This is a genomic window from Streptomyces sp. NPDC054757 (assembly GCF_053612185.1).
Genome location: NZ_JBSHBW010000005.1, coordinates 1 through 113,256 on the forward strand (window position 1 = coordinate 1; position 113,256 = coordinate 113,256).

Below are 113,256 nucleotides of genomic sequence, written 5' to 3' on the forward strand. Positions count from 1 at the left end.
GCTCTGTCGGCCGGAGCGGCGGTCCTCGCGGTGCCGTCGCCGTTGTCGCGGTGCTCGCCGTTGCCGTGCTCGCCGTTGTCGCTCACGGCCCGATTATCCCCCGCCGCCGTGCGGCGGACGGCCGCTGGGGTCCGGCGGCGGTGTCCGCCGGCGGGGCTGATCCGTGGCTGGGTGGCTAGGTGGCTAGCGCAGATGCCGGGTGAAGAACTGGGCTGCGGCCTCTCCGGCGAACCGCGGCACGCCGGTATGCCCGCCCAGGTGGGCGTGCAGGGACTTCTCCCGGGAGCCGAAGGCGTCGAACAGGTCCAGGGCCGTCTGCCGGTCGTTCCCTTCGTCGTCCCACTGCAGAAGGACATGCAGGGGAATGGTGACCCGCCGGGCCTCGTCGAACATGGCGCGTGGCACGAGACTCCCCGCGAAGAGGCCGGCGGCCACGATGCGTGGCTCGACCACGGCGAGCCGGATGCCGATGGAGATCACTCCGCCCGAGTACCCGACCGGGCCGCCGATCCCGGGCAGCGCCAGGAGTGCGTCCAGGGCGGCCTGCCATTCCGGGACCGCCTTGTCGACCAGCGGGAGGACGAGGGCGTCGACGATCTCGTCGCCGACCGGCTCGCCTGCCTCCCGCGCCCGGCGCAGTGCGGCGCGGGCCTGCTCGGCGGCGGCCCAACGGGGCCGGTCGCCGCTCCCGGGGAGCTCGATGGTGGCCGCGGCGAAGCCGTCCGCCGCGGCGCGCCGGGCCCGCGCCGCCAGTCGCGGGTACATCCTGTGCAGTCCGAGTGTGGGGTGGCCGAGCAGGATCAGCGGCACCGGTGCGGTTTCGGATGCGGACGCGGGCGTCCACAGGATGCCGGGGATCTCGCCGAGGGTGAATACACGCTCGATGACGCCGTCGTCGAGGCGCTGTTCAGAAGTGACATGCATGGTCGTGCCTTTCGGGAGAGCTCGGAAAACAGCGCTCCCGGACGACCTGTCGCCCTACCGTGACCCGGAGGAGAGCACCCATGTGAATTCGTTCACGGGTACCACCTCCTCGTTCTCTTGCACGGCCTCCGCGAAGGTAGCAGTGGTCGCCGTGGTCCGTCGACCGGGTTTCGCGGAGGCTCCGGGGCGGTCGAGGGCGTGGTCGGGTACTGCGGGCCTGCTGCGGGCCCGGGTGACGGCGTCTGCGGTTCAGCCGCAGTGGGCCCATGGGCTGGTGTACGTGTACGTACCGACGCCGGCCTCGATCGTGCCGCCCCATCGCACGCAGGTGTGGGCAGCCCTGAACCGTACCGGGCCCGCGTACGAGGAGTACCGGCCCTGGTCCTCGGCCCGGCCCCGGCCGTCGCCCCGGACGTCGATCCACGCCCCGGTCGGCAGGGACATACGGGCGGTGGCGCGGCTGTGGTCGGTTACGACGCAGTTGTAGCCGGTTCTCGCGTTGTAGAGGAGATGGACGCGGGCGAATTCGACCCGCCCGTTGGTGAAGGTGTGGGAGTCGGTCTGCCGGTAGCCGGATCCGCAGATGCTCGCGGGTGTCGCTGCCTGGGCCGGAGCGGGTGCCGCGGTCACGGCATGTGCCGGTGCCGGGGCCGCGGCGGGTGCCGGTGCCGCAGCGGGTGCCGGTGCCGCGGTCGCCGGGAGGAGGCCGGTCGCCGCGAAGGCGCCGACGGCTGCCGCGATGACGGCCAACCTCTGGATGGAGTGACGCAAAGTGCCCCCAATTGTGGCCATTGCAGGGGATTACAGGGAAGGGGGCAGCGTAACGCAACGGCCCGGACACACACCGTGAGGGAGTGGTGTGGGCCCGGGCCGGACGGTCGGACGTGGTGGGTCGGACGGGTCGGAAGTGGTGGGTGGTGCGGGTCGGAAGGGTCGGACGTGACGGGTGGTGCGGTGGTCAGCCGAGCTTCGTCACGTCGCGGACGGCTCCGCGGTCGGCGCTGGTCGCCATCGCCGCGTACGCCTTCAGCGCCTGCGAGACCTTGCGGTCACGGTTCTTCGGGGCGTACACACCCTTCAGCGCGGCCCGGCGTGTCTCCAGCTCCTCATCGGAGACCAGGAGTTCGATCGAGCGGTCCGGGATCGCGATACGGATCCGGTCGCCGTCCTCGACCAGCGCGATCGTGCCGCCCGCGGCCGCCTCCGGCGAGGCGTGGCCGATCGACAGACCCGACGTACCGCCCGAGAAGCGCCCGTCGGTGACCAGCGCGCAGACCTTGCCGAGGCCACGGCCCTTGAGGAACGACGTCGGGTAGAGCATCTCCTGCATGCCGGGGCCGCCCTTGGGGCCCTCGTAGCGGATTACGACGACATCGCCCGCGGTGATCTCCTTGCGGAGGATCTTGTCGACGGCCTCCTCCTGGGACTCGCAGACCACGGCCGGGCCCTCGAAGTTCCAGATCGACTCATCGACACCCGCCGTCTTCACGACACAGCCGTCGACCGCCAGATTGCCCTTGAGGACCGCGAGACCGCCGTCCTTGGAGTACGCGTGCTCCGCGTCGCGGATGCAGCCGCCCGCCGCGTCGGTGTCCAGGCTCTCCCACCGCTCGGACTGTGAGAACGCCTCTGCGGAGCGGACACAGCCGGGGGCCGCGTGCCACAGCTCGACTGCCTCGGCCGAGGGTGAACCACCGCGCACGTCCCAGGTCTTCAGCCAGTCCGCCAGCGACGGCGAGTGGACCGAGTGGACGTCCTCGTTGAGCATCCCGCCCCGGTACAGCTCCCCCAGGATCGCGGGGATACCGCCGGCCCGGTGCACGTCCTCCATGTAGTACGTACCACCGGGGGCGACATTCGGCGCGACCTTGGACAGGCACGGGACCCGGCGCGAGACCTCGTCCATCTCGGCGAGTCCGTAGGGCAGTTCGGCCTCCTGCGCGGCCGCCAGCAGATGCAGGATCGTGTTGGTCGAGCCGCCCATCGAGATGTCGAGCGCCATCGCGTTGTCGAAGGCGGCACGGGTGCCGATGGAGCGCGGCAGTACGGTCTCGTCGTCCTGCTCGTAGTAGCGCTTCGCGATCTCCACGACCGTACGGCCCGCGTTCTCGTACAGCGCCTTGCGGGCCGTGTGCGTGGCCAGCACCGAGCCGTTGCCCGGCAGCGCCAGGCCGAGCGCCTCGGTCAGGCAGTTCATCGAGTTGGCCGTGAACATGCCCGAACAGCTGCCGCAGGTCGGGCAGGCGTTCTCCTCGATCCGCAGGATGTCCTCGTCCGAGACGTCCTCGTTCACCGCGTCGCTGATCGCGTTGATCAGGTCCAGCTTGCGGACCGTACCGTCGACCAGCGTCGCCCGGCCGGCCTCCATCGGACCGCCGGAGACGAAGACCGTCGGGATGTTGAGACGCATCGCCGCGTTCAGCATGCCCGGAGTGATCTTGTCGCAGTTCGAGATGCAGATCAGGGCGTCCGCGCAGTGCGCCTCGACCATGTACTCGACACTGTCCGCGATCAGGTCACGCGAGGGGAGGCTGTAGAGCATCCCGCCATGACCCATCGCGATACCGTCGTCGACCGCGATCGTGTTGAACTCGCGCGGCACCGCGCCCGCCGCCTTGATCGCCTCGGAGACGATCCGGCCGACCGGCTGGAGGTGGGTGTGGCCCGGCACGAACTCCGTGAACGAGTTCGCCACCGCGATGATCGGCTTACCGATGTCCGCGCTCGCTACCCCCGAGGCTCGCATGAGGGCACGGGCGCCCGCCATATTGCGGCCGTGGGTGACTGTGCGGGACCTCAGCTCGGGCATCGTGGCTCGCTCCTTAGACAGATGTGACTGCCGTCGAGCGTACGCCTGCCCTCCAAGATCCGGACACGTCGTCCGGATGACGGGATCGGGGGCCGCAGCATCGCGGGTCCGGTCGTGCGGTGGCCGGCTCCTGTCGCGGGCCGGTCAGGGGTGGCCGGATCCGTGACGGGCCGGTCAGGGGTGGCGCGTCCGGGTGGCCAGATGGAGGCGGGTGAAGGCGAGGGCCTCCGCCAGGTCCGCCTCGCGCTCCGCGGTGGACATCGCGCGGCGGGTGTTGACCTCGATGACGACATGGCCGTCGAAGCCGCTGCCCGCGAGCCCCTCCAGCAGCTCGGCGCAGGGCTGCGTACCACGGCCCGGCACCAGGTGCTCGTCCTTGCCGGAGCCGCGGCCGTCCGCCAGGTGCACATGGGCCAGCCGCTTTCCCATCCGGCCGATCATCGCCATGGCGTCGGTGCGGGCGGTGGCGGTGTGCGAGAGGTCGGCCGTGAAGTGGCGGTAGTCGTCGTGGGTGACGTCCCAGTCGGGGGCGTACGCGAGCATCTCGCGGTCCCGGTAGCGCCACGGGTACATGTTCTCCACGGCGAAGCGCACATCGGTCTCGTCGGCCATCCGCCAGATGCCGTCCACGAATTCACGTGCGTAATTGCGCTGCCAGCGGAAGGGCGGATGGACGACGACCGTGGAGGCGCCGAGCCGTTCGGCGGCGGACCTGGCGCGCTGGAGTTTGGTCCAGGGGTCGGTCGACCAGACCCGCTGGGTGATCAGCAGACATGGCGCGTGTACGGCGAGGACCGGCATGCGGTAGTGGTCGGAGAGTCTGCGCAGGGCCTCGACGTCCTGGCTGACGGGGTCCGTCCACACCATGACCTCGACACCGTCGTAGCCGAGGCGCGCGGCGATCTCGAAGGCCGTCGCCGTCGACTCCGGATACACGGAGGCCGTGGACAGCGCGACCTTCGCATCCGGGATGCGCACTGGTTCTGCCACGCAAGACAGCGTACGGGCCGGGTCCGCGGTCGCCCGTGCGGGATCCGGGCCGGAACCGGGATCGGGACCGGGACCGGGGTCACGGCCGGGGCCCAGCGGAGCGGACCAGACCTGACGGGGCCTGCTGACCGGGGCCGGGCGGGGGCCTGACCGGGGCCTGACCAGAGCGGGGCGAGGGCCCGACCGGAGCCGGGCGACGGCCTATCGGACCGGCAGATGGTCGAGGCGGCGCAGGATGACCCCCTCGCGCAACGCCCAGGGGCAGATCTCCAGCTCCTCGGCGCCGAGCAGGTCCATCGCGCCCTCCGCGACCAGCGCGCCCGCGAGCAGCTGGGAGGCGCGGTCCGCGGAGACCCCGGGCAGCCGGGCGCGCTCGGCCGAGGTCATCGCGGCGAGCCTGGGGACCCACTCCTCAAGCGACTTACGGCTCAGGCCACGCGGTACGTAAGGGCCGTCGGCGGAGCGTGCGGCGCCCGCGATGCGCGACAGCTGCTTGAAGGTCTTGGAGGTCGCGACCACCCGGTCCGGCCTGCCGAAGCGGGTGAACTCCCCCACGGTTCTGGCGATCTCCGCGCGGACATGGCGGCGCAGCGCCCTGACGTCCCGCGGGTCCGGCGGATCGCCCGGCAGCCAGGACTGGGTCAGCCGGCCGGCGCCCAGCGGCAGCGACACGGCCGCGTCGGGGTCCTCGTCGATGCCGTACGCGATCTCCAGTGAGCCGCCGCCGATGTCGAGCAGCAGGAGCCGCCCCGCGGACCAGCCGCACCAGCGGCGGGCCGCGAGGAAGGTGAGCCGGGCCTCGTCGGCGCCGGTGAGGACCTGGAGGTCGACACCGGTCTCGTCGCGCACCCGGGTGAGGACATGGTCGGCGTTGGCGGCCTCGCGCACCGCCGACGTGGCGAACGACAGGACGCTCTCGGCGCCCTTGTCCTCGGCGGCCTGGAGGGCGTCACCGACGGTGGCGACCAGCCGGTCCACGCCGTCGGGCCCGATCGCGCCCTCGCCGTCGAGCAGTTCGGCCAGGCGCAGCCCCACCTTGTGCGAGTGCGCGGGCAGCGGGCGGGCGCCGGGGTGGGCGTCGACCACCAGCAGGTGAACGGTGTTCGAACCGACGTCGAGGACTCCGAGTCTCATGGGCGGAACGCTACTGGGCAGGCGCGAGCGGGTGTCCCTTCGGGCCATGTGGGTATCCCTGCGGGCCACGTGGGTATCCCGTCGGGCCGAGCGGGTGGCCGTTCGGGCCGATGGGCGCGGTGTCCCCGTACGCTGGGTGATGTGCCGAAGACGAAAAAGGCGAAGCCGGGCAAAATCGCCGGGCAGCCGAAGCCGAAGAGTGACGAGCAGGGCCTGGATTTCGCCCGCGCCTGGGTCGAGTTCCCGGACCCGGCCGACGACGAACAGGTCTTCCGCTGCGACCTGACCTGGCTCACCTCACGGTGGACCTGCATCTTCGGCAGCGGTTGCCAGGGCATCGAGGCCGGCCGCGCCGACGACGGCTGCTGCACGCTGGGCGCGCACTTCTCGGACGAGGAGGACGAGGAGCGGGTGGCCGGCCATGTGGCGCGGCTGACGCCGGAGCTCTGGCAGTTCCACGACGTGGGTACGGACTCGGGCTGGGTGCAGCTCGACGAGGACGGCGAGCGCCAGACCCGCCGCTGGAAGGGTTCCTGCATCTTCCAGAACCGGCCCGGGTTCGCGGGCGGCGCGGGGTGCTCGCTGCACATCCTGGCGCTGCGCGAGGGCAAGGAGCCGCTGGAGACGAAGCCGGACGTCTGCTGGCAGCTGCCGGTCCGCAGGACGTACGAGTGGATCGACCGGCCGGACGAGTCGCGGGTGCTCCAGATCTCCATCGGCGAGTACGACCGGCGCGGCTGGGGTCCCGGGGGCCACGATCTGCACTGGTGGTGCACGTCGGCGACGTCCGCGCACGGCGCGGGCGACCCGGTCTATGTGACGTACCGGCCGGAGCTGATCGAGCTGATGGGCGCACCGGCCTACGAGCGGCTGGTGGAGCTGTGCGAGGAGCGGGTCGCCGCGCTGCTGCCGATGGCTCCGCACCCGGCCGACCCGCGGTAGGGCGGGACCGGCCTCTTACGGCTTGCCGTGGACGGCCCGTCCAGTACGCCTTGTCTGTTACGCCTTGGCCGGCCCTGCGGGAGCGACCAGCCCGGCCCTGTGGGCGGGGCTTGCCGGTTGGCGCTGCTCCGTCACGACGGCGAGGGCGTGTCAGGGGACGACGGCGGTGGTGTCGTCGGGGAGTCCGACTCGGTCGGCGTCGGGCTGGGTGTCGGGTCCGAACCGGTCGGAGTGGGTGTCGGGCGGCCCGTAGGAGCCGGGCCTGTCGTCGGACCGTTCGACGGGGTCGGGCTGCCGTGGCCGTGATGACCGTGCCCATGGCCGTGTCCGTGGCCGTGCCCCTGGCCGCCGTCGCTCCACCCGTACCCGCGCATCGAGACGACGGCGCCCGACGGGTCGAAGGCGATCCGGGCCGACCAGGCGCCTGACGGTTCGCCTCGGTGGTCGACGTACACCCGGACCGTGGTCGAGCCGCCCGGCGACAGGACACCCGACGAGCTGCTGAGGTAGAGCCAGGGCGCGCTTCTGGTGGCCGACCAGGAGAGCGGGCGGTCTCCGCCGTTGGTCAGGGTGATCGAGGTGCGGCCGCCGGAGGAGCGGGCCGTGACGGTGAGGCCGCCGGCGGCCACCGCACCGCCTGCCGTCTTCCCGTGGGCCGCGTCCGGGCTGATGACCTCGACGGAGACGTCCGGCGAGCTGCTGTCGTCGGCGAAGGGGGTGTGCTGGCTGCGGGCGTTGCCCGCGTTCTCGTAGTGGTCGTACGGGCTCGCGCTGTTGTCGCCCTTCCCTTCTGCCTCACTCGACGTCACCGAGCCGCCGTGTCCCTCCCCGGTGGAGGGCGCATGCCGGTACGCCACCCACAGCGCGAGCACCGGAGCGGCCACGACGGTCGCGACGACGGTGGTCGTCACGGCGCGCGAACGCAGCCGGTCCCGGCGGGCCGCGCGGTCCTTCGGGTCCATCGGGAATCCGCTGCGGCCGAAGCGCGGGGCATGGCCGCGTGGGGCGTGCAGCATCGCGGTGTACGCGGCGGATCGTTCCGCCACGACCAGCGGCAGGGCCGCCGGGGTGGCGGGTGTGACGGTGGAGCCGGGCCAGGGGCCCGCTGCTCCGGCCCGCTCGGCGACCCGGCGGCAGCGCGGGCAGTCGTCGACGTGCCGGACGAGTTCGCGGCGGAGCGCCGAGGAGAGCAGGACCCGGTGGTCGCCGGTGAGCCGGGCGACGCTCGGGCAGTTGCCGGTCTCGACGACGGCGAGGGCCGCACGGGTCCGCTCGACCTCGCAGGCTCCGGCGGCCAGCAGCTCACGGGCCGCGGCGTGCTCCAGGCCCAGTACGGCGGCGACTTCACGCGGGCCGAGGCCGTGGCGCACCGCGAGCTCCAGCGCCTCGCGCTGCTCGGGGGTGGTACCGGCGGCCTCCGGCCAGGCGAGGGCGGCGAGATCGCGGCGCCGCCGCTCGGCGGCCTCGGCGTCGCCGGGCTGCTCGGGGGCGGGCGCCGGCCCGGGCTCCGGCGTGCGCCCGGCGTGCGCACCGGGCCGCAGCCGCTTCTGCTCGGTGAGTTTGCGCAGGCAGGCCCAGCGCGCGAGGGCGTAGAGCCAGGCACGGCGGCTCTGTTCGCCCGAGGGGCAGCGGCTGAACTGGCGTTCCGCCACGGCCAGCACCTCGCCGAGTACGGCGGTGGCCTCCGCGTGGTCGCACAGGACGGAGAGGCAGTAGGTGAAAAGACCGTCCAGATATGCCTCGTAACGGACCGGCGGCCGCTGTTCCGCCGGGCGGGGGGCTCGCCGGTGCGCCCGGTGTGCGCCGGTGGTGTGCGTCGGATTCTCCAGCCTGCTGCTCGTCACCCGGCCGACGGTAGGCCGCTCATAGCTGCCTCCTAGCACCTCTTGAGGGCATTTAATCCTTACGGGTGAACGTATCCCTCAAAAGGGGACAGGAATCCCCGATTCCGATGACGGATCACCGGGCCTCGCCTCAGCCGCGCGCCGGCCACCGGTCCGCTGTCCGCCTGCTGCCCGCCCGCTGCCCAGGAGCCGTATGTCCGCTGTCGGTGCGGCCGGTTACGGTGGCGCCATGGCCACCCGAGCGAAGACCAGAGAACGGCCGTCCTACCGCTGCACCGAGTGCGGGTACACGACGGCCAAGTGGCTGGGCCGCTGCCCCGAGTGCCAGACGTGGGGGACGGTCGAGGAGCAGGGCGGCGGGCCCGCCGTGCGGACGACGGCGGCCGGTCCGGTCAGCAGCGCCGCCGTCCCCATCGGGCAGGTGGACAGCAGGACGGCGACGGCGCGTTCGACCGGGGTCGCCGAGCTGGACCGGGTGCTCGGCGGCGGTCTGGTGCCCGGCGCCGTGGTGCTGCTCGCCGGGGAGCCGGGCGTCGGCAAGTCCACCCTGCTGCTCGATGTCGCGGCGAAGGCGGCGGGCTCCGACCACCGCACGCTCTATGTGACGGCCGAGGAGTCCGCCAGCCAGGTCAGACTGCGCGCCGACCGGATCCGCGCGATCCACGACCATCTCTATCTGGCCGCCGAGACGGATCTCGCCGCTGTGCTCGGCCATCTCGACGCGGTGAAGCCGTCGCTGCTGGTCCTGGACTCCGTACAGACGGTGGCCTCGTCCGAACTGGACGGCGCGCCCGGCGGTATGGCCCAGGTGCGCGAGGTGGCGGGCGCGCTGATCCGCGCCTCCAAGGAGCGCGGGATGTCCACGCTGCTCGTCGGGCATGTCACCAAGGAGGGCTCCATCGCCGGGCCCCGTCTGCTGGAGCACCTGGTGGACGTCGTGCTCTCCTTCGAGGGCGACCGGCACGCCCGGCTGCGGCTGGTGCGCGGCGTCAAGAACAGATACGGGGCGACCGACGAGGTCGGCTGTTTCGAGCTGCACGACGAGGGCATCACCGGACTCACCGACCCGAGCGGGCTGTTCCTGACGCGCCGTGACGAGCCGGTGCCCGGGACCTGTCTGACGGTCACCCTGGAGGGCAAGCGCCCGCTGGTCGCCGAGGTCCAGGCGCTCACGGTGGACTCGCAGATCCCCTCGCCCCGGCGCACCACGTCCGGTCTTGAGACCTCCCGGGTCTCGATGATGCTCGCCGTCCTCGAACAGCGCGGCAGGATCAGCGCGCTCGGCAAGCGCGACATCTACACGGCGACGGTCGGCGGTGTGAGGCTCACCGAGCCGGCCGCCGACCTGGCCGTCGCCCTGGCCCTGGCCTCCGCCGCCGGGGACGTGCCGCTCCCGAAGAACCTGGTGGCGATCGGCGAAGTGGGCCTCGCGGGCGAGGTCAGAAGGGTCACCGGTGTGCAGCGCAGGCTCGCCGAGGCGCACCGGCTCGGCTTCACCCACGCCCTCGTACCGACCGATCCGGGGAAGGTCCCCGCGGGGATGAAGGTGATCGAGGTGGCGGACATGGGGGACGCGCTGCGGGCCCTCCCGCGCCGTCCGAGGGCCCGCGCTCCTCAGGACGAGTGAGCGCGCCGGTAGACTTTGCCCTGGTCTCGCCTGTCCGTACGAGCCGGAGGAGCGCAGTGGCAGCCAATGACCGAGCAGCACCCGGGAGGTCCGGCGGGAGCTCGTCCGGCAATGAAGCGCTGATGCGTGCCACGCTGAGCGCTGTCGCGCCCGGTACCGCGCTCCGTGACGGCCTGGAGCGCATCCTCCGCGGGAACACCGGCGGTCTGATCGTCCTGGGCATGGACAAGAGCGTCGAGGCCATGTGCACCGGCGGTTTCGTCATGGACGTGGAGTTCGCCGCGACCCGGCTGCGGGAGCTGTGCAAGCTCGACGGCGCGCTGATCCTCGACAAGGATCTGACCAAGATCCTGCGGGCCGGCGTCCAGCTCGTGCCCGACGCGTCGATCCCCACCGAGGAGACCGGCACCCGCCACCGCACGGCCGACCGGGTCTCCAAGCAGTGCGGCTTCCCGGTCGTCTCCGTATCGCAGTCGATGCATCTGATCGCGCTGTACGTGGACGGCGAGCGCCGGGTCCTGGAGGAGTCGGCGGCGATCCTCTCCCGCGCCAACCAGGCGCTGGCCACGCTGGAGCGGTACAAGCTCCGCCTCGACGAGGTCGCCGGCACGCTCTCCGCGCTGGAGATCGAGGACCTGGTGACGGTGCGGGACGTGACGGCGGTCGCGCAGCGCCTGGAGATGGTCCGGCGGATCGCCACCGAGATCGCCGAGTACGTGGTGGAGCTGGGCACCGACGGCCGGCTGCTCTCCTTGCAGCTGGACGAGCTGATCGCGGGGGTCGAGCCGGAGCGGGAGCTGGTGGTCAGGGACTACGTGCCCGAGCCGACCTCTCCCAGGGCCGTCTCGGGGAAGGGCCCACAGCGTTCGCGTACGGTCGCCGACGCGCTGGTCGACCTGAACACGCTCAGCCACACGGAGCTGCTCGAACTGCCGGTGGTGGCAAGGGCGCTGGGGTACAGCGGCTCTCCGGAGACGCTCGACTCGGCGGTGTCGCCGCGCGGTTACCGGCTGCTGGCCAAGGTGCCGAGGCTGCCCGGGGCGATCATCGAGCGGCTGGTCGAGCACTTCGGCGGGCTGCAGAAGCTGCTCGCCGCGAGCGTGGACGATCTGCAGACGGTGGACGGGGTCGGGGAGGCGCGGGCGCGGAGCGTCCGGGAGGGGCTTTCGCGGCTTGCGGAGTCCTCGATCCTGGAGCGGTACGTCTAGGGGCTGACGGTACGTCCAGAGGCCGCACGTCCAGGGCTTTCGGGGCTCCGCCCCGGACCCCGCTCCTCAATCTCCCCCAGCTGACGCTGAGAGGTGCCCCCAGGAGGGGCTTGAGGAAGCCCGGACGGGCTTGAGGATGATGCCCGGAGGGGGTGAGGGTGTCCGGACGGGGTTGAGGGTGCCCGGACGGGGTTGAGGGTGCCCGGACGGGGTTGAGGGTGTCCGGACGGGCTGGTTCCGCCGACCGGTGCAGCCCCTCCTGGGTTCAGCCCCGTCTGCGCTCAGTCCTTCGCCAGGACCACCGATGTCCGCTTCAGCGGCATCCCCGGGGCCTTCGCCTCGACCAGGTATGTGCCGGCTCCCGCCGTCTGCGGACCGGGCTTCGTGCACTTCGGGGCCGACTTCTTGCGGTCCCACTCCACGGTGTGCTTGATGGTGCTGTTGGCCGGGACCTGGATGAGCAGGGACGCTCCGTCCTTCGGGCAGTCCTTGGACGACCAGACGACATGATCGTCCGTGGTCGATGTGATGGTGAACACAGTGGCCTTGGGACCGAAGTTGACCTTGCAGGCCGTCCCCGAGGTGTTCTTGGCGATCAGGTCGAACTTCAGCTTCTCGCCCGGCGGGTAGCTGTTCTTGGGGTTGTGCAGCGTCAACTTGACCGCTCCCGCAGTGCAGTCGGGGAGGCTGGAGCCCGCGGGGACCCGCGCCCCTTCGCTGGTTCCTCCGGTACTCGCGTCCGAACCGCCGCCGCCGCCCGATCCGTTGGCACCGTCGCCGCCGCCCGGGCCCGTACCGCCGGACCCGCCGCTCCCGTCGTCGGACTCGCCGGAACCGGAGCCCGATCCCGAGCCGCCGTCCGATCCGGATGACGAACCCGAGCCGCCGGAGCCGCCCGAACCACCGCTGCCGCCCGGCGCTTGGCTGATCGCGGGACCCGTACCGGACGGGCCCGGGGTGATCGAGGGCGCGGGGCCCGCCCCCTTAGCGCCCGGACTGCCGTGCTTTCCGCCGCCGCCCGATGTGAGCATCCACACGACGAGCAGGGCGAGCAGCGCAACCAGAGTCGCCGCTACTGCCCTCCGTCGCCAGTAGATGGAGGAGGGAAGCGGCCCGACCGGATTGCGCATAGATCCCACGGCGCAAACTGTACGAGAGATCAGACCCAACTCAGGCCCCACCCGCCGCCGTCCGTACAACTTTTACGGATCATCATTCCGCAGACCGCGCCGGGTGCCCCCGTCACATGCCGCCTGGAGCCGCCAAGATCGCTCGCGGTCACTGCTCCTGGATGATTCATACTGTCCGTCACCATGGACAGTTCTTCCGAGCTCTACCGAAACATCCTCGAATTCGCCCACTCCACGCCCTCCTGGGTGCAGCAGCTCATGGAGCTGTGGACCGAGGGCGGACTGCTGCTCTTCGCCGTACTGTTCGTCGTCGTGTGGTGGCGGGCGCGTACGGCGTCGGCACAGGCGATGACGCTGGCGCTGCTCGCCCCGCTGGGCACCGCGATCGCGTACGTCCTCAGTGAGGTGCTGAAGACGGTGATCCACGAGGACCGCCCGTGCCGGGCCGTCGCCGGGGCGATGAAACCGCTCATCGACTGCCCGGCGCAGGGCGACTGGTCCTTCCCCAGCAACCACTCGATCATCGCGGCGGCCGCGGCGGTCGGTCTCTCGCTGGCCATGGTGCGGCTGGTCTGGCTGACCGTGCCGGTGGCGTTGCTGATGGCGTTCTCGCGGGTCTTCGTCGGTGTGCACTATCCGCATGACGTGATCGTCGGGCTGATCCTGGGTGCCCTCATCGCACTGCTCGCGTCCGAGTGGCTGACCAGGCCCGTACGGTCGCTGGTGGAGACGGCCCGGTCGAGCGACATCAGCGTGGCGGCCCGGTTCATGGGGCCGGGTGCCCCGAGCTGAGAGGATTGGTGTGCCATGACTGCAACCACTGAGACCACCGAGACCGCTGAGACCCCTCAGACTGCTGAGACCTCCCAGACCGCTGAGACCGCCGGGGCCGCTGAATCTGCGGAGGCCGCTGAGTCCGCTGAGTCCGCCGGGACTTCGGCATCCGCCGCCTCCGCCGCCGGGCTGCACTCGGCCGTCCTCACCTGGTTCGGCGCGAACGCACGCGATCTGCCCTGGCGCCGCCCCGAGGCCGGCGCGTGGGGTGTCATGGTCAGCGAGTTCATGCTCCAGCAGACCCCTGTCGTACGCGTGCTGCCGGTGTACGAGCAGTGGCTGGCCCGCTGGCCCCGCCCGGCCGACCTGGCGGCCGAGCCCCCCGGCGAGGCCGTACGCGCCTGGGGCAGGCTCGGATATCCGCGCCGCGCCCTGCGTCTGCACGGAGCGGCACGGGCCATCACGGAGCGGCACGGCGGCGACGTGCCGTCCGAGCACGGGCAGCTGATCTCGCTGCCCGGTATCGGCGAGTACACGGCCGCGGCCGTCGCCTCCTTCGCGTACGGCAGGCGCCATGCGGTCCTGGACACCAATGTGCGGCGGGTCTTCGCCCGCGCGGTCACCGGCGTGGAGTACCCGCCGAACGCCACCACGGCCGCCGAACGCAGGCTGGCCCGTGCGCTGCTCCCCGACGACGAGACCACGGCGGCCCGCTGGGCGGCGGCCTCCATGGAGCTGGGCGCGCTGGTCTGCACCGCCAAGAGCCCCGAGTGCGGGCGCTGCCCCATCGCGGCCGAGTGTGTCTGGCGGCTGGCCGGCAAACCGGCGCACACCGGGGCGCCGCGGCGCGGACAGACCTACGCCGGTACGGACCGCCAGGTGCGCGGCAAGCTCCTCGCGGTGTTGCGGGATGCCTCGGAACCCGTACCGCAGTCGCAGCTCGACAGGGTGTGGCACGAGCCCGTCCAGCGGGCCCGCGCGCTCGACGGGCTGGTCGCCGACGGACTGGTGGAGCCGCTGGCGGACGGCCTCTACCGGCTTCCGCTCACCTGAACCGGCCCTAACCGGTCCGAACCGGTCCTGAACCAGTCCCGAACCGGCCGGTTTCTCCGCCTGAACCGGCCCGCCGTTCATCTGAACCGAACGGTTCTATCCAGTTGCCCCCGGGTTAAACCTGATCTCCGTTACACAACCGATGGGCAGCCGTGCGTCTGCCGACGGCTGGTACGCACAGCTCCGTGACAACGCCTCCGTAGCTTCATGGACAGACCACAGAACAGCGTGAACACGGGGAACGACGGAGGCGGTTGGCTATGGCTCACGGCGAGGTGCTCGAATTCGAGGAGTACGTACGCACCAGGCAGGACGCCCTGCTGCGGAGCGCCCGCCGGCTGGTGCCCGACCCCGTCGACGCCCAGGACCTGCTGCAGACCGCACTGGCGCGCACCTACCGCCGCTGGGAGGGCATCGCCGACAAGTCGCTGGCCGACGCCTATCTCCGCCGCGTCATGATCAACACTCGTACGGAGTGGTGGCGTGCCCGCAGGCTGGAGGAGGTCCCCACCGAGCAGCTGCCCGACGCGAGCGTCGAGGACGGCACGGAGCAGCACGCCGACCGGGCCCTTCTGATGGACATCCTGAAGGTGCTCGCTCCCAAGCAGCGCAGTGTGGTCGTCCTGCGACACTGGGAGCAGATGAGCACCGAGGAGACGGCTGCCGCACTCGGTATGTCTGCCGGTACGGTGAAGAGCACACTGCACCGGGCCCTCGCACGGCTCCGGCAGGAGCTGGAGAGCCGGGACATCGACGCGCGTGCGCTGATCCGTGGGGAACAAGAGATGGGGCGGGAGCGGTGCGCGGCCTGACAGAGGACCCGGAGGACGGTCCGGAAGGCCCCGGGGACGACGGCCGGGGCAAGGGTGCCGGAAGAACCAGAAGAACCAGAAGAAGGGGCACCTTCGCGGCGGGCGTCACGGCGGTGGCCGGGCTCGCCGTGGTCGGGCTGTTCGTGGCCGGCTGCGACTCGGGCGGTACGGGGACCCGCGACGAGGGGGCGGCCCATTCGGTGCCCGCGGTCGCGCCCTCGAAGGCGCCGGGTTCGGCGGCGGCCACCCGGCCGGGCGAGCGGGTGAACGCGGTGGAGCTGCTGAAGCAGGACTCCACGGTCAGCTCGGCGGTCAAGCGCGACCTGAAGCCGTGCTCGGGCAGCGACTACCCGGTCGATGTCTCGTACGCGCGGCTGACCGGCGGTGACGTCGCCGATGTGGTGGTGAACGTGATGACCTGCCGCAGCGCGGTGGGGGTCGCCACCTACGTCTACCGCGCGCAGGGCGGGGCGTACAAGAACGTCTTCGCCTCGGAGGCCGCGCCCGTCTACTCCGAGATCGACCGGGGCGATCTCGTCGTGACGAAGCAGCAGTACGCGAAGGGCGACTCGATGTCGTACGCGTCGAGCGAGGACGTCATCACGTACCACTGGACGAACAACAAGTTCGCGCAGACGGACGCCGTGCACACCGACTTCAGCCGGGCGGTGGGCGACGGGGACGCCGACGGAGATCCTGACCCGTCCTCCACCAGCCCCACAGGCAACTGAGAGAGCAGCGGTATGGCCGAGACCCATGTCCTCTTCGTCGAGGACGACGATGTGATCCGCGAGGCGACCCAGCTCGCCCTTGAGCGGGACGGCTTCCGCGTCACCGCGATGCCCGACGGGCTCTCCGGGCTCGATGCGTTCCGGACGAACCAGCCGGACATCGCCCTGCTCGATGTCATGGTGCCGGGGCTGGACGGGGTCTCCCTGTGTCGCCGGATCCGTGACCAGTCGACCGTCCCCGTGATCATGCTGTCGGCGCGCGCCGACTCGATCGACGTGGTGCTCGGGCTGGAGGCCGGGGCCGACGACTATGTGACGAAGCCGTTCGACGGTGCGGTGCTCGTGGCCCGTATCCGCGCGGTACTCCGCCGGTTCGGGCATGCGAGCGGCGCCGGTACGGACAGTGGCGCGGAGCCGGACGAGCGCGGGGTGCTGGCCTTCGGCGACATCGAGGTCGACACGGAGGGCATGGAGGTGCGCAAGGGCGGCGCCCATGTGGCACTGACCCCGACCGAGATGCGGCTGCTGCTCGAATTCTCCTCGGCGCCCGGCACGGTGCTCTCCCGCGACAAGCTCCTGGAGCGGGTCTGGGACTACGGCTGGGGCGGTGACACCAGAGTGGTGGACGTCCATGTGCAGCGGCTGCGGACGAAGATCGGGCAGGACCGGATCGAAACGGTCCGCGGCTTCGGGTACAAGCTGAAGGCATGAAGCACCCCGCCCTGCGCACCGGCGTCCGGTGGCTGCATCCCCCGGGGGACGACCCCCGGACCCCCGGCCCGGGAAGCCCGGTGGCCGGCCCGCGCCGAACAGGAACGCCGACATGAAGCACCCCGCCCTGCGCACCGGCGTCCGGTGGAAGATCAGCATCGCCATCGCGGGTGTCGGCGCGCTCATCGCTGTCGCGCTCAGCCTCGTCGTCCACAACGCGGCCCGGGTCTCCATGCTCGACAACGCACGGGATACCCAGGTCGTGCGGCTCCAGTTCGCCCTGCGGCTCTTCGAGTCGAAGAAGCAACAGCAGCAGCAACCGCAGATGGGCTCCAAGGTCAACGACCCCGGCCTGCCCAGGGAGCTGCGCCGCCGGGCCGCCGAGAACCGGATCTCCACGCTGGTCGTCGAGCACCCCAACGGCATCCCCGACGTCTGGGCGGCGGCCCCGCTCTCGGACGGTGATGTCCTCTCACTGCACAGCCGTTACGGCAGCAGCGCCTCCGTACTCCAGGACCTCGACCGGGCCCTGATCATCGGCTCGGTCTCGGTGGTGCTCGGGGGCAGCGCGCTGGGTGTGCTGATCGGCGGCCAGCTGTCGCGGCGGCTGCGCAAGGCGGCAGCGGCGGCGACCAAGGTCGCGCAGGGCGGCTCGGACGTCCGGGTGCGGGCCGCCATCGGCGGTTTCGTACGGGACGAGACCGACGAGCTGGCGCGCGCCGTCGACGCGATGACCGACACCCTCCAGGAGCGGGTGGAGGCCGAGCGCCGGGTCACCGCCGATATCGCGCACGAGCTGCGGACGCCGGTGACCGGGCTGCTGACGGCCGCGGAGCTGCTGCCGCCCGGCCGTCCCACGGAGCTGGTACGCAACCGGGCCCAGGCGCTGCGCACCCTGGTCGAGGACGTACTGGAGGTGGCGAGGCTGGACAGCGCGTCCGAGCGGGCCGAGCTGCAGGAGATCGCGCTGGGCGAGTTCGTGAGCCGCCGGGTGACGATCATGGCGCCGGAGGCGGTGGTCCGGGTCGTGCACGAGTCCTGGGTCAACACCGATCCGCGGCGCCTGGAGCGGATCCTCGGCAATCTGCTGGGGAACGCGGCCAAGCACGGCGGAGCCCCGGTGGAGGTCACGGTCGAGGGACGGGTGGTGCGGGTGCGCGACCACGGGCCCGGCTTCCCCGACACACTGCTGCGGGAGGGGCCCAGCCGGTTCCGTACGGGCAGCAGCGACCGGGCGGGGGTCGGGCACGGTCTGGGGCTGACGATCGCGGCCGGGCAGGCCAGGGTGCTCGGCGCCCGGCTGACCTTCCGCAACGCGGCACCGGAGGGCGCGAAGGAGACGGGCGGCGCCATCGCGGTGCTCTGGCTCCCGGAACACGCGCCGACCGTCACCGGAAGCTTCCGCGCCCTGACCCGGCCGTCGTGACACGGGCTCGGCCGGTCACCTTCACGGCCGAAGACGTACACAGCCGAGTGGGCCCCGGACGCATCTCGCGTCCGGGGCCACTTCTCTTCGTACCGGGGCGGGCAGGAACCGCGCTCCCCCGGCCTACAGCTCCTGCACCGGGGCCGGGGCCTCGGGGCCGCCGCGCAGCGCCACCTCCTTGACGAAGACGGCGGCCGCGATCACCGCGACTCCGGCGACGGCGCCCAGCAGGAACCCGCCGTGGGTGCCTGCGGCGACCGCGTACTGGTACGCGTCCCGGGCCTGCTCCGGCAGCTTCGCCAGGCTCGCCGCGTCCAGCTGCGCCGAGGGGAGCGAGACGCCCTTGCCCATCCGCGCGGCCATCTCGTCCTGCACCTTGTTGGTGAAGAGCGCGCCCATGATCGAGACGCCGAAGGAGGAGCCGAGCGTACGGAAGAGGGTGGTAGAGGACGAGGCGACGCCCATGTCCTTCATCTCCACGCTGTTCTGCGCGACCAGCATGGTGATCTGCATCAGGAAGCCCATACCGGCGCCGACCACGGCCATGTAGATGCCGGTCGTCAGACGGGTGGTGTGGACGTCCATCGTGGACAGCAGATACAGCCCGACGACCATCAGGGCGCCGCCCGCGACCGGGAACACCTTGTACTTGCCGGTGTTGGTGGTGATCCGGCCCGCGACGAGCGAGACGGCCATCATCGCCAGCAGCATGGGCATCAGCAGCAGCCCGGAGTTGGTCGCGGACGCGCCCTGCACCGACTGCTGGAACAGCGGCAGGAAGAGCATCGCGCCGAACATCACGAAACCGGTCAGGAAGCCGATGATCGACATCAGCGAGAAGTTCCGGCTGCGGAAGATGTGCAGCGGCACGATCGGCTCGGCGGCCTTGGTCTCCCAGAAGACGAAGCCGATCAGCGCGGCGACGCCGATGAAGATCAGTTCCATGATGATGGCCGAGCCCCAGGCGTACTGCGAACCGCCCCAGGTGGTGACCAGCACGATCGAGACGATGCCGATGGTGAGCAGCGCCGTGCCGAGATAGTCGATCCGGCCGCGGGCGCGCTTCCTCGGCAGGTGCAGCACGGCGGTGACCATGGCGAGCGCGACGGCACCCAGCGGGAGGTTGATGTAGAAGGTCCAGCGCCAGCCGAGGTGGTCCGTGATGGCGCCGCCGACGAGCGGGCCGCCGATCATCGCGACGGCCATGACGCCGGCCATCATGCCCTGGTACTTGCCGCGCTCACGGGGCGGGATCAGATCGCCGATGATCGCCATGACGCCGACCATCAGACCGCCGGCGCCGAGGCCCTGGATCGCCCGGAAGCCGATGAGCTGGCTCATGTCCTGGGCCATACCGCTCGCGGCGGAGCCGATCAGGAAGATCACGATGGAGGAGAGGAAGGCGCCCTTGCGGCCGTACATGTCGCCGATCTTGCCCCAGATGGGCGTGGACGCGGCCGTGGCCAGCGTGTACGCGGTCACCACCCAGGACAGATGTGCCAGTCCGCCCAGTTCGCCGACGATGGTCGGCATCGCGGTGTTCACGATCATGTTGTCGAGCATCGCGAGCAGCATCGCGATCATCAGCGCGAACAGCACCACCCGGACACTGCGCGGCTGCGGTTCGGCCTTGCCTCCCGCTTCCGCTCTCGTCAGTTCTGCGGTTTCCGACACGTACCCCACCACTCCCCTGAACCTGCCGGGTCCGATCCGATACTTACTTGCCGCCCGGCTAGTTTGATTACACTGAGAGAAGGTAGCCTGGCACTAGCCGGGCGTCAAGTAAGTATTGCGGGAGAGCACCATGGGCAGCAGAGGCAACACCCGCCAGCGGATCCAGGATGTCGCGCTGGAGCTCTTCGCCGAGCACGGGTACGAGAAGACCTCGCTCCGGGAGATCGCGGAGAGACTCGATGTCACCAAGGCTGCGCTCTACTACCACTTCAAGACCAAGGAAGACATCCTCATCAGCCTCTTCCATGACCTCTCGGCACCCATCGACGAAGTCATCGCCTGGGGGCAGACGCAGCCCCGCAGCCTGGAGACGAAGAAGGAAGTCCTGCGCCGTTACAGCGAGGCGCTCCGCGGCGTGACCCCGCTGTTCCGCTTCATGCAGGAGAACCAGGGGACGGTACGGGAGCTGAGCGTCGGCGAGAACTTCAAGGACCGGATGCTGCTCCTGATCGATCTGGTCCGGGCACCGGACGCCTCACTGGCCGACCAGGTCCGCTGCTACAGCGCGCTCTTCACCATGCACGCGGGATCGTTCGCGCTGAAAGACGTCGACGGCGACCCCGAGGAGAAGCGCAAGGCTGTCCTCGAAGTCGCCGTCGAACTCATGACCCAGGCCCATCTGGATGCCGATCGGGGGCGTTAGCTCCGCCCCACCGGCTCCCCGCCGGGCCGGCCGTCAGAACTTGACGCCGTGGGCCTTCAGGAACGGGATCGGGTTGAAGCCCGAGCCGTAGTCCGGACCCGTGCGGACCTCGAAGTGCAGGTGCGGGCCGGTCACGTTGCCGGTCGCACCGGACTTGGCGATGACCTGGCCGGTCTTCACGGTCTGGCCTATGTGGACGTCGATCTCCGACAGGTGCGCGTACTGCGAGTACGTGTTGTCGCTGTGCTTGATCTCGATCGCGTTGCCGTAGGCCGGGCCGTCGCCGCCGCCGTTGGGGCCGGCCTTCACGACGGTGCCGCCATGCGCGGCCTTGACCGATGTGCCGGTCGGGACGACGAAGTCCTGGCCCGAGTGCTTGTGGGACCACATGTGGCCGGCCTCGCCGAAGGGCTCACCGAGCACGGGGTGCGCGACGGGCGAGACCCAGGCCTCAGCGGCCTTCTTCGCCGCGGCGGCCTTTTCGGCCTTGGTGGCCTTGGCCGTCTTGGCGGTGTGCTGCGCGGCCTTGGACTGGGCGCTGGCCTGGTGGGCGAGCGCGGTCGCGACGTTCGAGGTCCCTGCGGCGGCGGTGGCCGGGTGTGCGTCGGCAGCGACCGCGACCCCGGCTCCCAGCGCGACCGACACTCCGAGCCCGGCGGCTACGACCGCAGCGCGGGTGCGAAGCGGGGACCGGCGGGACACGTGGGACGTGGTGTGCTTCTGCATACGTGAGATCTCCGTACGTAAGTGGACCCAACCGTTCAGGTCGGGCGGACCACTCATTGGTAACTGATACGTCGAAGCACCCAAAACGCCCATCTACGACGGGGTGTCGTAGGGAAAGTCCGGGACGGGTCCCGGCGGATCGGCGGGTCCGGCCGCGGTGAGCGGACGAAGATCTCTCGGCACGGAGACGTTTAACCGCAGTTCGACCCGGCAAGGAGCGGCCATGCGCCCGGAGTGTGTCCGCAGGGCCGAAAGTCCCGGCCGCCCCGGCCCATAGGGCCCGGACGCCGTCCCGGGCGCTTCTCTTATTCCGGTTAGTAGGCTGAACGGCCCTGTGGCGCTTGTCACTGACGGGGGACCAACGCCTGTCCGTTTCGGGACCATCGGCGACCTCTCCGGGCGGTCACTTCCCGCGGTACGGAGGCCCGGAGAAGGTCCGGACGAGGGCTCCGGGCGGCCTGCGGACGGTCGGGAAAGCGGCCTGGGGACCAGAGAGCAGGGAACAGCCGGGCCGCGCGGAAGCAGCCGCGCCACCGTGTACCGGCGGGGCGGGAGGCGTGGGGCGAGCCGGGCACGGGAGCGGCCGGGTCCGCGAGCCACCGGGCGCGGAAGCATCCGGGCCACGGAACCACCCGACCACGGGAGCAGCCGAACACGGGAGCAGCAGGACACAGAACCCAGCCGGACGCCGGAGCATCCGCCAGGCCGTGCGCGAGCAGCCGCGCCGCAAGGGAGCAACCGCGCCGCTGGAGCGGCTGGGGCGGGGCGAGCCGGGCGCCGGAGCAGCCAGGCACGCGAAAGCAGCCAGCAGGCGACCAGCCAGGGTCCCGAGCAACCGGGGCACGGCCGGTAGAGCCGCGAGCAGTCAGGGTCCCGAGCAGCCAGAGCCCGCCCGGTCGGGACCGCGCGCTGCCAGGCGGCGTGCCGCGGCACGCGAAAGGGGCGGCCCCGGAACCGATGACCGGTTCCGGGGCCGCCCCTTCTTCGCTCGGGCCGCTCAACGCATCAGCGTCAGACGTCCTTCGTCATGTTCGGGCCGGAGCCACCGGCCGCCTGCTCGATCGGCGGGGCGTCGGGCAGCGGCGACTTCTCCTCGCCGCGGAAGGTGAACTTCTTGTCGTCACCCTCGCCCTCGACACCGACGACCACGATGTGACCGGGGCGCAGCTCACCGAAGAGGATCTTCTCGGAGAGGATGTCCTCGATCTCGCGCTGGATCGTGCGCCGCAGCGGACGCGCGCCCATCACCGGGTCGTAGCCGTGCTTGGCCAGCAGCGACTTGGCGTCCGCGCTGAGCTCAAGGCCCATGTCGCGGTCCTTGAGGCGCTCGTCGACCTTCTCGATCATGAGGTCGACGATCTGGATGATGTCTTCCTCGGTCAGCTGGTGGAAGACCACCGTGTCATCGACACGGTTCAGGAACTCGGGGCGGAAGTGCTGCTTCAGCTCCTCGTTGACCTTGGCCTTCATCCGGTCGTATCCGGTCTTGACGTCGCCCTGGGCCGCGAAGCCCAGGTTGAAGCCCTTGGAGATGTCCCGGGTCCCGAGGTTGGTCGTCATGATGATGACCGTGTTCTTGAAGTCCACCACCCGGCCCTGGGAGTCGGTCAGCCGACCGTCTTCCAGAATCTGCAGCAGGGAATTGAAGATATCGGGGTGGGCCTTCTCGACCTCGTCGAAGAGAACGACCGAGAACGGCTTCCTGCGCACCTTCTCGGTGAGCTGGCCGCCCTCTTCGTAACCCACGTATCCGGGGGGAGAACCGAAGAGACGGGAAACCGTGTGCTTCTCGCTGAACTCCGACATGTCGAGGGAGATCAGTGCGTCCTCGTCGCCGAAGAGGAATTCGGCGAGCGTCTTGGAGAGCTCGGTCTTACCGACACCGGACGGGCCGGCGAAGATGAACGAGCCACCGGGGCGCTTCGGGTCCTTCAGACCGGCTCGCGTACGGCGGATCGCCTGCGAGAGGGCCTTGATGGCGTCCTTCTGCCCGATGACGCGCTTGTGCAGCTCGTCCTCCATGCGGAGCAGCCGCGAGGACTCCTCCTCGGTCAGCTTGAAGACCGGGATACCGGTGGCCGTGGCCAGGACCTCGGCGATCAGCTCGCCGTCGACCTCGGCGACGACGTCCATGTCGCCGGCCTTCCACTCCTTCTCCCGCTTGGTCTTCGCGGCCAGCAGCTGCTTCTCCTTGTCGCGGAGCGAGGCTGCCTTCTCGAAGTCCTGGGAGTCGATGGCCGACTCCTTGTCGCGGCGGACGTTCGCGATCTTCTCGTCGAACTCGCGGAGGTCCGGCGGCGCGGTCATCCGGCGGATACGCATCCGGGAGCCGGCCTCGTCGATCAGGTCGATCGCCTTGTCCGGCAGGAAGCGGTCCGAGATGTACCGGTCCGCGAGGGTGGCGGCCTGCACCAGGGCCTCGTCCGTGATGGAGACGCGGTGGTGGGCCTCGTAGCGGTCCCGCAGACCCTTGAGGATCTCAATGGTGTGCGGGAGCGACGGCTCGGCGACCTGGATCGGCTGGAAGCGGCGCTCAAGAGCCGCGTCCTTCTCCAGGTGCTTGCGGTACTCGTCGAGCGTGGTGGCACCGATGGTCTGGAGCTCTCCACGGGCGAGCATCGGCTTCAGGATCGAAGCCGCGTCGATCGCGCCCTCGGCGGCGCCCGCACCCACCAGGGTGTGGAGCTCGTCGATGAACAGGATGATGTCGCCGCGGGTGCGGATCTCCTTGAGGACCTTCTTCAGCCGCTCCTCGAAGTCACCGCGGTAGCGGGAACCGGCGACGAGCGCGCCGAGGTCGAGGGTGTAGAGGTGCTTGTCCTTGAGGGTCTCGGGCACCTCGCCCTTGACGATGGCCTGCGCCAGTCCTTCGACGACCGCCGTCTTTCCGACGCCGGGCTCGCCGATGAGGACCGGGTTGTTCTTGGTACGGCGCGACAGCACCTGCATGACCCGCTCGATCTCCTTCTCGCGCCCGATGACCGGGTCGAGCTTGGATTCGCGGGCGGCCTGGGTGAGGTTGCGGCCGAACTGGTCCAGGACGAGCGAGGTCGAGGGCGTGCCCTCGGCGGGACCGCCTGCGGCGGCGGTCTCCTTGCCCTGGTAGCCGGAGAGCAGCTGGATGACCTGCTGCCGCACCCGGTTCAGATCGGCGCCCAGCTTCACGAGGACCTGGGCTGCGACGCCCTCGCCCTCGCGGATCAGGCCGAGCAGGATGTGCTCCGTACCGATGTAGTTGTGGCCGAGCTGAAGAGCCTCCCGGAGCGACAGCTCCAGGACCTTCTTGGCACGAGGGGTGAAGGGGATGTGGCCGGACGGGGCCTGCTGCCCCTGACCGATGATCTCCTCCACCTGCTGGCGGACCGCCTCGAGCGAAATCCCGAGGCTCTCCAGGGCCTTAGCGGCGACACCCTCACCCTCATGGATAAGGCCCAGGAGAATGTGCTCGGTGCCGATGTAGTTGTGGTTGAGCATCCGGGCTTCTTCCTGAGCCAGGACGACAACCCGCCGCGCGCGGTCGGTGAACCTCTCGAACATCGTTAATCGCTCCTCAGAGCGGTCGGGCAGCGAGGGGTCGGTCCCCTCCCAGTCCTTCCGCATGCTAGTCCCGCGGGGCGGGACAGCTCATTCCAACTGCCGACACCCGTCCATGGCCTCCGGCCCGAACAGCCGACAACTGCTCCAACCCGATGGTGCGAGACGATGTTCCCGCAGGCCAGGCAGATACCCCTGTCTCCAGTACGCCGATGGCGAACGTGAGACCGCCTGAGCCGCGTGTCGCCCCTCCCCACTAGGTATGTCTTACCCGCAGAGACTGACAGTCCATGCGGCGCGCGACAGTTCCCCTCAGCTACGGGCGAACATCCGAGCGCCCTTGAACGCCTCCGCACGCCTCTTGCGCATCAACGGAAAGCAATCAAGTCGCAGCGCTCCGTAACCCTGGCGTCCTCCGGGAGTTGCCCAGTCATGGCCTTCACCGTTCCGTCCCCCCGCGAACCGGCCGACCGCACCCGGCGCATCACCGGGAGCGGCAGCACCGACAGCACCCTGCGCTGGTACGAGTCCCGGCTGGGCTGGGCCGCCCTGGCGGGGCCCCCGGTGCGGCTGCTGACCGGGCTGCGTTTCGACGTACTCGATCTGCCGGCCGACGCGGGCTTCGCACTGCTGCGCGGGGCGCCGGTCACGGGACCGGTGGCGCTGGACGGCTCCCGGATGCGGCTGCTGGTGGCGGCGGGCAGCGCCGATGAGCTGCCGGGGCTGCTCGACTGGCTGGAGTGGGGCGGGATCGCGCTGGATCTGACGGCGGTCGGCACGGACGGCCTGATCGAGGCCCCCGCACCGCCCGGCGCGCGCTGTGCGAAGGGGGCCGCCCGCTGGCTGCGGCCCCCGGAGCCGGGGTGCGGTGTGGAGCGGACCCTGCCCGAGTTCGGCCGGTTCGGGGAGCGGGGCGGCGGCCCCGACCTGGTACGGCTCGTGGACGCGGCGGCGACGGAGTGCCACCGGGCCCGGATGGTGCGTGTCTCGGCGGCTTTCCGGGGGGCGCCCCCCGGAAACCGGACTTCGACTGTCCGGGGTGTGACCCCCGGACCTCCCGGAAATCAGCCGTTGGCCTTCTCGTAGGCCTCACGGATGTCCGCGGGCACCCGGCCGCGGTCATTCACGTTGTATCCGTTGTCCTTGGCCCACTTACGAATCTCGGCGGTGTCCTTGTTGCCGCCTGCCGCGATACGGGCCTTGCCACGGCCACCGGTGCCGCGGCCGCCGGTGCGCCGGCCACCCTTGGCATACGGCTCAAGAAGCGTACGGAGCTTGTCCGCGTTCGCGGTGGTGAGGTCGATCTCGTATGTCTTGCCATCCAGAGCGAACGTCACGGTCTCGTCCGCCTCGCCGCCGTCGAGGTCATCGACAAGAAGGACCTGAACCTTCTGTGCCACCGGATTTCCTTTCATCGAAAAATTCAGTACGCGGAAAGGAAACCGCTTTTCCCGGGAAAACACAAACCCCCGGCAGAGGTTCAGGAGTGCAAGAACACGGGAAACATGCGCGATTCGGACATAGGGTTCCGGTGCGAAGTGACCGTCACAGGTGCAGAAGCATCCGGCTGTTGCCCAAGGTGTTCGGCTTCACCCGTTCGAGACCGAGGAACTCAGCGACTCCCTCGTCATAGGAACGCAGCAGCTCGCTGTAGACATCTCCGTCGACCGGAGTCTCACCGATCTCGGTGAAGCCGTGCTTCGCGAAGAAGTCGACTTCGAAGGTCAGACAGAATACCCGGCGCACTCCGATCCACCGTGCGGTCTGCAAGAGCTTGTCCAGGACCTGGTGGCCCACTCCGGCGCCCTTGAACTCGCGGTCAACGGCGAGGGTGCGCACTTCCGCGAGGTCTTCCCACATCACATGGAGTGCGCCGCAGCCGACGACCCTCGCGTCGTCATCGCGTTCGGCGACCCAGAACTCCTGGATGGACTCGTAAAGCGTCACCGTGGCTTTGTCGAGCAGGATCCGCTCACGCACGTACGCGTCCAGGAGTCCGCGCACCGCCGGCACATCGCTGGTCCTGGCTCTGCGGACGGTGAGGGCTTTTGCTCGCGTACCTGGCATGCGCAAGACGTTATCGCCCTGCGTCTCCCTCCCGGTCATCGCGGTCCGCATCACCCTGAACGATGCGCAAAGCATCACGGAGTGCATCACGCTGCTCGGAGGACATCATGCCGAAGAAGGCGACAAGGGCGGCCGCGGAGTTGTCACTCGTCGACCAGGCTTCGTTCATCAGTGCGGCCGAGTAGGCGGCGCGGGTGGAGACCGCCGTATATCGATAGGCGCGGCCCTCCACTTCCCGGCGTACCCAGCCCTTCTGATGGAGATTGTCCAATACGGTCATCACGGTGGTGTAGGCGATGGTCCGGTCGCGTTCGAGGTCTTCCAGGACTTCCCTGACCGTGACCGGGCGGTTCCACTCCCAGACCCGTGACATGACGGCGTCTTCCAGCTCTCCCAATTGACGGGGCACATCTGCACCATAGTGCGAGATGTCACGAATAGCTGGTTATTAGCGCGAAAAACACAGAAAAGGGCGTACGGCAGGTTTACCTGCCGTACGCCCTCCGGGTCCTGACGCCTCAGGTGGCGCCGCTGCCCGTCGGCTGGACCGTGGCCTCGGCGCGGGCGAGCACCTCGTCCACGGCCGCGTCCTCCTTGGCCTTGTTCGGGCCGCCCTGGGTCTTCACGATCGTCCTCACGACGATCGTGAAGAACACGGCCATCACCACCGGGGGCACAAGCGCGGAAACGTAGTCCATACGGACAGAGTAGCCCGGGGCTTCCGCCGCTTCCGGGACGCCCCCTCAGCCGGTCAGCGAACGCTGCGCGGGGGGCGCGGCGGGCTTGCGGCGCGGCGGGAAGACCTCGGACGGCTTCGGGGCCGGGCGGGGCCTGACCGGAGCCTTGACGGGGGTCTTGTCCGGTGCCGGGCGCTTCGGCCCGGCGGGCTCGCCCGACGTACGGCCGCCGGGCAGCGCGAGCAGCCGGGTGCGCGGGCCCGGGGTCACGGCGCGGCCCGCGAGCCGGGCGCGTACCGACTGTTCAGCCAGCGCCCGGCAGCGTCTCAGCAGGGCGTCACCGGACGGCGCGCCGCGCAGGGTACGCAGGGCGGCGAGATCCTCGGGGCGCGGGTCGTAGCCGGCGGCCAGGGCGTCCTGGAGCAGCTCCATGTAGCTGATGGCCGTGCCGGGGAGGGCGTCGCGGTAGCGGGCGAGGTCGGCCAGGAGAAAGGCGCGCAGCCGGCCCGCCTCCGCGATGGTCTCGTCCACGGACTCGGCGAGACGCAGACAGTCCTGGACGTCCTCTTCTGCGACGGGGGTCGGATTGAGGGCGATGGCAAGGGCGCGTCGGAGCACACGCAGCTCATCCGCGCTGAAGGCCATGCCGCCTCGGGAACCGTAGGGCGTAGGCATGGAATGACGATACGTACTAAAGGGACAATATCCGCTTAATGGACCGGTGCGGCGCGGCGGGGAACGGCGGGCTGCGGGGCGGTCACGGCTGCCCCGCAGCGCCTCGTCGCCGCCCCGCCGCGGGGCCTTGCCGCCGGACGACCGCAGCCGCCGTCCCCTGCCGCCGGACGCCTCCGGCCGGGCCGGGCCGCCCTACCGGTTCACAGCCGGGCGACGTTCCGCTCGTACACCAGGCGCAGCCCGATCAACGTCAGCCACGGCTCGTGCTCGTCGATGACGGTGGCCTCGCTGAGCACCATCGGGGCGAGCCCGCCGGTGGCGATGACCGTGACGTCCGCCGGGTCGTCGGCCAGCTCGCGGGCCATCCGGTTCACCACCCCGTCGACCTGTCCCGCGAAGCCGTAGATGATGCCGGACTGCATGGCCTCCACGGTGTTCTTGCCGATCACGCTGCGCGGGCGGGCCAGCTCGATCTTGCGGAGCTGGGCGCCCTTCACGCCGAGCGCCTCGACCGAGATCTCGATGCCGGGGGCGATGACACCGCCGGTGTACTCGCCGCGCGCCGACACCGCGTCGAAGGTCGTCGCCGTACCGAAGTCCACGACGACGGCGGGGCCGCCGTACAGCTCGACGGCGGCGACCGCGTTGATGATGCGGTCCGCGCCGACCTCCTTCGGGTTGTCCACCAGGATCGGGACGCCCGTCCTGATGCCGGGCTCGACCAGTACAGCCGGGACGTCGCCGTAGTAGCGGCGGGTCACCTCGCGCAGTTCGTGCAGCACGGAGGGGACGGTCGAGCAGACCGCGATCCCCTCGATGCCGTCGCCGAGGCCGCGGCCGAGGAGCGGGTGCATCCCCATCAGGCCCTGGAGCAGTACGGCGAGTTCGTCGGCGGTGCGGCGGGCGTCGGTGGAGATGCGCCAGTGCTCCACGATCTCGTCGCCGTCGAACAGGCCGAGAACGGTATGGGTGTTGCCGACGTCGATGGTGAGCAGCATGGGTTACTCCGCCTCGCGCAGGTCGAGGCCGATGTCGAGGATGGGGGACGAGTGGGTGAGCCCGCCGACCGCCAGGTGGTCGACGCCCGTCTCCGCGTAGGCACGGGCCGTGTCCAGGGTGAGCCGGCCCGAGGACTCCAGCAGGGCCCGGCCGCCGACGAGTTTGACCGCTTCAGCGGTCTGCGCCGGGGTGAAGTTGTCCAGCAGGATCAGGTCGGCGCCCGCGTCCAGGACCTCGGTGACCTGGGCGAGGGTGTCCACCTCGACCTCGATGGCCAGGTCGGGGAAGGCGGCGCGGACGAGCTTGAACGCCTCGGCGACCCCGCCCGCCGCGATCACGTGGTTGTCCTTGACCAGGGCCGCGTCGGAGAGCGACATCCGGTGGTTGACGCCGCCTCCGCAGCGCACCGCGTACTTCTCCAGGGCGCGCAGCCCCGGGGTGGTCTTGCGGGTGTCGCGGACCCTGGCCTTCGTCCCTTCGAGTACGTCGGCCCAGGCGCGGGTGGCGGTCGCGATGCCGGAGAGCCGGCACAGCAGGTTGAGCGCGCTGCGCTCGGCGGTCAGCAGGTCGCGGGTGCGGGTGGTGACCGAGAGCAGCTTCTGGCCGGGGGCGACGCGCTCGCCGTCCTCGACGTGCCGCTCCACCTCGAACGCCTCGGTGCAGACGAGCGAGAGCACCGCTTCGGCGACGCGCAGGCCCGCGACCGTACCGGCCTCGCGTGCGGTGAAGTCGCCGGTGGCGACGGCGTCCGCGGGAACGGTCGCGACGCTCGTCACGTCCACTCCCCCGTCGAGGTCCTCGTCGATGGCGAGGTGCGCGATGTCCTCGACCAGGACCGGGTCGAGCCCCGCAGCGGCCAGGAGTCCGGCGAGGGCGGGGTCGAGGCCGCACTCCATGGGGTCGTCGAAGCCGTCGCCGCAGCCGCAGGCGTCGCCGCAGCCGCCCGCCGGTTCGGCGGCGCTCATGTCGTCGCCGATCCGGTGGAGGGGGAGGTCGGGGGTGGTCACGGTCACTGCTCCTGGGGACGCTGAGGGAGGGTCGGGGGGAAGTCGGCGCTCTCCGTGGTGTGCACGGCGAGCGAACGGTCGGGGAGCAGCCGTACGACGAGATGGCGGCGCCAGCCGGTGTCGTCACGGTCCGCGTGGTCCTCGCGCCAGTGGCAGCCCCGGGTCTCCGCGCGGCGCTGCGCTGCGGCGGTCAGGACACGGGCGACACAGAGGAGGTTGGTCGCCTCCCATGCCTCGACACCCGCCTGGGCGGGCTTCAGGGCGAGGGCGGGCAGCGCTTCCGGGGCTCCGGCCGCCGCCGCGTCCATGGCGGCGCCCGCCGCCGCTTCGGCCACCGCCTCGGCCGCTGCCTCCGCCTCGGCGTCGGCCCGGATCGTCTCCAGCCGGTCGGCGGCGCGTGCGAGGCTCTCGGCGGAGCGGAGCACTCCGGCGCCCTCCGTCATGATCCGCTGGATACGGAGCCTGGCCTCGGGCTCCAGGAGCGGGAGCGTGCGGGGCTCCGCCGCGAACACGGGCTCGGGGGCGGGGGGCCGGGCCGCCCGGCCGGCGGTGCCGGCCGCTGCGGCGTCGGTCCCGGGCGCCGCGGCCTCGGCTGCGGTGTGCCCGGCGAGGTCGGCGGCGGTGCTGGCCGCACTGTCAGCGGTGACCCGCCCCGCGGTGGCCGCCGCACTGTCGGCCGCGAGGTCGGCCGCGATGTCGTCGGCGATGCGCTCGGCGAAGACCAGGCCTTCCAGGAGGGAGTTGGACGCGAGCCGGTTCGCGCCGTGCACACCGGTGCAGGCGACCTCACCGCAGGCGTACAGACCGGGGACGGTCGTACGGCCGTGCAGATCGGTGCGGACGCCGCCCGACGCGTAGTGCGCGGCCGGGGCGACCGGGACGGGTTCGGTCACCGGGTCGATGCCGTGGCTGCGGCAGGCCGCGAGGATCGTCGGGAAGCGCTGCTCCCACATCTCGGCGCCGAAGTGCCGGGCGTCGAGATACATGTGCTCGGTGCCCTGCTCCTGCATCCGGCGGGTGATCGCCTTCGCCACGATGTCGCGGGGTGCCAGCTCGGCCAGTTCGTGCTGCCCGGTCATGAAGCGCACCCCGTCGGCATCGACCAGGTGGGCGCCCTCGCCCCGTACCGCTTCGGAGACCAGCGGCTGCTGGCCCTCGGCGTCCGCGCCGAGGAAGAGCACCGTGGGGTGGAACTGGACGAACTCCAGGTCCGAGACCTCGGCGCCGGCCCGCAGTGCGAGGGCCACACCGTCGCCGGTGGAGACGGCCGGGTTGGTGGTGGCGGAGAAGATCTGGCCCATGCCGCCGGTCGCGAGCACCACGGCGGGGGCGCGCACCGCGCCGACGCCGTCGTGCTGGCCCTCCCCCATGACATGCAGGGTGACACCGGCCGTACGGCCTTCGGCGTCGGTGATCAGGTCGAGGACGAGGGCGTTCTCCACGGTGCGCAGCGCGGCGGCGCGGACCGCTTCGACCAGGGTGCGGGAGATCTCGGCCCCGGTGGCGTCACCGCCCGCGTGCGCGATACGGCGGCGGTGGTGGCCGCCCTCCCGGGTGAGCGCGATCCCGCCCGCCTCGTCGGTGTCGAACCGCGCACCGGTCGCGATGAGCCTGCGTACGGCGTCGGGCCCCTCGGTGACCAGGGTGCGGACCGCATGCTCGTCGCAGAGACCGGCCCCCGCGACCAGCGTGTCGTCCAGGTGCTGCCCGGGGGTGTCGCCCTCGCCGAGTGCGGCCGCGATACCGCCCTGCGCCCAGCGGGTCGAGCCGTCGTCGAGGCGTGCCTTGGTCACGACGACGGTACGCAGCCCCGCGGCGGTGCAGCGCAGTGCGGCGGTCAGTCCGGCCACTCCGGATCCGACGATCACGACGTCGGCGTCGATCTCCCAGCCGGGGGCGGGGGCGTGCAGGCGTATTCCGGTTCCGGTCACTGTGGTTCCCCGAAGGTCAGCGGGATGTTGTCGATCAGCCGCGTCGTACCGACCCGGGCGGCGACCGCGAGGACGGCTTCGCCCCGGTGGTCGTCGGCGGCCTCGGTGAAGTCCGACGGGTCGATCACGGACAGATAGTCCGGGGAGAGCCCCGCCTCGTCGGTGACGGCCCGCGCGGCGGCGCGCACGGCCGCGGGGGTGGTGCCGGTGGCGGTGCCGGTTCCCGCGAGGGCGTCCCGGCCCGCGAACAGGGCGCGGGACAGGGCCAGTGCGGAGGTGCGGTCCCCGGTGGAGAGGAAGCGGTTACGGCTGGACATCGCCAGTCCGTCCGGCTCCCGGACCGTGGGGACGCCGACGATACGGACCGGGAAGTCGAGGTCGCGCGCCATCCTCCGTACCAGGGCGAGCTGTTGGGCGTCCTTCTGACCGAACAGCGCGGTGTCGGGGCGGGTGAGGTGGAGCAGTTTGGCGACGACGGTGAGCATGCCGTCGAAGTGGCCGGGGCGCGCCGCGCCCTCGAAGCGCTCGCCCATCGGGCCGCCGGCGATCCGGACCTGGGGTTCGCCGCCCGGGTAGACCTCGTCGGCCGCGGGGGCGAAGACGATGTCCGCGCCCGCCAGTTCGGCCACGGCGAGGTCCGCCTCAAGGGTGCGCGGGTACCGGTCGAGGTCTTCACCCGCGCCGAACTGCAGCGGGTTGGCGAAGACCGTCACGACGACCAGTCCGTCCTCGCCGGCCTGCTCCCTGGCGGCCCGGACGAGGGCGGCGTGGCCTTCGTGGAGGGCGCCCATGGTCATGACGACGGCGCGGGTACGGGGCCGTCCGCCCGTGGACGGCTGGACATCCGTGGACGGCTGGACATCCGTGGACGGCTGGGCGTCCGTGGACGGCTGCACATCCGCGGCGTACCGGGCGTGCAGTTCGGCGGCCGTGTGCAGCAGCGCGGTCGTGGTCATCGGGTCTCTCCGTCCGCGAGGACGCCCAGGAGGTCCTCGGCCAGCTCCGGCTTGAGCAGTCCGTGCGCGAGTGCGCGGTCCGCCGTCGTACGGGCCATCGCGAGGTAGCCGGCGACGGCCTGCGGCGCGTGCTTGCGCAACTCCTCGACGTGCGCCGCGACCGTACCCGCGTCTCCTCGGGCGACCGGGCCGGTCAGCGCGGCGTCACCAGATCTGAGGGCGTTGTCGAGTGCGGCGCCGAGGAGCGGTCCGAGCATCCGGTCGGGGGCGGCGACGCCCGCGACGCTCAGCAGCTCCATCGACTGGGCGACCAGGGTGACCAGGTGGTTCGCCCCGAGGGCGAGCGCCGCGTGGTAGAGCGGACGGGACTCCTCCGCGATCCATTCGGGCTCACCGCCCATCTCGATGACCAACGCCTCGGCGGCGAGCCGCAGTTCGTCGGGGGCGGTCACGCCGAAGGAGCATCCGGCCAGCCGCTGGACGTCCACGGATGTGCCGGTGAAGGTCATCGCCGGGTGCAGCGCGAGCGGCAGGGCCCCGGCGCGCAGCGCTGGGTCGAGCACCCCGGTGCCGAACCGGCCCGACGTATGGACCAGGAGCTGTCCCGGCCGTACCGCGCCGGTCTCGGCCAGCCCCTCCACCAGCGCGGGCAGCGCGTCGTCGGGCACGGTCAGCAGGACCAGCTCGGCGCGGGCCAGCACCTCGGCGGGGGTGACCAGGGGGACGTCGGGGAGCAGCACCGCGGCCCTGCGCACGGATGCGTCGGAGACCCCGGAGGCGGCGACCGGGCGGTGCCCGGCGAGCTGGAGCGCGGCGGCGAGCGCGGGGCCCACCCGGCCCGCTCCGACCACGCCGACGGTGAGCCGCGCGGGGCGGGACTCTGCTGATGCGTTCACGAGGGATCGGCCTTCCGTTCCAGTCCGCGAGGGGTACCGGACGATTTCCCCGTCATGCTACGCCCAGGATTGGGCGGAACTCGTTGGACTGTGCACGGGCCCCGGGCGAGGATCGGCGCATGACTGACGAGGCGGACACCACCGGGGCCGACGGCACCGGGCAGGGCAGCGGGACCGGGAACACGCACGGGAACGGGAACGGAACAGAGCGGGACGGAAGGGCCGGGCAGTCCGGAGCGGAGGGGCAGTCCGGACCTGAGGGACAAGCGGCGCAGAACGGGCAGCCCGGACCGGAGGCGCAGGACGGGCAGGACGACGGCGCGCGCCGGATGGCCGCGCTGCGCGGTGCGAAGCGGGTGCTGTCGCGTCCCTCGACCGTCGCCACGCTGGGCGAGCGGCTGACGGCGCTGGCCGCGGACGCGGGCACGGTGTACGGGCTGGACGAGCCGGTGGACATCTACGGCGGCGGGGTCGTCGCCGAGCTGGAGCAGCGGGTGGCCGCGCTGCTCGGGTTCCCGGCCGCCGCCTTCTTCCCCACCGGCACGATGGCGCAGCAGGTCGCGCTGCGGTGCTGGGCCGGGCGTACCGGCGATCCGGTGGTGGCGCTGCATCCGATGGCCCACCCCGAGCTGCATGAACGGGGCGCTTTCGGGGCGGTGAGCGGGCTGCGTACGGTCCATCCGACGTCGGCGCCCCGGCTGCCCACCGCGGCCGAGGTGCGCGACTTCGACGAGCCCTTCGGCACGCTGATGCTGGAACTGCCGCTGCGTGACGCCGGTTTCGTGCTCCCGACGTGGGACGAGCTGGTCGCGGTCGTCGGGGCCGCCAGGGACCGGGACGCGGTGGTGCACTTCGACGGCGCACGGCTCTGGGAGTGCGGCCCGCACTTCGGCCGCACCCTGGAGGAAATCGCCGGGCTCGCGGACAGTGTGTACGTCTCCTTCTACAAGTCCCTGGACGGCCTGTCCGGCGCCGTGCTCGCGGGCCCCGCGTCACTGGTCGACGAGGCCAGGACCTGGCGCCACCGGTACGGGGGCCAGCTCTTCCAGCAGTACCCGGCCGCGCTGTCGGCGCTGCTGGGCCTGGAGCGGGAGCTGCCCCGGCTGGCCTCGTACGTCGAACACGCGAAGGTCGTCGCGGCGGGGCTGGCCGACGGGTTCCGGGCGGCGGACGTGGACTGGTTCCGGGTCAACCCCGAGGTGCCGCACACCCATCAGTTCCAGGTGTGGCTGCCGTACGCGGCGGATGTCCTCTCGGAGGCGGCGGTCCGGCAGGCGGAGGAGACGGGGGTGGCGCTGTTCCACCGGTTCCATCCCGCGCCGGGCGGGGTGCCGGGGGTGTCGCTGACCGAGGTGACGGTGGCGGCGCCGGGGCTGTCATGGAGTGCGGCGGATGTGGCGGATGCGGTCGGGGAGTTCGTACGACGGCTGGAGTGACGGGCCTGGCCGGGCGGCGCTTCGGGGCGCGGGTGCCCCGGGTGCTCTGGGTGGCCCGGGGTGCCCCGGGACCGCCCTTAGTGACGGGCCGAGGGACTGAGGAGTCGGCGCAGCCACCCGTACCGTCTGCCTCCCGGGTCCGGGCGCCCGGTACGCGAGGTGCCGCGTCCGGTGGGCGGGCGGCCGCATCCGGTACGCAGCTGGTCCCGGATGCCGCCGATGGCCTCCCAGTCGTGCCGGCCGGGCAGGGGCGGCGGCATCTCGCCCCGCTGGGCCGAGCGGTAGGCGTCGAGCATGTGCTGCTGGTGTGCGTTCATGGCCCCACCCTGAGCACCGTCCGGGGTCGCGGGCCCGCCATTTGACGAGGGCCGTCAATCGGCGGCCGGACTGTCGGTGGTGGCGGGCACCATGGGTCCATGAGCGTGGACATCGACATCACGGGTCTGCCGCCCGGGGGGATCACTTTCGAGCCGTCTCCCCTGGCGGAGCTGGGCAATGCGCTGCATGTGCTCTCGGAGCCCGGACACCATCCGGGGCTGCACGGCTGGGCCACGGCGACGGCGGCCGGGCTGGAGGCCGACCTCGCCGGCCGGCTGCACGAGGCGGACTTCCTGTGGCGCAGCACGTTCTCGGACATCTTCATGCCGTTCGCGGGCGCCAGGGGCGGCGGTGGGAGGCCGGGGGCGGCCCTCGCCGAGGATCTGGACCTCCTCGACCTGCTGCCCGACGACGAGTTCGTGACGGTCGCGCTCGAATTCACCTGCTCCGTCACGTACGACACCGGCGGCCCCTCACCGCTCACGGACCCGGGCGTCCGCAGCCGCGCGCTGGATCTCGCGGCGGCCCGCGGTCCCCGGCAGTTCGACTTCACCGGACATCTGCTGAACGACCCGGCCACCGTGCGGGCCTGGATCCGGCGGCTCTTCGAGGACTGCGAGCAGGCGTTCTTCGGCGACACCTGGCGGCGGATACGGATCCAGCTGGCCGCCGACGCCCGGCACAAGACGGAGATCCTGCGGCACAAGGGCCTGGCGGACGCGCTGGCCGCGGTCTCCGCCGCCCTGTCGGTGGACGGTACGGGGACACGGATCAGCGCCGACAAGCTCTCGGAGGGCCGCTCGGCCGCGGTGGGCGCGCCCGCGGGGGACGGGCTCACCTTTGTGCCGACCAGCTTCGGCTGGCCCCATCTGCTGGTGCTGCACCGCCCGGACTGGCGCCCGGTCGTCCAGTACCCGGTCGCCGCTCCCGAACTGCCGTCCCCCGCATCGGTCGAGCTGCTGAAGCGGCGCCTCGACGCGCTGGCCCACCCGATGCGGATACGGATGTGCCGGGGGCTGGCCCGCTCCCCGCACACCACGGGCGAACTGGCCGACTCGCACGGCATCTCCGCGCCGGAGGCCTCCCGCCATCTGACGGTGCTCAAGCGGGCCGGTCTGATCACCACGAAGCGGCGCGGGCGTTACGTACTGCATCAGCTCGACCTCACCGTGGTGGCCCGACTGGACAGCGACTTCCTGGAGGGGGTGCTGCGCTGACCCGGGCGGGCCGGGCCGAACCGGTCCCGGCTGAGCTGCCACGAGCCTGAGCCGGACCGAGTCGACCGGGCTGAGCTGATCCGGGCCGAGCTGCCACCGGCCTGAGCCGGCCCTGAGTTGCCACGGGCCGAACTGGTCCGGCCTGAGTTCCCCCCGGGCCGGCCTGACCCGGCCCGAATCGGCCCCGGCCGCTCAGCGCGCCCCGGAGCCCCCGGCCCGTACCAGGCCCGTCTCGTACGCCATGACGACCACCTGCACCCGGTCCCGCAGCTCCAGCTTGGTGAGGATGCGGCCCACATGCGTCTTCACGGTGGCCTCGGACAGCACCAGCCGCGCCGCGATCTCACCGTTCGACAGGCCCTGCGCGACCAGCAGCATCACCTCGCGCTCACGGTCCGTGAGCCGCTCGACCTCCTTGTGCTGCGGGTCCGCGACCGCGCTCGGCAGCATCGGCGAGAAGCGGTCGAGCAGCCGCCGCGTGGTCGACGGCGCGACCACCGCGTCGCCGCTGTGCACCGAGCGGATCGCCCCGAGCAGTTCGGCCGGCGGCACGTCCTTGAGCATGAATCCGCTGGCGCCCGCCTTCAGCCCGGAGAAGGCGTACTCGTCCAGGTCGAAGGTGGTCAGGATCAGCACCTTCGGCGCGTCCGGGCGCGCACAGATCTGCCGGGTCGCCTCGACCCCGTCCAGTCTCGGCATACGGACATCCATCAGCACCACGTCGACCGCCGTCGACCGGAGGGTGTCGATGGCCTCGGCCCCGTCGCCCGCCTCCGCGACGACCTCCATGTCCGGCTGGGCGGCGAGCACCATCCGGAAGCCGGTGCGCAGCAGCACCTGGTCGTCGACGAGCATCACGCGGATCGCCATCTCGTAGGAACTCCTTCTCATGGGGCGGGCAACAGCCAGTGGGCGAGTCATGGAGCGGGTCATGGGGCGGTTCAAAAACTAGCGGGCGGGCTTGAGCGGCAGCAGTGCACTGATCCGGAAGCCGCCGCCCGGCCGCGGGCCCGCGTCCAGCGTGCCCCCGACCATGCCGACACGCTCCCGCATACCGATCAGGCCGTGCCCCTGACCGTCCGCCCCGCCGTCCTGGTACAGCTCGTGCGCCGCGCCCCGGCCGTCGTCCTCGACCAGCAGGCCGAGCCCGTCGTCGAAGTAGACGAGCCGCACGCTGGCGCCCACGTCGGGACCGCCGTGCTTGCGGGTGTTGGTGAGCGCCTCCTGCACGATGCGGTACGCGGTCAGCTCCACGCCACTGGGCAGCGGCCTCGGCGTCCCCTCGACACGGAAGTCCACGGTCAGACCGGCGACCCTGACCTGCTCGACCAGGTCCTCGATCTGCTGCACATCGGGCTGCGGGACGTACTCGCCGCTCTCCGGCGCGTCACCGGTCCTGAGCACTCCCAGCAGCCGGCGCATCTCGGCGAGCGCCTGGCGGCCGGTGGACGAGATGGTCTCCAGCGCCTGTCTGGCCTGGTCGGGCGAGGCGTCCAGCACATAGGCGGCGCCGTCGGCCTGGACCACCATCACCGAGACGTTGTGCGCCACGACATCGTGCAGCTCCCGGGCGATCCGGGCCCGCTCACCGGCGACCGCCACCTTCGACTGCGCCTCACGCTCCCGCTCCAGCCGGGAGGCCCGCTCCTCCAGCTGGGCGAAGTAGGCCCGGCGGGTCCGCGCGGAGTCGCCGAGCACCCAGGCCAGGACGAACGGGACCGTCGCCACCATCGTGAAGACCGTCTGCTGCACCCAGGTGGGAGTCGGCCCCTCGTGCCAGCGCAGTTGCGCGAGCGTCCCCGCGCACAGTCCGCCGATCAGAGCGAACCGGGAGGCCCAGCGCTTCCCGTCGGCCGCGACGGTGTAGATCAGCACCAGCATGGCGAAGTCGGCGGGCCCCGCCGAGATGTCGAAGACCAGCTGCGCCACCCCCAGCACCGTCACGAGCAGCAGCATCGCCTCGGGCACCCGGCGGCGCAGCGCCACGGCCGTGCAGAGGCCCAGGAAGACGGGGACGGCCTTGACGTCGTATCCGGGCCCCGTGCGGGACGCCTCCCACTGCATCGCGGAGAACCCGAGCAGGACGACGGCCCAGAAGCCGTCGACCAGAGTCGGGTGTCTGCGGATGAAGGCGTAGAGACGCTGCACGTAACCCAGCGTAAAGATGCCGAACAGGTGTAAGGGTCAACCGGAGGACCGATCCGGTCGCCCGGGGAGTACTCCCCAAGGTGGAGACTTGACGCCGTGACTGATGAGTGGCGCGGGTGGCGTGCGGCGACGGAGGCCGCGCTGTACGGGGCGGACGGTTTCTATCTGCGGCCGGAGGGCCCGGCGGCGCACTTCCGTACCTCGGTGCACGCCTCGCCGCTGTTCGCGTCGGCCGTCGCCCGGCTGCTCATGGGTCTCGACATCGCGGAGCCGGCCCTGATCGACATGGGGGCGGGCCGGGGTGAGCTGGTGACCGGGGTCCTGGCCGCGCTGCCCGCCGGGTTCCCGGTACGGGCGTACGCCGTGGAGCGCGCTCCACGGCCGGCGGGGCTCGACGAGCGCGTCGTCTGGTGCGCCGAGCCGCCGGCCGGGGAGCGCGGGCTCCTCTTCGCGAACGAGTGGCTGGACAACGTGCCGGTCGATGTCGCCGAGGCCGACCCCGCGGGGACGCCGCGCTATGTGCAGGTCAGGACGGAGGACGGCGCCGAGCGGCTGGGTGCCCCGGTGACCGGCGCGGACGCCGCGTGGCTCGACCGCTGGTGGCCCCTGGAGGAGCCGGGCACCCGCGCCGAGATCGGCCGCCCGCGCGACGAGGCGTGGGCGGCGGCGGCCGGAACGCTGGAGGCGGGTCTCGCGGTGGCCGTCGACTACGCCCACTTCCGCGGCGCCCGTCCGCCCTTCGGCACCCTCACCGGCTTCCGGGAGGGCCGCGAGGTACGGCCGGTACCGGACGGGAGCTGCGACCTCACCGCCCATGTGGCGCTGGACGCCTGCGTACCGGCAGAGGCCGCCGTATCGCGGGGTGCCTTCGTGCCGCCGGGCGCCACCGTGCGGCCGGATGCCTCGGTACCGCCGGACGCCTCCGTACCGCCTGACGCCTCCGTCCCCGTACCGCCGCACACCCGGCCGCACACCCGGAAGCCGGTCCCGCGCCCCCCGCAGACGACCCTGTGCTCCCAGCGGGAGGCGCTCACCGCCCTGGGGATCAGCGCCGGGCGCCCGCCCCTGGCGCTGGCCTCGACGGACCCCGCGGCCTACGTCAGGGCCCTGGCGGCGGCGGGTGAGGCCGCCGAGCTGGTGGCGCGGGGCGGGCTGGGGGACTTCGGGTGGCTGATGCAGCCGGTGGGCGCGTACGGGCGGGAGGGATACTGGCCCGTATGACGGAGACGACGGTCGGCATCGGCGGCGCCGCGGAGACCACCGACATGGTGCTCAACATCGGCCCCCAGCACCCTTCCACCCACGGAGTGCTCCGCCTCCGGCTCATCCTGGACGGCGAACGCATCCAGCAGGCCGAGCCGGTCATCGGCTATATGCACCGGGGCGCGGAGAAGCTTTTCGAGGCCCGCGACTACCGCCAGATCATCATGCTCGCCAACCGCCACGACTGGCTCTCCGCCTTCTCCAACGAGCTGGGTGTCGTGATGGCCGTCGAGCGGATGCTCGGGATGGAGGTCCCCGAGCGCGCGGTCTGGACCCGTACGCTCCTCGCCGAGCTGAACCGGGTGCTCAACCATCTGATGTTCCTCGGCTCATACCCCCTCGAACTGGGCGGTATCACCCCGGTGTTCCACGCCTTCCGGGAACGCGAGGTGATCCAGACGGTGATGGAGGAGGTCTCCGGCGGCCGGATGCACTACATGTTCAACCGGGTCGGCGGCCTCAAGGAGGACCTTCCCGCGGGCTGGCTCGGCCGGGCGCGGGAGGCCGTCGCCGACGTCCGGTCGCGGATGGACGTGTACGACGACCTCGTACTCGGCAACGAGATCTTCCGGGGCCGCACCCGGGGCGTGGGGGTGCTCTCCGCCGCCGCCGTGCACGCGTACGGGGTGAGCGGTCCGATCGCCCGCGGCTCGGGCGTCGACTTCGACCTGCGCCGCGACGAGCCGTATCTCGCGTACGGCGAACTCCAGGACACCCTGAAGGTCGTCACCCGCGAGGACGGCGACTGCCTGGCCCGCTTCGAGGTGCTGCTGGGCCAGACACACAACGCCCTCGACCTGGCCGACGCCTGTCTCGACCGGCTGGCCGCGCTGGCGCCCGGGCCGGTCAACCAGCGGCTGCCGAAGGTGCTGAAGGCCCCGGAGGGCGAGACGTACGCCTGGACGGAGAACCCGCTCGGCATCAACGGCTACTACCTGGTGTCCAAGGGCGAGAAGACCCCGTACCGCCTCAAGCTCCGCTCGGCCTCGTTCAACAACATCCAGGCGCTGACCGAGCTGCTGCCCGGCACCCTGGTCGCGGACATGGTGGCGATCCTGGGCTCGCTCTTCTTCGTGGTCGGGGACATCGACAAGTAGGCGGGCGGTACGCGGCCCGTACGGACGCGGAGCGGCCCGGATCCCCATCGGGGTTCCGGGCCACGGGCGTTCCGCCGACCGGCGCAACAGGACGGCGCCACAGGACGGCACTACGGACGGCGCTACGAGATCGCGGTACGCAGTACGCCCACGTCGATCTGCTCCGTCTCGTCGTGCTCGGTCAGGTCGATGACCTGGCCGACCCCACGCTCGGCGTCCTTCCCGGCGGTCCCGTCCACGCCGTCGTCCACACCGTCGTCGGGCCCGTCGTCCACGCCGTCGCCGGTGCCCCCGCCGGTCGCGGAGGCCGCCGTCTCGGCGTGGTGCGCCGCGATGGCCTCCGCGCCCACCACGTCCGCCAGGTCCTCGTTCTGCACGGACGCCAGCTGCGCGGGCTCCAGCACCGGAGCGGCCTTCTCAGCTGGGCGCCGCGTGCTCTGGGCGCTCTGCATGCCGAAGAAGTCGAAGCCGCCCACGGGCCGGGGCGCGCGGCCCTGCTGCGGGGTGTACGGAGCGACGGCGGTCGCCGGAACGCGACGCGGAGCCGGGAGAGCCGACTGCGGGCGCGCGTGCTCAGCGGCGGCCGCCTCCGGCTTCCCCGCCGGCTTCGCCGCCTCCCGCTGTTCGGTCTGCCGCCGCTGCTCGCGCTGGGCCGCCGCGTTACGGCTGAGCGAACCGAGGGCCTGGGCGGCCTTCGCGTACGCGTCGGGAGTCGGCGTGGAGCGCGCGGCCGGCAGCGCGGCGCGCGGAGCCGCCGGGGCAGCGGCCTCGATCGCCAGCAGCCTGCGGCCCTCCAGCGCACCGGCCCGCTCGGTCTCGGCGGTCGCGTACCGGCGCAGCAGCGCGGCGTGCTCCCCGCGCAGCCCGGCCAGTTCGGCCCGCTTGGCCCGCAGCTTCGTCTCCAGCCTGACGCGCAGTGCGCGCGACTCCTCCAGGTCGCCCTCCAGTTCGGCGGTGCGCTCCTCGGCCCGCCACTCCTCGGCGGCCCGCGACCGGGTCAGTTCGGCGACCCTGCGGCCCGCCACCCGGTCCCAGCTGCGCATGAGGACCGCACCGGTCACCGCGGCGACCGCCGCGGCAACGACCAGGCAGCGGAGCACCAGGGGATCCGCGAACAGCCAGGCACCGGCGGCGAGAAGGAGCGACACACCGGCTACGGCCGAGGGCTGGAGAAGCCGGTGCAAGGGTGGGGAATGGCGGTGGCGTCCACGTGGCATGGCTCGAAATTTACCGTGCGTGTGCGCTCAATGGATGACCGCACCGGGATTTGTTCCCCAGCGGTTACCTCGAAGGGATACCCAGAAGGGTTATCGGCAACGGTTCAGTCCGGTGCTTCCCGCCATTCCCCGGTGAACCGGCTAGTTGATCAAGCCCTTCGACTTCAGATAGTCCTTCGCGACGTCGTCGGGCTTCGCCCGCTCGGAGTCGACCTTGCGGTTCAGCTGGATCAGATCGGCGGTCGTGAGCGCCGATGTGAGCTTGGCGAGAGCGGCGGCGATCCCGGGGCTCCCCGCGTCCTTGGCATTCACGACCGGCAGCAGATTGTCCGCGTTCTGCAGCTTCTTGTCGTCCTGGAGCAGGACCAGTCCGTAGGTGTCCAGGGTCGCGTCGGTCGTGGTGGTGAGCACCAGCTGATCGGTGCCGTCCTTCACCGCCTGCTTGGCCTGCGGGGTACCGACGCCCTTGGGGTCGATGCCGGTGACGTCGATGCCGTACTTCGACTTCAGGCCCGGTGCGCAGAACGGCCGCACCGTGCATTCGTCACCCGCCGCGATCTTGACCTTCGCCTTCGACCTGCCCAGATCCGAAAGGGTCTTGAGCTTGTTCTTCGCGGCGAATTCCTTGGTCACCGCGAAGGCGTTCTGGTCGACCGCCCGGCCTGCCGGAAGGACCTTCAGCCCGCGCGGCCCGGCGAGCTTCCGCAGGGCGGCGACCGTCGCCGCGACATCACCGGAGGCGACGGGCTTCTTCTCGGCCTGCTTGGCGCCGTTCGTCTTGGCGTTGAGGAATTCCGCGAGGGTGGCCGCGTATTCCGGTACGACGTCGATCTGGCCCTTCTCCAGGGACGGTTCGTACAGTTCGCGGTTGTTCACCGAGGTGACCGAGGTCTTGTATCCGGCGTGGGCCAGCACCTGGCTGTACAGCGCGGCGAGCACCTTCGACTCGGTGAAGCCGGCCGCGCCCACGACGAGCGAGCCCTTCTTGCCCGAACCGGAAGCGGCGCTCGGACCACCGCCGTTCTTGTCCTTCTCCAGGCTGTCGCCGCCGCACGCCGCGAGGGAGCCCGTCAGAGCCACCATGCCGAGCACGGCGCCCGCTATGCGCGAGGTCTTGATCATGAGGTCCACTCCAAGTGACAGGTGATTGCGGAACGTTCGGGACGGGGAGCGCGGTGGCGGAGGCGGCGGACGCCCTCAGGCCGCGGCCCTGCGACGCGGGTCGAGCAGCCGGTCGGCGGCGACCAGCAGCCCCTCCACGACCAGGGCCAGCGCGGCGACGAGCAGCGCGCCCGCCACCACCTGCGCGGTGTCGTACGTGTTGAACCCGGCGGTGATGATCCGGCCGAGACCGCCCCCGCCGGTCATCGCGGCCAGCGTCGCCGTGGCGATCACCTGGACCGCTGCCGACCTCAGCCCGGTCATGATCAGCGGATAGGCCAGCGGAAGCTCGACCCGCAGGAAGAGCTGACGCCCCGACATCCCCATCCCCCGGGCCGCCTCCACCACCGACCGGTCCACCTCGCGCATCCCGGTGTAGGCGTTGGTCAGCAGCGGCGGCACCGCGAACAGCACCAGGGCGATCACGGTCGGCAGATCGCCGTACGAGCGCAGCGGGGTCAGCAGCAGCAGCGCCAGCACCGCGAACGTCGGTATCGCACGCCCGGCGTTGGACAGGTTCACGGCCAGGGCGCCGCCCCGGCCGATGTGGCCCAGGCGGAGCGCGACCGGCAGCGCGATGAGGCACGCCAGCGCGAACGCGATGCCGCTGACCGTCAGATGCTGGGCCAGCCGGTGCCCGGCACCGCTCTCCCCCGACCAGTGCGACCCCGTGGTCAGCCAGGTCCAGGCATCGGTCAACTCACCCATGATCAGACCACCTCAGCCGTCTCTGCCGTCTCGGCTGTCTCAGCCGTCCCGGCCGACCGGGCCGACCGCGGCGTCCGTATTCGGGTCCAGGGCGTGAGCAGCCGCTGGACGCGGAGCAGCAGCACATCGGCCAGGACGGCCAGCAGCACACAGAGCACGGACGCGGTCAGCACCTGCGCCTTGAAGAGGGTCGGCAGCGCGTCCGATATGAGATTGCCGAGCCCGCCCTTGCCGACGATCGAGCCGACCGTCGTCAGCGCCACCGTGGAGACCGTGGCGATCCGCACCCCGGCGAACAGCGCGGGCAGCGCCAGCGGCAGCTCGACCTCCCAGAGCAGTCTGGCCGGTCCGTACCCCATGCCCCGCGCCGCCTCTCTCGCGTCCTCGGGGACGGCGGCGAGACCGGCCAGGATGTTCCGTACGAGAATCGTCAGCGAATAGAGCACGAGACCGGTGACCACCAGGGCGGCCGACAGGCCGAACCACGGCAGCAGCAGCGAGAACATCGCCAGCGACGGCACCGTGTAGAGCACGGTCGTCAGCCCCAGCACCGGTCCCGCGAACACCCGCCCGCGGCGGGCGAGGAGCGCCAGCGGGAAGGCCACCACGAGCCCGATCGCCACGGACACCGCGGTGATCCAGATGTGCTGGACGATCGCGTCGGTCAGCTCCTGGCTGCGGGATGTGACGTACTCCCAGCAGAGCCAGTCGTTCCTCGCCATGCAGTTCTGCCCGCTCATCGCACCCCGCTTCCCGGCCCCCGCCGTGCTCCGGACCTGTCCGGATCCGTCGGCCCGGCCCCCGTCGGCCCGGCCCCCATCGGTTTCCTCAACTCAGTGGCGACCCTAACCCCGGCCACTGACAATGCCGGGATCCGTCGTACTGCAGCAACATGGCCTTCACAACCGGCCCGTCACAATGGGGAATCATGATCCGATTCGAAAACGTCACCAAGCGGTACGACGACGGCACGACCGCCGTCGACAACCTCTCCTTCGAGGTGGCCGAAGGTGAACTGGTCACGCTCGTCGGCCCGTCCGGCTGCGGCAAGACCACCACGATGAAGATGGTCAACCGGCTCATCGAGCCGACCGGCGGCCGGATATACGTCGGCGGGGACGACATATCCGCCACCGACCCCGTCGAGCTGCGCCGCCGGATCGGCTATGTGATCCAGCAGGTCGGCCTCTTCCCGCACAAGACGGTGCTGGACAACACCGCGACGGTCCCGCATCTGCTGGGCGTCAAGCGGGCCGCCGCACGCGCCAGGGCGGCGGAGCTGCTGGACCTGGTGGGGCTCGACCCGGCGGTCCACGGCAACCGCTACCCCGACCAGCTGTCCGGCGGCCAGCGCCAGCGGGTGGGCGTGGCAAGGGCGTTGGCGGCCGACCCGCCCGTCCTGCTGATGGACGAGCCGTTCGGCGCGGTCGACCCGGTCGTGCGCGAGCATCTGCAGAACGAGTTCCTCGCGCTCCAGAAGTCCGTACGCAAGACCGTCCTCTTCGTCACCCACGACATCGAGGAGGCGGTACGGCTCGGCGACCGGATCGCGGTGTACGGCCAGGGCACGATCGAGCAGTTCGACGCCCCGGCAGCGGTGCTCGGCGCGCCCGCGACGCCCTGGGTGGCGGACTTCGTCGGCGCGGACCGCGGCCTGAAGCGGCTCTCCGTCACCCCGATCGAGGCCGGTGACCTGGAGCAGCCCCCGGTCGTGCACCTCGACGACCCGCTGCCCGCCACGCTGCCGGGCTGGGCGGTCGTCCTGGACCGGGACGAGAATCTGCACGGCTGGATCTCGGCGGAGCACGCCGCCACGGCGAAGGGGACGGTGGGCGAGCACGCCCGCCGGATGGACGCCCGGCTGCCCGTCGGAGCCTCGCTCAGGCAGGCCCTCGCCACCATGCTGCAGCACGACGCGGGCTGGATCGCGGTGACCGGCGAGGCCGGGGCCGGCCGCTTCCTGGGGGTGCTGACCCCTGCCCGGCTGCATGAGGCGCTGCGCCGCTCCACCGCTGCCGACGCCCGGGAGATCCCGCGCGACGAGGTGGAGCTGGAGACCGTCAGCGGCCGGTGAGCCGCCCGCTCAGCCACTCCATGCCCGCGGGGATCTCGCGGCGCCAGGTGTTGAAGTTGTGCCCGCCGCTGGTGAGGGTGATCGACGACAGCCGGGTGGGCGGCTTCACCTTGGCCATGAAGCGCATCGTGCTGCGGTAGTTCCCCTCGCCCTTCTTGCTGGTGGTGACGAGGAGCGAGGTGGGCGGGGCGGGCCGGTGGTCCAGGCTCCACATCAGGTCCGCGCGCCGCCGCTCCGGGCCGTTGCCCTGGAAGAGGTCGCCGGTCGTCGGGTCCTCGGCCGCCCGGTAGTAGGCGGAGAGCCCCGCCCCTGCCCCGTACACGCCCGGGTGATGGACCGCCAGTTTCAGTGCGCAGTAGCCGCCGGTCGAGTCCCCTATCGAGCCCCAGTTGAGCGGTCCGGCGCCGACCCGGTACGCGGCCCGTACGGCCCCCGGGAGGTCCTTCGCGAAGAAGGTCTCGCTCTGCGGTCCGCCCTTTATGTCCACGCACTCGGTGTCCCTCGGCGGGGCCACCGTCGGCCGCAGCATCACCAGCACCATCGGCCGCATCTTCCCGGCCTTCAGCTGGTCGAGTTCGGTCCGCGGGTAGTGGAGGCCGTGGATCAGGTTCTCCGCGGTGCCCGGGTAGCCGGTGAGCACGACAGCCGCGGGGAACGTTCGCTTCATGTACGCCGGCTGGAAATACTGCGGGGGCAGATAGACGTAGGCGGAGCTGGCTATCTTCGACGCGCGGCCCTGGATCACGACCTTCTGTATCTGCCCGGCGACCTCCGGCTTGGTGCCGCCGGGGACATCAAGACCCGTCCTGGTCACCACCCGGACGTCATGGCTGCCCGCGTCGTGGTCGACGACCACGCCCGGGGTCTGCTCCTGCCCGAAGAGGTCGGCCCACGACCCGTAGAAGAGGAAGGAGTTGTTGGCCATCAGCCCGACTGTCGCGAAGACCGCCACCTGGGTCGCGAGGAAGAGTCCGATCCGGCCGGCCACCGCACGGCCGGACCGCCGTGCGAGCCGCGGCCAGAGCCATATCGTCGCGGCGAACAGGGCGATGGCCAGCAGTGCGGCGAGCGCCAGAACCTTGTGGCTGGTGAGACCCATGGGGAGCCGAACTTTCTGCGGAGTTTTTACGGAGAGTTTTTTTACGGAGCCGATGAACCCGCGCCCCGTAATTGCCGTCCTAGAGGACACAAAATGTCCGGGTGCTGCGCCGAATTCGGCGACCGGCGGACACTGAACCTCTTGTGGAGCCGTGGGAAGCGATGTCTGTGCCGGTAGATGGGGAAAAGTCGGTAATGGTTCCGAAGAGTGTCCGACGGATCTTCCGGGGCCCCCGCCCCGAGACCGTCCCCTCCCTGGTCGGGACGGCCTGTACGGTCGTCGGCCTGCTCGACATCGCCGGCGGGGCCTTCCCCCGGTTCCGGCACAGCCGGATGCATACGGTCGCCGAGGTGCTGCCCGGTGCGCTGGGGCCGTTCACCGCGGCGCTCGCGCTCTGCGCCGGGGTGCTCCTGCTGCTCCTCGCCCATGGCCTCAAACGCCGTAAACGCAGGGCCTGGCGGGCTGCGGTGGTGCTGCTTCCCATCGGCGCGGTGGCGCAGTTCGGCTACCGGCACTCGATCGTCGGGGCGGTGATCTCGCTGGTGCTGCTGACCCTGGTCGTACGCCACCGCACCGAGTTCGAGGCGCTGCCCGATCCGCGCAGCCGGTGGAAGGCGCTGGCCAACTTCGTGGTGCTCGGGGCGGGATCGCTGGGCCTCGGCCTGATCATCGTCAGCGTCCATCCGGGCCGGGTCGTCGGCAGCCCCAGCATCGCCGACCGCCTCCAGCACGTGCTGTTCGGGCTCTTCGGCTTCGAGGGCCCGGTCGAGTACCAGGGCAACACCTCCTGGACCGTCGCCTACTCGCTCGGCTCCCTGGGTCTGCTCACCGCCGTCACCACCATCTATCTGGCCTTCCGGCCCGAACACCCGGCGGCGCGCCTCACCGACGAGGACGAGAAGCAGCTGCGGGCCCTGCTGGAGAAGCACGGCGCCCGTGACTCACTCGGCCACTTCGCGCTCCGCCGCGACAAGGGCGTCGTCTTCTCGCCGAGCGGCAAGGCGGCCGTCTGCTACCGGGTGGTGTCCGGGGTGATGCTCGCCAGCGGTGACCCCATCGGTGACGTCGAGGCGTGGCCCGGCGCGATCGAGCGCTTCATGGACGAGGCCAAGCTGCACTCCTGGACCCCCGCGGTGATGGGGTGCAGCGAGACCGGCGGTGAGGTCTGGACCCGCGAGACCGGTCTCGACGCACTGGAACTCGGGGACGAGGCGGTGGTGGATGTCGTGGATTTCTCCCTCGCCGGACGAGCGATGCGCAACGTACGCCAGATGGTGAAGCGCATCGAGCGCGGTGGCTACGAGACGCGGGTCCGGCGCGTTCGTGACGTGAGCGACACCGAGCTGGAGCGCATCAGGGGGGCCGCCGCGGCCTGGCGCGGTACGGACACCGAGCGCGGCTTCTCGATGGCGCTCGGCCGGATCGGCGACCCGGGCGACGGCGACTGCGTCATCGCCACCGCCCACAAGGCGGACGGGCCCGACTCCCCTTTCGGTGACCTGAAGGCGATCATCCACTTCGTGCCGTGGGGCAAGGACGGCATGTCCCTCGAACTGATGCGCCGCGACCGCGCGGCCGACCCCGGCATGAACGAGCTGCTGATCGTGGCGGCCCTGCAGGCCGCCCCCGGCCTCGGCGTCGAGCGGGTCTCCCTCAACTTCGCGATGTTCCGCTCGGCGCTGGCCCGCGGCGAGAAGATCGGCGCGGGCCCGGTCCTGCGGGGCTGGCGCGGGCTGCTGGTCTTCCTGTCCCGCTGGTTCCAGATCGAGTCGCTGTACAAGTTCAACGCGAAGTTCCAGCCCCGCTGGGAGCCGCGCTTCGTGGTCTTCCGCAACACCGGCGACCTGCCGCGCATCGGCTTCGCCGCGATGCAGGCGGAGGGCTTCGTCAATCTGAGCCTGCCCTGGCCGTTCTCCCGCCGGGAGCGGGTGGCCGAGCGGCCCTGTACCCACCTCAAGGGCGCGGCAGGCGAGAGCGGGGCACGGGCGGCGTGACCCGCCCGGCCCGGCGGCCCGCGCCGGAGAACATCCAGTACGCGGGCGTGCGTGCACCGGGTCGGACGGCGTGCGCTGACTGATCCACCGGGGATACGGGACAGCCCTTAGGCTGGGGGCATGAGTACGTTGCACGGGCGGGGCCGGGTGGCAGGGCTGCCGGAGTGGGACCGCTGTGCGGTCATGGGCGTCGTCAATGTGACGCCCGACTCCTTCTCCGACGGCGGCCGCTGGTTCGACACCGGCGCCGCCGTCAAGCACGGCCTGGACCTGGTGGCGCAGGGCGCCGACCTGGTCGACGTGGGCGGTGAGTCGACCCGCCCGGGTGCCAGCCGGGTCGACGCCGACGAGGAGCTGCGCCGGGTCGTGCCGGTCGTACGGGGGCTGGCCTCCGAAGGCGTCACCGTCTCCGTCGACACCATGCGCGCCACCGTCGCCGAGCAGTCGGTCTCGGCCGGTGCCGTCCTGGTCAACGACGTCAGCGGCGGGCTCGCCGACCCCGCCATGGTCCCGGTGGTCGCCGCCGCGGGAGCCCCGTTCGTGGTGATGCACTGGCGCGGGTTCAGCGAGTCGATGGCCGCACGCGCGCACTACACGGACGTGGTCGCCGAAGTCCTCGCCGAGCTGCGCGCCCGGGTGGAGGCGGCGGTCGCCGGAGGCATCGCACCCGAGCGGATCGTCGTGGACCCGGGCCTGGGCTTCGCCAAGGACGCCGAGCACGACCTGGCGCTCGTGGCCCACCTGGCGGATCTGCGCGCGCTCGGTCACCCGCTGCTGGTCGCCGCATCCCGCAAACGTTTCCTCGGCCGGGTGCTGGCCCATGAGGGCGCCGCCCCGCCGCCCGCCCGCGAGCGGGACGCCGCCACCGCCGCGGTCTCCGCGCTCGCCGCCCACGCGGGCGCCTGGGCCGTCCGGGTCCATGAGGTACGGGCCACGGCCGACGCGGTCCGCGTCGCACGCGCCGTCGAGGGCGCCGCATGACCGCGGCCACCGACGTGGAAGAGGTCGAGCTCGCCAACACGGCCTTCTACGAGACGATGGAGCGCGGCGATTTCGAGACGCTGTCCACTCTCTGGCTGGAGGACGAGATCTCCTGCGTCCACCCCGGCTGGCCGGTGCTCTCCGGGCGCGGTGACGTCCTCAGGTCGTACGCGCTGATCATGGCGAACACCGAGTACATCCAGTTCTTCCTGACGGATGTGGTGGTGAACATCGCCGACGACACCGCCCTGGTGACCTGCACCGAGAACATCCTGAGCGGCGGCCCCGCCGAGGAGGCGGGCGAGCTGGGCCCACTGGTCGGACAGCTCGTGGTCGCCACCAACACGTTCCGCAGGACGCCCGACGGCTGGAAGCTCTGGTCCCACCACGGCTCGCCCGTACTCGCCGAGACCGGCGAGGGCGAGGACGGCGAGGGCACGGCCGAGGGCGACGAAACACCCGCCTGAGTGGGCGTGCCCCTCCATAGGGTTCAGCCGCGCAGCCGCGGGTAGGGGCGAATATCACTCAGCCAGAACCACGACCGGCAGCCCCCGTGACGGGGTGCTGTCGGTGGCCGCAGGTAGATTCGAATATGTGGGCCACGCCGACCGCATTCGGCGCGGGCCCGCCTACCGACGAACAGCAGGAGTGATTCGCGTGGACCGTGTCGCGCTGCGCGGCCTCAAGGCCCGTGGGAACCATGGCGTCTTCCCGAGGGAACGCGCGGAGGGCCAGACCTTCATCGTGGATCTGGTGCTCGGCCTCGACACCCGCCCCGCGGCGGCCGACGACGACCTGGCGAAGACCGTGCACTACGGCGTGGTGGCGGAGGAGGTCGTCGATGTCGTCCGGGGCGAACCGGTCGATCTGATCGAGACCCTGGCGGAGCGGATCGCCCAGCAGTGCCTCAAGCACGAAGGCGTCGAGGAGGTCGAGGTGGTCGTGCACAAGCCGGATGCCCCGATCACCGTCCCCTTCGACGACGTGACCATCACCATCATCCGGAGCCGAGTATGACCGTGTATCCCAGCGAGCCGCAGAGCGACCCGACCGTTCAGCCGGTACCGGCCTCCGTGGTCGCCCAGGTCGACGCGGCCGATGTGACGCTGTCCAATCCCCAACGGGCCGTGATCTCCCTCGGCGCCAACCTCGGCAACCGCCTGGAGACCCTCCAGGGCGCGATCGACGCCCTGGAGGACACCCCTGGCCTGCGGGTCAAGGCCGTCTCCCCGGTGTACGAGACGGAGCCCTGGGGCGTCGACCCCGGCTCGCAGCCCTCGTACTTCAACGCGGTGGTCGTCGTGAAGACGACGCTGCCGCCCGACTCGCTGCTGGAGCGCGGCCAGGCCATCGAGGAGGCCTTCGACCGGGTGCGCGAGGAGCGCTGGGGCCCGCGCACCATCGACGTGGACATCCTGGCGTACGCGGATGTGGTCTCCGACGACCCGGTGCTCACGCTCCCCCACCCCCGCGCGCACCAGCGGGCGTTCGTCCTGGTGCCGTGGCACGACGTGGATCCGGCGGCCGAGGTGCCGGGCCGCGGCCCGGTCGCCGAGCTGCTCGCGGCGGTCGGCAGCGAAGGCGTACTGCCCCGCGCGGATCTGGAACTCTGCCTGCCCGAGTAGCCGTTAGCCTCTGTGGGACCGGGAAGAGCAGGGACCGCAAAGAGCAGAGTGAAGAGCAGGGTTACGTGAAGCAACTACGGTTCGGTGTACTGGCCGGCCTGTTCGTCGTCGCCGGAGTGCTCTCCTGGGCGGGCGCCCGGCTCTGGAACACGGTGGGCACCCTGCCGAGCGTGCCGCTCGCGGCGCCCATCGTGCTGGGCGCCATCGCCGTGGTGCTGCTCGCCACGGCGCTCTCGCTCCGCGCCCGGCTGCGGGCCCAGCGGGAGCGCCGTCCCGGCGCGAAGGGCGTGGACCCGATGATGGCGGCCCGCGCGGTGGTCTTCGCCCAGGCCAGTGCGCTGGTGGCGTCGCTGGTCTGCGGGATGTACGGCGGTACGGGCGTCTATCTGCTCAGCCACCTGGACGACCCGGCCCGCCGCGACCAGGCGATCTATGCGGGCTTCTCCGTGGTCGCGGGGGTCGGGGTGGTGGCCGCGGCGTTCTTCCTGGAGCGGGTCTGCAAGCTCCCGGACGACGAGGACCAGGACGGCCGGGGCGCGGCCGCCTGACCGCGTGCTGACGGCCGGGACCGGGCCGCACCGGCCGGGCCGAGGCGATGAGCCTGCCCCGAAAGCGCTGCCCTGACCGGGCCTGACCAGCGGCCGGCCAGGCCGGGCCAAACCGGCCGCCGGCCCGCCCGGGTCAGCGGGCCATGATCAGGCTCATCGCCTCGGCCCGGGTCGCCGGATCGCGCAGCTGGCCGCGGACCGCCGACGTGATCGTCTTCGCTCCCGGCTTCCGGACCCCGCGCATCGTCATGCACATGTGCTCGCACTCGATGACCACGATCACCCCGCGCGGCTCCAGTATCTTCATCAGCGACTCCGCCACCTGCGTGGTCAGCCGCTCCTGGACCTGGGGGCGCCGGGCGTAGACGTCGACGAGCCGGGCGAGCTTCGACAGACCGGTGATCTTCCCGTCGGACGACGGGATGTAGCCGACATGGGCGACCCCGGTGAACGGCACCAGGTGGTGCTCACAGTGGCTCTGCACCTCGATGTCCTTGACCAGGACCATCTCGTCGTGACCGAGGTCGAACGTCGTCGTCAGTACGTCCTCGGGCTTCTGCCGCAGCCCCGCGAAGATCTCCTTGTACGCGCGCGCCACCCGGGCCGGCGTCTCAAGCAGCCCTTCGCGGTCGGGGTCCTCCCCCACGGCGATGAGCAGCTCCCGTACGGCATTCTCGGCCCGCTTCTCGTCGAACTCGCGGATCTGGCTCGCGCCGTCCAGCGTTATCGGGTCGGTCATCTGTGCCTCGCTCCTGAAAGAAAATGCCGCGTCCCCCAGGCTAGAACCTGGGGGACGCGGCATGCATTCCGGGGCCGCCCGGCGCGGAAGCGCTCCGGGCGGCCCCGGGTGTCAGCTCTCCGGCCGGTCCTCGGGGACGGACTCGATGCCGCCCTCCGCGGGGGTCGTGCCGTTGGTACCCGCGGTGACCGCGTTGACAGCGCCGTTGGTGAGCGCCAGCTCCCTCGGGGAGAGCACCGGCGGGCGTGTCGAAGGCGTACGCCGGTTGGAGCCCGTCCACGCCGGGCGGGCCGGACGCTTCACGATCCCGGAGAAGACCTCGGCGATCTGCTCCTTGTTCAGCGTCTCCTTCTCAAGGAGCTGGAGGACCAGGTTGTCGAGAACGTCGCGGTTCTCGACGAGGATCTCCCAGGCCTCGTTGTGCGCGGTCTCGATGAGCTTCTTGACCTCTTCGTCGACCAGCGCCGCGACCTCTTCCGAGTAGTCGCGCTGATGACCCATCTCCCGGCCGACGAACGGCTCGGAGTTGTCGGCCCCGAACTTGATCGCGCCCAGACGCTCGGTCATGCCGTACTGCGTGACCATCGCGCGGGCGGTGGCCGTGGCCTTCTCGATGTCGTTCGCCGCGCCCGTGGTCGGGTCGTGGAAGACGAGCTCCTCGGCCGCGCGCCCGCCCAGCATGTACGCCAGCTGGTCGAGCATCTCGTTGCGCGTGGTCGAGTACTTGTCCTCGTCGGGCAGGACCATCGTGTAGCCGAGAGCACGGCCTCTGGAGAGGATCGTGATCTTGTGGACCGGGTCCGAGTTGGGGGAAGCCGCCGCGACCAGGGCGTGTCCGCCCTCGTGGTACGCGGTGATCTTCTTCTCCTTGTCGGACATGATCCGGGTCCGCTTCTGCGGGCCAGCCACGACACGGTCGATCGCCTCGTCCAGCGACTCGTTGTCCACGAGCTTCTGGTTGCCGCGCGCCGTGAGGAGCGCCGCTTCGTTCAGCACGTTGGCCAGGTCGGCGCCGGTGAAGCCGGGCGTACGACGGGCGACCGCGCCCAGATCGACGTCCGGGGCGACCGGCTTGCCCTTCTGGTGGACCTTGAGGATCTCCAGACGGCCCTGCATGTCCGGACGGTCGACCGCGATCTGCCGGTCGAAACGGCCGGGACGCAGCAGCGCCGGGTCCAGGATGTCCGGCCGGTTGGTGGCGGCGATCAGGATGACCCCGCCCTTCACGTCGAAGCCGTCCATCTCGACGAGCAGCTGGTTCAGCGTCTGCTCGCGTTCGTCATGGCCACCGCCGAGGCCCGCGCCGCGGTGCCGGCCGACGGCGTCGATCTCGTCGACGAAGACGATCGCCGGGGCGTTCGCCTTGGCCTGCTCGAAGAGGTCACGCACCCGGGAGGCACCGACACCGACGAACATCTCGACGAAGTCGGAACCGGAGATCGAGTAGAACGGCACCCCGGCCTCGCCCGCGACGGCGCGCGCGAGCAGCGTCTTGCCCGTTCCGGGCGGTCCGTACAGCAGGACGCCCTTCGGGATCTTGGCGCCGACGGCCTGGAACTTCGCCGGCTCCTGCAGGAACTCCTTGATCTCATGGAGCTCTTCGACAGCCTCGTCGGACCCCGCCACATCGGCGAAGGTCGTCTTGGGGGTGTCCTTGGTGATCAGCTTGGCCTTTGACTTGCCGAACTGCATGACCTTGGAGCCGCCGCCCTGCATCTGATTCATCAGAAACAGGAAGACCACGACGATGAGTACGAAGGGCAGCAGCGAGAGCAGGATCCCGACGAAGGGATTCTGCTTCGACGGGGAGACCGTGTAGCCCTTCCCGATGTCGCCGCTGTCGACCTTGCTCTGCAGCTTGGCGGCGAGGGCGGTGCCCTGCGCGTCGCCGATGTAGTTCGCCTGGAACTTGCCGCCCGACTCGCCGTCCAGCTTCTGGCCGTTCTTCAGCTCGATCTTGATGACGTTCTCGTCACCAGTCGTGACCTTGGCCTGCTCGACCTGGTTCTTGTCGATCGCCTGGACGACCTTGGAGGTGTCCACTGACTTGTAGCCGCCCGACGAGCCGACGACCTGCATCAACACGACCACGGCGAGGACGGCCAGCACGATCCACATGACCGGCCCACGGAAGTATCGCTTCACGTCCATCCATACGGGGCGGAACTACGCCCCGTCCCTCCTGCCCGTAGGTAAATGCTGCTGTGAGTAAAGAGTGTTCTTCGGACGGTACCTCAGCATGGCCGCCCGCGACCTCACGGGAGTGCCGACGAACCTTCCTTCCCCTGCTCCAACGGCGGGAAATAGGTGAGGGTTCCCGTTCGGCTCACGGCTGAATGCCGGGCGCCCGACAGGGCCGGACGGGGTGTCAGCCGCCGTACACGTGCGGAGCCAGTGTGCCGACAAAGGGGAGGTTGCGGTACTTCTCGGCGTAATCGAGTCCATAACCGACGACGAACTCATTCGGAATATCGAACCCGGCCCACTTCACATCGAGCGAGACCTTTGCCGCATCCGGCTTACGGAGCAGTGTGCAGACCTCCAGCGAGGCGGGCTCGCGGGATCCGAGGTTCGACAGCAGCCAGGAGAGAGTCAGACCCGAGTCGATGATGTCCTCGACGATCAGGACGTGCTTGCCCTTGATGTCGGTGTCCAGGTCCTTGAGGATCCGCACGACGCCCGACGACTGGGTGCCCGCCCCGTACGACGACACCGCCATCCAGTCCATCGTGACCGACGTGGACAGCGCACGGGCCAGGTCGGCCATCACCATCACAGCGCCCTTGAGAACACCGACGAGCAGCAGGTCCTTGCCCGCGTACTCCGCGTCGATCTTCGCGGCCAGCTCCACGAGCTTGGCGTCGATCTCTTCCTTGGTGATGAGCACCGACGCGAGGTCGGTGCCCATGTCTTTCTCGTTCACCCGGGCCACTTTCGGTTGCTTGTGCTTCGGCTTGCGGCGCAGCTCTGCGTCAGCCTTGCCGGATCACCAGTCTGCCACCCTGCCGCTGAGCCTCGACGCGGCCGGGGAGGTTGATGACTCCCTGCCCGCGCCAGCCGGTGATCAGCCGGTCCAGCTCCTCGATGTGGCGGGCGAAGAGGGACCCGGCGGGCGCACCGGCCGCGATGGCGGAGCGGCGCAGCACCCGGCTGCGTACGGCGGGCGGCAGGGCGTAGAGCTTGGCGCACTCCAGCTGCCCGGACTCGTCCCTGGCAGCTTCCTCGGCGTTGGCCGCCCAGGTGTCCAGGGCGTCGGCGTCGTCGCGGGAGAGCCGTGCGGTGCGGGCCAGGGCCTCGACGACCCCTTTGCCGAGGGACTTCTCCAGGGCGGGCAGCCCTTCGTGGCGCAGCCGGGAGCGGGTGTACGAGGGGTCCGTGTTGTGGGGGTCGTCCCAGACCGGGAGGTGCTGGACGAGACAGGCCTTGCGGGCGGTCTGGCGGTCGAGCTGGAGGAACGGCCTGCGGTACCGGTCGGCCGCCCCCGAGACGGCCGCCATCCCGGACAGGGAGCGGATGCCGGAGCCGCGGGCAAGGCCGAGCAGCACGGTCTCCGCCTGGTCGTCCCTGGTGTGGCCGAGGAGGACGGCGGCGGCGCCACGGCGCTCCGCCACCGCGTCCAGCGCGGCGTACCGGGCGTCCCTGGCCGCCGCCTCGGGGCCGCCGGTCCTGCCGACCGTCACGGCGACGGAGTCGACGGGGTCGAGCCCGAGGCTCTCCAGCCGTGCGACGACTTCAGCGGCGCGGGAGGCGGAGCCGTCCTGGAGGCCGTGGTCGATGGTGACGCCGCCTGCGCGGACGGGGAGTTTGCGGGCCTCGAAGGCCAGGGCCGATGCGAGCGCCATGGAGTCGGCGCCACCGGAGCACGCGACCAGCACCAGCGGCCGGTGCGGCTCGGACGGGGCGCCTCCGGGGCGGTCGCCCCGGTCAACTGGGGAACGCGGGGCGGCCGTGCGCCCGGCCGGGATTTCGCCGATGGCCGTCTGTTCGTTGAGTACGTCGTGGAGTACGCGGCGGACCGCCAGGCGTATCGCTGCGACCGCAGGATGGGGACCCATATCCGGTGCCCTTCGGTGGAGTTGGGGGGGTGCCTCGGGTGGACGGGTGCGTCACACAGAGTGCATAGATGGTGACAGAACCAGGCCGATACCCGAGCATCGCACGCCAACTCCTCGCCGACGGTCCCTCGGATGGGTGATTACCGCGGCGTACTTCTGCCAGGGGCCGGGTCAGGGCGCCGTCTCGCCCTTACCGTGCACCCGCGCGATCCACTCCGCCGGTTCGGCGATCTCCGCCTTGGTGGGCAGCGTGTTCGGCGAGGTCCAGACGCGGTTGAAGCCGTCCATGCCGACCTGCTCGACCACGGCCCGTACGAAGCGCTCGCCGTCGCGGTACTGACGGAGCTTGGCGTCGAGTCCGAGCAGCTTGCGCAGCGCCTGGTCGAGGCGGCCCGCACCCTGTGCCCTGCGCTTCTGGAACTTCTCCCGGATGTCGTCGACCGACGGCACGACCTGCGGGCCGACGCCGTCCATCACGTAGTCCGCATGTCCTTCGAGGAGCGACATCACCGCGGTGAGGCGGCCCAGGATGTCGCGCTGGGCGGGGGTCTGGACCAGTTCGACCAGTGAGCTGCCGCCGTCGCCCTCCCCGGCGTCGGCGCCGGTGGTCCGGCCGCCCGCGAACGACTGGGCGGCCTCCCGCAGCCGTTCGAGGACGGTCATCGGGTCGACCTCGGTCGCTTCGAGGAACGACTGGATTTCGCCCTCCAGATGGTCGCGCAGCCACGGCACGCCGGTGAACTGGGTGCGGTGGGTCTCCTCGTGCAGACAGACCCAGAGCCGGAAGTCGTGCGGGTCGACCTCCAGCTCGCGCTCCACATGGACGATGTTCGGCGCGACCAGCAGCAGCCGGCCGCCGCCGCCCGCCGCCCCGGGCATGTCACGGCCCGCGGGGGCGAACGTCTCGTACTGCCCGAGCACCCGGGAGGAGAGGAACGACAGCAGCATGCCCAGCTCGACGCCGGTGACCTTGCCGCCCACCGCGCCGAGCACGGCGCCGCCCGGTGAGCTGCCGCGCCGGTCCTCCATCTTGCCCAGCAGCGGCTTGAGGACTTCACGGAACCCGGCGACGTTGGCCTTGACCCACCCCGCGCGGTCCACCACGAGAACCGGGGTGTCCTCCAGGTCCGTGCCGTCCGGGATCATCCGGGTGAAGGCACGGACGTGCTCCTCGGCGGATTTGGCGTGCCTGCGCAGCTCCGCCACCACCGCTCGGGCCTCGTCCCTGCTGACCTCGGGACCCTGCTTCGCGAAGCGGGTCGCAGTCGCCGTGGCGAGGTTCCAGTCGACCATCTCGGCACCACCGATGCGCGTCATGCGTCAACCGTACGTTCTCGGATCGGCGGACGGTGAGGTGTTGCACCGGCTGCCCGGAGCGCAGCGGCTGCCCGGAGAGTGCAGTGCACGGGCGGTGACCGGGCGGGCGCTGCGGGCGGGCGGTCGGCCACCGCCCGGGTCTCAGCCCGCGCAGCCGCAGGACGCCACGGCGGTGCCCAGACGGTCCAGTGCCGACTGGGCCTCCACCGGGGACGCGGTGTCCGAGGCCATGAACGCGAAGGCCAGCAGCCGTCCCCGGGCGTCCACCACCGTGCCGGCCAGGGTGTTCACCCCGGTCAGGGTGCCGGTCTTGGCGTGCAGCAGACCGCCCGCGCCGGAGGGGTCCGTGTAGCGCCCGTCGAGTGTGCCGGAGAACCCGGCGATGGGCAGCCCGGTGAGGATCGGCCGCAGCTCGGGGCGGGCCGGGTCGCCCGCCCGGGTGAGGAGGGTGGCGAGCAGGGCCGGGGTGACCTTGTCCTGCCGGTTCAGCCCGCTGCCGTCCGCGAAGCGGGCCCCGTCCAGCGGCAGGCCGAGCTTCTCCAGCTGGGTCCGTACCGCCCGGCCCGCTCCCGCGAAGCTCGCGGGCTGGTGTACGGCGAGCGCGGTCTGCCGGGCGATGGCCTCCGCGATGTCGTTGTCGCTGTTGGTGAGCGCCCGCTCGACCAGCGCCGAGAGCGGCGCCGAGTACGTCCTGGCCACCGGCTTCGCGTCCTTGGGGGACTTCCCCGGTGACGGTGTCCCCTTGCTGTGCACGGACCGGTCGGCCAGCAGCGAGGCGAACGTACGGGCGGTGTCGCCCGCCGGGTCGCCGCTGCGCGGGGCCGGGCCGTGGTCGCCGTCCTCCGCCGCCGAGGGGGCCGCCGTGGTGCCGGGGTGCAGCCGCCCCTCGTCCGTCATGAGGGCGCTGACCGGGGCGAGGTTGTCGTTGGGGCCGATGGGGTGGAGCACGGGGCCGGAGTAGAGCGACGTGTCGTACGTGATGCGGACGGAGCCGACGCCCCGGTCGCGCAGCGCCTTGGCCGTGGTGTCGGCGAGCTTCCGCAGGCCGTCCCGGTCCAGGGTCGGGTCGCCGCCGCCCCTGAGGGTCAGCCGCTTCCCGTCGGGGCTCGCGGTGACGGTGGTCGCGATGCGGTGTCCGGGACCGAGCGCGGAGAGGCCCGCGGCCATCGTGGCGAGCTTCACCGTGGAGGCGGGGGTCATCGGCCGGTCGGCGTCCGATCCGTACAGCCTCCGGCCGGTGGCAGCGTCGATCACCACGCCGCCGGCGGTGGGGCCGAGCCCCGGGTCGTGCATCAGCCGGCCGAGCGCCCTGCCGAGCCCTTCGGCGGTCGGTGCGGCGCCGCCGCCGAGCGCGGCGAGCACGCTGGGCGCGCTGGGCGCGGGGGCCGGTGCGGCACCGTGCGCGGGGCGCCCGTGATCTGCGCCACCTGTACGGTCCCGGGCGGCGGCCCAGTCCCGCTCGGCCTTACGCTGACCTGAGTCCCAGGGTCCTGACGCCGCGATCAGTCCGGCCGCGAGCGCGAGACCGATCACGGCGGAGCCCGCCGAGAGTTGCCACGTCGTCACCTTCGGCACCGGCACCTCGGAGCAGCCCCTTTCGCGATCACACATCGTCGTGGGGGACACTTAACCACTGCGTTCGCCGTGCGCACGGCATCCGGCCGGTCCGGCAGGACGCAGCACCACCCGAAGTTCGTGTTGATCATGGAGGAGCCACCCGTGGAGTTCGACGTCACCATCGAGATTCCGAAGGGTTCGCGGAACAAGTACGAGGTGGACCACGAGACCGGCCGGATCCGTCTGGACCGTCGCCTCTTCACCTCGACCAGCTACCCCGCGGACTACGGATTCGTCGAGAACACCCTCGGCGAGGACGGGGACCCGCTGGACGCCCTTGTCCTGCTGGACGAGCCGACCTTCCCCGGCTGTGTCATCAAGTGCCGCGCGATCGGCATGTTCCGGATGACCGACGAGGCGGGCGGCGACGACAAGCTGCTCTGCGTCCCGGCGTCCGACCCCCGGGTGGAGCACCTGCGCGACATCCACCATGTGTCCGAGTTCGACCGCCTGGAGATCCAGCACTTCTTCGAGGTCTACAAGGACCTGGAGCCCGGCAAGTCCGTCGAGGGCGCCGACTGGGTCGGCCGCGCCGATGCCGAGGCCGAGGTCGAGAACTCGTACAAGCGCCTCCAGGCGCAGGGCGGGTCGCACTGACCGGCCGGAGCCGGTAGCGGCCGTCGGCCGGTCCGCTCCGAGGCTGCCTCTGCGGGCGGTGTGTCCCTCACGGGCGCACCGCCCGCGGTGCGTCCGGAGGCGGTAGGGGCCGTGCGTCCGGAGGCGGTACAGGCAGTACCCGTGCGCATACTGGGCAGGCGCTGATCAGGAACAGGAGAGGCGGGAGCGGAGCGAGTGGCTGAGACGGACGGTCCAGAGGACCGCAAGCCGCAGTCGGACGAGGTACGGAGTGCGTTCGTGCCGCCGACGGGTACGGAGACTCCGGGTCCCGAGGACTCCTCCACCACGTCCGAGTTCTCCGTGCCGCCGGGGCTGGCCGCCGAGACGCCGTCCGAGCCCGAGGGTTCCGCCTTCACCACACCGCAGACATACAGCGCCCAGAACTCCCCGCCCGCCTTCACCCCGGCCCATGGCTTCCCCATGATCAAGCTGGCCAAGGAGGCGCCCTGGCAGGACCGGATGCGCACCATGCTGCGGATGCCGGTCCATGAGCGGCCCGCGCTGGAGGCGGCGCAGAAGCAGGACGACGAGTCGGGTCCCGCCGTACCGCGTGTGCTCGACCTGACGCTGCGTATCGGCGAGTTGCTGCTCGCGGGCGGCGAGGGGGCCGAGGACGTGGAGGCGGCGATGTTCGCCGTCACCCAGGCGTACGGGCTCGAACGCTGCGAGCCGACCGTCACCTTCACCCTGCTGTCGATCTCGCACCAGCCGTCGCTGGTGGACGACCCGGTGACCGCGAGCCGTACCGTACGGCGCCGCGGTACCGACTACACGCGGCTTGCGGCCGTCTACCACCTCATCGACGACATCACGTCCGAGGACGTCGACGTCTCGCTGGAGGAGGCGTACCGGGGTCTCGCCGGGATCCGCCGTAACCGGCACCCCTATCCGGGCTGGGCGCTGACGACCGCCAACGGGCTGCTGGCCGGTGCGGCATCGGTGCTGGTCGGCGGTGGCGCGCTGGTCTTCATCGCCGCGATGGTGGGTGCGATGCTCGGCGACCGGCTTGCCTGGTACCTCGCCGGGCGCGGGCTGCCGGAGTTCTACCAGTTCGCGGTGGCCGCGATGCCGCCCGCCGCGGTGGGGGTGGCGCTCACCCTCGCCGACGTGCCCGATCTGCGCGCCTCCGCGGTGATCACCGGTGGGCTCTTCGCGCTGCTGCCGGGGCGGGCGCTGGTCGCGGGCGTCCAGGACGGTCTGACCGGCTACTACATCACCGCCTCCGCGCGACTGCTCGAAGTCGTCTACTTCTTCATCTCGATCGTCATCGGTGTGCTGATCGTGATCTGGCTGGGGCTCCAGTTCGGTGCCAACCAGCTCAACGCGGAGGCCGCGCTGACGGGCGCCAACCGGCCCCTCATCCAGATCGGCGCCGCGATGCTGCTGACCTTCGCCTTCGCGATCCTGCTCCAGCAGGACCGCTCCACGGTGCTGATGGTGACGCTGAACGGCGGGGTGGCCTGGATCGTCTACGGGGCCATGCACTACGCGGGAAAGATCGCTCCGGTGCCCTCCACCGCCGTCGCGGCCGGACTCGTGGGCCTGTTCGGGCAGTTGTTCTCGCGCTACCGGTACGCGTCGGCGCTGCCCTACGTCACCGCGGCGATCGGGCCGCTGCTGCCCGGTTCCGCGACGTACTTCGGGATGCTGTACATCGCGCACAGCGACGTCAACAAGGGGCTGTCCTCGCTGACCAAGGCCGCCGCCCTGGCGCTGGCCATCGCGGTCGGGGTGAACCTCGGCGGTGAGATCTCCCGGCTCTTCATGCGGGCCCCCGGTGTAGTGGGCGGGCAGCGCAGGGCGGCGAAGCGGACGCGCGGGTTCTGACAGCTGTCCGGCGGCCGCACCCGGGGGCCGGGCGTGGCCCTACCGCTTGGCGTGCCGGCCGCGCTGGCCGCTGGGGGCGGCCGGGCTCTCCGGTGCACCGGCGGACGGTGCGCCGCCCTCCTGCTTCGCCTTGCCGCGCGACCGCAGGTACTCGATCGCGATCGGCACCACCGACACCAGCACGATCGCGACGAGGATCAGCTCGATGTGCGCGTTGACGAACGCGACCTTGCCGAGGCCCGCGCCCAGCAGGGTGACGCCCACACCCCAGAGCGTGCCGCCGATGACGTTGAAGATCACGAACGAGCGGTAGTTCATCCGGCTCACGCCCGCGATGATCGGCGTGAAGGTCCGGACGATGGGCACGAAGCGGGCCAGCACCAGCGACTTCGGGCCGTACTTCTCGAAGAAGTCGTGGGCCTTCTCGACGTTCTCCTGTTTGAAGAGCTTGGAGTCGGGCCGCCGGAAGAGCGAGGGCCCGACCTTGCGGCCGAAGAGATAGCCGACCTGGTCGCCCGCGATCGCGGCGACGGCCACCAGCACACAGAGCAGCCAGAGCGGGGTGCCGAGCTTGTTGGTGGTGACGAGCAGGCCGCTGGTGAACAGCAGGGAGTCGCCCGGCAGGAAGAAGCCGATCAGCAGCCCGGACTCGGCGAAGACGATCACCAGCAGACCGGCCACCCCGAAGGTGCTGATCAGATAGTCCGGGTCCATCCAGCTCGGTCCGAGCGCGAGAGTAGTCACGGGTTCCGGGCTCCTGGGGTCAGTCGGCATGGGTGCCATGCGGGTAATGGCTGGCCAAAGTTATCAACGCCGACACGGCGTTCCTGGTTCCGTCCCCTCCCGCCCGGGTGCGATATACGAATATTCGGGCAAGGTGATCACCAGGAGGTGGTGCCGGATGAGCATCGAGGATTTCGGCGGCGGCCAGTCGCCCCAGGCCGACGTTCTGGTCGTCACGACGAACGACGTCCCCGGACACACGGTTCAGCAGGTGATCGGTGAGGTGTTCGGCCTCACAGTCCGCTCCCGTCATCTGGGCAGCCAGATCGGCGCCGGTCTGAAGTCGATGATCGGCGGTGAGCTGAAGGGACTGACGAAGACCCTCGTGGAGACCCGTAACCAGGCGATGGAACGGCTCATCGAGCAGGCCCGCGCCCGGGGCGCCAACGGGGTGCTCGCGATGCGGTTCGACGTCACCGAGGCGGCCGACATCGGCACCGAGGTCTGCGCCTACGGCACGGCGGTCGTCATCGCCAGGACGTGACCCACGGGGGCGGTACGGGGACGAGCCGCCCGGCCCCGTCCCCGTACCGGCCCCGCGAGCCCGGCCCGCACGCTCCGGACAGGCGGTCCCGGCCCCGCGGTCCCGGCCCCGCGGTCCCGGACGGACAGCCCCGGACGTGCGGTCCCGGACAGGCAGCTCCGGACAGACAGCCCCAGTCGAGTGCTCCCAGAGGAAGGCGAACGCGAACCATGCCCCTGCACCGAGGCGCGAACGGGGCCGACGGCTCCGGGAAACCGTCCACCGTCGCCGTCAACCCGTTCTTCGGCGAGGCGAACCCCGTCGGCGGCATGGACACCGCCCCGCCCAAGCACCGGCTCCCCGACGACCCGCTGCCGCCGATGAGCGCGTACCAGCTGGTCCATGACGAGCTGATGCTGGACGGCAACTCCCGGCTCAATCTGGCCACGTTCGTCACGACGTGGATGGAGCCGCAGGCGGGCGTGCTCCTCGGGGAGTGCCGCGACAAGAACATGATCGACAAGGACGAGTACCCGCGCACCGCCGAGCTGGAGCGGCGCTGTGTGGCGATGCTCGCCGATCTGTGGAACGCACCGGATCCCACGACCACCGTCGGCTGTTCGACGACCGGGTCGAGCGAGGCGTGCATGCTCGCCGGCATGGCGTTCAAACGGCGCTGGGCGAAGCGGAACGCGGACCGCTATCCGGCCACCGCGCGGCCGAACCTCGTCATGGGGGTCAATGTCCAGGTCTGCTGGGAGAAGTTCTGCAACTTCTGGGAGGTCGAGGCGCGGCAGGTCCCCATGGAGGGCGACCGGTACCACCTGGACCCGCAGGCCGCGGCCGACCTCTGCGACGAGAACACCATCGGGGTCGTGGCCGTGCTCGGCTCCACCTTCGACGGGTCGTACGAGCCGGTCGCCGAGGTCTGCGCGGCGCTGGACGCCCTCCAGGAGCGCACCGGGCTCGACATCCCCGTCCATGTCGACGGGGCGTCGGGCGCGATGGTCGCCCCCTTCCTCGACGAGGAGCTGGTCTGGGACTTCCGGCTGCCCCGGGTCTCGTCCATCAACACATCGGGGCACAAATACGGTCTCGTCTACCCGGGCGTCGGCTGGGCGCTGTGGCGCTCCCCCGATGAACTGCCCGAGGAGCTGGTCTTCCGGGTCAACTACCTGGGCGGTGACATGCCGACCTTCGCTCTCAACTTCTCCCGGCCTGGCGCGCAGGTGGTGGCGCAGTACTACACGTTTCTGCGGCTCGGCAGGGAGGGGTACCGCGCCGTCCAGCAGTCGACACGCGACGTGGCGGAATCGCTCGCCGGCCGGATCGAGGAACTGGGCGACTTCCGGCTGCTGACCCGGGGCAATGAACTGCCGGTCTTCGCCTTCACCACCACGGACGACACCACGAGCTTTGACGTGTTCGACGTGTCCCGGCGGCTGCGTGAGCGGGGGTGGCTGGTGCCCGCGTACACCTTCCCCGAGAACCGGCAGGACCTCTCGGTGCTCCGGGTGGTCTGCCGGAACGGGTTCTCCGAGGACCTGTCCGATCTGCTGATGGACGACCTCCGGGCGCTCCTTCCCGAACTGCGTCGGCAGTCGGGGCCGTTGGAGCGGAGCAAGGCGGAGGCCACCGCGTTCCACCACTGAGCACCCGTCACCGGGCGGCCGGGAGCCGCACCCGTCAGGCGCTGTCCATCAGGCGCTGTCCATCAGGTGCCGTCTGTCAGGCGCTGTCGCCGGGGTCCGGCTCGCCGCTCGCGTACGGGTTCTCCTCGCCGTCGGCGAGCACCCCCACGAAGGGCTCGCCCTCGCCCGCGAAGACATACGCGCCGCTCTCGATCCGGGCGATCAGGCCACGGGTCCACTCGGCCCCGCCGTCCGCCGTGTGGATCCAGAAGTTCATGATCTCGCCGATGTGGCCCAGCTGCTGCGGGCCGCCCTCGGGGATGTAGTGCTCGGTGACCGAGGCCCGCCAGGTCTCCACCGCCCGCAGGCGTTCCTTCAGGAGCTCCACGGCCTCGGCCCGCTCCAGGTCGACGATGCAGCCCAGCGCCGCCGACATGACGTCCGTCCGCTGGTCGTACGTGACCAGTGCCTCGCGGAGCAGCCTGAGGTACTCGTCCCGGCCGGCCGCCGTCATCTCGTACTCGGTGCGGGGCGGGCCGCCCGCCGTGCTGGGAGCCGTCTCGTGGGCCAGCAGCATGCCCTGCTTGGCCAGTTGCTTCAGGGCGTGGTAGATCGACCCGGGCTTGGCGTTGGACCACTCGTGGGCGCCCCAGTACTCCAGGTCGTTGCGGACCTGGTAGCCGTGCGCGGACCCGTGCTGGCGGACCGCTCCGAGTACGAGCAGACGGATCGCTGACGCTGACATGGGGCCAGCCTAGAGCTCGTCCCCCGGTACGGCCGGGCCCGGCCCCGGAAGCGGGCACCGCGCTGTCAGAACGGGAACCCGCTGCGCCCGTGCTGGATGGAGATCCACTGCTGTGTGGTGAAGGCGTCGACCATCGAGTCGCCGTTCAGCCGCCCGAGCCCGGAGCGCTTCTCGCCGCCGAAGGGGACGACCGGCTCGTCGTGCACGGTGCTGTCGTTGATGTGGATCATCCCGGTACGGACCCGCCTGGCCAGCCGGACACCGCGCTCCACGTCCCCGGTGTGCACCGCGCCGCTCAGCCCGTACGGGGTGTCGTTGGCGATACGGACCGCCTCGTCCTCCCCGTCGAACGGCACGAGCAGCGCCACCGGTCCGAAGATCTCCTGCTGGAGCAGCGGGGAGCCGGGGGCCAGACCGGTCAGGACCGAGGGCGAGACCAGGCTGCCCTCGGTGTCCCCGTGCACCAGGGCCGTCGCTCCGGCGGCCACCGCCTGCTCGACCAGCGCCGTGACGGCCTCGGCCTGCCTGGTGTTGATGAGCGGGCCGATGTGGGTGGCCGGGTCGGCGGGGTCGCCGGTCCTCAGGGTCCGCACCCTGGCGACGAACTTCTCGGTGAACTCCCGCTCCACCCGGCGGTCCACCAGGATGCGGTTGGCGGCCATGCAGACCTGGCCCTGGTGCACGTACCGGCTGAAGACCGCCGCGTCGACCGCGTAGTCGATGTCGGCGTCGTCAAGGACGATCAGGGCGCTGTTGCCGCCGAGTTCGAGCACGGCGTGCTTGAAGTGGGCGGCGCAGACCGTGGCGACGTGCTGGCCGACCCGGTCGGAGCCGGTGAAGGAGATGACCTTGGGCACCGGGTGGGTGAGCAGCGCGTCGCCGATCTCGGCGATGTCCGTGACCACCACGTTCAGCAGGCCCGCCGGCAGCCCCGCGTCCTCCAGCACCTTCGCCACCAGGGTGCCGCCACAGACCGGGGTGGACTGGTGCGGCTTGAGGACCACGGCGTTGCCGAGCGCGAGGGCCGGGGCGACCGACTTCATGGAGAGCAGGAACGGGAAGTTGAACGGGCTGATGACCCCGACCACGCCGACCGGGACGCGGTAGACGCGGTTCTCCTTGCCGTCGACGGGCGAGGGCATGATGCGGCCCTCGGGGCGCAGCGCCAGCTGGACGGCCTCGCGCAGGAACTCCTTGGTGAGGTGCAGCTCGAAGGCCGCCTTCAGCCGGGTGCCGCCCAGCTCGGTGACGATGGCGTCGGCTATCTCGTCCTCGCGCTCCTCGATGATGCGCAGGGCGCGTTCGAAGACGGTACGGCGGGTGTAGGGGTTCGTCCCGGCCCAGGCCACCTGGGCGCGTTCGGCGGCGCGGTACGCCTGGTCCACCTCGGCGGCCGTGGCCACCGTGATCGACGCGAGCTTCGTCTCGTCGTACGGATTGAAGTCGATGATGTCCCAGGAGCCGCTGCCCGGCTTCCACTCACCGTCGATGTACTGAAGAGCCAGCTCGCTGAAGAAGGACATGGAGATCCCTAACTGCCGCTGCCGCGCGCGCAGATGCTCATGACGCCATAGGCCTGATGGCATCTCATCGTACGTGCGTTTCAGGTGGTGCGGAGGATGTCCCTGATGATGGAGCGGGTGTCTTCCTGGGGCGGGCTGTCCTGCTGAAGCTGCGTCATGGCCCTTTCGTACTGGGCGACTTCGTCGGCCTTGTCGAGGTAGAGGGAGCCGGTGAGCTGCTCCAGATAGACGAGGTCCGACAGATCGGACTCCGGGAAGCGCAGCATCGCGAACGATCCGCTCTCGCCCGCGTGGCCGCCGAAGCTGAACGGCATCACCTGGAGCGTGACGTTCTGCATCTCGGAGATCTCGATGAGGTGCTCCAACTGCGCCCGCATCACGTCCCGTTTACCGTACGGACGGCGCAGCGCCGACTCGTCGAGCACGGCGTGCAGCTGCGGGGCGTGCTCGGCCACCAGGACCTTCTGCCGTTCGAGGCGCAGCGCGACCCGGCGGTCGATGTCGGCGTCCGACGCGGTGGGGTTGCCCCGGGTGACGACGGCGTGGGCGTACGCCTCGGTCTGCAACAGGCCGTGTACGAACTGGACTTCGTAGGCGCGGATCAGTGAAGCGGCGCCTTCGAGACCGATGTACGTCTGGAACCAGCCCGGCAGCACATCGCCGTAACTGTGCCACCAGCCGGCGAGGTTGGCCTCCTTGGCCAGTCCCAGCAGTGCCTCGCGCTCGGTCGCGTCGAGGACTCCGTAGAGCGTGAGGAGGTCCTCGACGTCCCTGGACTTGAAGCTCACCCGTCCCAACTCCATACGGCTGATCTTGGATTCCGAGGCCCGGATCGAGTATCCGGCGGCCTCCCGGGTGATCCCGAGTGAATCGCGCAGCCGTCTGAGCTGTGAGCCCAGGAGGATGCGCCGCACGACGGACCCACCTCCGGTGCTCAGCGTCTGGGAAGAACCCCAGGACTCGCCTGCTGACACTTTCCAACCCTCCCCGGTCGTGATGTGGGGGGCAGTCTGCCACTAAAACGCTCCGCCCTGTACTCGATCGATTACAGAAAGAGCAAAGCCCGGCGGGCGATCGACGGACGGGTGTGACAGGAGTGCAGGAAGAAATGCACCAGAACCGGCACGGGCCGCTCAAGTCCGGCGCGTGCACGTGCATCTGCCCTTGCATCTGCCGTGCGCATTCGGAACCATGGGCCCCGCGCACCTGCGTTCTCGTACCACCGCACGCTGGCTACGGCCGCGAAACCGGGGAGTGCCTCGCATGGGGACGGATGGATCGACCATGCTCGACGAGCCGTTGAAGCAGGGCCTTCCTCCCATCGACCCCTTGGCCGTGTCCAGCTCCGCCTCCTGCGCCCTGCCGCCGAGGTTCGAAGCGGTGCGGGGGGCCCGGCACTTCACCAGGTCGACGCTCCTGAACTGGGACCTCGGTGACCGCTTCGACGATGTGGCGCTGGTCGTCTCCGAACTCGTCACCAACGCCCTGCGCCACGCCCTGCCGACCGACACCCCGCGCGACGAGGACGCCCCGGTGCGGCTGCACCTGATGCGGTGGACCTCCCGTCTGGTGTGCGCGGTACGCGACCCGAGCGACGGCACCCCCGCCGCCCGCCCGTCGGACGACTTCGCGGCGGAGTCGGGCCGGGGCCTCTTCCTGGTCGAGTCCTTCGCGGACAGCTGGGGCTGGCACCCGCTGGCGGGAACGCTGCACGGCAAGGTGGTCTGGGCGCTGTTCCGGCTCCAGGGGGAGTAGGGGAGCAGGGGAGCAGGGCGGGGGCCAACCGCAGCTCCCGGTCAGCCCTGTTCCGCGACCAGGTGGTCGAACTCCCCCGCCTTCGCGCCGTGCAGCATCGCCGCGATCTCGGCCGGGGTGTAGACGAGGGCCGGTCCTTCGGGGTGGCGTGAGTTGCGTACCGCCACGTCACCGCCGGGCAGCCTGGCGAACTCCACGCACGCGCCCTGCGAGTTGCTCAGCTCGCTCTTCTGCCAGACGACCCCGTGGAGCTCTGTTGCCGCCATGCCGTTGTATGCGTGGTGCACAGGTCGCTCCCGGGTAGTGCAGAAGTACGGAGTAGCGGAGTACGGAGCAGCGGTACGGGCGTGCGGAAGTACAGCTGTCAACTGTCCAGGATCATAGCTGTGTTCATGTGCCGATGCATGAGCAGATGCACGTGCACGCGGGGTGGTCATTCCACTACAGCTTTGCCGATGAAACGTTTCTCATGCACGGAGACGCGCCGTTCCCCCGATCCGGCTCCCTGGTAGCTTGTCGCGTTCCGTCAACCACACCCAGGGGGAAGAAGTGAACAGGTTCGTACGTACCACCGGCCTCGCGGTCGCCGGGCTTACGGCTGCGCTCGTGATCAGCGGATGTTCCAGCAGTGACGGCAAGAGCTCCGACGCGTCCCAGGACAAGGGCGCGCACACCGCGGCCCCGGCGCCGTCCGCGTCCACGGGTGGCACGGGTGGCGGCGGTGCGGGTGCGAAGGCCGCGGGCATGGAGGGCAGCTGGCTCGCCATGACCGACGGCAAGTCCACCGCGCTGGTGATCCAGGGCAAGCAGGCCGCCATCGCGGGGCAGCATGTCTGCACCGGCGTGGTCGCCGACATGGGGAAGCCGATGCTGACCCTCAAGTGCCCCGACGGCAACAACGACCGCACCATGGGGACGATCGAGTCCGCCGACGGCGGCATCATGAAGGTGTCGTGGGAGGCCGGGATCAAGGACACCTTCAGGAGGACCGACGGCGGGAAGCTCCCGGACGGGCTGAAGATGCCCCACCTCTAGGGCTTTTCCCAGGGCCTTCTGCGGAGCCTTCTGAGGGGCCTTGTTCAGGGTTTGTTCAGGGTTTGTTCAGGGCTTTCCGGAGGGCCTTCTCGATGGCTTTTCGTCCGGGTCGGGACGCGGCCGGGCCGGCTCTTCGTCCAGGGCGGCGGTGAGCTGGTCCAGGGTGTCGAGGAGCAGACCCGCCCCGCCGCGTACGACCTGGTCGGGTACGCCCTCGCTGTCCCATGCCGCCAGGTTCTCGCGCACCTCGTCCCAGTGCGGAACCCGCCGCTGGCGGATGTCCCTGGCACCCCGCTCGACCGCGTGGAGCAGCGCGTCCGCCACCTCGCGCGCCGCCGGTACGGGTGTGGTGGAGCGGCCGGGCAGATGGGCCTCCATCAGCATGGCGGCCCGGCCCAGCTGCGCCATCGCCTCCTCCGCCCCCTCGGCCACCGGGCGGGAGAGGCCGCGGTGGCGCACCGGTTCATGGGTGGCCCGCTCCAGGGCCTCCTGCCAGGCGATACGGGCGGCACGCGCGGCGATCACCGCGTCGCGCACATCGGTCCTGCGGGCGCCGGCCGGGTCGGCGTAGTGGGCGACGACCGCCGCCGCGTAACGACCGTCGGCGAGCAGCCAGTCGGCGAGCCGGTTGCGCAGCCTGGGGGTCTCCCAGGCCGGATAGACGGCGTACGCGACCATCGCGAGCAGCCCGCCGATCAGGGTGAGCAGCACCCGGTCCCGTACGGTCTGGCCGACCGCGAGGCCGCTCATGTCGAGGAGGAAGACGACATAGGCGGAGACGCAGGCCGAGCCGGCCGCGTACCCCGTGCGCATCAGCAGGAACATCAGCCCCGCGCTGACCACCGCGAGCGCGCCGGACGGGTAGGGCCCCGGATGTGCCAGCCGGACGACGGCGGTGGCGACCGCGACCCCGACGAGGGTGCCGCCGAAGCGCGCGACGGCGCGGCCGTACGTCTGGGTGAAGGCCGGCCGCATCACCATCACGGAGGCCAGCGGCACCCAGTAGCCGTGCCCGAACGGCAGGGCGGCGCCGATGAGATAGCCCACCGCGGCGACCACGGCGGTGCGGATCGCGTGGCGCAGGACGGGTGAGTCGTGACTGCGCAGCTCCTTGCGCATGGTCCGCAGCACGACCGGCGCCATCCGTACCAGCGAGGGCCGCACCAGCGGCTCGGCGTCGGCCGTGGTGCCCTGGCCCCTGGCCGTCTCGACGACACCGCGCAACAGCGTCGCCAGCCGGGCGGCGGCACGGCGGGCGGGTCCGGTGAGCACGTCGGAGTTGTCGGGGGCCTCCAGTACGGACAGGGCGGGGGCGGAGATGACCACCGGTTCGCCGTACCGGACGGCGTGGGCCGCGGAGTCGAGCACGGAGCCCGCAGCGGCCAGGAGTTCCCGCACCCGTTCGCGCTCGGGCCCTTCCGGCGCGGCGCCCACGGCGGGGTCGGCGAGTGAGGCGAGCACGGGTCTGACCCGCTCGGCGACACCGCGGGTGCCGTGCAGTTCGGCGGGGCGCCTGCGGGCCTCCCTGCGGGTGACGGCGGCGGCGCTGCGCGCCGTCACGAACGGCTCGGGGTCGAAGGGGGCGAGCGGGTCCTGGCACAGCCTGCGGGCGTAGTCGGCCTCGGCGGTCAGCGCGTCGGCGAGTGCGTCGCGCTGGGCTCCCCATCTGCGGACCGGGAAGAGGACGATCAGCCCGGCCTGGACGATCCCGCCGCAGGCGATCATCGCGGCGTGGCCGGCCGCGGCCGGCACGGAGGTGGGGAGGGTGACGGTCACCAGCATCATCGCGACGTTGGACGCGGCGATGATCCCGGCGGTGGGCCCGACGGCCCAGGCCAGCCCCGCCAGCAGCGCCCAGAGCGCGATCAGGGCCGTGAACAGGGCGGTGTGCACGGCGCTGAGGTAGCCGATGAAGGTCGATACGGCGAGCGTCCCGCCCGAGAACAGCGCGAGGACGGGCCGGGCGCGCCAGCTGCGCTGGAAGCTGGCGATGGCCGCCTGGAACGCGCCGAAGGCGGAGCTGGCGGCGACGGCGGGGCCGAAGATGTCGAGGCTGAGCAGAACCACCAGGGCGAGGCCGGCGGCGCCGCGGAAGGCGATGAGCGGTTCCAGGCGCCGCTGTTCGATCCTCAGCCCGGAGCGGGCGGTCGCATACAGGGCCCGGAGCCAGCGCATGGAGCTGAGCGTAGCGGGATACCGGTACATATCGGGCGCATGGCCGGGCCCCGGGCCACCGCGTCAGCGCGGCCGGGGCGCCGGCCCTGTCGCGTCAGCGCCGTCCGGGGCACCACGTCAGCACTCCCGGCCGTCACGTCAGCAGGCACCGGCCCCGCCGCGTCAGCGGGCGCGGGGGCACCATCTCCGCCGCGTCAGCGGGCGCGGGGGCACCATCTCCGCCGCGTCAGCGGGCGCGGGGGCACCATCTCCGCCGCGTCAGCGCATCCGGGGCGCCGGCCCCACCGCGCCCGCCGCAGGCCCCAGCCCCGCCGCGTCCGCCGCCGCCGTGCCGTCCAGCCAGCCCGCCTCGTCCGAGACGCCCCGCACCCGGCTCACGGTGGTCTCGGGGAACATCCGGTCCGCCTCCGAGACCACGGCCACATCCCGCTCCGCGAGCACCGGCAGGAGCGAACCGGCCTCGTCCGCCGTCACCTGGTCGGTGGCCCTGGCGAGCCGGTGACCGAGCCTGCTGGCGTACGCGGTCAGGAACGACTGCCGGAACGTCTTCGTCCGCTTGCGCCCGCCCGCACGCTGCGCCGCCTCCGCGCGGGTCATCGCGGCCATCCCCTGGACCAGGAGCGAGGTATGGAGCAGCTCGGTCACCTCCAGGTCGGGTTCGAAGCCGACGACCGTCGAGAAGCCGAACGCGCTGTTCCAGACCGCGCGGCAGCGGTTCGCGGTGGCGACCGCGTCCAGCAGGACCGCCTTGGCCGTCTCGTACGGGGCGTCGACGCCGATCCGGCAGGCCGCCGGGGTGTCCGTACGGTGGCCGTCGGCCGCGAGCCGCGCCTCGTCGATGCTGTGCCGGGCCATCAGCTCCTGTGCCTTCCCGCTGAGCGCCTCCGCCTCCGCCGCGTACTGCGTCGCCTCGGCCTTGGCCAGCAGCGCGCGGATCCGGCCGAGCGCGCGGGGCTCGGCGTGGTGGTGCGGCGGAAGGAGCACGTCCGCACCCGGGACGGGACCCAACGGTTCGATGGCCGGGAGCCGCAGGAGCAGCCGGTACAGCTCCAGGAGGGCGGTCGCGTACGAGAAGCGGTCGGCCTCCCAGGGGGGTGTGTCCAGCGCGTCGAGCTGGGCCCGCCAGCGCGGCGGCAGCCGCTGGTACGTGCGTACCTCCGCCGTGATCAGCGCGGTCAGCAGCCGGACATGCCGGTCGGCCAGATCGCGCCGGACGAGCCGTACCACATCGGCGGGCTGCCACCCGCGCCGCCAGGCCCGGCGCAGGAACTCCGCACCGCGCCGGTCCAGCTCGGCGTCGGCCGCCGGGTCCGCCGCGAGCAGGGAGGCTCCGGTGTCCAGGCCCGCGTCGCCCTCGCTGTAGAGGGCCGCGGCGAAGGCCCGGTCGATCACCGGTTCCATACGTTCTCCATGCGCCAAGGGTAGGTCCGGCCCTCCCCGTTCCCGCCCGGCGGCCGGGAACGGGAGCATGGGCGGCCGTGGACACCGCCGCCCATGGACACGGCCGCCGACGCCGGCGTGCGGGGCGCCGCAGTGCGTCGCGCCTACGGTGAGGTCATCACCCTGTACGGCGTCGGACCCGCGGCACCGGACGGTCCGGCAGCCCTGGCAGCCCCGCCGGACCCAGCAGGCCCGGCAGGCCCGGCAGGCCCGATCCGGCAGATCCGGCAGATCCGGGCGGGATCCTTTGTCCACAGCCTGTGGACAGGTGACCGGGTGGCTGTCCGACCGACCGGACCCAGCGCCGTCTCACACCTTCAGCACCAGCTTTCCCCGTACGTGCCCCTCCTCGCTCAGCCGCTGAGCCTGTTCCGCCTGCTCCAGCGGCAGGACCTTCGCCACCTCGACCCGCAGTGTGCCGTCCGCCGCCTGTTCCGCCTGCCGCGCCAGGATCGTCTCCGCGTCGGCGGACATGGCGCCCCCGCTGAAGACCACGCCCAGCTCCCGTGCGGCCGGGTCGGAGATGGTGACGACCCGGTCCGTCGTACCGCCGCGCAGCTCGATCGCGTCCGGGAGCGCCCCCTTGCCCGCCACGTCGAAGACCGCGTCCACGCCCTGCGGGGCGACGGCGCGGACCCGCTCCACGAGTCCCTCGCCGTACGTCACGGGCGTCGCACCCAGCGTCCGGAGGTAGTCGTGGTTGGCCTCGGAAGCGGTGGCGACGACGGTCGCTCCACGGGCCGCCGCGAGCTGGACGGCGAGCGAACCGACCGCGCCGGCACCGCCGTTGACCAGCAGTGTCTCGCCGTTCCTGAGGTCCAGCAGATTCAGGACGCGCTCCGACGTCTCACCGGCCACCGGCAGCGCGGCCGCGGCCTCCCAGCAGAGCGCGTCGGGCTTGGGCGCGAAGGACTCGGAGAGCGCGTACGGCGCGTACCCGCCCGTGACGCTCCAGCCCACCACCTCGTCGCCGGGCGCGACCCCGGTGACGCCTTCACCGATCTCGTCCACGGTCCCGGCGACCTCCACCCCGGGAACCGCGGGCAGCGGGGTCGGGAACATGTCCTTCGCCCAGCCGCTGCGGATCTTGTGGTCGAGAGCGTTCACCCCGGCGGCGGCCACCTTCAGGCGGACCTGGCCGGGGCCCGCGTGCGGCTCGGCGGTCTCCCTGAGCCGCAGCACCTCGGGGCCGCCGAACTCCTCGAACACGATCGCTTCCATGGTGTCTCCCTCGGTCGGTGAGCCGGTGTGGGTGAGTGAGATGTGGCTGAGTGAGATGTGGGTGGGTGAGCAGGTGAGTCGCGGGGGGGCGTATGCCCGGGTCCGGCGGCACCCGGCCGGTAGAACCACACCGCCGGTGCACTTCTTCCGTTTCCCAGCATCGATTTCCGTGTCCCACCATCGATCGTGACCGCTCCCGCCCCCGCCCGCCTTTCGTACGGCTCTCCCTCTCCCGCCACCGGCTCCGGCTCCGGCTCCGGCTCCGGCGGATTGTCAGTGGCGGCTGCAAGACTCGCTCGCATGACCGAACGGTGGGCTCTGGCGACGGCGGAGGGCGGCGGGGCACACCTCGCGCCACTCGGCGGCGACGGGCTGCCCGCAGGGGACGTGGTGTACGAGCCGGATCTGGCCGAGGCGGTGCGGGCCAGACCCGGCGTCGGCCGGTGGGTGTGGCGTTCGACCGCCGAGATCTATCCGCGGCTGCTCGCGGCCGGGGTGCGGGTCGAGCGGTGTTACGACATCGAGTCCGCGGAGCTGCTGCTGCTCGGCCACGCCGGGCGGTACGGCGAGCCCCGGTCGGCCGCGGCGGCCTGGGCCCGGCTGCACCGGGCGCCCGTGCCGCCCGATCCGCGCCCCCGGTCGGCCGAGCCCGGCGCACAGTCCTCCCTCTTCGAACCGGCCCCCGTACCCATGGAGTTGAGCGCGCTCCTGGAGGTGTACGCGGACCAGCTCGGCCGGTACGGGACCACCGTCCACCCGGACCGGATGCGGCTGCTGACCGCGTCGGAGTCGGCGGGGATGCTGGTGGCGGCCGAGATGCACCGGGACGGCCTGCCGTGGCGGGCCGATGTGCACCGGGCCGTCCTGGACGAACTGCTCGGGGAGCGGTATGCGGGCGGCGGGGAGCCGCGCCGGATGGCGGAGCTGGCGGACGAGGTGTCGGCGGCCTTCGGGCGCCGGGTCAGACCGGAGCTGGCGGCCGATGTCGTCAAGGCGTTCGCACAGGCCGGGATCCGGGTGAAGTCGACCCGCCGCTGGGAGATCGAGGGCATCGCGCATCCGGCGGTCCCGCCCCTTCTCCAGTACAAGAAGCTCTACCGGATCTGGACGGCCAACGGCTGGTCCTGGCTCCAGGACTGGGTGCGGGACGGGCGCTTCCGCCCGGAGTACCAGCCGGGCGGGACGGTCTCCGGGCGCTGGACCACCAACGGCGGCGGGGCACTGCAGATCCCGAAGGTGATCCGGCGGGCGGTCGTCGCCGACGAGGGCTGGCGTCTGGTGGTGGCCGACGCCGCCCAGATGGAGCCCAGGGTGCTGGCGGCGGTCTCCCGCGACCCCGGGTTGATGGAGGTGGCCGGACACGAGGGGGATCTCTACTCGGCCCTCTCCGACCGGGCGTTCAGCGGCGACCGGGACCACGCCAAGCTCGCGCTGCTCGGCGCGGTCTACGGCCAGACGTCGGGGGACGGCCTGAAGAATCTCGCGGCGCTGCGGCGGCGGTTCCCGGCAGCCGTGGCCTACGTCGACGACGCGGCGAGAGCCGGCGAGGAGGGCCGGCTCGTACGGACCTGGCTCGGCCGGACCAGCCCACCGGCGGCCGGGGCCGATGACGGCGACGAAGCGGGCATCCCGCAGGAGGAGCCGGCGCCCGACGGTGAGTCCCGTGCGGACCGGCCGTCGGGCAGGGCGCACGCGCCGGACGCACGGGCCTGGGGCCGGTTCACCCGGAATTTCGTGGTGCAGGGCAGCGCGGCCGACTGGGCACTGCTGATGCTGGCCGCACTGCGCCGCGCCCTCCACACCGGGGGTCTCCGCGCCGAGCTGGTCTTCTTCCAGCACGACGAGGTGATCGTGCACTGCCCGGCGGACGAGGCACCGCGGGTGGTCGAGGCGATCCGGGCGGCCGGTGAGCTCGCCGGGCGGATCGCCTTCGGGGAGACACCGGTGCGGTTCCCGTTCACGACGGCGGTGGTCGAGTGTTACGCGGACGCGAAATGACGCACGGCAGATGACGCACAGCACGGGTCGCACAGCACGCGGGACGCACGGCGAGGGACGCCCGGCACGGGACGCGAAATGACCGGAGTGCGACGCGAAGAATGTCCGCCGTCTCCCCGGGTACGCGGTTGGTCGGACACGCAGTATCCGGAAACGCCGTACAACGCGACACCGCAGTACGGCGCGACGAGGTACAGCGCGTCGACGTACGAGGCAACCGACGTACGAGGCAACCGACGTAAGGAGTGCAGGCACTATGACTGCCACCGTGAAGAGCACCCTGCCCGATGCGGCACGTGAGACCACCGGGAAGGCGCTCCAGGGCGCCCTGGTCGACCTGCTCGGCCTCTCCCTGCTCGCGAAGCAGGTGCACTGGAATGTGGTGGGGCCGCGCTTCCGCTCCGTCCACCTCCAGCTCGACGAGGTGGTCACCACCGCCCGCGACTACGCGGACACCGTCGCCGAACGGTCCTCCGCCATCGGCGTACCGCCCGACGGGCGTATCGCCGCGCTGGCCAAGACGAGCGAACTGCCGGAGCCGGCGACCGGCTGGATCACCGACGACGATGTCGTGGCGCTGCTGGTGGACGCGCTGGGCGGGGCGATCACCCGGCTGCGCAGCGCGATCGCCGCGACCGACCAGGCGGACCCGGTGAGCCAGGACCTGCTGATCGGTCTCACCGCCGAACTGGAGAAGCAGCGCTGGATGTTCCAGGCGGAGAACGTCTGACCGCCGTACATCCACCCCGGCCCGGCGCATCCGGCCCGGCGGCCGGCCATCCGACCTGACGGCCATCCGACCCGTCGGCCGCCCGCCCCGGCGAACCCGTCCTACGTCCCGGCTCTCCCGGAGCGGATCCGGGACGCGAGGACCGCGATGTCGTCCGTGGCGTCCCGGCCGAACCGGTCGAGTACGTCGTCCAGGAGACCCTCCAGGGTCCCGCCGACCGGAAGACGCAGACTCGCCAGCCGGCCGACGGACACATCGATGTCCTCGCCCCGGCGCTCCACCAGGCCGTCGGTGTACATGAACAGGACCGTCCCCGGGCCGCAGGGCAGCGAGACGGTCTCATAGCCGCCGAGCCCGGTGCCGAGCGGCGGCCCGACCGGGATGTCGGCGATCACGGCCTGCTCCCCCCGGTCGATGAACACCGGCGGCAGATGACCGGCGCTCGCCACCTGGCACTCCCCCCGGAAGCGGTCCACGACCGCCAGCAGACAGGTGGCAGCCCGGTCGATGCCCGCCTTCTCCACCATCAGATCGAGCCGCTCCAGGATGACGTGCGGCGGGAGGTCGTCCTGGGCGAGGAGCCGCACCATGGAGCGGTAGTGGCTCATCGCCACGGCGGCGTCGACCCCGTGGCCCATCACATCGCCCATGACCTTCAGATGGCGTGCGTCCGACAGGGGTACGACGTCGAACCAGTCGCCGCCCACCTCCGCCCCCTGGCCGACCGGCAGATAGCGGGTGGCGACCTCGATGTGCGGATGCGGTTTGCGCGGCTCGGAGAGCAGGGCGCGCTGCAGTTCCAGGGCGATTCCGTGCTCCCGCGTGTAGCGGCGGGCGTGATCGAGATCGACGGCGGCCCGGACCGCCAGCTCCCGGGCCACCACCACGTCCTGGTCGGTGAAGGCGGGTGAGTCACCGGCCCGTACCAGCGCCAGGCAGCCCAGCGGGCGCCCCCGGGAGGTCAGCGGCACGACGCACACCGAGTGGAAGCCGAGGGCCCGGTAGACGGCGACCCGCTCCGGGCTGGGGGCGGACGCGGTCAGCTCGGCGTCGGTGGAGAGGTTCTGCAGGACCGGCTGGTTCGTCTCCAGACAGCGCCCGATGGTTCCGCCCGACTGGTAGTCGGCGTACTGCCCCGGTTCGCCGAACTGCCTTACCGCATCGGCGAGTTCCGGCACGGTCGCCATGCCCGCCCTACGCAGCCGGACCACCCCGGCGGGCGGCGGACGCACCTCCTGGCCGATCTCCGGGGCGAACACCTCGACGCTCGCCACATCGGCCAGTTCGGGGACCACGAAGTCGGCCAGCTCGCCGCAGGTCGTATTCATGTCGAGCGTGGTGCCGATCAGGTTGGCGGCCGTGTCCAGCATCGACAGATGCCGGCTGACCCGTTCGTACTCCACCTGCCTGCGGCGCGGCGCCAGCACTTCCAGCACGATCAGGACAAGCCCCCGGACCTCCCCGTCCTGCTCCACACGGTGACAGGCGCCCTGCCAGAACCGCGGCTCCGGACGGTCCGACGCGGGGGTCCGGCCGCTGGTCGCCAGGTCCCGGGCCCGGCCGTCGGCGAGCACACCGCGCAGGAGGTCCGACGGGACGTCCAGCTCGGGAAGAATGTCCTCGACGGTCCGGCCGAGATGCCCGGCGGCCGAAATGCCATTCATCCGTTCGAGAGCCGGATTGACGTACAGATAGCGCAGCTCCGTGTCGAGCACGCAGATTCCCGCCGGGGTACCCGCGAACAGCGATTCCAGGCTCTCCAGACCCAGCGGGGGCGGAACATCCGGCGCATCGGCGCACACAGGGGACCTCCAGGGGCGGGACGGCGGACGCCCTGACCTCCATGGTCGACCGCCGGAACGCGGCGCGCATCCGGCCGGGGCGGCTGGGCGGCATCCGGCTTCGCCTGCGGGCCGGACGGGGCTTGCGCTGAAGTGCGCTCCAGCACCTAGCGTCACGGACGGGCCTGGACCGGGGCCGCGGACGGAACCCGGACGGAACCGGCGGCCACCCACCCGACCGAGGGGAACACCATGCGTTACACACTGTTCGGCAGGACCGGTCTGCGCGTCAGCGAGCTCAGCCTGGGCGCCATGACCATCGGCGAGGAGTGGGGCTGGGGCGCCGACAAGGAGACGAGCGCTCGCATCGTCAACGCCTACGCGGAGGCGGGCGGCAACTTCATCGACACCGCCAACAACTACACCGAGGGCAGTTCGGAGCTCATTCTCGGGGAACTGCTGGAGGGGCGCAGGGACCGGTTCGTGCTGGCGACCAAGTACAGCTGCACGACCGACCCCGACGACGTCAACTCGGCGGGCAACCACCGCAAGAACCTGGTGCGGTCGGTGGAGGCCAGCCTCGGCCGGCTGCGCACCGACCGGGTGGACGTCCTGTGGGTGCACGCCCGCGACAACTTCACCCCGGTCGACGAGGTGATGCGCGCCCTGGACGATCTGGTCAGGTCGGGAAAGGTGCAGTACATCGGCGTTTCGGACTGGCCGGCCTGGGAGATCGCACAGGCGAACACCCTGGCCGAACTGCGCGGCTGGACCTCCTTCGCGGGCTCCCAGCTCCGCTACAACCTGCTGGAGCGCACACCGGAGCGCGAGCTCCTGCCGCAGGCCCGCGCCTTCGACCTGGCAGTACTGGCCTGGGCGCCGCTCGCGGCGGGCAAGCTCACCGGCAAGTACCGCAGGGGTGAGACCGGCCGCCTGGACGGCTCAGGCGCGGACGGCCGGAACGACCACGAGGACGCCGTGATCACCGCGGTACTGGAGGTGGCCGAGCAGGGCGGCTGGTCCCCGGCCCAGGTGGCACTGGCCTGGCTGCGCAGCCGGCCGGGCAATGTCATCCCCATCGTCGCGGCCACCAGGGAGAACCAGCTGACGGACAATCTGGCCTCGGTCGATGTCCGCCTGGACGCCGGAGCCCTGGCCCGTCTGGACGAGGTGAGCGCCGTGCCGCTCGGCTTCCCGCACGACTTCCTGCGGGAGCCCGGCATCACCCGGAGCTTCTACGGGGACCGCTGGGCCGAGATCGACGACCGCCGCTCCACCTACCGGCGCACCACGGGCGAGGTCCTCTGACGAGGGGGGAGCGTGCGGGCCCTTGGGGACCCTGAGTGTGACCCGCTCCGGGCCCCGGTCGGCCTTCCCGCCGGGGCACCGGCGAGCTGCGCCGAGCTCCGGCGGGGAAAGGTACAGGCCTTTCAGGAAACAGCTGATGGATGTATCTGAGATATCCCCGTCAGGACATAGGTCATGCATACAAAAGCGGTACAGAAAAGCGTCACGTTCACCCACCTGTATTGTGTGCGGGCAGCCCGAATCGATTCGTTCGCCCTCAGAAATTGCACCGGGAATACCTCTTGCGTCGGCGGTCTCATCCAGACGCGTGCGAGCGCACGACGCATTCACCCCGAGGAGAAGCGGCGCCTTCACCCTCTCGCCGCAATCTTATCCCTACCAAGACGCCCGTCCGACACACGGGACCCGCCACCGGATCCCATGATCGACCTAAATCACCCACTCCTCGCATATGGGCGCTGTGAACCTCTCGAATTCATCGGTCCAGCCCCGGGAAACCATCCGGACGGCCGCAGTCGGGGTCGCTCAACCCCTGCGCCGGCCCAGTCGGCCGAGCGCCTTCAGGGCGCGGGTCTCGTCGGAACGCGCGCCGATCCGGCGGCTGATCGACAGACTCTCCTCCAGGTGCACCGCGACCTGGCCGATACGCCCGGTGTCCTGCTCGGCCTGGGCCAAGTCGTAAAGAACTCCGGCTACTTCACCTGCGGCGCCGATCCGCCGCATCACCGCGAGAGCGGCGATGTGCTGAGGCAGAGCCCGCTCGGCGAGGCCGGCCGCGCGGTAGGCCCGGCCGGTGCCGTTGAGGGCGACGCCCTCCCCTCTGAGGTCCCCCACGCCCCGCAGCGCCGGCAGCGACTTTCCATAGAGGACGAGGGCTTCCTCGGTTTTTCCGAGAGCGGCCAGAACACTCGCGAGATTCATCTGGAGTGTGGCGCGGTCTCCTCTTCCCACCATTGCCTTGGAGAGATCTATGGCTTCTCGGTAAGCACGTTCGGCGGCTTCCAGATCGCCACTCTTCTGCCTCAGCTCCGCGACGTTGTTGAGGGTTCGGTATCTCCCCCTGTCATCGGCCGCGTCCGTGAATACGACAAGGGCGCGGAGGAAATAGTCGAGCGCCGTTTCGTCATGGTCCAGATGGAGATGGGTAATACCGAGAAGATTGTAGCTGCGCCCTACCTGGACGGCGTCATTCGACTGCAGCCGCAGACTCAGTGACCTTTCCTGCAGCGTCTGCGCAAGAACGTACTGTCCGGTGTGCCAGAGCGGAATCGACAGTTGGTGGATCGATTCGCTCTCCAGCTCCGAATCGCCGAGGGCCCGCGCGATCCCCAGGGCCTCCGAGGCCGTCGCGTGCCCCTCCCCGTACTCACCGCGGTGGACACAGACCCCGCTCAGATCGAGAAGCGCACGCGCCCGCGCCGCGTCGTCGCCCGTGGCGCGCCAGTGCTCCACAGCTCGGCGCAGCAGCGGTTCCGCGGTGCCGAGGTGGCCCTCCACATCCAAAAAACCGGCCAATATGTTGGCGCAGAGGGCGAGTTGGCGTTCCGAACCATGCCTGCGGACCCGGTCGAGCGCCGCCAGCACGTTGGCGCCCTCGGTGATCAGCCACTGCTCGGCCGCATGCGCGTCGGGCATCTCGGGTCCGGGTGACTCGGGGAGTCCGGAAGCGGCGGCGATACGCGAACGGAAGGGGTAGGCGAGCCGGTCGGCACGGACGGCGAGACGCAGGTAATGATCCACCAGCCGTTCGAGCGCCCTACGGGAGTCGTCCCGGCTGTCCACACGCACCGTACGGACGCCGGAACCGGAATCGGGATCAGCACCGGAAACGGAATCGGAATCGGTATGGAGTTCCGCACCGGGATCGTCACGTAATTCGGACTCGTCATCGATCAGCGTACGGGCGTACGCACGCAGCAGATCATGCAGGGTGAAGCGGTGCGGTGAGGGCTCGGTAATGAGGTGGTGGGCGTGGAGTTCCTCGACCGCGCGCGCGGCCGTACCGAAAGGGAGACCGGTGAGCGCGACGACCGCATACGTATCGAATTCCAGCCCGAAGTGCAGACCGATACGGCGGAACACCAACTGCTGGACCGGGGTCAGCGCACGGTAGGACTGGGCGAACACATGGGAGACCGATCTTTCCCCGTCCCGCATTTCGGAAAGCTCTCCGCTGCCGCCGGTCAACTGCTCAAGGAGGTCGGCCGTGGTCCACGACGGCCGGAGCAGCAGCCGGCTCGCCACCAGTTCGATAGCGAGGGGCAGATAGTCGCATATACGAACTATTCGCTCGATGTCCGCGCCCCGGCCGGTGCCGCCCCGGCCGGTGCCGCCGCGTCCGCCGAGCCGCTGCTCGAAGAGCGCGATCGCATCCCCGCGCGGCAGCACGTCGAGCGAGACGGGCCGGACACCCGGGAGGCCGGGAAGCCGCTGCCGGCTGGTGACGATGACCGCCGTCGGGGACGCGCCCGGAAGCAGGGGCCGGACCTGGGCCGGTCCAGCGGCGTCGTCCAGGATCACCACCATCCGGCGGTCCCGTACGGAGGCCCGCCACAGGGAACTCAACTCCTCCTCACCGTCGGGCAGTTCGACAGCCGGTATGTCGAGCAGCCGCAGCAGTTCGGTGAGGGCATGGGCAGCTGTCAGCGGCGCCCGCCCGGAGACATGTCCTCGCAGATGTATGTAAATCCTGCCGTCCGGGAACCGTTCCCGCAGTTGGTGCCCGAGATGGACCGCCATGGATGTCTTTCCCACACCCCCCATCCCGTCGATCGCCTCGATCCGCACGACGGGCGCGGTGGTGCCGTCCCCCTCACAGAGCGCGGCGGTCAGCTGCCGCAGTTCGTCCCGGCGCCCCACCCATGGGATGTCGCGCGGCAGGTTGTCCGGGACCACGCGCCCGGGGCGTGAGGGCCGGTGCGTTCCGCTGCCGGCCCGCAGGAGCAGCGCAGCGGCCGGGGTGCCCGAGAGGATGCCCTGGTGCACCCGGCGCAGCCGCCGTCCCGCGTCCAGGCCGATGTCACGGACGACGCGCTGCCGCGTCCGTTGCAGCAGCCTGGTCGCCTCGGCGGCGCGGCTGCTGCCGTAGAGGGCGAGGGCGAGCTGCTCGGCCAGCGCCTCGTCGACCGGGTGCTCACCGAAGAGCGGCATCAGTACCGGGACGGCCTCGGCGAACTTCCCCGCCTCCATGAGGATTTCGGCGTACACCCGGGCGCCCGCGAGACGGCTCTCACCGACCGTGCCGCGCAGTGCGGCAGCCCAGTCCCCGGCCATTCCGGCCAGCGGTTCACCGCGCCAGAGGCCCGCCGCCGCGTCCAGCAGACGCATCGCCTCGGTCCCGTCGCCGCTGTCCCGCAGAGAACGCGCCTGCTCGACACAGCTCGTGTAGCGGCGCAGGTCCACCCGGTCGGGGTCGATGTCCAGCACATACGCGTTCGTACGGCTGACGACCTGGGGTGCCCCGTCCCCTGCGGCCCTCAGGGCCCGTCTGATGCGCGAGACATGAACATGCAGGGCTTCTCTGGCCTTTGCGGGCGGATTCTCGTCCCAGATCCGGTGGACCAGCGTGTCCACGCCCACGGTACGGCTCGCGTCCCAGGCCAGGGCGGCGAGCGCCAGCCGCGTTTTGGTGGAACCGAGATCACCGGGCCGGCCGGCGGCCCCTACCTCCACCGATCCTGAAAGTCGAATCTCACACTCCACCAGCGTCCCTCCGCCGGTCCGGCCCGCTATGGGCCGGGCATTCGAGAGTGACACGGCGGAGCGCCCATGGCTATATGAGCCCGGCCTGCGTCCTGTTGAAGTCCGAAACTGACTTCTGGCTGAGCAATTCTGTTCATCTACGCCATGGAGCGGGAATGCCTCTCCTGGTCGACGCAGGACGTTGCCGCATTTCCACATATGCTTCTGGCATATTCACCTTCGGATACCGCCCAGCAGGTCCCGGTCGGCCCGACGAGGTCCCGACCAGGAACCCACTCCCGACCAGGCATCGACGCCAAACCGACGCAGGAATCACTCAGGAGCACGACCGACCGACAGCACCACCGACTCGCTTACTGCCCGCCGCGCTGTTCAGGGAGGTTGGGAGACGTGTCCACTCCGGAGTCCGGCAGAGCGACGGCGCTGCTGTCGTCCCTGGTCGCCCATGGAACCGAACGGGCCTCCCCCGCCTGGCGGGAGCTGGGCCGGATCGCGCGCGCCGTAGCCGGTCAGGACCCCGCCGTGGCCCGGCTATGGCCCTCTGAGGACGTACAGACGGACGCCCCGGAGGATCCACCGGCGGACGGGGCGGCCGACGCCGTGCCGGTGGATCCGCTCCAGGACATGGCACGACTGGCCACCGTCCTCGCCGATGCGGCGAGGACCGACGTCCGTACGGCGCGCACGGTGGACGACTGGTTACGGCGTTACGGGCCCGGTCAGGAACCGGCCGCCCACACCAACACCATCGGCGGGGCAGCCGTTCTGCACGGGCCGAGTGTGCAGGCCCGCGACATCCAGGGCGGCGTCCACTTCCACCAGCCTGCCGGGCAGGACAGCGCCCGCCCCCCGGTGCCCCGCCAACTGCCGCCGGTCAGAAAGCCGTTGATAGCCCGGGAGAGCGATGTGCGCGCCCTGGACCGGCTCCGGGCGGGACACCCCGCGGGGACCCCGCAGCTGCTGGTGGTCAGCGGCTTCGCGGGCGTCGGAAAGACGACGCTCGCCTCGCACTGGCTGCACGGACTCGCCGACGACTTCCCGGACGGGCAGTTGTACGCCGACCTGGGCGGCCGGGCGGCGGCAGCGGAGTACGGGGAAGGCCCCGTACCGGCCGCCGCCGTACTCGAAGGGTTCCTGTACGCGCTCGGGGTGGGCTCCGTACCGGTGGACACCGCTCAACGCATCGCGCTCTGGCGGTCGTTGACTTCCGGGCTGCGTCTGGCCGTACTGCTCGACGACGCGTACACATCGGCTCAGGTGCGTCCCCTGCTCCCGGGTGCGCCCGCAGGACTCACCGTGGTGACGAGCCGGAGCCACCTCACAGGGCTCCAGGTCGACGGTGCCGCCGTGCACCGACTCGGCGCCCTCGCACCCGACTCCGCGGTCGAGCTGCTCGCCAGGGGCGGGGGCGGGCAGCGTGTCCTCCAGGACCCGGAGGGCGCGCGTGAAGTGGTCGCCCTCTGCGGGTATCTGCCACTGGCCGTCTGCCTCGCCTCCGCCCAGCTCGCCGCGCGCCCGCACCACACCCTGTCCGCCCTGGCCCGCAGCCTGTCCCGGGGCCGGGGGCCGCTCGACGCACTCCGCGTGGAGGGAGAGGCCGTGGTGCGTACAGCGCTGGATCTGTCCTACCGGCTGCTGACCGGCAGCGGCGCCGCTCTCTACCGGCGGATGGGCCTGCTGCCCGCCGACCGCTTCGACCTCTCCCTGCTGACGGCGGTCGGCACGGACCCCCCTGAGCCGTCCGGCCCGGCCGGCCCGGACGGCTGGGAGCACTCCGCCGACGCCGACCTGGCCATCGGCGCCCTGCTGGAGGCGAACCTCCTGGAGGAGACGGGCCCAGGGACCTACCGCTTCCACGACCTCGTACGCCCCCACGCCCGTCTCATCGCCGAGACGCGGGAGAGCCCCGCACAGCGCGAGCGCACCCTCCGCCGCTTCGTGGACTGGTGTCTGGCCTCCGCGACCGCGGCGGAGAGCATCCTCACCCCCGGCCACCGGCTGCCCGCCCGACCCGCCACGGTGCCGGGCGTCGTACCCGCCGCCCTCAGCACCCCCGCCGATGCGCTGGCCTGGCTGGACACGCACCGCAACAGCCTGCTGGGAGCGGTACGGCACTGCGCCCGCGCCGGATGGCACACCGCCTGCTGGCAGTTGACCGACGCCGCCTGGCCGCTCTTCGTACGGTTGCGGCCCCGGGAGATGTGGATCGAGACGCACCGCACCGGGCTCGCCGCCGCGCGTTCCGACGGATCCCGGGAGGGCGAGGGGCGGATGCTGACGTCCGGGGCGATCGGGCTGCGCGACGCGGGCCGTTACGCGGAGGCCGCCGACTGGTACGCCCAGGCGCTGGAACACGCCACGGCCGACGGCGACCTACGCCAGCAGGCCCAGGCGATCAACGGACTCGGCCACATCAGTCTGCTCACCCACCACTACGACGACGCCCGCGCGCACTTCGAAACGGCCCTGCGCATGAGGGAGTCGGCCGGATACGCACGAGGCGCCGCCCTCTCCCGGCGGCGCCTGGGCGAGACCGCACTGGCGGCGGGAGACCACCCGGCCGCCGCCGGGTATCTGGCCGCCGCGTGCACCGAGTTGGAGGCGCTGGGCGAGAGCTACGAGGCGGCCCGGGCCCTGGCCCTGCTCGGCCGCGCACTGGCAGGCGACGGCGACCACGACGGCGGCACCCGGCGGCTGCGCGAGGCGCTGGCGGCCTTCCGGTCGTCCGACGTCCGCTCCGCCCACTGGGAGGGGTATGCCCTGGAGTGGCTCGGCGAGGCCGCCGCCCGCCAGGGCGACACCGCGGAGGCGACCCGCTGCTACGAGGCCGCGCGCACCCTCTTCCTGCGCCTGAGCCCGGCCGACGCCGAGCGCCTGGCCGACCGGCTGCGCCATCGGTGAGGAGGACGCGGGCCGGGGGGGGCGGGGTCAGTGCAGGGGCAGGCTGGCGAGGGTGAAGACGGGGCTGGTCTGCGGGTCGCCGGAGAGGTAGGTGTCCATCTGGGAGTTGGTGACCAGCAGCCGGTGCCCGCTCACGGCGACGCCGGTGGTGGTGTCGGCGCCGGGGTAGGTGCGGGTGGCGACGGTGGTGGCCCGGGTGGCGTCGCCGGACAGGCGGAGGGTGGTGACCGTGTTGTTCACCGAGCGGGCGACGTACAGGGTGTTCCCGCGGCGTGTGATGCCGTCCGCGCTGGTCAGTGGTGGCGCGGCGATCTTGCGGAGGTCGCCGGTGGCGAGAGTGAGCCGGTAGAGGGCGCCGCTGTACCAGTAGCCGATGATCAGGGAGGTGCCGTCGGGGCTGGTGGTGATGCCGTTGGCGTTGGACTGGCCTGCCGTGTAGTCGGGGAGACGGTAGGCCGCGTGCAGGGTGCGGTGGGCGCCGGTGGCGGGGGCGTTCACCTCGGCGGCGGGGATCCGGTAGACCACGGCGCGGTAGGAGTCCGTGATGTAGACGTCGCCGTCGGGAGCGATGGCCGCGTCGTTGACGAGGGTTCTGCTGCCTGGGTCGGGCACCGTGTAGGTGGCGACCGGTCTGCCGGTGGTGGTGTAGACGAAGAAGCGCCCGGTGAAGGCACCGGCGACCAGCAGGCGGTGGCCGTCGGTCTTGATCCCGGTGACGCTGGTGCGGCCGTCCTGACCACCGGGCAGGAACGGGTGGAGCGTACGCGTCCCGACGCGCCCGCGGTAGACGGTGCCGTCGGCGATGCTGCCGGTGTAGATGTTCCGGTGGTCGGCCGCGACGCTTTCCGGGAAGGCCCGGTGGCCGTCGAGGGTGATCGAGTGGACGCGGCCGGTGCCGGGGTGGGCCGGCGCGGCAGCGGCGGGCACCGCGAGAGCGGCCAGGGCGGCCGACGCCGCGGCGAGGGCGAGCAGCGTCCGCCGCCCTGGGGAGTGTGCGGTGGTGCGGGAAGGCATGGTGGATCGGGGTCCTTCGGGTGAGGGGTGTACGCGGCCGACAGGCAGCGGCCCAGGCTTCAACCGCCGTACAACGGCCGCGACTTCGGCAACGGCGATGGAAACAGCGGCGGCAAGGAGGCGCGGTGGCAGCGACGGGCGAGGGTGTGGTGGCCGGTCAGCGCAGGGCGTCGGCGATCGCGTCGGCCAGCGGGGTGGTCGGGCGGCCGATCAGACGGCGCAGGTCGCCGGAGGTGGTGAGCAGTTCGTCGCGGCTCATGCCGAGATCGGCGTCGGCCAGCACCCCCGCCAGCTCCGCCGGCAGCCCGGCGTCGGTCAGTGCGTGGGCGAACGCGTCGGCCGCGAGGTCGGTGTAGGTGACCTGCCGCCCGGCGGCTGTCGAGAGCGCCGCGGCGAGACCGGCCAGGGTGAACGCCTCGTCGCCGCCCAGCTCGTACACCCGGCCGGCGTGGCCTTCGGTGGTCAGCACGGTCGCGGCCGCATCGGCGTAGTCGGCGCGGGCGGCGGCGCTGATCCTTCCCCGGCCGGCTGCTCCGACCAGGGTGTTCTCGCGCAGGATCTGCGGCAGTCGACCGGTGTAGTTCTCCAGATACCAGCTGTTGCGCAGCAGCACGCTGGGGACCGCGCGCTCACGCAGGTACTCCTCCGTGGCGCGGTGGGTGGCGGCCAGGATCGTGGTGGCCGTATCGGCGTGCGACATGCTCGTGTACGCCACCAGCTGCACGCCTGCCGCCACTGCGGCGTCGATGGCGCGGCGGTGGTTGGCGACCCGCTCGTCCACCGTCGTGGTCGAGATCAGCAGCAGCCTGTCCGCTCCCGCGAAAGCCGCCGCGAGGCTGTCGGGGTCGGCGAAATCGGCCCGGCGCACCACCACACCGCGGTCGGCGAGTTCCTTCAGCCGGGTGGTGTCGCGGCTGGTGGCGACGATGTCCGAGGCCGGCACCCCGCGGCGCAGCAGTGCCTCGACGGTGAGCCTGCCCAACTGCCCGGAGGCACCGGTGACCACGATCGACATGGGATCCACCCCTGATTCTTGGTTTCGGTTCCGCCGCGGACCTCCCGCGGCTGGATCCCACCCTTCCTCCGATACTCGCTATTGGTAAGTAGCCACCTTGTCGTAAGGTGGCAACCCGGACGAAAGCATCGAGGTGAGCGTCGTGTCGGTCGACAAGAATGTGACGGGCCCCACAGCGGCGTTGTCAGATCCGTACGTGCGCGGCTGCCCGTCGCGGGATCTGCTCGACCAGATCGGCAGCAAGTGGGCCGTCCTGGTGCTGGGGGAGCTCGGCCGGGAGGGGGCGTGCCGGTTCACCCGGCTGCGGCAGCGGCTGGCCGGGGTGAGCGAGAAGATGCTCACCCAGACCCTGCGCACCCTGGAACGCGACGGCCTGGTCCTGCGGACGGTGTACGCGCAGGTGCCGCCCCGCGTGGAGTACGAGTTGACCGATCTCGGCCAGACTCTGCGGGAGCCGCTGAAGGCGCTCACGCAGTGGTCCGTGGGGCATGTAGCGGAGGTTGTCGCTGCCCGCGAGGACTACGACACCCGCATTCAGGCCGGCTGAACGACCGTACGCTGACGGCCGGTCACCGGATTCCGCGCGCTCGGGTGACGGCCGGGGCACGCAGGGAAGAAGCCCTGGCACACGCCGCCGCGCGGCTCCCCGCCACGACGGCTCGCGCGGCTTCCCGGCGCTCCTTCCCCGACCGTCGGCGCCCCCCTCAGCCGCGGCCCCGCGGCCCCGTGGGCCCCACCGACCGGAGCGCTTCGGGCGTGCCGCCCGCCACCAGCCAGGCGTGCAGCACCGAAGCGACGACGTGCGGTGGTACCAGGAGGCCGGGGACCGTCCGGATCGGCCGGACCGGCGGTGCACCGGCGCCGGTCCCGGCCGCGCGCACACCGAGTACGAGGGCGTTCCCGGCGGCCGGCACCGCCGCGACGAGGGAGCCGGGGTACCGCGACATCAGTGCGCCCACCCGGTGGTGGGCCCACTCCACCGGCAACGGCTCCCCGGTGACGAGCACATCCGCGTACTCGGCGTGGGCGATGCCGTGCTCCACGTACTCGGCATGAGCGATGCCGTGCCCCGCTTCCTCGGCGGGCCTCGTGTACTCAGCGGGCCCCGCGTACTCCACCCGCCCCGCACACCCGACGCGTCCCGTGTGCCTCCTCCGCCGTGGTGCGTCCGGATTCGCCCGCAGATGGACGTCGGCCGCGCCCGGACCGCGGAACCGTGGCCGGCTCCCGGGGAGCGGGACCGCCACCGCGAGCAGGACAGAGGCCCGACCGTGACCGGTCGTCGACCGCCAGCCGACGGAGACCGGGAAGACGGCCACGGGCGCCTCGCTCCGGTCCCCGGGCAGGTCCGGCAGGAACCCCGTGACCGTGGCTCCGGCCCGGGGCGTCCCGAACCGGACCGCGCACCAGGAGACGTCCGGCGGGGTCGCCCCGTACAGCTCCGTCCCCCCGGCGCGTACGGTCGGGGCGGGCCGGGCCGTCACAGCGCCACCCCCAGGCCGTCGCCCTCCCACCGGTCCAGCGGTGGCGGGGTCGGCAGCGGGGGTACCGCGGGTGCCCAGGCCGGTTCGCCCAGCCGCAGCAGCCGGTAGAGGAGCGTGCGCATCCGCCGGTGGAACTGGCCGGGCGCCGACGACAGCAGCGCGGCCACCTCCGCGTACCGGCCGGGGACGTACTGCTCGGCGGCGTACCGCAGTTGCCCCGCGAGGGGATGGGCCGGGGAGACCGCGGGGGCGAGGGTGGCCAGGAGCGCCGCCGGTGACGAGGCGGAGATCTCCCGCCTCGGTCCCGGTGTGAGCAGCAGGGCGGCCCGGGTGAGCGTCCCGTACGCGGTCAGGGAACCGTGGTCACCGATGATCCAGTCGGCCGCGATGAGCGGAACCTGCCAGTCCGCTTCCGGCGGCACCACGGCGATCCCCCGGGCCCGGCAGCCCGCGAGCCAGCTGCGCACCTGCCAGCTGCCGTGTCCCGCGAAGACGTTCGGGTGGAGCAGCAGGGCCACCCGGTAGCGGTGGGCGGGGAGTTGGCTGAGCAACTGCGGAAGCAGGGTGTCGAACCGGCCGAAGGTGGAGGTGGGCCCCCAGGTCGAGGTGACGATCACCAGCTGACGGCCCACTCCGACACCCAGCGCCCTGCGGAACTCCTCGCGCCGGTCCATCCCGGAGGTGATCCGGTCCACGCAGGGGTCGCCCACCACATGGGCCACCGGCAGCGCCTCGGGGCAGGAGTCGGCCAGCTCCCGCACGTCGCGCTCGTGCGCGTAGACGATGGCGGCCGGCCCCACCCGCCCCTCGTGGAGCAGATGCTGACGGCTCAGCATCCCCGGAGTGCGCTTCTCCCCCGGCGCCAGCACGGAGGTGTCGGTGAGCAGTTTGATGTGGCCGGCCCCGTGCGAGATCCGCACGACCGGCGCCCGTAACGCGTGCACACCGCGCGACCCGGCGGCCAGCGCCAGATCGAACTCGGCCCGCAGCGCCTGGTCCCAGGGCACGGTGGCGATGCCCAGGCTCCGCAGATACTGCGTGACGCCGCCGCCGAAGGCGTGCGGCGCCACGGTGAAGACCACCTGGATACGGAAGTCGGCCTCCAGCAGGCAGATGACTTCCTGGAGTCGCTGGGCGAAGGCCACGGTGTGCACGACGACCAGAATCCGTTTGCAGTCCGGTACGGTCAGCCACTGACCTTGCTCGATCAGCGCCGTTTTCGTGGTGTTGACAGACACAGTCGGTCCCCCATGTTCGTCGGCTGCGTGCAGCAGTCGAAGGGAGGGGTTCCCGGCCCGTACGGCACTTTCCTTGCAGTGGCCTTGCAGCAACCTTGCCCGCCCGGGATCAGGTCTCCGTCGAGCCCTCCCCGCCCCGGATCAGGTCTGGGGCCGGGCTCTCCGCACTCCGTCCGCGGGCTCCGCCTCAGGCGTCCCCGGACTCCTTCGCGCCCCCGTCCCCCGTGACGATCCGCCGGATCGTCTCCAGCGGCAGCTTCGGGGTGCCGTCCCGGAAGAGCAGGCCGTTCGTCTCCTGTGCGGTGTCCATGAACTGCGTGTAGCAGAACCCGGCGACCAGCGGGCTGTCCCGCAGTTCGGCGAAGAGCGTGCCGAGCAGTTCCGCGTACTGGGTGTCGGAGCTGGTCTGCGTGTAGAAGAAGTCCTCGTCGCCGCCCGCCAGCGAGAGGCCGCCGAACTCCGTGATCATCAGGGGTGCGTCGCCCGCGGCGAAGCGTGCGTCCTGCCGGTCCGAGAGGGAGATCCTCCGGCCCTGCGGGCCGCCGCCCGCCAGCACCGCCGCGAAGCCGGCCGCGTCCCCGTAGCGCTCCTTCAGCAGGGCGGGGTCGCTGGTGTAGTCGTGCACCCCCAGGATGTCGCTGTCGGTGTGCTCCCAGCCCTCGTTGGAGAGCACCGGACGCGACGGGTCCAGGGCCCGGGTCAGCGCGGCCAGGGCCATCGAGTACTGCTGCTGCGCCGGGTCCCGCGCGACGTCCGAGAAGCCCCAGCTCTCGTTGAAGGGCACCCAGGTGACGATCGACGGGTGGCTGCGGTCCCGGCGCACCAGGTCCAGCCACTCCCGGGTGAGCAGTTCGACGGCCTCCGTGCCGTACTCGTACGCCGCGCCCGTCTCGCCCCAGACGAGCAGGCCGAGCCGGTCGGCCCAGTACAGGAACCTCGGGTCCTCGGCCTTCTGGTGGACGCGGACCGCGTTGAAGCCCATCTCCTTGATCAGCTCGACCTCGCGGCGCAGTTCCGCGGTGCCGCTGTTGGCGAGCAGGGTGCGGGGGCGGTACCCCTGGTCGAGTACGGAACGTACGTAGTACGGGCGGTCGTTGAGCAGGAAAGCGCCACCTCCGACGCCCGCGCTGCGCAGGCCCAGATAGCTGTCGACCGCGTCCACGACATCCACCGCTTCCGCGTCCCCGGTGCCGGCCGGCCCGGACGCCTCCGGGTCGCGCACCGTGACCCGGGCGTCCACCAGGGTGGGTGACTCGGGGGTCCACCACAGGGCTTCCCGGTCGATTCCGTTGCGCAGGGCGTCCACCGCGATGTCGACCCGGACGCGGCGGCCCGTGGTGACGGTGGAGGTCTCGGCCAGCACCCGGTCACCTGCGCGCAGCACGATGTCGACCGTGAGCGGCCGGGGCAGCGGCCGGGCGAGGGCGATCTCCGCCACGACTCCGTACTGGGGGTCCGGGATCCAGGCCAGGTCGGTGATGTGCTGGCCGGGGACGGTCTCGGTCCAGACGCTCTGCCAGATGCCGGTGGTCCGCTCGTACCAGACGGCGTGCGGCCGCTCCTGCCAGTCCTGCTTGCCGCGCGGGACGCAGAGGTCGGCCGGGTCGTCCTCGGCGCGTACGACGAGTACGTGCTCGGTGGCGTCCGGGCGCATCGCCCCGGTCACATCGGCGGTGAACGGCGTCTGCCCGCCGGTGTGTTCGGCCACCAGCCGGCCGTCCAGCCAGACCCGGGCGCGGTGGTCGACCGCGCCGAAGTGGATCAGCGTACGGCCGCCGTCGGAGGCGGACGGGACCAGCGTCCCGTGGGCGATACGGCGGCGGTACCAGACGACCGGGTGCGGGGCGGTCTCACCTATGCCGGAAGCGGGTGCCTCGGGCGGGAAGGGGACCGTGATCTCCCGGTCGAACCCGCCGTCGGCGTCCACGGAGAACCACGCCTCGCGCTCGCCCGCGTCGGCGTCGTCGTATCCGAAGTCCCAGGCGCCGTCCAGGCTGTTCCACTGCTCACGGCACATGAGCGGCCTCGGATACGTGCCCTCCTGATCACTCGCCCTCACGGCTCCTCCTTCTGCCTCACCGGCCATCGGGTTTCGTACAATCGAATTCCGTTCATCATGAGTGAAGCTTTGCATCGTTGCAAGGAAACCGACCCGGGACACCGAACCCGGGGGACCGAGGGGGACGCGCCGGTGGGCAGGGTACGGATGCGGGATGTGGCCGAACACGCCGGTGTGTCGGTGCGGACCGTGTCCAACGTGGTCAGCGGCTACACCCATGTCAGCCCGGAGATGCGCGCCCGGGTCCAGCACTCGCTGGACACGCTGGGCTACAAGATGGACTACCTGGCCCGCGGCCTGCGTTCGGGCCGCACCGGATTCGTCGCGCTCGCCGTGCCCTACCTCGCCGAGCCCTACTTCGCCGAGCTGGCCCAGGCCGTCATCCGGGCCGCCGCCCGGCGGGGCATCACGGTGCTGGTCGAGTCGACGGAGGGCGACAGCGAGACGGAACGGCGCATCCTCGCGGGCGGTCTGACCAATGTGGCGGACGGCGTGCTGTTCAGCGCCCTGACCGTGCCGGCCGCCGATGTCGCGGCGACCCCGCCGGACTTTCCGCTGGTCATGCTGGGTGAGCACGATGTCGGCGACCGCTTCCCACGGGTCGGCATCGACAATGTCGCCGCGGCCCGCACCGCCGTGGAACACCTCCTGGAACAGGGCTGCCGCCGTATCGTCGCGCTCGGCAGGAACGGCAGCGAGAACGGCCGCCAGCGCGCCGACGGCTACCGGCAGGCCCTCTCGGCGGCCGGGGTACGGCGGGTGAACTGGCTGGTCGCGCCGGTGAAGGACTGGAACAGGGCCCAGGGTTACGAGGCCGTGCGGCAGCTCCTTGAGGGCAGCGGCCCGCTGCCGGACGCGGTCTTCGCCTTCAACGACGCGCTGGCCGTCGGCGCCCTGCACGCGCTGAACGCCTCCGGCGTCCGGGTGCCCGACGACGTCGCCCTGGCGAGCATCGACAACGTACCGGAGGCGGCGTACACCCACCCCCCGCTCACCTCCGTCGCACCGGATCTGGAGGCGATCGCGGAGCGCGCCCTCACCCTGCTCGACGAGCAGACCGGCCGACGGCCGGACGGCGGCAACTCCGGGGCCGCGGGGGCGCGGCAGGAGTCGACGCCCTTCCGGCTGGTCGTCCGCGCGTCCTCGCAGCGCCAGCCGGCCGGCTGACCGCCCGGCACACCTCCCAGGGCCTGGGGTCGAAGTGCCGCCTGCCGCGCGACGACAGACCCTCGTCCGCACCGGCCCGACCCCGGATATCACCTTCTTGCATCGATCTATTGCAACGATGTAAATCGTGTGCCAAGGTCTCGGCCATCGAGTTCACATCGAATGGACGAGGTGACTACCCCTATGAGCGGAGCGATGGCGCGCCGGCGCTTCCTGGCTCTCGGCGGCGGGCTGGCCCTGACCGGCGGGCTCTCCGCGTGCGCGTCCCCGCTGGCCTCAGGGCTGACGGGCTCCCAGCCCAACACCGCCGACGTGATCTTCTGGAACCTCTTCACGGGCGGCGACGGCGCCAACATGGTGCTGATGGAGAACGCCTTCCGCAAGGAGCACCCCGGTACGACGGTCGAGGCCACCATCCTGGGCTGGGGGAACCCGTACTACACCAAGCTGGCCCTGGCGACGGCGAGCGGTACCCCGCCCGATGTCGGCATCGCCCATCTCTCCCGGCTGCCGCTGCTCGCAGCCGCCGGGCTGCTGGAGCCGGTCTCCGAGACGGGCGTCGGCGACCTGGGTGTCACCCCGGACCGGTTCACCCCGGCGGCCTGGAAGAAGGCCACCGTGAACGGCACTCCGTACGCGGTCCCGCTGGACACCCACCCGTTCGTGCTGTTCTACAACACCGACCTGGCCAAGAAGGCCGGTCTGCTCAACGCCGCGGGTGACGGGCTGAAGCCGATGAAGGGCAGGGCCGCCTTCACCGACGCGGTGAAGGCGATGAAGGAGGCGGGCGCCCAGTACGGCGCCGCGATGTCCATCACCGCCGACCCGTCCACCGCCTGGCGCTGGTTCAGCATGATCTACTCCGGCCTCGCGGGCCCCCTGGTCACCGGCTCGGGGACCACGATCGACATCGACGCGGAGGCGATGCGGGAGACGTTCGACTTCATGCAGAGCCTCACCGGGCCGGGTCTGATGCCGAAGAGCCTCAACGGGTCGGGCGCCAACGCGCTGTTCAGTACCGGCAAGGCGGGCTTCCTCTTCGACGGCGAGTGGCAGATCCCCTCGTACCGGCTGGTCAAGGGATTGCGCTTCAACGTGGTGCCGTTCCCCGCGCTGCTCGGACCCGAGCCGGTGGCGTACGCCGACTCGCACGCGCTCGTCGTCCCGCGCAACCCGAACCGGACCTCCGCACGGACCGCGCACGCCGCGCGGTTCATCAAGAGCCTGCTCGACAACAGCGCGACCTGGGCGCACGGCGGCCATGTGCCCGCCTGGCTGCCCAGCCAGCGCAGCAAGGCGTTCCTCGGCCAGTCCCCGCAGCGCAACTACGTACAGGCGGCGTTCAACGCGAAGTACGACCCGGTCGCCTGGTACACGGGCGCAGGGTCCGACTTCCAGAACACCGTGGGCGCCACCATCATCGAGGTCCTCGCCGGACGGCTGGGGCCGAAGAAGGCCGTCGGCGCGATGCGGGCGGATCTGAAGCGCTACACCACGGCCCGACCACCGGTCACGATGAAGTAGGAGGCAGTTCCATGACGACCGTCGCCTCGACGCGGCCGGCCCCGGAGTCCGTACCCGTGCGGACCGCGCCCGACCGGCCGCCCCGCTCCGACCGGCGGGCGGGCCTGCTGCTCAGCACCCCGTTCCTGGTGGTCTATCTGCTGTTCCTGGGCGGCCCGCTGCTGATGGGTGTCGTGCTGAGCTTCTTCAACACGACCACCGTCAAGGACGGCCTCGGGGACTGGGTGGGGGTGTCCAACTACACCCAGGTGCTGAAGGACTCCCTCTTCTGGGACGCCATGTGGCACTCGGTGCTCTTCACCCTGATCACCACCCCGCTGCTGGTGGTGCTGGCGCTGCTCGTCGCCATCCTCGCCTCCCGGGTCCGGCGCGGCCGGCTCTTCTACCGTCTGGCGTTCTTCGCACCGTACGTGGTGCCGTCGTCCGTGGTCGCGCTGATCTTCCTGTGGATGTACACGCCCGAAGTGGGCCTGCTCCCCAAGCTGTTCGGCGCGGTCGGACTGCCGGTACCGGACTTCATCGGCAGCACGTCGGGCGGCTGGACCGCGGTGATCCTGATGACGCTGTGGTGGACGTTCGGCTTCAACTTCGTCCTCTACACGGCCGCGATCCAGGACGTCCCGCCGGATGTGTACGAGGCCGCCGCCATCGACGGGGCGAGCCCCTGGCAGCAGATCCGGCTGATCACCGTGCCGCTGCTGCGGCCGACCACCGGACTGGTGCTGATCCTGCAGATCCTGGCCTCGCTGAAGGTCTTCGACCAGATCTATCTGCTGCTCGCCGGCGGCCCGAACCAGTCGACACGGCCGGTCATCGAGTACATCTACGACACCGGGTTCACCTCCTACCGGGGTGGCTACGGCGCCGCGGCCACCATGGTCTATTTCGTCATCATCGTCGCGATCTCGTCAGCCTGGTACGTGCTGCGCCGCCGGTCCGCGACCCCCGCCGCGCCCCGCGCGGCGGCCTGAGCGGAGGACACCTTGAGCAGCATCACCGGCATCACCCGGACCCGGCCGGCCGGCGAGGGCTCGCCCGCGGAGCCCTCGGCGCCCGCGGCGCCCGCCGTCAACGGCGCGAAACTCTTCAACCGGCTCTGCGCCGTCTGTCTCACCCTGTTCGCGCTGATCTGGCTCGTGCCGTTCGCGTGGGCGCTCATCACCTCGTTCCGCCCGGACGGCTCGATCACCGCGAACCCGACGTCGCCCTTCGCTGGCGGCTGGTCCCTGCACGCGTACTCGTACGCCTGGGACGCCTATCCGATCGGCTCCTGGTACCTCAACAGCCTGGTCATCGGGGTGCTCGCGGTCGTCTTCACGGTCGCTTTCTGCTCGATGGCCGGCTTCGCCCTGGCCTTTCTGCGCTTTCCCGGCCGCAATGTCGTCCTGGCGCTGGTCACGGCGGGGCTGATGCTGCCGACCGAGGCGCTGGTGCTGCCGCAGTTCATCGAGTACCGGTCGCTGCATCTGCTCGGCACCTACTGGGCGCTGGTCCTGCCGTCGGTGGCGGCTCCGGTGTCGGTCTTCATCTTCCAGGCGTTCTTCAAGGGCATCCCGGTGGCGCTGATCGAGGCCGCGCGCATCGACGGGGCGAGCTGGTGGCGGGTCTACCGGACCATCTGCATGCCGATCTGCCGCCCGGCGATCTCGACGGTGTCGATCCTGACCTTCATCAGCTCCTGGAACGCCTTCCTGTGGCCGCTGCTGGTGCTGAACCAGACCAAGTCGCAGACGATCCCGGTGGGTCTGGCGTCCCTGGTCAACAACAGCAATATCCAGTACGCGGAGGTCATGGCGTCGTCGGTGCTCGGGTTCCTGCCGCTGATCGCGGTGTTCCTGGTCTTCCAGCGGCGCATCGTGCAGGGCGTGGCGACGACCGGCATCAAGTAGCGGCGGGGGCTCCGGGGTTCGCGGGGCCATCGGGGCCTTCGGGGTCGGCGGGGCTGCCAGGGTCCGTGGGACTGCCGGGGCCCGTGGGCCCTGCGGCGTCCACGGGGTCCACGGAGCCCAGGACCAGCTCCGCGAGGCGCAGGTACGCGTTCACGGTGGCCGCCCGCAACCGGTCCAGCTCCCAACTTGGCGACTGAAGCGCCGCGTCGAAGGGGATGTGGACCACCTGGGCGGGGTCGATGCCGAGCCGCCCGGCGAACGAACCGGGCAGCCGTCGGCCCGAGGCCCCGCCGATCTCGGCGGCGACCACCACCGCCTCCCGTGCCAGCCGCCCGCGCCCGTCCTCGCGTACCGCTTCGAGGGTCCGCACCGCCGCGTCCAGGAACCAGTCCGCGGTGCCGCAGCACACGATCAGCCGGTCCGTGTGGTCCAGCACCGCACCGGCCGAACGGTCGAGGCGCAGCCGCGACCAGTCGGTCAGCACACAGGAGTAGTGGGGCGCGGTCCTGGCCAGCATCCCGGCGTACTCCTGTGCGTGCGCCGGGTTGTGGCTGAAGTGGCCGCCGCGGTGGGCCAGCACTTCGAGCCCCGAGGGCAGCCGGGTGGTGAGGGCGCGGATCTCCCCGTGCGAGGGGGTGGGGGGCAGCCCGGCCAGATCGCGTACGACGGCCTCGTTGCGCCGGGTGAGGAAGGCGTCGAGCGAGCCCTCGGACGCGGCGCCGTCCAGAGCCAGGACCGGCTCGCCGCGTACGGCGGCGAGCAGCGAGCCGAGGACCATCGTCGTCGTGGCCCGGCCGCTGTAGTGGTAGGCGCCGGCCAGGGTCAGCCGCCTGCTGTACGCCAGGGGTACGCGCAGCCGCTCCAGGCGGGCCAGCGTCTCGCGGCGGGCCGACCCGAAGCGCGGCAGCCGCAGACCGGCGTCGGCGGGGCGGGGACCGCCGCCCTCCGAGTGCAGTTCGAGCGGGGGCCGCTCCGACGGCGCCCGGGTGGTCGCGGGCGGAAGCTGTGGCTCCGCGCCGCCCCGCTGGAGCCGCACCCGGGCGACGTACCGGGAGAGCAGTTCGGCGACCTCGCCCGCCGCGGGCCGCTGCGCCGGGTCCGCGTCGAGGCAGCGCAGCACCAGAGCGCGCAGCTGGTCCCAGGTGCCGCCCTGCCACAGGTGCATGCCCTCCGGCAGGCCCGGCAGTTCGAGGCCCGCCTTGCTGCTGATGAGCTGGAGCAGCTCACCGAGGGAGCGCATGTTGTCCTCGCGGGTCGGGACGGGGCCCGAGCCCAGGTACTCGCCGTCGACCGCACAGTCCGAGAGGTCGCCGAGCACCACGGTGCGGCGCAGCACGAAGACGCTGTCGGCGCTGAGGTCGGCGAGCACGATGCCGTTGACGTGGCAGACGGTGAGGGCGTTCGCCAGGTAGCAGGCGACGAGCAGCCCGCGCAGGATGTCGAAGGGGGCGCTCCCGGCCTGCACCGCCTGGGCGTAGATGTCCCCGAGGCGCGGCGGCTGCGCGGTCGGGGTGTCCGCGTCGGCGATCGGTGTCATCGCCAGCCAGCGCGGCGAGTCCCGGAGCCCGCCGGCCAGCAGCGTGGGGGCGCACTGTCCCTGGAGCCGGCGGAGCACCTCGGCCTCCACGTCGATCAGCCGGCTGTTGGCCGAGGGGAGATCGGGGCGCGGTATCCGCAGTACGGCCTCCTCGCCCCTCGGGTCGACGCCCCGGTAGAGGACGGTGCGGCGCCCGCGGCGACGGCCGCGCAGGACATACCCGCCGAGCTGGTCGGGGTCGCTGTCCGTGAGCGGCTCCCACTGGTCGGTGTCGGGGCCTGCCGGTTCCCGCTCCGGGCCGCCCCTCCGGTCGCCGAACGAGACCCCGAACCGGCTGAGCAGCCGCCGCTCCACGCTGGTGAACGGCTGGTGCGAGCCGGGCAGCCGGTCGGAGCCGTCCGGGTGCGCCAGCCAGGCCGGGAAGTCCGGTGCGTTTCCCGCGAGTTCCCCGAGACGTCTGCCGATCCGGCGGCTGGTGTGCAGGAGTTCGGCCTGCGGTACTGCGTCCAGGAGCACCGACTTGGCCTCGTCGGAGAAGTCGAAGATCCGGTGCTTGGCGGGGAGCGGGCCCGGTACGGGCGCGGGGTGCGGGCGTACCAGACCGCCGAGGAACACCTCGGCGAGGTCGGACGTACCGGCCTTCCAGGGCACCGCCGTCTGCACCAGCCGCATCACCGGCACGGACAGCGGGGAGACCGCGGCGAGATGGGCCGCGAGGCGGTACGCCTCCGGGGTGGCGGCGTCCCGGAAGTGCTGCACGCTGCCGAGGTCGTGTGAGGGGGCCACGGCCCCGTACGGGTCGGGGCGGGTCAGCAACGGCAGCTCGACGGTGGTGCCGGGCGAGGCGAGCAGCCGCGCCCAGTCCCGCAGCGAGTCGGCCGTCGGCTCCAGGACGGGCACCGGCACTCCGTCGAAGTCGGCGAGTCCCCGGGGGAGGACCGGGTCCGCGATCTCCCAGGAGGTGTTGGCGCCGCCGATCCGCCGGGTGGTGGCCATCCACCGCTCGGCGGAGACACCGGACGCCTCCCACATGCCGGGCGGCAGGGTGTGCAGCACCGCGACCGGGCCGCGTGCCGCCCGCCCGGCCAGCAGGTCGTGCATCGTGCCGGTCCGCCAGGCGGGGCCCATGCCGTCGCTGACGACCAGCAGCAGGGTACGGCCCGAAGGGTCGTTGATGCCGCTCAGCGGCAGCTCGGCGCTGTCCGTGTGGAAGGGCCGTGCGTGCAGGCGGGGTTGGTGCGGGGAGCGGGTGTCGAGCCCGAGCACCCGGATGGCGGCGAAGGCACCGAGCCGTTCGAGGAGGGTGCGCAGCTCCGTGCCGAGGCGGTGCCAGAGCAGCATGGAAAGACCGTCGTCGACGAGCAGGACGAGGTTGAGCCAGCGCTCGCGCACCGGCCGCTGCACCACATCGGCCAGCCGGGTCTCGGCGAGCCCGGCGGCGGTGCGCTCCTCGTCGATCTCCGTACGGTGGCGGCTGTCCCGTCTGCGCCGCAACGGCCGCAGGGAACGGCCCAGTTCGAGTTCGTCGGCGAGTGCCTTGTCCTCGGGAACGCGCAGCGGCATGGCCCGGCGGGGCTGCGGTCCCGGCCGGGGCCGCGGCGGTTCGGGGGCCGGTGACTGGCGGGCCGCCGCGTAGAGCGCCGGGGTGGTGAGGTCGGGGAGGTCCGGGTCGTCGGGCTCCGGTGCGGACCTGCGCGGTTCCGCCCCCTCGGGTCCCGGCTCCGGGGGCACCGGGTGATGCGGTGCGGTGGGCTCGTCCCGGTGGAGCGGGGCGTCCTGGCCCGCGGGCAGCCTCCGGGCCAGCCAGAGCACGTCGAGCACCTGGTCCGCGTCCAGGTCGTGGCCGCAGGCGGACAGCACCCGCAGCGCCTCGGCGAGCGGGCCGCCACTGTCCGGGGGCGCGGGGGTGCGGGGGCCGCCCGGGTCGCCCGCCCCGGTCACATCGCCCCGGTGAGCTGATGCAGTACGGCGTCCAGCAGCCCTTCGGCGTCCAGGTCGATACCGCCGGCCCGCAGGAACACGGCGTTGAGCAGCTGGTCGGTGGCGAGTTCGCCGGGGGCCCGGCGGCGCAGGAAGACCTCGATCAGGTCCTCGGCCTCCCGCAGCGCCTCATCGCCGAGGTGCGCGGCGACGATGGCCCGCAGCCGCTCCTCGTCGGGCACCGGCAGATCGAGCCGTACACAGCGGCGCAGGAACGCGGGCGGGAAGTCGCGCTCGCCGTTGCTGGTGATCACGACGACCGGGAACTCGGCGCACTGCACAAGGCCCTGGTGCACCAGGACGGTGCCCCGGTGGTCCAGGTTCTGCACCTCCACATCGGCCATGTCCTCCGGGAGCCGGGTCAGCTCCGCGATGTCGAAGACGCCCTCCTCGAAGACGGTGAGCAGGTCGTTGGGGAGATCGACGTCGCCCTTGTCCATCTCGTCGATGAGCAGGGCGCGCGGGGTGGACGACGGCACCAGGGCGGTGCCGAGCGGGCCGAGCCGGATGAACGTACCGATGGACGGCTCGCGTTCACCGCGGTCCCGGCTCAGCGTCGTCTCACGGAGCCGGCCGATCGCGTCGTACTGGTAGAGCGCGTCCTTCACGGTGGAACGGCTGTTGACCGGCCAGCGCAGCAGCTCGCCCAGGTTCAGTTCGTGCGCGATGGCGCGGGCCAGCGACGACTTGCCGGTGCCCGCGGGGCCGGTGACCAGGAGCGGACGGCGCAGATGCAGCGCCGCGTTGACGACGTCGGCGTGCCTGCGCTCGATCAGATACGGCAGCTCCGGCCGCATCGACCGCACGGGGGTGAACCGGCGCCAGGGCGGGGCGGACGGGAGGGCGACGGCCCGGGGCACCCCGTCGCCGCGGAAGAGCCGCCAGTCGGCATCGGCACCGGTGCCGGTGCCGGTGCCGGTGCCGGCAGCGGTGTCGGCGGCGGCGTTGGCATCGGCATCCGCGTCGGCTGTCATGTGCTCTCCTGTGGTTCGGTCAGATGCAGTCGGGGCACCGTACGGTCGGCGTCGGCCCAGGCGAGGACCGGGCGGCCGGGGAACTCGGGCGGGCTGGCCCTGGCCCTGGCCCGGTAGCCGCGCACCCCGTCGGGCAGCTCCCGGGTGGCGACGTCCGCCATGTGCTCGACGACATGTGACGCTCCGTCCCGGCCGCGGTCCCACACCACCACAGGGATGCCCAGCGCGAGACAGATCTGCACGATGCCGTCGCGGGGGCCGGGTGGTACGTCCACGGAGACGCGCACCGCGTCGAGTTGGTTGACCAGACTGGAGTAGACGGTGTCGCGGTCCATGGACTCCGAGACGACGACGGTCCGCCCCGAGTCGAGCCGGTTCCATCTGCTGCGCCAGTGCGACATGAAACGCCCGTGTCTGCGCAGGAGTTCGGGGCAGTGCACGACCAGCGGGAACTCCACGCCGAGCACGCCCGGCACGATCTCGTCCGGATCCCGTGCCTCCCACTCGTCCACCGGCAGATTGAGACCGGTGCGGTCCACGAGCACCTCGACGAGCGGCGGCCGTTCGTCCCCGGCCGGGGGCGTGAGCGAGTCCAGGACGCGCAGCACCTCGCGCGCCGCCTCCGATGCCGAGTACGACATGACGCTGTCCGTCGACACCTGCCGGGGCCCGGCCCCCTCGTCGCACCAGCTCCGCAGCTGGTGGCGGCCGGGCCCGGCCCGCGTCACCTGCACCAGGACCCGGACGCGCGCCGAGCGGGTCCGCACCGAGCGCTCCCACTCCTGCGCGTCGGCTCGCCGCTCGCCGAGCGCAGCCCGGGTGATGCCGAGCCGTCCGGCCACCCCGTCCGCCCACAGCCGCAGCTCCGCCCGCCTGGGTCCGGTGCCCAGGGCGCCGACGTACTCCATGACCCGCAGCAGCGCCGGGACCCGGCGCTCCCCGCCCGTGGAGTGGCCGTCCCCGGGCAGGACCTCCAGATGGTCGAGGAGCGCGTCCAGCGAGTCCCCGCCGGGCAGCGCCGCCAGATGCGGCAGCGCGGCGCGCACCGCCTCGGGGAACCGTCCGAGCACCGCCTGGTCCATGGACCGCAGCTGCCGGCGGAGTGCGGCGTACTCCCGCGGCGCCAGCAGCCTGGGCGTACGGGAGAGTCCGCCCGCCGCGAGGACCCGGTCGGCGGCCTCCGGGCTGTCCCGGCGCAGGATCCCGGAGAAGGCGGCCAGGGCGCGTGGATGGGTGAGGAGGAAGGCCGCGAACTCCTCGGATGTGGGCGGCGTGACACCGCTGCCGTACGCGGTGCCGCACGCGGTGGCCAGCCGCTGGGCGCGGTCGATCCGCTCGCTCAGCACGGGCAGCAGGTCCTCGATCGCCTCCACAAGGAGCAGGAAGGCGGGGTCGTCGGCGTCGAAGGGCGCGGGGAGCACCGCGTCGAGGACGCCCAGGGGGCGCAGTTCGGCCTCGACGCGCTGCCAGGGGATGGCCCAGCTGCGCCGGACCAGCTGCTGCGGGCTGTACGGGAGCGGGGCCCCGGTGCGGGGGTCCTGGGGCGGCATGAAGTGCGCGACGACGAGTCCGACGACAGCCTGCTCCGCCCGGCACCAGAGGGGTCCACCGCTGTAACCGGCCCCGACCGCCATACCGGTGGGCTCGCCGTCCAGGTAGCCGAGGGAGCGGTGGAGCGAGGCGACGGTGAGGCGGGCGAGGGTGGCGGCCCGGCCGCCGCCGTGCCAGGCCCCCACTTCCTGGCCGACCGCCATGGGGGCCCGGCCCACGGCAGGCAGGTCGCCGGTGGGCCCGTCGACGCGCAGCACCGCCAGGTCGCCGAGCCATGCGTCGTCACCCCTGCGCACCGCGCCGCCGTCCTGGCCGCGCGGCGGGATCCAGTGCGCCACACGGGCGGGGTACCGCTCGGGCAGCCCTGCCTCGCGCACCTCCACGGGGATCTCCCCCGACCCGGGCGACCTGGACTCGAACATGTCCCGGCCCAGCGCGTCGTTGACGACATGGGCGCAGGTCAGCACGGTGTCGGAGCCGAGCACGAAGCCGGCCCCCGCGGCCTTGTCTCCCTCGGCCCGCAGGACGGACACGACATGCAGCGACGGGTCGTCGTCCGCTTCCCCCGCGGCCCGGAACCAGCCCACGCTCACTCCCCGGTGGGGGCGGGAGCGGGAGCGGGAATGGCTGCGGGGGCGGGGGCGGGCGCCGGAGCCGGGGCGGGGGCGGGGGCCGGGGCGGGGGCCGGAGCCGGTTTCCAGCTCGCGGTGACGGTGAGATGGGCCTGCCCGGTGGCGCCGACGATCCCGAACTTGAGGTCCTGGCCCACCTGCACGCCGAAGGTCACGCTCATCTCCGTGGGCGGCTCGGGTGCGGAGGAGACGGCGTGGTGCACCTCTTCCAGCAGCGGGCCGATCGGCTTCAGCACCCCGCGCAGCGCCCCCGCGGCGAAACTGGCGACGGCCCGGCCGCCCGCGCCCACCGGCACCGCCTGCCCCATGCCCTCCGGGAGATCACAGCCGGGGTCGGGGGTCGCGGCTCCCTCCACCGGGGCCAGCAGGAAGCGGACCGGCGTACCGTCGTCGAATTCGAGGTCGGGCGTGGGGTCCGGCGCGGAGTCGGGCGAAGCAGCAGGCGCAGGGTCAGACGTAGGAGAAGACACCCTTGCATTGTGGCAAGTTGGGCGCGGGGCGGTGCCGGGAGCGCGTAACCCGGTTACCGGATCGGTGCATTGGTCCGGGCGTACACCGCGAGGCCGCAGCACCGGCCTCCGGCTGCGGCGACCGCGACGACCGTGACGACCGGGGGTGGGCCACCCTTGGGTGGGCCACCCGGGCCCGATGTCACCCGAGCGCGATGTCGCCCGAGCGCGGCGGTACGGCGTCCAGCTCGGCGAGCGTCGCGGCGTCCAGCACGACCGACCCGGCGGCGGCGTTGGCCTCCAGATGCCCGGCGTCGGCGGTGCCCGGAATGAGCAGGACGTTCGGGGCGTGGTGGAGCAGCCAGGCGAGGCCGATCTGCGAGGGGGTGCGGCCCAGGGCCTCCGCCGCCGCCGCGACCGCGGGCTCGTCGGCCACCTTCGGCATACCGGGGAAGGCGCTGCCGAGCGGGAAGTACGGCACCCAGGCGATGCCCTCGGCGGCGCAGAGGTCGAGCATCTCCTCGTCGTCGCGTGCCACCAGGCTGTAGGCGTTCTGCACACAGGCGATGCCCGCGGGGATGCCCCGGCGCAGGACGTCCATGCTCACACTGCTGAGCCCGATCGCCCCGATCTTGCCCTCGTCGCGCATGGCCACCATGACCGCGAGCTGGTCGTCGAGGTCGACCACCTGATCCCCCTCGGCCCGCAGCCCCGGCCCGGAGTCCGCGCGGCGGAGGTTCACCAGCGGGATCTGCTCGACCCCGAGGCTCACGAGGTTGTCCTCGACGCTCGCCCGCAGCTCATCGGGCCGCTGTGCGAGCCGGAGCGGCAGGGGTCCTCCGGGGTCGGGGGTGGCGCCGACCTTGCTGACGACGAGGACACCGTCCCCGGGGCGGATCGCCTCACGGATGACACCGTTGGCGAATCCGTCGCCGTAGAACTGGGCCGTATCGATGTGGTCGGTGCCCAGCTCGACCGCGCGCCGCAGGATCGCCAGGGCGGCGGCGCGGTCGTCCGCCAGGCGTTCCAGCTGCATCGCCCCGTAGCCGACACGGGAGACCGTGCGCCCGGCGAGGAGACCGGGGCCTCCGGGGCGCGGGGCACCGGTGGCCGTGGTGCCGGTGTGCGTGTCAGTGCCGGTGTACGTATCGGTGTGGGTACCGGCGGAAGGGGCGCCGGAGGCGTCCGCACCGGACGAAGGGGTGCGGGGAGAAGGGTTGCCTGGGGTCATGGAAATCCCGTCCTCGTGCGACGATGGAGAAAGCGGAGGAGTCTCCGTTATGCGACTGTAGCACTACCCGGAGGTCCCTCCGTTTTGACCACGCCCGAACCGCCGCCCGCCGGCTCCCCGGCCGACCGCCTCACCGGCACGGACCGGCCGGCCCGTGCCGACGCGCGGCGCAACCGCGAGAAGCTCCTGACGGCCGCACGGGCCGCCTTCACGGCCGCCGACGACAAGGTCCCGCTCGAAGCCGTCGCCCGTGACGCGGGCGTCGGCATCGGCACGCTCTACCGCCACTTCCCCACCCGCGAGGCACTCGTCGAAGCGGTCTACGCCGCCGAACTCGACCAGGTCACCGCCGAGGCCGACACCCTCCTCACCGGGCACCGGCCCGAGGCCGCGCTCCGCGCCTGGATGGACCGGTACGCGGCGTTCGTCGCGACGAAGCGCGGAATGATCGACACGCTCCGGGCCGGCTGGGCGTCGGGAACCATGGCGATACCGACCACGCGGGAGCGCATCACCGGGGCGATCGCGGGGATCCTCGCCGCAGGGGTACGTACGGGTTCGTTCCGCGCGGACGCCGACCCCGACGACGTCACCGCCCTGCTCCTCGGCGCCTTCCTCTCCACGGCGGCCGACGACAGCCCGGACCGGATCGGCCGCCTGCTCGACCTGATCGTCGACGCACTGCGCCCGCTCGGCCCCGGGCACAGCTGACGGGACACCCTGGCCACACCTGACGGGACGCCCCGGATGCACCAGGTGGCAGGACGGCCCCGGCCCCACCCGACGGGCCGCCCCGGACACACCTGACGGGACGTGAGGCACCGCCCCCGCCGCGGCGCCCGGTCACCCCTCCACGTCGGGGCTGCCCCGACGGCGCGGGCTGGGCAGCCGCGGGATGGTGGGGACCTTGGAGCGGCGGCTCTTGGTGGCGAAGGCCGGGCGGGGCGACGGAGCGGCCGGGACATCCGGGGCCGACGGCCGGAGCCGGGCACCCCGGGGCGCCCGGGGGTCGGGCGGCGACGTCAGCACCGAGCCGAGCGCGGCCGCCACACTCACCTCCACCGGTTCGGCGGGACGCGAGGGCGACAGGTGCGTGTCCGCGCGGTGCGGCTCCGGTCGCGCGCGGCCCGTGGCCGGAGCCGCACGACCGCCGGGTTCCGGTTCGTCGCGGCGGCCCGCAGCGCGGTCACCGTACGGATCCCGGTACGGGTCGGCCGAACCCGGACCCCCTGAGCGCGGCCGGAGTTGGGCGGGCTCCACACGGTCGTACCGCTCCTTGCGGCGGAACGGGATGACGGCCGCCTGCCCGGGGACACGGTCACCGGGCTCGTCCCCGTCCTCCCCCGCCCGCCCGGCGAGCTGGTGGTACTGGGCCGCCGCATCACGCCAGCCCCGGCCGTAGGCGGCGAACTCACGCCGCTCCAGCTCCTCGCGTACCAACACCACGAGGTCGTCCGCCGCATGACTCTCCAGCAGCGCGCCGACAGCGGCCAGCAGTTGTGCGAGATCACCGGGGGGCGGCGGCCCCGTGTCCTCCCCCGCGTCCGGCTCGGCCGTCCGCCGCTGGCATGGCGCACCCGCGGATGAGCCGTTCGCCTGCCGGGAGCCCTCCTCGCCCTCGACCATGCGTGGCTCTTCCTGACGTCCCCTTCGTTACCGCCCCCAAGTCCGGGGGCCGACGCCCCGCCCCCTTCCGGCGACCGCCACGCTCACCCCCCGTACATCCTCCCGGTGATCACCGGCAACTCTCCAGGGAACGGACCGGAAACAGTTTAGCCCTCCCTGTCCCGCGCCCCCCGTTCCCGAGGCAAAGAAGCGGAGGCCGGGCCGCCGGGGTGGGCCGGGCCGGTCGGACCGCCCGGGGCGGGCCAGTCCACGTAAATCCACATGAAGTCGGTTGAGTTCAAGCCGGTCCAGGTCAGGCCGGTTCAGGTCAGGCCGGGCCGGTTCGGGTCAAGACGGCTCAGGTCAGGCCGGGCCGGTTCGGGTCAAGACGGCTCAGGTCAGGCCGGGCCGGTTCGGGGCTCAGCCTCTTCGGGCCCGGCGGGCCGGAAGGTCCCGCTCCACCTGTTCGCCGGGCAGGAACTGACCCGCCACCCGCAGGAACATCTCGCGCTGCTCGGGCGGAACACCCAGAGCGGCGGCGGCCTCCTCCAGCGTGAGCCGCCCGGCACCCCCGGCGGCGGCCCGCTCCAAATCGTCGCCCACCGGCGGCAGCGGCAGCTCATCCTCGGTGAGGCGCCCGGACCGGATCAGCATCTCCCGCACAGGGATGTCCAGAGCGTGCGCGAGACGGCGCATCGTCTCCAGGTCGGGCATGCTCTGCCGCTGCAACAGCCGCGTGATGGCGGCCCGGTGCACACCCGCCTCGTCGGCGAGGCGTGATTTGCCGCCGCCGCGCGGGCTGTCGATGTCGTATCCACGCCGACGGATCACATCCTCGATCCAGGCCGTGAACTGGTCGAGTTCATTGGCGGTCACGGGCCCTCGCCTCCCTCCGAAGCGAGCCCCACGTTACCGCGCTTGCGCGCACGGAATTATGAGCTTTTGCGTGCGCAATGTGTGGGTCCTGTCGAGATGGAGCCGTTCCCGAGCCGCCTTCCTACGCGCAGCGATCTCGACAACACCCTCCGTGGACAACTGGAGGCGACCCTTCCAGATTTATTTGTTGCGCGCCCGCACGCAATCTGCGAATCTGCGGCAACACCGGTTCCCTCCCGGCGCACCCGGCGCACCCGCACCTCCGTACCTACTCACCTCCGTACCTCGGTACCCACTCACCTCCGTACCTCCACCCCGTCCCCCGCTCGCGCACCAGGAGCACCCATGGATACGTCCCTGCTCGCCCTCCCCTCCGACACCTGGACCAGCTCGGCAGCCTGTCTGGGGCTGCCCCCGGACACGGTGTTCGCCCGGCGCCCGGCCGAGGCGGCGCCCGCCCTGATGGCCTGTGCGCGGTGCCCAGTTGCCCAGCAGTGCGAGGACACGGTGGCACCGGCGTCGAGCTTTTTCGACGGGGTCTGCGCGGGACGCCTCTGGCGCAACGGCCGGACCGTCGCCCTGGTCCGCCGTCCACGGCAACGCGTTGCCGCCGCCTGAACCGGCACGCACCAGCACCGAATCACCGCAGCACCACACCTCACAGTCGGCACCGCGCGATACCGGCACACGGAGCAGAAAGGCACCGCCATGAGCGAGAAGAAGGTTTCCGGAGCCGCCGCGCCGCACGGCGCCCGCCTCCGGCCCCCGACCGGGCCACCCCACGGCGACGGGGCGGACGATGCCCGGGACGCCGCCCTCTGGGCCGCCCTGCTGATCCGCCAGTTCCCCGATCTGCTGGACGAGTTGGTGCCGTCGGCAGGCAGCCGCCCGCGCTCCGTACGGCACACTCCCGGACCGGCCGAACGCGCCGCTCGGGCGGCCACCGCCGCCGCCGACCGGGCCGACGCCCTGCGCAACGAGCAGCAGCACGGACTCGCCGTCCCCGGCCACTCCGCGGCCCCGGTACGGCTGCACATCTCGGACACCCTGCGGGACATCACCGACGGTGTGGTCGAGCTCGAAGAGGCGCTGTTCGACCGGCTCCGCCTGGGCCGCCCCCGCCGTGCCCCCGTACCCGAGCGACTCATCCGGGTCGCCGCACTGCTCGACCGCACCGCGGCCGACCCCACCCTGGCCCGGCACACGCGCGACGAGCTGCGCCGGATGGCGCGCCGCTGCTCCAGGGCGCTGGGCGAGACCGAGACGATGGCCCGGCTCGCCGGGCGCTGCCCGTGGTGCGACTCCGTCTCGCTGCGCGCCTTCCCGGACCGGGAAGCCGTGCTCTGCGTGAACCCGGGCTGCCGCTGCGACGACGCCACGTGCGACTGCGCCACCGACCCGGCCTTCCGCCACCTCTGGGAGCGGGACGCCTGGGCAGCCGTCGAGGCGTCCCGCACCCAGAGCTCCGCCACCCCGGCGGGGGGCGAGGTCCGATGAGCCCGCGCCCGTACGGCACTCTCACCGACGTGACCCTGGTGACCAGCGCGCTGGCGGCCCAGGAAGCCGGGGTGGTGCCCGCGACCATCAGGAAGTGGGTGCAGCTCGGCCATCTGCGGCCGTCGGGCCGACAGGGCCGGAACCATCTCTTCCGCCTGGAGCACGTGTTCGCCGCGGAACGCACCGCCCGGCGCGCCCCCACCCGCCGCACGGCTGACAGCAGCACTGGCAACAGCCGCCGCAGCACCGACAACTGACCGACCCAGCCCCCCACCTGACACCGCACATGACACCGCCCCCGGTTCCGCAAAGGGAACCGGGGGCGTTCGCGTGCCCCGGCGCACCAACGGCCGGACGCAGCAGACAGAGCAGACACAGCACGCACGGCCGATCAGCAGCAGGCACAGCACGTATGGCCGATCAGCAGCAGGCCCGCGCGGCGCCGTCAGACAGGAGCCTCGAACGGGCGGCGGGGCCGGGGCCGAGGCCGTACCAGGGCGGGTCTCGTCGCCATCGCCTCCTGCCAGCCACTGGAGAAGCCGCGGAGTTCGGCGTCTCCGGCGATCCGGGCTCCGACCTCCCCCACGACCGCGGCCAGGGTCCGGCCCACCTCTCCGGTGTACCGGCCGGCCTGCGCCGATTCCACGGCGACCGCGACGGCGGCGGCCGTCACGTCGGCCAGCCGCTCCTTCGGTCCCCCGGTCACCACGACTGCTCTCCGCTGTTCCTCGTCACGGCCCCACCGTCCTTGCACAGGTGGCGATTCACACCACGTCCGGCCTGATCGAATCCACGTTCGAATTGCCGCCCAGGGTAACGCAGCACCCACCCGGACGCCCGGCATATGACGGCCCGAAACGGCCTACCCGCCCCACCCAGCCAAAGTTGGTTGCGCGCACGCAACCTATCGATCACTATGGCTGCAGCGGCGGAGCTGTGCCCCTTCCCTCCCAGGTGGCCCGGTTCCGCCGCTCCCCTGTCCGGCGTGCGTACGGGCCGTACGTACGGACGTCCACCCCGCCCCGTACAAAGGAGTGACCCCCATGCCCTCATCCGCGCCGGGCACGTTCCCGGACGTACAGGCCATCGTCCGGGATCTGCTGAAGACCCGTCCGGAGCTGGCGGACGCGTACGTCGACGACGCACCACCGGCCGGTTTCAACGGGACCCAGCCGGCCGTGCTGATCTCCCGGATGGGCGGGGCCTGGGTCGACGACCTGCATGTGGACCGGCCGCTGATCCAGCTGGAGGTCTACGGGCCGCAGAAGTCGGCGGCCCACACGCTGGCCAACGCGGCCCGCGCCACCCTGCTGGCCGCGGCCGG

Annotated in this window: 99 protein-coding genes (1 of these 99 only partly in view); 42 read left to right on the top strand and 57 right to left on the bottom strand. The window is 71.6% G+C overall.

Going from position 1 to position 113,256, the window contains the following annotated elements; all coding sequences use genetic code 11:
• Positions 1-183 precede the first annotated feature (183 nt).
• The 5 genes from ACWGKJ_RS08745 to ACWGKJ_RS08765 all read right to left on the bottom strand — a co-directional run bounded on the left by ACWGKJ_RS08745 (position 184) and on the right by ACWGKJ_RS08765 (position 5,857).
• Complete coding sequence (locus tag ACWGKJ_RS08745; protein ID WP_453315695.1) at positions 184-924, bottom strand: alpha/beta hydrolase; 741 nt, start codon at positions 922-924, stop codon at positions 184-186.
• A gap of 249 nt (positions 925-1,173) precedes the next feature.
• Complete coding sequence (locus ACWGKJ_RS08750) at positions 1,174-1,716, bottom strand: spore-associated protein A (protein WP_385032110.1); 543 nt, start codon at positions 1,714-1,716, stop codon at positions 1,174-1,176.
• Between the two features lie 166 nt (positions 1,717-1,882).
• Positions 1,883-3,733, bottom strand: coding sequence for a dihydroxy-acid dehydratase (gene ilvD / locus ACWGKJ_RS08755; RefSeq protein ID WP_385032107.1), 1,851 nt, complete (start codon positions 3,731-3,733; stop codon positions 1,883-1,885).
• Between the two features lie 174 nt (positions 3,734-3,907).
• Positions 3,908-4,723 (bottom strand): sugar phosphate isomerase/epimerase family protein, encoded by an 816-nt coding sequence (locus tag ACWGKJ_RS08760; RefSeq protein WP_385032104.1) that lies wholly within the window; start codon positions 4,721-4,723, stop codon positions 3,908-3,910.
• 201 nt (positions 4,724-4,924) lie between these two features.
• Entirely contained in the window at positions 4,925-5,857 is a 933-nt protein-coding gene (locus tag ACWGKJ_RS08765) for a Ppx/GppA phosphatase family protein (protein WP_385032102.1), read from the bottom strand.
• A gap of 141 nt (positions 5,858-5,998) precedes the next feature.
• Between ACWGKJ_RS08765 and ACWGKJ_RS08770 the strand changes: the two genes are divergently transcribed.
• Positions 5,999-6,799 (top strand): hypothetical protein, encoded by an 801-nt coding sequence (locus ACWGKJ_RS08770; protein WP_385032099.1) that lies wholly within the window; start codon positions 5,999-6,001, stop codon positions 6,797-6,799.
• 131 nt (positions 6,800-6,930) lie between these two features.
• Here ACWGKJ_RS08770 and ACWGKJ_RS08775 read toward each other — a convergent pair whose 3' ends face one another.
• Positions 6,931-8,643 carry a BACON domain-containing protein gene (locus ACWGKJ_RS08775; RefSeq protein WP_385032096.1) on the bottom strand — a complete coding sequence of 571 codons (1,713 nt, stop codon included), beginning with the start codon at positions 8,641-8,643 and terminating at the stop codon, positions 6,931-6,933.
• 229 nt (positions 8,644-8,872) lie between these two features.
• On the opposite strand from ACWGKJ_RS08775, the gene radA reads away from it, so the two are divergent.
• Positions 8,873-10,270: a DNA repair protein RadA gene (gene radA, locus ACWGKJ_RS08780; RefSeq protein ID WP_385032093.1), complete on the top strand. Its 1,398-nt coding sequence runs from the start codon at positions 8,873-8,875 to the stop codon at positions 10,268-10,270.
• A gap of 56 nt (positions 10,271-10,326) precedes the next feature.
• Positions 10,327-11,478: a DNA integrity scanning diadenylate cyclase DisA gene (gene disA, locus ACWGKJ_RS08785; protein WP_385032090.1), complete on the top strand. Its 1,152-nt coding sequence runs from the start codon at positions 10,327-10,329 to the stop codon at positions 11,476-11,478.
• Positions 11,479-11,759: 281 nt separating this feature from the next.
• On the opposite strand, the gene ACWGKJ_RS08790 is transcribed toward disA, so the two are convergent.
• Positions 11,760-12,608 (bottom strand): hypothetical protein, encoded by an 849-nt coding sequence (locus ACWGKJ_RS08790; RefSeq protein ID WP_385032113.1) that lies wholly within the window; start codon positions 12,606-12,608, stop codon positions 11,760-11,762.
• Positions 12,609-12,791: 183 nt separating this feature from the next.
• Here ACWGKJ_RS08790 and ACWGKJ_RS08795 point away from each other — a divergent pair, with 183 nt between their 5' ends.
• The 6 genes from ACWGKJ_RS08795 to cseC all read left to right on the top strand — a co-directional run bounded on the left by ACWGKJ_RS08795 (position 12,792) and on the right by cseC (position 18,115).
• Positions 12,792-13,400 (top strand): phosphatase PAP2 family protein, encoded by a 609-nt coding sequence (locus ACWGKJ_RS08795; RefSeq protein ID WP_385032087.1) that lies wholly within the window; start codon positions 12,792-12,794, stop codon positions 13,398-13,400.
• Positions 13,401-13,415: 15 nt separating this feature from the next.
• Positions 13,416-14,435, top strand: coding sequence for an HhH-GPD family protein (locus ACWGKJ_RS08800; RefSeq protein ID WP_385032084.1), 1,020 nt, complete (start codon positions 13,416-13,418; stop codon positions 14,433-14,435).
• Between the two features lie 260 nt (positions 14,436-14,695).
• Positions 14,696-15,247: a SigE family RNA polymerase sigma factor gene (locus ACWGKJ_RS08805; RefSeq protein ID WP_266854649.1), complete on the top strand. Its 552-nt coding sequence runs from the start codon at positions 14,696-14,698 to the stop codon at positions 15,245-15,247.
• Positions 15,235-15,978 carry a hypothetical protein gene (locus ACWGKJ_RS08810; RefSeq protein WP_385032080.1) on the top strand — a complete coding sequence of 248 codons (744 nt, stop codon included), beginning with the start codon at positions 15,235-15,237 and terminating at the stop codon, positions 15,976-15,978. Before ACWGKJ_RS08805 ends, ACWGKJ_RS08810 begins: the two co-directional genes overlap by 13 nt.
• Positions 15,979-15,990: 12 nt before the next feature.
• Positions 15,991-16,689 (top strand): two-component system response regulator CseB, encoded by a 699-nt coding sequence (gene cseB / locus ACWGKJ_RS08815; RefSeq protein WP_385032078.1) that lies wholly within the window; start codon positions 15,991-15,993, stop codon positions 16,687-16,689.
• 112 nt (positions 16,690-16,801) lie between these two features.
• Positions 16,802-18,115 (top strand): two-component system sensor histidine kinase CseC, encoded by a 1,314-nt coding sequence (cseC, locus tag ACWGKJ_RS08820; protein WP_385032075.1) that lies wholly within the window; start codon positions 16,802-16,804, stop codon positions 18,113-18,115.
• A 123-nt stretch (positions 18,116-18,238) separates the two neighbouring features.
• On the opposite strand, the gene ACWGKJ_RS08825 is transcribed toward cseC, so the two are convergent.
• On the bottom strand, positions 18,239-19,789 hold the full coding sequence (locus tag ACWGKJ_RS08825; RefSeq protein ID WP_385032072.1) for an MDR family MFS transporter: 1,551 nt from the start codon (positions 19,787-19,789) through the stop codon (positions 18,239-18,241).
• 130 nt (positions 19,790-19,919) lie between these two features.
• Here ACWGKJ_RS08825 and ACWGKJ_RS08830 point away from each other — a divergent pair, with 130 nt between their 5' ends.
• Positions 19,920-20,492, top strand: coding sequence for a TetR/AcrR family transcriptional regulator (locus ACWGKJ_RS08830; protein WP_385032069.1), 573 nt, complete (start codon positions 19,920-19,922; stop codon positions 20,490-20,492).
• A 33-nt stretch (positions 20,493-20,525) separates the two neighbouring features.
• Here the strand turns inward: ACWGKJ_RS08830 and ACWGKJ_RS08835 are convergent, their stop codons facing one another.
• Positions 20,526-21,218, bottom strand: a complete 693-nt coding sequence (locus tag ACWGKJ_RS08835; RefSeq protein WP_385032066.1) for a M23 family metallopeptidase — start codon at positions 21,216-21,218, stop codon at positions 20,526-20,528.
• A 1,011-nt stretch (positions 21,219-22,229) separates the two neighbouring features.
• Positions 22,230-24,755, bottom strand: coding sequence for an ATP-dependent Clp protease ATP-binding subunit (locus ACWGKJ_RS08840; RefSeq protein WP_385030365.1), 2,526 nt, complete (start codon positions 24,753-24,755; stop codon positions 22,230-22,232).
• A gap of 429 nt (positions 24,756-25,184) precedes the next feature.
• Between ACWGKJ_RS08840 and ACWGKJ_RS08845 the strand changes: the two genes are divergently transcribed.
• The gene (locus ACWGKJ_RS08845) at positions 25,185-25,838 is read left to right on the top strand and encodes an SCO3374 family protein (RefSeq protein ID WP_453315696.1); all 654 of its coding nucleotides are present in this window, start codon (positions 25,185-25,187) and stop codon (positions 25,836-25,838) included.
• Here ACWGKJ_RS08845 and ACWGKJ_RS08850 read toward each other — a convergent pair.
• The 10 genes from ACWGKJ_RS08850 to ACWGKJ_RS08895 all read right to left on the bottom strand — a co-directional run bounded on the left by ACWGKJ_RS08850 (position 25,817) and on the right by ACWGKJ_RS08895 (position 33,960).
• Positions 25,817-26,152, bottom strand: coding sequence for a histone-like nucleoid-structuring protein Lsr2 (locus ACWGKJ_RS08850; protein ID WP_385030348.1), 336 nt, complete (start codon positions 26,150-26,152; stop codon positions 25,817-25,819). The genes ACWGKJ_RS08845 and ACWGKJ_RS08850 overlap by 22 nt on opposite strands.
• A gap of 145 nt (positions 26,153-26,297) precedes the next feature.
• Positions 26,298-26,819 (bottom strand): amino-acid N-acetyltransferase, encoded by a 522-nt coding sequence (locus ACWGKJ_RS08855; protein WP_164264100.1) that lies wholly within the window; start codon positions 26,817-26,819, stop codon positions 26,298-26,300.
• Positions 26,820-26,829: 10 nt separating this feature from the next.
• Entirely contained in the window at positions 26,830-27,228 is a 399-nt protein-coding gene (locus ACWGKJ_RS08860; RefSeq protein ID WP_385030345.1) for a BlaI/MecI/CopY family transcriptional regulator, read from the bottom strand.
• Between the two features lie 109 nt (positions 27,229-27,337).
• Positions 27,338-27,517 carry a hypothetical protein gene (locus ACWGKJ_RS08865; RefSeq protein ID WP_385030341.1) on the bottom strand — a complete coding sequence of 60 codons (180 nt, stop codon included), beginning with the start codon at positions 27,515-27,517 and terminating at the stop codon, positions 27,338-27,340.
• Between the two features lie 45 nt (positions 27,518-27,562).
• Entirely contained in the window at positions 27,563-28,141 is a 579-nt protein-coding gene (locus tag ACWGKJ_RS08870) for a hypothetical protein (RefSeq protein WP_385030362.1), read from the bottom strand.
• A 230-nt stretch (positions 28,142-28,371) separates the two neighbouring features.
• Positions 28,372-29,169, bottom strand: coding sequence for a type III pantothenate kinase (locus tag ACWGKJ_RS08875; protein WP_164267894.1), 798 nt, complete (start codon positions 29,167-29,169; stop codon positions 28,372-28,374).
• Between the two features lie 3 nt (positions 29,170-29,172).
• Positions 29,173-30,135 (bottom strand): carboxylating nicotinate-nucleotide diphosphorylase, encoded by a 963-nt coding sequence (gene nadC, locus ACWGKJ_RS08880; protein WP_385030359.1) that lies wholly within the window; start codon positions 30,133-30,135, stop codon positions 29,173-29,175.
• A gap of 44 nt (positions 30,136-30,179) precedes the next feature.
• Positions 30,180-32,108 (bottom strand): L-aspartate oxidase, encoded by a 1,929-nt coding sequence (locus tag ACWGKJ_RS08885; RefSeq protein ID WP_385030338.1) that lies wholly within the window; start codon positions 32,106-32,108, stop codon positions 30,180-30,182.
• Positions 32,105-33,064, bottom strand: a complete 960-nt coding sequence (gene panC / locus ACWGKJ_RS08890; protein ID WP_385030335.1) for a pantoate--beta-alanine ligase — start codon at positions 33,062-33,064, stop codon at positions 32,105-32,107. The genes ACWGKJ_RS08885 and panC overlap by 4 nt, the downstream gene beginning before the upstream one ends.
• On the bottom strand, positions 33,061-33,960 hold the full coding sequence (locus ACWGKJ_RS08895) for a Rossmann-like and DUF2520 domain-containing protein (RefSeq protein WP_385030332.1): 900 nt from the start codon (positions 33,958-33,960) through the stop codon (positions 33,061-33,063). Before ACWGKJ_RS08895 ends, panC begins: the two co-directional genes overlap by 4 nt.
• 329 nt (positions 33,961-34,289) lie before the next feature.
• Between ACWGKJ_RS08895 and ACWGKJ_RS08900 the strand changes: the two genes are divergently transcribed.
• Positions 34,290-35,396 carry a threonine aldolase family protein gene (locus ACWGKJ_RS08900; RefSeq protein ID WP_385030357.1) on the top strand — a complete coding sequence of 369 codons (1,107 nt, stop codon included), beginning with the start codon at positions 34,290-34,292 and terminating at the stop codon, positions 35,394-35,396.
• Positions 35,397-35,473: 77 nt separating this feature from the next.
• Here ACWGKJ_RS08900 and ACWGKJ_RS08905 read toward each other — a convergent pair whose 3' ends face one another.
• Positions 35,474-35,713 (bottom strand): hypothetical protein, encoded by a 240-nt coding sequence (locus tag ACWGKJ_RS08905; protein WP_385030329.1) that lies wholly within the window; start codon positions 35,711-35,713, stop codon positions 35,474-35,476.
• 105 nt (positions 35,714-35,818) lie between these two features.
• Between ACWGKJ_RS08905 and ACWGKJ_RS08910 the strand changes: the two genes are divergently transcribed.
• A complete protein-coding gene (locus ACWGKJ_RS08910; RefSeq protein ID WP_385030354.1) occupies positions 35,819-36,931 on the top strand; it encodes a DUF5937 family protein in 1,113 nt (370 codons plus the stop codon).
• 192 nt (positions 36,932-37,123) lie between these two features.
• Here the strand turns inward: ACWGKJ_RS08910 and ACWGKJ_RS08915 are convergent, their stop codons facing one another.
• Positions 37,124-37,801 (bottom strand): response regulator transcription factor, encoded by a 678-nt coding sequence (locus tag ACWGKJ_RS08915; protein WP_385030326.1) that lies wholly within the window; start codon positions 37,799-37,801, stop codon positions 37,124-37,126.
• 78 nt (positions 37,802-37,879) lie between these two features.
• Positions 37,880-39,079, bottom strand: coding sequence for a sensor histidine kinase (locus ACWGKJ_RS08920; RefSeq protein WP_385030323.1), 1,200 nt, complete (start codon positions 39,077-39,079; stop codon positions 37,880-37,882).
• Positions 39,080-39,175: 96 nt separating this feature from the next.
• Here ACWGKJ_RS08920 and ACWGKJ_RS08925 point away from each other — a divergent pair, with 96 nt between their 5' ends.
• Positions 39,176-40,300: an SAM-dependent methyltransferase gene (locus ACWGKJ_RS08925; protein WP_385030320.1), complete on the top strand. Its 1,125-nt coding sequence runs from the start codon at positions 39,176-39,178 to the stop codon at positions 40,298-40,300.
• Positions 40,297-41,439, top strand: a complete 1,143-nt coding sequence (locus ACWGKJ_RS08930) for an NADH-quinone oxidoreductase subunit D (protein ID WP_385030317.1) — start codon at positions 40,297-40,299, stop codon at positions 41,437-41,439. Before ACWGKJ_RS08925 ends, ACWGKJ_RS08930 begins: the two co-directional genes overlap by 4 nt.
• Before the next feature lie 122 nt (positions 41,440-41,561).
• Here ACWGKJ_RS08930 and ACWGKJ_RS08935 read toward each other — a convergent pair whose 3' ends face one another.
• The 4 genes from ACWGKJ_RS08935 to ACWGKJ_RS08950 all read right to left on the bottom strand — a co-directional run bounded on the left by ACWGKJ_RS08935 (position 41,562) and on the right by ACWGKJ_RS08950 (position 45,265).
• Positions 41,562-42,656: a hypothetical protein gene (locus tag ACWGKJ_RS08935; RefSeq protein WP_385030314.1), complete on the bottom strand. Its 1,095-nt coding sequence runs from the start codon at positions 42,654-42,656 to the stop codon at positions 41,562-41,564.
• A 141-nt stretch (positions 42,657-42,797) separates the two neighbouring features.
• The gene (locus ACWGKJ_RS08940; RefSeq protein ID WP_385030311.1) at positions 42,798-43,778 is read right to left on the bottom strand and encodes an ABC transporter substrate-binding protein; all 981 of its coding nucleotides are present in this window, start codon (positions 43,776-43,778) and stop codon (positions 42,798-42,800) included.
• 75 nt (positions 43,779-43,853) lie between these two features.
• A complete protein-coding gene (locus ACWGKJ_RS08945) occupies positions 43,854-44,525 on the bottom strand; it encodes an ABC transporter permease (RefSeq protein WP_385030308.1) in 672 nt (223 codons plus the stop codon).
• Positions 44,526-44,527: 2 nt separating this feature from the next.
• Positions 44,528-45,265, bottom strand: coding sequence for an ABC transporter permease (locus tag ACWGKJ_RS08950; protein WP_385030305.1), 738 nt, complete (start codon positions 45,263-45,265; stop codon positions 44,528-44,530).
• Between the two features lie 188 nt (positions 45,266-45,453).
• Here ACWGKJ_RS08950 and ACWGKJ_RS08955 point away from each other — a divergent pair, with 188 nt between their 5' ends.
• Positions 45,454-46,599, top strand: a complete 1,146-nt coding sequence (locus ACWGKJ_RS08955) for an ABC transporter ATP-binding protein (RefSeq protein ID WP_385030302.1) — start codon at positions 45,454-45,456, stop codon at positions 46,597-46,599.
• Here ACWGKJ_RS08955 and ACWGKJ_RS08960 read toward each other — a convergent pair.
• The gene (locus tag ACWGKJ_RS08960; protein WP_385030299.1) at positions 46,586-47,698 is read right to left on the bottom strand and encodes an alpha/beta hydrolase; all 1,113 of its coding nucleotides are present in this window, start codon (positions 47,696-47,698) and stop codon (positions 46,586-46,588) included. The two genes, ACWGKJ_RS08955 and ACWGKJ_RS08960, sit on opposite strands and share 14 nt — an antisense overlap.
• A gap of 194 nt (positions 47,699-47,892) precedes the next feature.
• On the opposite strand from ACWGKJ_RS08960, the gene ACWGKJ_RS08965 reads away from it, so the two are divergent.
• The 6 genes from ACWGKJ_RS08965 to ACWGKJ_RS08990 all read left to right on the top strand — a co-directional run bounded on the left by ACWGKJ_RS08965 (position 47,893) and on the right by ACWGKJ_RS08990 (position 52,846).
• Entirely contained in the window at positions 47,893-49,692 is a 1,800-nt protein-coding gene (locus tag ACWGKJ_RS08965; RefSeq protein WP_385030296.1) for a phosphatidylglycerol lysyltransferase domain-containing protein, read from the top strand.
• A 120-nt stretch (positions 49,693-49,812) separates the two neighbouring features.
• The gene (folP, locus tag ACWGKJ_RS08970; RefSeq protein WP_385030293.1) at positions 49,813-50,673 is read left to right on the top strand and encodes a dihydropteroate synthase; all 861 of its coding nucleotides are present in this window, start codon (positions 49,813-49,815) and stop codon (positions 50,671-50,673) included.
• Positions 50,670-51,140: a nuclear transport factor 2 family protein gene (locus tag ACWGKJ_RS08975; protein WP_385030290.1), complete on the top strand. Its 471-nt coding sequence runs from the start codon at positions 50,670-50,672 to the stop codon at positions 51,138-51,140. Before folP ends, ACWGKJ_RS08975 begins: the two co-directional genes overlap by 4 nt.
• Before the next feature lie 190 nt (positions 51,141-51,330).
• Positions 51,331-51,690, top strand: a complete 360-nt coding sequence (gene folB, locus ACWGKJ_RS08980; protein ID WP_385030287.1) for a dihydroneopterin aldolase — start codon at positions 51,331-51,333, stop codon at positions 51,688-51,690.
• On the top strand, positions 51,687-52,298 hold the full coding sequence (gene folK, locus ACWGKJ_RS08985) for a 2-amino-4-hydroxy-6-hydroxymethyldihydropteridine diphosphokinase (protein ID WP_385030284.1): 612 nt from the start codon (positions 51,687-51,689) through the stop codon (positions 52,296-52,298). The genes folB and folK overlap by 4 nt, the downstream gene beginning before the upstream one ends.
• A gap of 65 nt (positions 52,299-52,363) precedes the next feature.
• Positions 52,364-52,846: a DUF3180 domain-containing protein gene (locus ACWGKJ_RS08990; protein WP_385030281.1), complete on the top strand. Its 483-nt coding sequence runs from the start codon at positions 52,364-52,366 to the stop codon at positions 52,844-52,846.
• Between the two features lie 133 nt (positions 52,847-52,979).
• Here the strand turns inward: ACWGKJ_RS08990 and folE are convergent, their stop codons facing one another.
• The 6 genes from folE to dacB all read right to left on the bottom strand — a co-directional run bounded on the left by folE (position 52,980) and on the right by dacB (position 60,568).
• A complete protein-coding gene (gene folE, locus ACWGKJ_RS08995) occupies positions 52,980-53,585 on the bottom strand; it encodes a GTP cyclohydrolase I FolE (RefSeq protein ID WP_385030278.1) in 606 nt (201 codons plus the stop codon).
• A 111-nt stretch (positions 53,586-53,696) separates the two neighbouring features.
• The gene (ftsH, locus tag ACWGKJ_RS09000) at positions 53,697-55,736 is read right to left on the bottom strand and encodes an ATP-dependent zinc metalloprotease FtsH (protein WP_385020594.1); all 2,040 of its coding nucleotides are present in this window, start codon (positions 55,734-55,736) and stop codon (positions 53,697-53,699) included.
• Between the two features lie 217 nt (positions 55,737-55,953).
• On the bottom strand, positions 55,954-56,493 hold the full coding sequence (gene hpt / locus ACWGKJ_RS09005; protein ID WP_385020817.1) for a hypoxanthine phosphoribosyltransferase: 540 nt from the start codon (positions 56,491-56,493) through the stop codon (positions 55,954-55,956).
• Between the two features lie 64 nt (positions 56,494-56,557).
• Positions 56,558-57,640, bottom strand: a complete 1,083-nt coding sequence (gene tilS, locus ACWGKJ_RS09010) for a tRNA lysidine(34) synthetase TilS (protein WP_385020596.1) — start codon at positions 57,638-57,640, stop codon at positions 56,558-56,560.
• 171 nt (positions 57,641-57,811) lie between these two features.
• A complete protein-coding gene (locus ACWGKJ_RS09015) occupies positions 57,812-58,957 on the bottom strand; it encodes a zinc-dependent metalloprotease (RefSeq protein ID WP_385020599.1) in 1,146 nt (381 codons plus the stop codon).
• 141 nt (positions 58,958-59,098) lie between these two features.
• Positions 59,099-60,568, bottom strand: a complete 1,470-nt coding sequence (dacB, locus tag ACWGKJ_RS09020; protein ID WP_385020602.1) for a D-alanyl-D-alanine carboxypeptidase/D-alanyl-D-alanine endopeptidase — start codon at positions 60,566-60,568, stop codon at positions 59,099-59,101.
• A 108-nt stretch (positions 60,569-60,676) separates the two neighbouring features.
• Here dacB and ACWGKJ_RS09025 point away from each other — a divergent pair, with 108 nt between their 5' ends.
• Together ACWGKJ_RS09025 and ACWGKJ_RS09030 are read left to right on the top strand one after the other, a co-directional pair.
• On the top strand, positions 60,677-61,171 hold the full coding sequence (locus tag ACWGKJ_RS09025; protein ID WP_164264904.1) for an inorganic diphosphatase: 495 nt from the start codon (positions 60,677-60,679) through the stop codon (positions 61,169-61,171).
• Between the two features lie 195 nt (positions 61,172-61,366).
• Positions 61,367-63,019, top strand: coding sequence for a threonine/serine exporter family protein (locus tag ACWGKJ_RS09030; protein WP_385020606.1), 1,653 nt, complete (start codon positions 61,367-61,369; stop codon positions 63,017-63,019).
• Between the two features lie 39 nt (positions 63,020-63,058).
• Here the strand turns inward: ACWGKJ_RS09030 and ACWGKJ_RS09035 are convergent, their stop codons facing one another.
• Positions 63,059-63,763: a DedA family protein gene (locus ACWGKJ_RS09035; protein WP_385020609.1), complete on the bottom strand. Its 705-nt coding sequence runs from the start codon at positions 63,761-63,763 to the stop codon at positions 63,059-63,061.
• Positions 63,764-63,920: 157 nt separating this feature from the next.
• Between ACWGKJ_RS09035 and ACWGKJ_RS09040 the strand changes: the two genes are divergently transcribed.
• Together ACWGKJ_RS09040 and ACWGKJ_RS09045 are read left to right on the top strand one after the other, a co-directional pair.
• A complete protein-coding gene (locus ACWGKJ_RS09040; protein ID WP_385020612.1) occupies positions 63,921-64,286 on the top strand; it encodes a YbjQ family protein in 366 nt (121 codons plus the stop codon).
• Between the two features lie 209 nt (positions 64,287-64,495).
• Positions 64,496-65,917, top strand: coding sequence for a glutamate decarboxylase (locus tag ACWGKJ_RS09045; protein WP_385020615.1), 1,422 nt, complete (start codon positions 64,496-64,498; stop codon positions 65,915-65,917).
• Between the two features lie 76 nt (positions 65,918-65,993).
• On the opposite strand, the gene ACWGKJ_RS09050 is transcribed toward ACWGKJ_RS09045, so the two are convergent.
• The 3 genes from ACWGKJ_RS09050 to ACWGKJ_RS09060 all read right to left on the bottom strand — a co-directional run bounded on the left by ACWGKJ_RS09050 (position 65,994) and on the right by ACWGKJ_RS09060 (position 69,138).
• A complete protein-coding gene (locus ACWGKJ_RS09050) occupies positions 65,994-66,641 on the bottom strand; it encodes a PadR family transcriptional regulator (protein ID WP_385020618.1) in 648 nt (215 codons plus the stop codon).
• A 65-nt stretch (positions 66,642-66,706) separates the two neighbouring features.
• Complete coding sequence (locus tag ACWGKJ_RS09055) at positions 66,707-68,164, bottom strand: aldehyde dehydrogenase family protein (RefSeq protein ID WP_385020621.1); 1,458 nt, start codon at positions 68,162-68,164, stop codon at positions 66,707-66,709.
• 80 nt (positions 68,165-68,244) lie between these two features.
• Positions 68,245-69,138, bottom strand: coding sequence for a helix-turn-helix domain-containing protein (locus ACWGKJ_RS09060; RefSeq protein ID WP_385020624.1), 894 nt, complete (start codon positions 69,136-69,138; stop codon positions 68,245-68,247).
• 289 nt (positions 69,139-69,427) lie between these two features.
• Between ACWGKJ_RS09060 and ACWGKJ_RS09065 the strand changes: the two genes are divergently transcribed.
• Complete coding sequence (locus ACWGKJ_RS09065; protein WP_385020627.1) at positions 69,428-69,919, top strand: ATP-binding protein; 492 nt, start codon at positions 69,428-69,430, stop codon at positions 69,917-69,919.
• Between the two features lie 41 nt (positions 69,920-69,960).
• On the opposite strand, the gene ACWGKJ_RS09070 is transcribed toward ACWGKJ_RS09065, so the two are convergent.
• Positions 69,961-70,206: a DUF397 domain-containing protein gene (locus ACWGKJ_RS09070; protein ID WP_385020630.1), complete on the bottom strand. Its 246-nt coding sequence runs from the start codon at positions 70,204-70,206 to the stop codon at positions 69,961-69,963.
• Positions 70,207-70,468: 262 nt separating this feature from the next.
• On the opposite strand from ACWGKJ_RS09070, the gene ACWGKJ_RS09075 reads away from it, so the two are divergent.
• Positions 70,469-70,954: a hypothetical protein gene (locus ACWGKJ_RS09075; protein ID WP_385020633.1), complete on the top strand. Its 486-nt coding sequence runs from the start codon at positions 70,469-70,471 to the stop codon at positions 70,952-70,954.
• A 66-nt stretch (positions 70,955-71,020) separates the two neighbouring features.
• Here the strand turns inward: ACWGKJ_RS09075 and ACWGKJ_RS09080 are convergent, their stop codons facing one another.
• The 3 genes from ACWGKJ_RS09080 to ACWGKJ_RS09090 form a co-directional block, all read right to left on the bottom strand.
• A complete protein-coding gene (locus ACWGKJ_RS09080) occupies positions 71,021-73,129 on the bottom strand; it encodes an FUSC family protein (RefSeq protein ID WP_385020636.1) in 2,109 nt (702 codons plus the stop codon).
• Positions 73,130-73,387: 258 nt separating this feature from the next.
• Complete coding sequence (locus tag ACWGKJ_RS09085) at positions 73,388-74,530, bottom strand: DUF2786 domain-containing protein (RefSeq protein WP_385020639.1); 1,143 nt, start codon at positions 74,528-74,530, stop codon at positions 73,388-73,390.
• 348 nt (positions 74,531-74,878) lie between these two features.
• Positions 74,879-75,790, bottom strand: coding sequence for an NADP-dependent oxidoreductase (locus ACWGKJ_RS09090; protein ID WP_385020642.1), 912 nt, complete (start codon positions 75,788-75,790; stop codon positions 74,879-74,881).
• Positions 75,791-76,090: 300 nt separating this feature from the next.
• Between ACWGKJ_RS09090 and ACWGKJ_RS09095 the strand changes: the two genes are divergently transcribed.
• Both ACWGKJ_RS09095 and ACWGKJ_RS09100 read left to right on the top strand, forming a co-directional pair.
• Entirely contained in the window at positions 76,091-77,788 is a 1,698-nt protein-coding gene (locus ACWGKJ_RS09095) for a bifunctional 3'-5' exonuclease/DNA polymerase (RefSeq protein WP_385020646.1), read from the top strand.
• A 256-nt stretch (positions 77,789-78,044) separates the two neighbouring features.
• The gene (locus tag ACWGKJ_RS09100; protein WP_385020650.1) at positions 78,045-78,518 is read left to right on the top strand and encodes a Dps family protein; all 474 of its coding nucleotides are present in this window, start codon (positions 78,045-78,047) and stop codon (positions 78,516-78,518) included.
• Between the two features lie 101 nt (positions 78,519-78,619).
• On the opposite strand, the gene ACWGKJ_RS09105 is transcribed toward ACWGKJ_RS09100, so the two are convergent.
• Entirely contained in the window at positions 78,620-80,320 is a 1,701-nt protein-coding gene (locus ACWGKJ_RS09105) for a SpoIIE family protein phosphatase (protein WP_385020652.1), read from the bottom strand.
• A gap of 231 nt (positions 80,321-80,551) precedes the next feature.
• On the opposite strand from ACWGKJ_RS09105, the gene ACWGKJ_RS09110 reads away from it, so the two are divergent.
• A complete protein-coding gene (locus ACWGKJ_RS09110; RefSeq protein WP_385020655.1) occupies positions 80,552-81,607 on the top strand; it encodes an aldo/keto reductase in 1,056 nt (351 codons plus the stop codon).
• Between the two features lie 525 nt (positions 81,608-82,132).
• Here ACWGKJ_RS09110 and ACWGKJ_RS09115 read toward each other — a convergent pair.
• Complete coding sequence (locus tag ACWGKJ_RS09115; protein ID WP_385020658.1) at positions 82,133-85,279, bottom strand: AfsR/SARP family transcriptional regulator; 3,147 nt, start codon at positions 85,277-85,279, stop codon at positions 82,133-82,135.
• A 420-nt stretch (positions 85,280-85,699) separates the two neighbouring features.
• Here ACWGKJ_RS09115 and ACWGKJ_RS09120 point away from each other — a divergent pair, with 420 nt between their 5' ends.
• Positions 85,700-88,210 carry a tetratricopeptide repeat protein gene (locus ACWGKJ_RS09120; RefSeq protein ID WP_385020661.1) on the top strand — a complete coding sequence of 837 codons (2,511 nt, stop codon included), beginning with the start codon at positions 85,700-85,702 and terminating at the stop codon, positions 88,208-88,210.
• A gap of 27 nt (positions 88,211-88,237) precedes the next feature.
• Here the strand turns inward: ACWGKJ_RS09120 and ACWGKJ_RS09125 are convergent, their stop codons facing one another.
• Both ACWGKJ_RS09125 and ACWGKJ_RS09130 read right to left on the bottom strand, forming a co-directional pair.
• Positions 88,238-89,224 (bottom strand): SMP-30/gluconolactonase/LRE family protein, encoded by a 987-nt coding sequence (locus ACWGKJ_RS09125; RefSeq protein ID WP_385020664.1) that lies wholly within the window; start codon positions 89,222-89,224, stop codon positions 88,238-88,240.
• A 157-nt stretch (positions 89,225-89,381) separates the two neighbouring features.
• On the bottom strand, positions 89,382-90,239 hold the full coding sequence (locus ACWGKJ_RS09130; RefSeq protein ID WP_385020667.1) for an SDR family oxidoreductase: 858 nt from the start codon (positions 90,237-90,239) through the stop codon (positions 89,382-89,384).
• A gap of 142 nt (positions 90,240-90,381) precedes the next feature.
• Between ACWGKJ_RS09130 and ACWGKJ_RS09135 the strand changes: the two genes are divergently transcribed.
• Positions 90,382-90,786, top strand: a complete 405-nt coding sequence (locus ACWGKJ_RS09135) for a winged helix-turn-helix transcriptional regulator (protein WP_385020670.1) — start codon at positions 90,382-90,384, stop codon at positions 90,784-90,786.
• A 157-nt stretch (positions 90,787-90,943) separates the two neighbouring features.
• Here ACWGKJ_RS09135 and ACWGKJ_RS09140 read toward each other — a convergent pair whose 3' ends face one another.
• The 3 genes from ACWGKJ_RS09140 to ACWGKJ_RS09150 all read right to left on the bottom strand — a co-directional run bounded on the left by ACWGKJ_RS09140 (position 90,944) and on the right by ACWGKJ_RS09150 (position 95,020).
• Entirely contained in the window at positions 90,944-91,723 is a 780-nt protein-coding gene (locus ACWGKJ_RS09140; protein ID WP_385020673.1) for a hypothetical protein, read from the bottom strand.
• Entirely contained in the window at positions 91,720-92,961 is a 1,242-nt protein-coding gene (locus ACWGKJ_RS09145) for a hypothetical protein (RefSeq protein WP_385020676.1), read from the bottom strand. The genes ACWGKJ_RS09140 and ACWGKJ_RS09145 overlap by 4 nt, the downstream gene beginning before the upstream one ends.
• A 187-nt stretch (positions 92,962-93,148) precedes the next feature.
• Positions 93,149-95,020, bottom strand: a complete 1,872-nt coding sequence (locus tag ACWGKJ_RS09150; RefSeq protein ID WP_385020678.1) for a glycoside hydrolase family 2 protein — start codon at positions 95,018-95,020, stop codon at positions 93,149-93,151.
• Between the two features lie 147 nt (positions 95,021-95,167).
• Here ACWGKJ_RS09150 and ACWGKJ_RS09155 point away from each other — a divergent pair, with 147 nt between their 5' ends.
• The 4 genes from ACWGKJ_RS09155 to ACWGKJ_RS09170 all read left to right on the top strand — a co-directional run bounded on the left by ACWGKJ_RS09155 (position 95,168) and on the right by ACWGKJ_RS09170 (position 99,600).
• Positions 95,168-96,187: a LacI family DNA-binding transcriptional regulator gene (locus ACWGKJ_RS09155; RefSeq protein WP_385020820.1), complete on the top strand. Its 1,020-nt coding sequence runs from the start codon at positions 95,168-95,170 to the stop codon at positions 96,185-96,187.
• A 183-nt stretch (positions 96,188-96,370) separates the two neighbouring features.
• On the top strand, positions 96,371-97,711 hold the full coding sequence (locus ACWGKJ_RS09160; RefSeq protein ID WP_385020681.1) for an extracellular solute-binding protein: 1,341 nt from the start codon (positions 96,371-96,373) through the stop codon (positions 97,709-97,711).
• Between the two features lie 11 nt (positions 97,712-97,722).
• On the top strand, positions 97,723-98,682 hold the full coding sequence (locus ACWGKJ_RS09165; RefSeq protein WP_385020683.1) for a carbohydrate ABC transporter permease: 960 nt from the start codon (positions 97,723-97,725) through the stop codon (positions 98,680-98,682).
• Between the two features lie 12 nt (positions 98,683-98,694).
• Entirely contained in the window at positions 98,695-99,600 is a 906-nt protein-coding gene (locus ACWGKJ_RS09170; protein WP_385020686.1) for a carbohydrate ABC transporter permease, read from the top strand.
• Here ACWGKJ_RS09170 and ACWGKJ_RS09175 read toward each other — a convergent pair.
• The 5 genes from ACWGKJ_RS09175 to ACWGKJ_RS09195 form a co-directional block, all read right to left on the bottom strand.
• Complete coding sequence (locus ACWGKJ_RS09175) at positions 99,593-103,078, bottom strand: SAV_2336 N-terminal domain-related protein (RefSeq protein WP_385020689.1); 3,486 nt, start codon at positions 103,076-103,078, stop codon at positions 99,593-99,595. The genes ACWGKJ_RS09170 and ACWGKJ_RS09175 overlap by 8 nt on opposite strands.
• On the bottom strand, positions 103,075-104,091 hold the full coding sequence (locus ACWGKJ_RS09180; protein WP_385020692.1) for an AAA family ATPase: 1,017 nt from the start codon (positions 104,089-104,091) through the stop codon (positions 103,075-103,077). The genes ACWGKJ_RS09175 and ACWGKJ_RS09180 overlap by 4 nt, the downstream gene beginning before the upstream one ends.
• Entirely contained in the window at positions 104,088-106,229 is a 2,142-nt protein-coding gene (locus ACWGKJ_RS09185; RefSeq protein WP_385020695.1) for a VMAP-C domain-containing protein, read from the bottom strand. The genes ACWGKJ_RS09180 and ACWGKJ_RS09185 overlap by 4 nt, the downstream gene beginning before the upstream one ends.
• Before the next feature lie 2 nt (positions 106,230-106,231).
• Positions 106,232-106,744, bottom strand: coding sequence for a CU044_2847 family protein (locus ACWGKJ_RS09190; protein ID WP_385020698.1), 513 nt, complete (start codon positions 106,742-106,744; stop codon positions 106,232-106,234).
• A gap of 181 nt (positions 106,745-106,925) precedes the next feature.
• Entirely contained in the window at positions 106,926-107,954 is a 1,029-nt protein-coding gene (locus ACWGKJ_RS09195; RefSeq protein ID WP_385020700.1) for an aldo/keto reductase, read from the bottom strand.
• Between the two features lie 84 nt (positions 107,955-108,038).
• Here ACWGKJ_RS09195 and ACWGKJ_RS09200 point away from each other — a divergent pair, with 84 nt between their 5' ends.
• Positions 108,039-108,665: a TetR/AcrR family transcriptional regulator gene (locus ACWGKJ_RS09200; RefSeq protein WP_385020703.1), complete on the top strand. Its 627-nt coding sequence runs from the start codon at positions 108,039-108,041 to the stop codon at positions 108,663-108,665.
• Between the two features lie 132 nt (positions 108,666-108,797).
• Here ACWGKJ_RS09200 and ACWGKJ_RS09205 read toward each other — a convergent pair whose 3' ends face one another.
• Both ACWGKJ_RS09205 and ACWGKJ_RS09210 read right to left on the bottom strand, forming a co-directional pair.
• Complete coding sequence (locus ACWGKJ_RS09205; protein WP_385020706.1) at positions 108,798-109,580, bottom strand: hypothetical protein; 783 nt, start codon at positions 109,578-109,580, stop codon at positions 108,798-108,800.
• Between the two features lie 399 nt (positions 109,581-109,979).
• Positions 109,980-110,435: a helix-turn-helix transcriptional regulator gene (locus ACWGKJ_RS09210; RefSeq protein WP_385020708.1), complete on the bottom strand. Its 456-nt coding sequence runs from the start codon at positions 110,433-110,435 to the stop codon at positions 109,980-109,982.
• Between the two features lie 345 nt (positions 110,436-110,780).
• Here ACWGKJ_RS09210 and ACWGKJ_RS09215 point away from each other — a divergent pair, with 345 nt between their 5' ends.
• From ACWGKJ_RS09215 to ACWGKJ_RS09225, 3 genes are all read left to right on the top strand, one after another.
• Positions 110,781-111,053, top strand: a complete 273-nt coding sequence (locus ACWGKJ_RS09215; protein ID WP_385020711.1) for a WhiB family transcriptional regulator — start codon at positions 110,781-110,783, stop codon at positions 111,051-111,053.
• A 90-nt stretch (positions 111,054-111,143) separates the two neighbouring features.
• Positions 111,144-111,932, top strand: a complete 789-nt coding sequence (locus tag ACWGKJ_RS09220) for a hypothetical protein (protein ID WP_385020714.1) — start codon at positions 111,144-111,146, stop codon at positions 111,930-111,932.
• Entirely contained in the window at positions 111,929-112,189 is a 261-nt protein-coding gene (locus ACWGKJ_RS09225; RefSeq protein ID WP_385020717.1) for a hypothetical protein, read from the top strand. Before ACWGKJ_RS09220 ends, ACWGKJ_RS09225 begins: the two co-directional genes overlap by 4 nt.
• Before the next feature lie 188 nt (positions 112,190-112,377).
• On the opposite strand, the gene ACWGKJ_RS09230 is transcribed toward ACWGKJ_RS09225, so the two are convergent.
• Positions 112,378-112,641 carry a hypothetical protein gene (locus ACWGKJ_RS09230; protein ID WP_385020720.1) on the bottom strand — a complete coding sequence of 88 codons (264 nt, stop codon included), beginning with the start codon at positions 112,639-112,641 and terminating at the stop codon, positions 112,378-112,380.
• Positions 112,642-112,975: 334 nt separating this feature from the next.
• Here ACWGKJ_RS09230 and ACWGKJ_RS09235 point away from each other — a divergent pair, with 334 nt between their 5' ends.
• On the top strand, positions 112,976-113,256 hold the 5' portion of the coding sequence (locus ACWGKJ_RS09235) for a hypothetical protein (protein ID WP_385020723.1). It continues 130 nt past the right edge of the window; the window shows 281 of its 411 coding nt (coding positions 1-281); its start codon is at positions 112,976-112,978; its stop codon lies beyond the right edge, outside the window.

Excerpts from the sequence above, each read along its gene's own strand:
- panC (WP_385030335.1), bottom strand. The coding sequence starts at position 33,064 with ATGACCACGACCGCGCTGCTGCACACGGCCGCCGAACTGCACGCCCGG.
- radA (WP_385032093.1), top strand. The coding sequence starts at position 8,873 with ATGGCCACCCGAGCGAAGACCAGAGAACGGCCGTCCTACCGCTGCACC.
- ACWGKJ_RS08750 (WP_385032110.1), bottom strand. The coding sequence starts at position 1,716 with ATGGCCACAATTGGGGGCACTTTGCGTCACTCCATCCAGAGGTTGGCC.
- ACWGKJ_RS09090 (WP_385020642.1), bottom strand. The coding sequence starts at position 75,790 with ATGGAAGCGATCGTGTTCGAGGAGTTCGGCGGCCCCGAGGTGCTGCGG.
- folE (WP_385030278.1), bottom strand. The coding sequence starts at position 53,585 with ATGACCGACCCGATAACGCTGGACGGCGCGAGCCAGATCCGCGAGTTC.
- ACWGKJ_RS08975 (WP_385030290.1), top strand. The coding sequence starts at position 50,670 with ATGACCGCGGCCACCGACGTGGAAGAGGTCGAGCTCGCCAACACGGCC.
- folP (WP_385030293.1), top strand. The coding sequence starts at position 49,813 with ATGAGTACGTTGCACGGGCGGGGCCGGGTGGCAGGGCTGCCGGAGTGG.
- ACWGKJ_RS08965 (WP_385030296.1), top strand. The coding sequence starts at position 47,893 with ATGGTTCCGAAGAGTGTCCGACGGATCTTCCGGGGCCCCCGCCCCGAG.
- ACWGKJ_RS09095 (WP_385020646.1), top strand. The coding sequence starts at position 76,091 with ATGACCGAACGGTGGGCTCTGGCGACGGCGGAGGGCGGCGGGGCACAC.
- ACWGKJ_RS08865 (WP_385030341.1), bottom strand. The coding sequence starts at position 27,517 with ATGGACTACGTTTCCGCGCTTGTGCCCCCGGTGGTGATGGCCGTGTTC.
- folK (WP_385030284.1), top strand. The coding sequence starts at position 51,687 with ATGACCGTGTATCCCAGCGAGCCGCAGAGCGACCCGACCGTTCAGCCG.
- ACWGKJ_RS08845 (WP_453315696.1), top strand. The coding sequence starts at position 25,185 with ATGGCCTTCACCGTTCCGTCCCCCCGCGAACCGGCCGACCGCACCCGG.
- ACWGKJ_RS08930 (WP_385030317.1), top strand. The coding sequence starts at position 40,297 with ATGACGGAGACGACGGTCGGCATCGGCGGCGCCGCGGAGACCACCGAC.
- ACWGKJ_RS09205 (WP_385020706.1), bottom strand. The coding sequence starts at position 109,580 with ATGGTCGAGGGCGAGGAGGGCTCCCGGCAGGCGAACGGCTCATCCGCG.
- ACWGKJ_RS09045 (WP_385020615.1), top strand. The coding sequence starts at position 64,496 with ATGCCCCTGCACCGAGGCGCGAACGGGGCCGACGGCTCCGGGAAACCG.
- ACWGKJ_RS09050 (WP_385020618.1), bottom strand. The coding sequence starts at position 66,641 with ATGTCAGCGTCAGCGATCCGTCTGCTCGTACTCGGAGCGGTCCGCCAG.
- ACWGKJ_RS08940 (WP_385030311.1), bottom strand. The coding sequence starts at position 43,778 with ATGATCAAGACCTCGCGCATAGCGGGCGCCGTGCTCGGCATGGTGGCT.
- ACWGKJ_RS08795 (WP_385032087.1), top strand. The coding sequence starts at position 12,792 with ATGGACAGTTCTTCCGAGCTCTACCGAAACATCCTCGAATTCGCCCAC.
- ACWGKJ_RS08805 (WP_266854649.1), top strand. The coding sequence starts at position 14,696 with ATGGCTCACGGCGAGGTGCTCGAATTCGAGGAGTACGTACGCACCAGG.
- ACWGKJ_RS09015 (WP_385020599.1), bottom strand. The coding sequence starts at position 58,957 with ATGACGCGCATCGGTGGTGCCGAGATGGTCGACTGGAACCTCGCCACG.
- ftsH (WP_385020594.1), bottom strand. The coding sequence starts at position 55,736 with ATGGACGTGAAGCGATACTTCCGTGGGCCGGTCATGTGGATCGTGCTG.
- dacB (WP_385020602.1), bottom strand. The coding sequence starts at position 60,568 with ATGTGTGATCGCGAAAGGGGCTGCTCCGAGGTGCCGGTGCCGAAGGTG.
- ACWGKJ_RS09165 (WP_385020683.1), top strand. The coding sequence starts at position 97,723 with ATGACGACCGTCGCCTCGACGCGGCCGGCCCCGGAGTCCGTACCCGTG.
- ACWGKJ_RS09225 (WP_385020717.1), top strand. The coding sequence starts at position 111,929 with ATGAGCCCGCGCCCGTACGGCACTCTCACCGACGTGACCCTGGTGACC.
- ACWGKJ_RS09065 (WP_385020627.1), top strand. The coding sequence starts at position 69,428 with ATGGGGACGGATGGATCGACCATGCTCGACGAGCCGTTGAAGCAGGGC.
- ACWGKJ_RS08955 (WP_385030302.1), top strand. The coding sequence starts at position 45,454 with ATGATCCGATTCGAAAACGTCACCAAGCGGTACGACGACGGCACGACC.
- ACWGKJ_RS08745 (WP_453315695.1), bottom strand. The coding sequence starts at position 924 with ATGCATGTCACTTCTGAACAGCGCCTCGACGACGGCGTCATCGAGCGT.
- hpt (WP_385020817.1), bottom strand. The coding sequence starts at position 56,493 with ATGGGCACCGACCTCGCGTCGGTGCTCATCACCAAGGAAGAGATCGAC.
- ACWGKJ_RS08915 (WP_385030326.1), bottom strand. The coding sequence starts at position 37,801 with ATGGCGATCCGCGTGATGCTCGTCGACGACCAGGTGCTGCTGCGCACC.
- nadC (WP_385030359.1), bottom strand. The coding sequence starts at position 30,135 with ATGAGCGCCGCCGAACCGGCGGGCGGCTGCGGCGACGCCTGCGGCTGC.
- ACWGKJ_RS08905 (WP_385030329.1), bottom strand. The coding sequence starts at position 35,713 with ATGAACGCACACCAGCAGCACATGCTCGACGCCTACCGCTCGGCCCAG.
- ACWGKJ_RS08935 (WP_385030314.1), bottom strand. The coding sequence starts at position 42,656 with ATGCCACGTGGACGCCACCGCCATTCCCCACCCTTGCACCGGCTTCTC.
- ACWGKJ_RS08855 (WP_164264100.1), bottom strand. The coding sequence starts at position 26,819 with ATGCCAGGTACGCGAGCAAAAGCCCTCACCGTCCGCAGAGCCAGGACC.
- ACWGKJ_RS09130 (WP_385020667.1), bottom strand. The coding sequence starts at position 90,239 with ATGTCGATCGTGGTCACCGGTGCCTCCGGGCAGTTGGGCAGGCTCACC.
- ACWGKJ_RS09110 (WP_385020655.1), top strand. The coding sequence starts at position 80,552 with ATGCGTTACACACTGTTCGGCAGGACCGGTCTGCGCGTCAGCGAGCTC.
- ACWGKJ_RS09215 (WP_385020711.1), top strand. The coding sequence starts at position 110,781 with ATGGATACGTCCCTGCTCGCCCTCCCCTCCGACACCTGGACCAGCTCG.
- ACWGKJ_RS08830 (WP_385032069.1), top strand. The coding sequence starts at position 19,920 with ATGGGCAGCAGAGGCAACACCCGCCAGCGGATCCAGGATGTCGCGCTG.
- ACWGKJ_RS09040 (WP_385020612.1), top strand. The coding sequence starts at position 63,921 with ATGAGCATCGAGGATTTCGGCGGCGGCCAGTCGCCCCAGGCCGACGTT.
- ACWGKJ_RS09180 (WP_385020692.1), bottom strand. The coding sequence starts at position 104,091 with ATGACAGCCGACGCGGATGCCGATGCCAACGCCGCCGCCGACACCGCT.
- ACWGKJ_RS08960 (WP_385030299.1), bottom strand. The coding sequence starts at position 47,698 with ATGGGTCTCACCAGCCACAAGGTTCTGGCGCTCGCCGCACTGCTGGCC.
- ACWGKJ_RS09195 (WP_385020700.1), bottom strand. The coding sequence starts at position 107,954 with ATGACCCCAGGCAACCCTTCTCCCCGCACCCCTTCGTCCGGTGCGGAC.
- ACWGKJ_RS08835 (WP_385032066.1), bottom strand. The coding sequence starts at position 21,218 with ATGCAGAAGCACACCACGTCCCACGTGTCCCGCCGGTCCCCGCTTCGC.
- ACWGKJ_RS08900 (WP_385030357.1), top strand. The coding sequence starts at position 34,290 with ATGGCCGCGCTGCGCGGTGCGAAGCGGGTGCTGTCGCGTCCCTCGACC.
- ACWGKJ_RS08875 (WP_164267894.1), bottom strand. The coding sequence starts at position 29,169 with ATGCTGCTCACCATCGACGTCGGCAACACCCATACCGTTCTCGGCCTG.
- ACWGKJ_RS09160 (WP_385020681.1), top strand. The coding sequence starts at position 96,371 with ATGAGCGGAGCGATGGCGCGCCGGCGCTTCCTGGCTCTCGGCGGCGGG.
- ACWGKJ_RS08945 (WP_385030308.1), bottom strand. The coding sequence starts at position 44,525 with ATGGGTGAGTTGACCGATGCCTGGACCTGGCTGACCACGGGGTCGCAC.
- ACWGKJ_RS09220 (WP_385020714.1), top strand. The coding sequence starts at position 111,144 with ATGAGCGAGAAGAAGGTTTCCGGAGCCGCCGCGCCGCACGGCGCCCGC.
- ACWGKJ_RS08840 (WP_385030365.1), bottom strand. The coding sequence starts at position 24,755 with ATGTTCGAGAGGTTCACCGACCGCGCGCGGCGGGTTGTCGTCCTGGCT.
- cseB (WP_385032078.1), top strand. The coding sequence starts at position 15,991 with ATGGCCGAGACCCATGTCCTCTTCGTCGAGGACGACGATGTGATCCGC.
- ACWGKJ_RS09080 (WP_385020636.1), bottom strand. The coding sequence starts at position 73,129 with ATGCGCTGGCTCCGGGCCCTGTATGCGACCGCCCGCTCCGGGCTGAGG.
- cseC (WP_385032075.1), top strand. The coding sequence starts at position 16,802 with ATGAAGCACCCCGCCCTGCGCACCGGCGTCCGGTGGAAGATCAGCATC.
- ACWGKJ_RS08765 (WP_385032102.1), bottom strand. The coding sequence starts at position 5,857 with ATGAGACTCGGAGTCCTCGACGTCGGTTCGAACACCGTTCACCTGCTG.
- ACWGKJ_RS09085 (WP_385020639.1), bottom strand. The coding sequence starts at position 74,530 with ATGGAACCGGTGATCGACCGGGCCTTCGCCGCGGCCCTCTACAGCGAG.
- ACWGKJ_RS09100 (WP_385020650.1), top strand. The coding sequence starts at position 78,045 with ATGACTGCCACCGTGAAGAGCACCCTGCCCGATGCGGCACGTGAGACC.
- ACWGKJ_RS08790 (WP_385032113.1), bottom strand. The coding sequence starts at position 12,608 with ATGCGCAATCCGGTCGGGCCGCTTCCCTCCTCCATCTACTGGCGACGG.
- ACWGKJ_RS08950 (WP_385030305.1), bottom strand. The coding sequence starts at position 45,265 with ATGAGCGGGCAGAACTGCATGGCGAGGAACGACTGGCTCTGCTGGGAG.
- ilvD (WP_385032107.1), bottom strand. The coding sequence starts at position 3,733 with ATGCCCGAGCTGAGGTCCCGCACAGTCACCCACGGCCGCAATATGGCG.
- ACWGKJ_RS08800 (WP_385032084.1), top strand. The coding sequence starts at position 13,416 with ATGACTGCAACCACTGAGACCACCGAGACCGCTGAGACCCCTCAGACT.
- ACWGKJ_RS09125 (WP_385020664.1), bottom strand. The coding sequence starts at position 89,224 with ATGCCTTCCCGCACCACCGCACACTCCCCAGGGCGGCGGACGCTGCTC.
- ACWGKJ_RS09155 (WP_385020820.1), top strand. The coding sequence starts at position 95,168 with ATGCGGGATGTGGCCGAACACGCCGGTGTGTCGGTGCGGACCGTGTCC.
- ACWGKJ_RS09055 (WP_385020621.1), bottom strand. The coding sequence starts at position 68,164 with ATGTCCTTCTTCAGCGAGCTGGCTCTTCAGTACATCGACGGTGAGTGG.
- ACWGKJ_RS08870 (WP_385030362.1), bottom strand. The coding sequence starts at position 28,141 with ATGGCCTTCAGCGCGGATGAGCTGCGTGTGCTCCGACGCGCCCTTGCC.
- tilS (WP_385020596.1), bottom strand. The coding sequence starts at position 57,640 with ATGGGTCCCCATCCTGCGGTCGCAGCGATACGCCTGGCGGTCCGCCGC.